The organism is Ulvibacterium sp. (assembly GCF_028285715.1).
GTDB lineage: Bacteria > Bacteroidota > Bacteroidia > Flavobacteriales > Flavobacteriaceae > Ulvibacterium.
Genome location: NZ_JANQOO010000018.1, coordinates 1 through 115,343, shown reverse-complemented (window position 1 = coordinate 115,343; position 115,343 = coordinate 1). Strand labels below are relative to the sequence as shown.

106 protein-coding genes and 1 tRNA gene (1 of these 107 running past the window's edge) are annotated in these 115,343 nt (G+C 42.9%); 43 read left to right on the top strand and 64 right to left on the bottom strand.

The features are described 5' to 3' along the window. Both Q0993_RS11455 and Q0993_RS11450 read left to right on the top strand, forming a co-directional pair. Positions 1-156: the end of a hypothetical protein gene (locus tag Q0993_RS11455; RefSeq protein ID WP_299533089.1), read on the top strand. The gene continues 1,068 nt to the left of window position 1, outside the view; the window shows 156 of its 1,224 coding nt (coding positions 1,069-1,224); the start codon falls outside the window, past its left edge; its stop codon occupies positions 154-156. Beyond that, positions 153-1,682 carry a glycoside hydrolase family 2 TIM barrel-domain containing protein gene (locus tag Q0993_RS11450; RefSeq protein ID WP_299533088.1) on the top strand — a complete coding sequence of 510 codons (1,530 nt, stop codon included), beginning with the start codon at positions 153-155 and terminating at the stop codon, positions 1,680-1,682. The genes Q0993_RS11455 and Q0993_RS11450 overlap by 4 nt, the downstream gene beginning before the upstream one ends. Here Q0993_RS11450 and Q0993_RS11445 read toward each other — a convergent pair. The 5 genes from Q0993_RS11445 to Q0993_RS11425 all read right to left on the bottom strand — a co-directional run bounded on the left by Q0993_RS11445 (position 1,679) and on the right by Q0993_RS11425 (position 6,106). Further along, positions 1,679-1,906 carry a hypothetical protein gene (locus Q0993_RS11445; RefSeq protein WP_299533087.1) on the bottom strand — a complete coding sequence of 76 codons (228 nt, stop codon included), beginning with the start codon at positions 1,904-1,906 and terminating at the stop codon, positions 1,679-1,681. The two genes, Q0993_RS11450 and Q0993_RS11445, sit on opposite strands and share 4 nt — an antisense overlap. After that, complete coding sequence (locus Q0993_RS11440) at positions 1,903-2,730, bottom strand: class I SAM-dependent methyltransferase (RefSeq protein ID WP_299533086.1); 828 nt, start codon at positions 2,728-2,730, stop codon at positions 1,903-1,905. The genes Q0993_RS11445 and Q0993_RS11440 overlap by 4 nt, the downstream gene beginning before the upstream one ends. Before the next feature lie 336 nt (positions 2,731-3,066). Next, positions 3,067-4,296, bottom strand: coding sequence for a glycosyltransferase (locus Q0993_RS11435; protein WP_299533085.1), 1,230 nt, complete (start codon positions 4,294-4,296; stop codon positions 3,067-3,069). Positions 4,297-4,578: 282 nt separating this feature from the next. After that, positions 4,579-5,817, bottom strand: a complete 1,239-nt coding sequence (locus Q0993_RS11430) for an oligosaccharide flippase family protein (protein WP_299533084.1) — start codon at positions 5,815-5,817, stop codon at positions 4,579-4,581. Further along, positions 5,804-6,106: an STAS domain-containing protein gene (locus Q0993_RS11425; RefSeq protein ID WP_299533082.1), complete on the bottom strand. Its 303-nt coding sequence runs from the start codon at positions 6,104-6,106 to the stop codon at positions 5,804-5,806. Before Q0993_RS11425 ends, Q0993_RS11430 begins: the two co-directional genes overlap by 14 nt. A gap of 223 nt (positions 6,107-6,329) precedes the next feature. Between Q0993_RS11425 and Q0993_RS11420 the strand changes: the two genes are divergently transcribed. Then, entirely contained in the window at positions 6,330-8,390 is a 2,061-nt protein-coding gene (locus Q0993_RS11420; RefSeq protein ID WP_299533080.1) for a tetratricopeptide repeat protein, read from the top strand. 122 nt (positions 8,391-8,512) lie between these two features. On the opposite strand, the gene Q0993_RS11415 is transcribed toward Q0993_RS11420, so the two are convergent. From Q0993_RS11415 to Q0993_RS11290, 26 genes are all read right to left on the bottom strand, one after another. Further along, complete coding sequence (locus Q0993_RS11415; protein WP_299533078.1) at positions 8,513-9,349, bottom strand: hypothetical protein; 837 nt, start codon at positions 9,347-9,349, stop codon at positions 8,513-8,515. 152 nt (positions 9,350-9,501) lie between these two features. Then, positions 9,502-10,032 (bottom strand): hypothetical protein, encoded by a 531-nt coding sequence (locus Q0993_RS11410; RefSeq protein WP_299533076.1) that lies wholly within the window; start codon positions 10,030-10,032, stop codon positions 9,502-9,504. A 171-nt stretch (positions 10,033-10,203) separates the two neighbouring features. After that, on the bottom strand, positions 10,204-10,599 hold the full coding sequence (locus tag Q0993_RS11405; protein ID WP_299533073.1) for a hypothetical protein: 396 nt from the start codon (positions 10,597-10,599) through the stop codon (positions 10,204-10,206). Between the two features lie 260 nt (positions 10,600-10,859). Beyond that, entirely contained in the window at positions 10,860-11,195 is a 336-nt protein-coding gene (locus Q0993_RS11400; RefSeq protein ID WP_299533070.1) for a hypothetical protein, read from the bottom strand. Beyond that, positions 11,188-11,613, bottom strand: coding sequence for a hypothetical protein (locus Q0993_RS11395; RefSeq protein WP_299533069.1), 426 nt, complete (start codon positions 11,611-11,613; stop codon positions 11,188-11,190). The genes Q0993_RS11400 and Q0993_RS11395 overlap by 8 nt, the downstream gene beginning before the upstream one ends. Before the next feature lie 405 nt (positions 11,614-12,018). Next, positions 12,019-12,546: a hypothetical protein gene (locus tag Q0993_RS11390; RefSeq protein WP_299533067.1), complete on the bottom strand. Its 528-nt coding sequence runs from the start codon at positions 12,544-12,546 to the stop codon at positions 12,019-12,021. 149 nt (positions 12,547-12,695) lie between these two features. Beyond that, a complete protein-coding gene (locus tag Q0993_RS11385) occupies positions 12,696-12,866 on the bottom strand; it encodes a hypothetical protein (protein ID WP_299533065.1) in 171 nt (56 codons plus the stop codon). A gap of 69 nt (positions 12,867-12,935) precedes the next feature. Beyond that, positions 12,936-13,478, bottom strand: a complete 543-nt coding sequence (locus Q0993_RS11380) for a hypothetical protein (RefSeq protein WP_299533063.1) — start codon at positions 13,476-13,478, stop codon at positions 12,936-12,938. Positions 13,479-13,713: 235 nt separating this feature from the next. Continuing rightward, positions 13,714-14,376 carry a CPBP family intramembrane glutamic endopeptidase gene (locus tag Q0993_RS11375; RefSeq protein WP_299533061.1) on the bottom strand — a complete coding sequence of 221 codons (663 nt, stop codon included), beginning with the start codon at positions 14,374-14,376 and terminating at the stop codon, positions 13,714-13,716. A 250-nt stretch (positions 14,377-14,626) separates the two neighbouring features. Further along, the gene (locus tag Q0993_RS11370; RefSeq protein WP_299533059.1) at positions 14,627-16,117 is read right to left on the bottom strand and encodes a beta-lactamase family protein; all 1,491 of its coding nucleotides are present in this window, start codon (positions 16,115-16,117) and stop codon (positions 14,627-14,629) included. Between the two features lie 147 nt (positions 16,118-16,264). Further along, positions 16,265-16,903, bottom strand: a complete 639-nt coding sequence (locus Q0993_RS11365) for a hypothetical protein (protein ID WP_299533056.1) — start codon at positions 16,901-16,903, stop codon at positions 16,265-16,267. 237 nt (positions 16,904-17,140) lie between these two features. Next, positions 17,141-18,190 carry a glycosylase gene (locus Q0993_RS11360; RefSeq protein ID WP_299533053.1) on the bottom strand — a complete coding sequence of 350 codons (1,050 nt, stop codon included), beginning with the start codon at positions 18,188-18,190 and terminating at the stop codon, positions 17,141-17,143. Positions 18,191-18,350: 160 nt separating this feature from the next. After that, positions 18,351-19,196: an alpha/beta hydrolase gene (locus tag Q0993_RS11355; protein ID WP_299533051.1), complete on the bottom strand. Its 846-nt coding sequence runs from the start codon at positions 19,194-19,196 to the stop codon at positions 18,351-18,353. Positions 19,197-19,222: 26 nt separating this feature from the next. Then, positions 19,223-19,699 carry a nuclear transport factor 2 family protein gene (locus tag Q0993_RS11350; RefSeq protein ID WP_299533049.1) on the bottom strand — a complete coding sequence of 159 codons (477 nt, stop codon included), beginning with the start codon at positions 19,697-19,699 and terminating at the stop codon, positions 19,223-19,225. A 241-nt stretch (positions 19,700-19,940) separates the two neighbouring features. Beyond that, on the bottom strand, positions 19,941-20,465 hold the full coding sequence (locus Q0993_RS11345; protein WP_299533047.1) for an NAD(P)H-dependent oxidoreductase: 525 nt from the start codon (positions 20,463-20,465) through the stop codon (positions 19,941-19,943). A gap of 4 nt (positions 20,466-20,469) precedes the next feature. Continuing rightward, the gene (locus tag Q0993_RS11340; RefSeq protein WP_299533045.1) at positions 20,470-20,874 is read right to left on the bottom strand and encodes a DUF5367 family protein; all 405 of its coding nucleotides are present in this window, start codon (positions 20,872-20,874) and stop codon (positions 20,470-20,472) included. Between the two features lie 108 nt (positions 20,875-20,982). Then, the gene (locus Q0993_RS11335; RefSeq protein WP_299533043.1) at positions 20,983-22,749 is read right to left on the bottom strand and encodes a helix-turn-helix domain-containing protein; all 1,767 of its coding nucleotides are present in this window, start codon (positions 22,747-22,749) and stop codon (positions 20,983-20,985) included. Between the two features lie 24 nt (positions 22,750-22,773). Then, positions 22,774-22,944, bottom strand: a complete 171-nt coding sequence (locus tag Q0993_RS11330) for a hypothetical protein (RefSeq protein ID WP_299533041.1) — start codon at positions 22,942-22,944, stop codon at positions 22,774-22,776. 226 nt (positions 22,945-23,170) lie between these two features. Next, positions 23,171-25,678 (bottom strand): DUF4114 domain-containing protein, encoded by a 2,508-nt coding sequence (locus Q0993_RS11325; RefSeq protein WP_299533039.1) that lies wholly within the window; start codon positions 25,676-25,678, stop codon positions 23,171-23,173. 433 nt (positions 25,679-26,111) lie between these two features. After that, the gene (locus tag Q0993_RS11320; protein ID WP_299533036.1) at positions 26,112-26,819 is read right to left on the bottom strand and encodes a LytTR family DNA-binding domain-containing protein; all 708 of its coding nucleotides are present in this window, start codon (positions 26,817-26,819) and stop codon (positions 26,112-26,114) included. 1 nt (position 26,820) lies between these two features. Further along, positions 26,821-27,141, bottom strand: coding sequence for an Hpt domain-containing protein (locus Q0993_RS11315; protein WP_299533034.1), 321 nt, complete (start codon positions 27,139-27,141; stop codon positions 26,821-26,823). Between the two features lies 1 nt (position 27,142). Next, complete coding sequence (locus Q0993_RS11310; RefSeq protein WP_299533032.1) at positions 27,143-29,530, bottom strand: PAS domain S-box protein; 2,388 nt, start codon at positions 29,528-29,530, stop codon at positions 27,143-27,145. Next, the gene (locus Q0993_RS11305; protein WP_299533030.1) at positions 29,487-30,032 is read right to left on the bottom strand and encodes a heme NO-binding domain-containing protein; all 546 of its coding nucleotides are present in this window, start codon (positions 30,030-30,032) and stop codon (positions 29,487-29,489) included. Before Q0993_RS11305 ends, Q0993_RS11310 begins: the two co-directional genes overlap by 44 nt. A 77-nt stretch (positions 30,033-30,109) precedes the next feature. Continuing rightward, a complete protein-coding gene (locus Q0993_RS11300) occupies positions 30,110-30,511 on the bottom strand; it encodes a response regulator (protein ID WP_299533029.1) in 402 nt (133 codons plus the stop codon). A gap of 214 nt (positions 30,512-30,725) precedes the next feature. Continuing rightward, the gene (locus tag Q0993_RS11295) at positions 30,726-32,207 is read right to left on the bottom strand and encodes a DUF1501 domain-containing protein (protein ID WP_299533028.1); all 1,482 of its coding nucleotides are present in this window, start codon (positions 32,205-32,207) and stop codon (positions 30,726-30,728) included. A 4-nt stretch (positions 32,208-32,211) separates the two neighbouring features. Continuing rightward, the gene (locus Q0993_RS11290; RefSeq protein ID WP_299533027.1) at positions 32,212-35,502 is read right to left on the bottom strand and encodes a DUF1553 domain-containing protein; all 3,291 of its coding nucleotides are present in this window, start codon (positions 35,500-35,502) and stop codon (positions 32,212-32,214) included. A 135-nt stretch (positions 35,503-35,637) separates the two neighbouring features. On the opposite strand from Q0993_RS11290, the gene Q0993_RS11285 reads away from it, so the two are divergent. Beyond that, positions 35,638-35,721, top strand: a tRNA-Leu gene (locus Q0993_RS11285). A 56-nt stretch (positions 35,722-35,777) separates the two neighbouring features. On the opposite strand, the gene Q0993_RS11280 is transcribed toward Q0993_RS11285, so the two are convergent. Continuing rightward, on the bottom strand, positions 35,778-36,500 hold the full coding sequence (locus Q0993_RS11280; RefSeq protein WP_299533026.1) for a DUF1080 domain-containing protein: 723 nt from the start codon (positions 36,498-36,500) through the stop codon (positions 35,778-35,780). Between the two features lie 269 nt (positions 36,501-36,769). Between Q0993_RS11280 and Q0993_RS11275 the strand changes: the two genes are divergently transcribed. Genes Q0993_RS11275 through Q0993_RS11250 form a run of 6 tightly spaced genes read left to right on the top strand, consistent with a single transcriptional unit; the run spans position 36,770 to position 42,568 of the window. Continuing rightward, positions 36,770-37,669, top strand: coding sequence for a MerR family transcriptional regulator (locus tag Q0993_RS11275; protein ID WP_299533024.1), 900 nt, complete (start codon positions 36,770-36,772; stop codon positions 37,667-37,669). A 30-nt stretch (positions 37,670-37,699) separates the two neighbouring features. Further along, positions 37,700-39,157, top strand: a complete 1,458-nt coding sequence (locus Q0993_RS11270) for an NAD(P)/FAD-dependent oxidoreductase (RefSeq protein ID WP_299533022.1) — start codon at positions 37,700-37,702, stop codon at positions 39,155-39,157. 7 nt (positions 39,158-39,164) lie between these two features. Next, positions 39,165-40,004, top strand: coding sequence for a phytoene/squalene synthase family protein (locus Q0993_RS11265; protein WP_299533020.1), 840 nt, complete (start codon positions 39,165-39,167; stop codon positions 40,002-40,004). Position 40,005: 1 nt separating this feature from the next. After that, complete coding sequence (locus Q0993_RS11260) at positions 40,006-40,455, top strand: sterol desaturase family protein (RefSeq protein ID WP_299533018.1); 450 nt, start codon at positions 40,006-40,008, stop codon at positions 40,453-40,455. 3 nt (positions 40,456-40,458) lie between these two features. Further along, complete coding sequence (crtD, locus tag Q0993_RS11255) at positions 40,459-41,937, top strand: 1-hydroxycarotenoid 3,4-desaturase CrtD (protein WP_299533015.1); 1,479 nt, start codon at positions 40,459-40,461, stop codon at positions 41,935-41,937. Then, positions 41,930-42,568, top strand: coding sequence for a carotenoid biosynthesis protein (locus Q0993_RS11250; protein ID WP_299533012.1), 639 nt, complete (start codon positions 41,930-41,932; stop codon positions 42,566-42,568). The genes crtD and Q0993_RS11250 overlap by 8 nt, the downstream gene beginning before the upstream one ends. On the opposite strand, the gene Q0993_RS11245 is transcribed toward Q0993_RS11250, so the two are convergent. From Q0993_RS11245 to Q0993_RS11210, 8 genes are all read right to left on the bottom strand, one after another. Beyond that, positions 42,556-43,284: a DUF3291 domain-containing protein gene (locus Q0993_RS11245; RefSeq protein WP_367279604.1), complete on the bottom strand. Its 729-nt coding sequence runs from the start codon at positions 43,282-43,284 to the stop codon at positions 42,556-42,558. The genes Q0993_RS11250 and Q0993_RS11245 overlap by 13 nt on opposite strands. Continuing rightward, complete coding sequence (locus Q0993_RS11240) at positions 43,281-43,847, bottom strand: TlpA disulfide reductase family protein (protein ID WP_299533009.1); 567 nt, start codon at positions 43,845-43,847, stop codon at positions 43,281-43,283. Before Q0993_RS11240 ends, Q0993_RS11245 begins: the two co-directional genes overlap by 4 nt. Continuing rightward, entirely contained in the window at positions 43,847-44,407 is a 561-nt protein-coding gene (locus Q0993_RS11235; RefSeq protein ID WP_299533006.1) for a TlpA disulfide reductase family protein, read from the bottom strand. Before Q0993_RS11235 ends, Q0993_RS11240 begins: the two co-directional genes overlap by 1 nt. A gap of 60 nt (positions 44,408-44,467) precedes the next feature. Further along, positions 44,468-46,738, bottom strand: a complete 2,271-nt coding sequence (locus tag Q0993_RS11230; RefSeq protein ID WP_299533004.1) for an aconitate hydratase — start codon at positions 46,736-46,738, stop codon at positions 44,468-44,470. Between the two features lie 175 nt (positions 46,739-46,913). Further along, complete coding sequence (locus Q0993_RS11225) at positions 46,914-47,669, bottom strand: class I SAM-dependent methyltransferase (protein ID WP_299533002.1); 756 nt, start codon at positions 47,667-47,669, stop codon at positions 46,914-46,916. A gap of 22 nt (positions 47,670-47,691) precedes the next feature. Next, positions 47,692-48,645 carry a MoxR family ATPase gene (locus tag Q0993_RS11220; RefSeq protein ID WP_299533000.1) on the bottom strand — a complete coding sequence of 318 codons (954 nt, stop codon included), beginning with the start codon at positions 48,643-48,645 and terminating at the stop codon, positions 47,692-47,694. 9 nt (positions 48,646-48,654) lie between these two features. Beyond that, entirely contained in the window at positions 48,655-50,106 is a 1,452-nt protein-coding gene (locus tag Q0993_RS11215; RefSeq protein WP_299532999.1) for a peptidylprolyl isomerase, read from the bottom strand. Further along, the gene (locus Q0993_RS11210; RefSeq protein WP_299532997.1) at positions 50,090-50,977 is read right to left on the bottom strand and encodes a peptidyl-prolyl cis-trans isomerase; all 888 of its coding nucleotides are present in this window, start codon (positions 50,975-50,977) and stop codon (positions 50,090-50,092) included. Before Q0993_RS11210 ends, Q0993_RS11215 begins: the two co-directional genes overlap by 17 nt. Before the next feature lie 123 nt (positions 50,978-51,100). Here Q0993_RS11210 and Q0993_RS11205 point away from each other — a divergent pair, with 123 nt between their 5' ends. The 6 genes from Q0993_RS11205 to Q0993_RS11180 all read left to right on the top strand — a co-directional run bounded on the left by Q0993_RS11205 (position 51,101) and on the right by Q0993_RS11180 (position 56,900). Further along, positions 51,101-51,556 carry an SRPBCC family protein gene (locus tag Q0993_RS11205; RefSeq protein ID WP_299532995.1) on the top strand — a complete coding sequence of 152 codons (456 nt, stop codon included), beginning with the start codon at positions 51,101-51,103 and terminating at the stop codon, positions 51,554-51,556. Positions 51,557-51,573: 17 nt separating this feature from the next. Further along, entirely contained in the window at positions 51,574-51,840 is a 267-nt protein-coding gene (locus Q0993_RS11200) for a hypothetical protein (protein ID WP_299532993.1), read from the top strand. Between the two features lie 61 nt (positions 51,841-51,901). After that, positions 51,902-53,035: a serine hydrolase gene (locus Q0993_RS11195; protein ID WP_299532991.1), complete on the top strand. Its 1,134-nt coding sequence runs from the start codon at positions 51,902-51,904 to the stop codon at positions 53,033-53,035. 5 nt (positions 53,036-53,040) lie between these two features. After that, on the top strand, positions 53,041-53,553 hold the full coding sequence (locus tag Q0993_RS11190; protein WP_299532989.1) for an SRPBCC domain-containing protein: 513 nt from the start codon (positions 53,041-53,043) through the stop codon (positions 53,551-53,553). Between the two features lie 270 nt (positions 53,554-53,823). Then, entirely contained in the window at positions 53,824-55,242 is a 1,419-nt protein-coding gene (locus Q0993_RS11185; protein ID WP_299532987.1) for an ATP-binding protein, read from the top strand. Beyond that, positions 55,239-56,900: an FAD-dependent oxidoreductase gene (locus tag Q0993_RS11180; protein WP_299532985.1), complete on the top strand. Its 1,662-nt coding sequence runs from the start codon at positions 55,239-55,241 to the stop codon at positions 56,898-56,900. The genes Q0993_RS11185 and Q0993_RS11180 overlap by 4 nt, the downstream gene beginning before the upstream one ends. Positions 56,901-56,974: 74 nt before the next feature. On the opposite strand, the gene Q0993_RS11175 is transcribed toward Q0993_RS11180, so the two are convergent. The 6 genes from Q0993_RS11175 to Q0993_RS11150 form a co-directional block, all read right to left on the bottom strand. Then, positions 56,975-58,327, bottom strand: coding sequence for an alginate export family protein (locus tag Q0993_RS11175; protein ID WP_299532983.1), 1,353 nt, complete (start codon positions 58,325-58,327; stop codon positions 56,975-56,977). After that, complete coding sequence (locus tag Q0993_RS11170) at positions 58,328-58,777, bottom strand: DMT family transporter (RefSeq protein WP_299532980.1); 450 nt, start codon at positions 58,775-58,777, stop codon at positions 58,328-58,330. 73 nt (positions 58,778-58,850) lie between these two features. Beyond that, positions 58,851-59,375 (bottom strand): YceI family protein, encoded by a 525-nt coding sequence (locus tag Q0993_RS11165; RefSeq protein ID WP_299532978.1) that lies wholly within the window; start codon positions 59,373-59,375, stop codon positions 58,851-58,853. 51 nt (positions 59,376-59,426) lie between these two features. After that, entirely contained in the window at positions 59,427-61,262 is a 1,836-nt protein-coding gene (locus Q0993_RS11160; protein WP_299532975.1) for an amidohydrolase, read from the bottom strand. A 120-nt stretch (positions 61,263-61,382) separates the two neighbouring features. Further along, positions 61,383-62,132 (bottom strand): hydrolase, encoded by a 750-nt coding sequence (locus tag Q0993_RS11155; RefSeq protein ID WP_299532972.1) that lies wholly within the window; start codon positions 62,130-62,132, stop codon positions 61,383-61,385. 53 nt (positions 62,133-62,185) lie between these two features. After that, the gene (locus tag Q0993_RS11150; protein ID WP_299533116.1) at positions 62,186-62,920 is read right to left on the bottom strand and encodes a pirin family protein; all 735 of its coding nucleotides are present in this window, start codon (positions 62,918-62,920) and stop codon (positions 62,186-62,188) included. A gap of 311 nt (positions 62,921-63,231) precedes the next feature. On the opposite strand from Q0993_RS11150, the gene Q0993_RS11145 reads away from it, so the two are divergent. From Q0993_RS11145 to Q0993_RS11135, 3 genes are all read left to right on the top strand, one after another. Beyond that, complete coding sequence (locus Q0993_RS11145; RefSeq protein WP_299532969.1) at positions 63,232-65,352, top strand: sigma 54-interacting transcriptional regulator; 2,121 nt, start codon at positions 63,232-63,234, stop codon at positions 65,350-65,352. Positions 65,353-65,500: 148 nt separating this feature from the next. Next, positions 65,501-65,971, top strand: a complete 471-nt coding sequence (locus Q0993_RS11140; RefSeq protein WP_299532967.1) for a hypothetical protein — start codon at positions 65,501-65,503, stop codon at positions 65,969-65,971. A 10-nt stretch (positions 65,972-65,981) separates the two neighbouring features. Beyond that, a complete protein-coding gene (locus tag Q0993_RS11135; RefSeq protein ID WP_299532965.1) occupies positions 65,982-66,692 on the top strand; it encodes a GntR family transcriptional regulator in 711 nt (236 codons plus the stop codon). Between the two features lie 5 nt (positions 66,693-66,697). Here Q0993_RS11135 and Q0993_RS11130 read toward each other — a convergent pair whose 3' ends face one another. The 9 genes from Q0993_RS11130 to Q0993_RS11090 form a co-directional block, all read right to left on the bottom strand. Continuing rightward, on the bottom strand, positions 66,698-67,660 hold the full coding sequence (locus tag Q0993_RS11130; RefSeq protein ID WP_299532962.1) for a hypothetical protein: 963 nt from the start codon (positions 67,658-67,660) through the stop codon (positions 66,698-66,700). Between the two features lie 4 nt (positions 67,661-67,664). After that, positions 67,665-69,023 (bottom strand): FAD-dependent oxidoreductase, encoded by a 1,359-nt coding sequence (locus tag Q0993_RS11125; RefSeq protein WP_299532959.1) that lies wholly within the window; start codon positions 69,021-69,023, stop codon positions 67,665-67,667. Positions 69,024-69,027: 4 nt separating this feature from the next. Further along, entirely contained in the window at positions 69,028-69,813 is a 786-nt protein-coding gene (locus Q0993_RS11120) for an SIS domain-containing protein (RefSeq protein WP_299532956.1), read from the bottom strand. A gap of 11 nt (positions 69,814-69,824) precedes the next feature. Beyond that, complete coding sequence (locus Q0993_RS11115) at positions 69,825-70,736, bottom strand: ROK family protein (protein WP_299532953.1); 912 nt, start codon at positions 70,734-70,736, stop codon at positions 69,825-69,827. A gap of 12 nt (positions 70,737-70,748) precedes the next feature. Further along, positions 70,749-71,543 carry an SDR family NAD(P)-dependent oxidoreductase gene (locus Q0993_RS11110; protein ID WP_299532951.1) on the bottom strand — a complete coding sequence of 265 codons (795 nt, stop codon included), beginning with the start codon at positions 71,541-71,543 and terminating at the stop codon, positions 70,749-70,751. Further along, complete coding sequence (locus Q0993_RS11105) at positions 71,540-72,115, bottom strand: gluconate 2-dehydrogenase subunit 3 family protein (protein ID WP_299532949.1); 576 nt, start codon at positions 72,113-72,115, stop codon at positions 71,540-71,542. Before Q0993_RS11105 ends, Q0993_RS11110 begins: the two co-directional genes overlap by 4 nt. A gap of 9 nt (positions 72,116-72,124) precedes the next feature. Beyond that, positions 72,125-73,822, bottom strand: coding sequence for a GMC oxidoreductase (locus tag Q0993_RS11100; RefSeq protein ID WP_299532947.1), 1,698 nt, complete (start codon positions 73,820-73,822; stop codon positions 72,125-72,127). A gap of 44 nt (positions 73,823-73,866) precedes the next feature. Further along, positions 73,867-75,063: a Gfo/Idh/MocA family oxidoreductase gene (locus tag Q0993_RS11095; protein WP_299532946.1), complete on the bottom strand. Its 1,197-nt coding sequence runs from the start codon at positions 75,061-75,063 to the stop codon at positions 73,867-73,869. Positions 75,064-75,197: 134 nt separating this feature from the next. Further along, complete coding sequence (locus Q0993_RS11090; RefSeq protein WP_299532944.1) at positions 75,198-76,118, bottom strand: sugar phosphate isomerase/epimerase; 921 nt, start codon at positions 76,116-76,118, stop codon at positions 75,198-75,200. Positions 76,119-76,267: 149 nt separating this feature from the next. Between Q0993_RS11090 and Q0993_RS11085 the strand changes: the two genes are divergently transcribed. The 4 genes from Q0993_RS11085 to Q0993_RS11070 all read left to right on the top strand — a co-directional run bounded on the left by Q0993_RS11085 (position 76,268) and on the right by Q0993_RS11070 (position 80,512). Next, entirely contained in the window at positions 76,268-76,780 is a 513-nt protein-coding gene (locus Q0993_RS11085) for a YfcE family phosphodiesterase (protein WP_299532941.1), read from the top strand. Between the two features lie 112 nt (positions 76,781-76,892). Next, positions 76,893-77,639 (top strand): 23S rRNA pseudouridine(2604) synthase RluF, encoded by a 747-nt coding sequence (rluF, locus tag Q0993_RS11080; protein ID WP_299532939.1) that lies wholly within the window; start codon positions 76,893-76,895, stop codon positions 77,637-77,639. A gap of 265 nt (positions 77,640-77,904) precedes the next feature. After that, positions 77,905-79,233: a carboxypeptidase-like regulatory domain-containing protein gene (locus tag Q0993_RS11075; protein WP_299532936.1), complete on the top strand. Its 1,329-nt coding sequence runs from the start codon at positions 77,905-77,907 to the stop codon at positions 79,231-79,233. 226 nt (positions 79,234-79,459) lie between these two features. Next, positions 79,460-80,512, top strand: a complete 1,053-nt coding sequence (locus Q0993_RS11070) for an LD-carboxypeptidase (protein WP_299532933.1) — start codon at positions 79,460-79,462, stop codon at positions 80,510-80,512. Positions 80,513-80,529: 17 nt separating this feature from the next. Here the strand turns inward: Q0993_RS11070 and recQ are convergent, their stop codons facing one another. Further along, a complete protein-coding gene (gene recQ / locus Q0993_RS11065; protein WP_299532931.1) occupies positions 80,530-82,743 on the bottom strand; it encodes a DNA helicase RecQ in 2,214 nt (737 codons plus the stop codon). Positions 82,744-82,938: 195 nt separating this feature from the next. Between recQ and Q0993_RS11060 the strand changes: the two genes are divergently transcribed. The 3 genes from Q0993_RS11060 (at position 82,939) to lptB (ending at position 85,608) form a co-directional block, all read left to right on the top strand. Further along, positions 82,939-83,904, top strand: coding sequence for an SIS domain-containing protein (locus Q0993_RS11060; RefSeq protein WP_299532929.1), 966 nt, complete (start codon positions 82,939-82,941; stop codon positions 83,902-83,904). Next, complete coding sequence (gene tatC, locus Q0993_RS11055) at positions 83,904-84,764, top strand: twin-arginine translocase subunit TatC (RefSeq protein WP_299532927.1); 861 nt, start codon at positions 83,904-83,906, stop codon at positions 84,762-84,764. Before Q0993_RS11060 ends, tatC begins: the two co-directional genes overlap by 1 nt. Before the next feature lie 103 nt (positions 84,765-84,867). Beyond that, a complete protein-coding gene (gene lptB / locus Q0993_RS11050; RefSeq protein WP_299532925.1) occupies positions 84,868-85,608 on the top strand; it encodes an LPS export ABC transporter ATP-binding protein in 741 nt (246 codons plus the stop codon). Positions 85,609-85,632: 24 nt separating this feature from the next. Here the strand turns inward: lptB and aac(6') are convergent, their stop codons facing one another. Next, complete coding sequence (aac(6'), locus tag Q0993_RS11045) at positions 85,633-86,091, bottom strand: aminoglycoside 6'-N-acetyltransferase (protein WP_299532923.1); 459 nt, start codon at positions 86,089-86,091, stop codon at positions 85,633-85,635. Positions 86,092-86,094: 3 nt separating this feature from the next. Beyond that, positions 86,095-86,838, bottom strand: coding sequence for a CDP-alcohol phosphatidyltransferase family protein (locus tag Q0993_RS11040; RefSeq protein ID WP_299532920.1), 744 nt, complete (start codon positions 86,836-86,838; stop codon positions 86,095-86,097). A 97-nt stretch (positions 86,839-86,935) separates the two neighbouring features. On the opposite strand from Q0993_RS11040, the gene Q0993_RS11035 reads away from it, so the two are divergent. From Q0993_RS11035 to Q0993_RS10990, 10 genes are all read left to right on the top strand, one after another. Next, positions 86,936-88,117, top strand: coding sequence for a DUF4105 domain-containing protein (locus tag Q0993_RS11035; protein WP_299532918.1), 1,182 nt, complete (start codon positions 86,936-86,938; stop codon positions 88,115-88,117). 3 nt (positions 88,118-88,120) lie between these two features. Continuing rightward, positions 88,121-89,995, top strand: coding sequence for an ABC-F family ATP-binding cassette domain-containing protein (locus tag Q0993_RS11030; protein ID WP_299532915.1), 1,875 nt, complete (start codon positions 88,121-88,123; stop codon positions 89,993-89,995). A 100-nt stretch (positions 89,996-90,095) separates the two neighbouring features. Further along, positions 90,096-90,602, top strand: coding sequence for a hypothetical protein (locus Q0993_RS11025; protein WP_299532912.1), 507 nt, complete (start codon positions 90,096-90,098; stop codon positions 90,600-90,602). A gap of 31 nt (positions 90,603-90,633) precedes the next feature. Then, the gene (locus Q0993_RS11020) at positions 90,634-90,789 is read left to right on the top strand and encodes a hypothetical protein (RefSeq protein ID WP_299532909.1); all 156 of its coding nucleotides are present in this window, start codon (positions 90,634-90,636) and stop codon (positions 90,787-90,789) included. A 217-nt stretch (positions 90,790-91,006) separates the two neighbouring features. Continuing rightward, positions 91,007-91,582, top strand: a complete 576-nt coding sequence (locus tag Q0993_RS11015) for a cob(I)yrinic acid a,c-diamide adenosyltransferase (RefSeq protein ID WP_299532907.1) — start codon at positions 91,007-91,009, stop codon at positions 91,580-91,582. Positions 91,583-91,778: 196 nt separating this feature from the next. Further along, entirely contained in the window at positions 91,779-92,003 is a 225-nt protein-coding gene (locus Q0993_RS11010; protein ID WP_013994285.1) for a DUF2795 domain-containing protein, read from the top strand. Positions 92,004-92,218: 215 nt separating this feature from the next. Then, the gene (gene secA, locus Q0993_RS11005; protein WP_299532905.1) at positions 92,219-95,581 is read left to right on the top strand and encodes a preprotein translocase subunit SecA; all 3,363 of its coding nucleotides are present in this window, start codon (positions 92,219-92,221) and stop codon (positions 95,579-95,581) included. A 160-nt stretch (positions 95,582-95,741) separates the two neighbouring features. Next, positions 95,742-97,136: a Gfo/Idh/MocA family oxidoreductase gene (locus Q0993_RS11000; protein ID WP_299532903.1), complete on the top strand. Its 1,395-nt coding sequence runs from the start codon at positions 95,742-95,744 to the stop codon at positions 97,134-97,136. 80 nt (positions 97,137-97,216) lie between these two features. Then, positions 97,217-98,560 (top strand): sensor histidine kinase, encoded by a 1,344-nt coding sequence (locus tag Q0993_RS10995; RefSeq protein WP_367279603.1) that lies wholly within the window; start codon positions 97,217-97,219, stop codon positions 98,558-98,560. 159 nt (positions 98,561-98,719) lie between these two features. Next, the gene (locus tag Q0993_RS10990; protein ID WP_299532900.1) at positions 98,720-101,236 is read left to right on the top strand and encodes a M14 family zinc carboxypeptidase; all 2,517 of its coding nucleotides are present in this window, start codon (positions 98,720-98,722) and stop codon (positions 101,234-101,236) included. 368 nt (positions 101,237-101,604) lie between these two features. On the opposite strand, the gene Q0993_RS10985 is transcribed toward Q0993_RS10990, so the two are convergent. Beyond that, the gene (locus tag Q0993_RS10985; protein WP_299532898.1) at positions 101,605-101,862 is read right to left on the bottom strand and encodes a hypothetical protein; all 258 of its coding nucleotides are present in this window, start codon (positions 101,860-101,862) and stop codon (positions 101,605-101,607) included. A gap of 529 nt (positions 101,863-102,391) precedes the next feature. Here Q0993_RS10985 and Q0993_RS10980 point away from each other — a divergent pair. After that, on the top strand, positions 102,392-102,829 hold the full coding sequence (locus Q0993_RS10980) for a hypothetical protein (protein WP_299532896.1): 438 nt from the start codon (positions 102,392-102,394) through the stop codon (positions 102,827-102,829). A gap of 160 nt (positions 102,830-102,989) precedes the next feature. Beyond that, positions 102,990-103,247 carry a hypothetical protein gene (locus tag Q0993_RS10975; RefSeq protein ID WP_299532894.1) on the top strand — a complete coding sequence of 86 codons (258 nt, stop codon included), beginning with the start codon at positions 102,990-102,992 and terminating at the stop codon, positions 103,245-103,247. Between the two features lie 25 nt (positions 103,248-103,272). Here the strand turns inward: Q0993_RS10975 and Q0993_RS10970 are convergent, their stop codons facing one another. After that, entirely contained in the window at positions 103,273-104,016 is a 744-nt protein-coding gene (locus tag Q0993_RS10970; protein ID WP_299532892.1) for an NUDIX domain-containing protein, read from the bottom strand. A gap of 40 nt (positions 104,017-104,056) precedes the next feature. On the opposite strand from Q0993_RS10970, the gene Q0993_RS10965 reads away from it, so the two are divergent. From Q0993_RS10965 to Q0993_RS10955, 3 genes are all read left to right on the top strand, one after another. Next, positions 104,057-106,327, top strand: coding sequence for a glycoside hydrolase family 3 protein (locus Q0993_RS10965; protein ID WP_299532889.1), 2,271 nt, complete (start codon positions 104,057-104,059; stop codon positions 106,325-106,327). A gap of 436 nt (positions 106,328-106,763) precedes the next feature. Next, positions 106,764-108,056, top strand: a complete 1,293-nt coding sequence (locus tag Q0993_RS10960; protein WP_299532886.1) for an acetylxylan esterase — start codon at positions 106,764-106,766, stop codon at positions 108,054-108,056. A gap of 15 nt (positions 108,057-108,071) precedes the next feature. Next, positions 108,072-109,100, top strand: a complete 1,029-nt coding sequence (locus tag Q0993_RS10955) for a hypothetical protein (protein WP_299532883.1) — start codon at positions 108,072-108,074, stop codon at positions 109,098-109,100. Positions 109,101-109,110: 10 nt separating this feature from the next. Here Q0993_RS10955 and Q0993_RS10950 read toward each other — a convergent pair whose 3' ends face one another. From Q0993_RS10950 to Q0993_RS10940, 3 genes are all read right to left on the bottom strand, one after another. After that, on the bottom strand, positions 109,111-110,064 hold the full coding sequence (locus tag Q0993_RS10950) for an aldo/keto reductase (RefSeq protein ID WP_299532881.1): 954 nt from the start codon (positions 110,062-110,064) through the stop codon (positions 109,111-109,113). Between the two features lie 67 nt (positions 110,065-110,131). Continuing rightward, the gene (locus tag Q0993_RS10945) at positions 110,132-112,630 is read right to left on the bottom strand and encodes an FtsX-like permease family protein (protein ID WP_299533113.1); all 2,499 of its coding nucleotides are present in this window, start codon (positions 112,628-112,630) and stop codon (positions 110,132-110,134) included. 53 nt (positions 112,631-112,683) lie between these two features. Further along, positions 112,684-113,373, bottom strand: a complete 690-nt coding sequence (locus Q0993_RS10940) for an ABC transporter ATP-binding protein (protein ID WP_299532878.1) — start codon at positions 113,371-113,373, stop codon at positions 112,684-112,686. Positions 113,374-113,447: 74 nt separating this feature from the next. On the opposite strand from Q0993_RS10940, the gene Q0993_RS10935 reads away from it, so the two are divergent. Both Q0993_RS10935 and Q0993_RS10930 read left to right on the top strand, forming a co-directional pair. Next, positions 113,448-114,140, top strand: a complete 693-nt coding sequence (locus Q0993_RS10935; RefSeq protein WP_299532875.1) for an arylesterase — start codon at positions 113,448-113,450, stop codon at positions 114,138-114,140. A 45-nt stretch (positions 114,141-114,185) separates the two neighbouring features. Further along, positions 114,186-115,055, top strand: a complete 870-nt coding sequence (locus Q0993_RS10930; RefSeq protein ID WP_299532873.1) for a DUF1080 domain-containing protein — start codon at positions 114,186-114,188, stop codon at positions 115,053-115,055. Positions 115,056-115,072: 17 nt separating this feature from the next. On the opposite strand, the gene Q0993_RS10925 is transcribed toward Q0993_RS10930, so the two are convergent. After that, complete coding sequence (locus tag Q0993_RS10925; protein WP_299532871.1) at positions 115,073-115,312, bottom strand: hypothetical protein; 240 nt, start codon at positions 115,310-115,312, stop codon at positions 115,073-115,075. Positions 115,313-115,343 lie beyond the last annotated feature (31 nt).

Sequence of the window (115,343 nt, the reverse complement as noted above, 5' to 3'; positions counted from 1 at the left end):
GACGAAAAAGGGACACTCTTGGATTCCAAAAGAACGACCTCTAGACTGGGAAAAGCCCAATTCACCATGTCGAAGGATTTTTATCCCAATGGCTCCTATACCCTAACCCTTGAGTTAGCCGGGATGAACAAAAAAATGAATGTGAACTTAAAATGAAAGTAAACCGTACCCTATATCGCATTCTGCTGATCCTGTCTTTTTTGGCGGTGAACGGCTTAATCCTTTTCGGTATAGGTGCCGTATGGTCCTACTTGAATACGGGGGCCGATCGTTCTGCCATGTTACATGTATCCGAAGAACTCTCCACCGATTACCTTCCCAAGATGATATGGGATACCTCATCCTATGAAGGTCGACCCATGGAAACACAAACTTTAAAGGAGATAGAACACGATTATCTAAAGGCCTGGCTTGTACGGAACCTGGCACTGGAAACGAATAACCCCTACGGTTTAGCGGATTACTACACGGACAGCGCCCGTGTAAAATTATATCAGATACTTGATTTGAACAAGGCCAACAGCACAACCCTAAAGACGACTACTTTACGACACCACCCCAAATTGGAATTTTATAGTGCCGATGGCAAAATGGTCGTGTTGACCGATAAAAATGTAGAACGCTATGAAAAAATCTACCTTGAGGAGAAGGTACTGTCCAATCAAAAAAGCACAGCTTCCTATCAGGTGATGCTGCTATTGGAAGATGGATTTTGGAGAATCCGACATATGGTAGAACAAGCCTCGATCGAAGAAGATGCTGCATCATCCTTAAATAATGTACCATCGGTAAGCTCCATATCAGAAATTAGAGGCATCAATTATTATCCGCAACAGACCCCATGGCGTATGTTCGGGGAGCAGTTCAATGATAGTATTATCGATACCGACTTTTTGCGAATACAAAAGTTGGGCCTAAATACCATCCGTATTTTTGTACCCTATGGCGATTTTAGTGAGGCAACCACACGGAATTATAGATTGGAACGATTACAGCGAACCCTGGACCTAGCCGAAAAGAATAGCTTGAAGGTCATGGTAACGCTCTTTGATTTTTATGGGGACTATACCATCCACAACTGGACGCTTACCCATAGACATGCCGAGCAAATCGTAAACGCCTTAAAATACCATAAAGCACTCCTCGCCTGGGACATCAAAAATGAACCCGATCTGGATTTTAAGACTCGTGGCAAGGAAAGGGTCATGGCCTGGTTGGGTCAAATGATTTCGGAAATCAAAACCTGGGACAGCGAGCATCCGGTTACCATTGGATGGTCCAATCCGGTTGCTGCGGAACATTTGTCCGAAATGGTAGATTTCGTATCCTTTCATTACTATTTGGAACCCGAGGATTTTTCAGAAGCATTTGCCCAGCTTAAAACCTCGGTTCCCGATAAACCCGTTCTATTACAGGAATACGGCTATTCTTCCTATAACGGATTGTGGAACCTCTATTTGGGGTCGGAGAAAGATCAGGCGACCTATTTGACCCAAATGCAGGAAACGCTAAAAGCACAGGACCTTCCCTTTATGTTCTGGACCTTGTACGATTTTGAAACCATCCCTAAGGCCGTTGTCGGAAGCTTGCCCTGGCGTAAGGGAAAACAACGACATTTCGGAATTATCGACAAAGAAGGCCGACCCAAAAAGGCCTATTCCGTCTTTGGCCCTACCGACTAACTTTTTGTTTCCTGCCAACTATTGTGCCTGGCCCCCGCCTTAGAAAAAATGCGATAATTACAATATCCATTTGACGCGTACATTATCCTATATTCGGATAATAGGATAGCGATCAATTCCCGGGTTCTAGTTTCACTGATGCCCAATCTTTCACCCAACTCGATTTCATCCAAGCGACCATTATCCAATTTCAAGGCCTCGTAGTATTTCAATTGGTCCATCATGGTGTGTTCTTTGCAGCAATCATTATATGTGGACTAAAGGGCAAGAGTCCCATATCATTTTCTGTAATTTCTAAAAGTCTCATCAAGTTTTCCCGCTTCTTTTCATGGTTCAAACTTGCAAAATAATCCTTATCCAACCAGACCATTCCCTCAACAGCATGCATATTTAGACACGCCAATCCCTGCTCCAAAAATTCCGCTTTCAATTTATCCGGCTTATGATAAAACCCTTCCGGTAAAAGCCAGGGAAAGGTATCGGGTCGATTATGGATACTGGTGGTCAATTCTAATCGGCACATATCAAAAAAAGCAGGTTTATGGATCAAACCATTGAAAAGGCCGGCCAAAGTGGAGGCCGTATAATTTATGGCAAAACCCAAAACAATACCGTTTTTCCGTATCACGCGTTTTGCTTCCCGAATGGCACGTGCCCGATCTTCCTTTTTCTGAAGATGGTACAGCGGTCCATGTAATATGACAACATCTGCAAAGTTGTCGGAAAAGTTCAAATTTCGGGCCTCTCCCCTATGGACCATAAACGGCTTCCTTAGCCGGTCCGCGCGATTTTGGGCCAGTACGCAATGTTTTTTAACAGGTTCCACCAAATGAACGGTATGTCCTTTTTTGGCAAGCCATTCGGCATATTTCCCGGTACCCCCGCCCACGTCAACAATTTCGGAAGATGGAAATGGCACATACGTGGAAATGAGCGATTTCACTCGCTCGAATTCGAAGACCCCAATGCCCTTGTCCAATCGGGTTTCTTCAGAGGCTCGGTTATAAAATAGTTCTATATCTCTACTAATTAACGATTTACTGTTCATTTTACTGCGATTACGACTTTATCACATATTGGATAAAGCATTTGATTTTACGACCGAAGGCGATCGTTTTTATAAAATAGGATGCTAAAAATGGGATAACCATTCAGGGAAACGAAAAGTTCCCCCGATCGAATACATGCCTAAAAAGGCTTAGGTCTTAGAGAAAGACACGTATGGTATGTTAGTAATCGTAAATCAGGCTATAAAGATAGAGATTAGACAAGTATTCCCATAGTTCCCTGTATACTATTTATCCGAAGCATATTCGTAAAACAAGAACAAAAAAAGGGAGCAGCTAACCAGGCCACTCCCCTTTTACTTAACCTAACCTATATTTTAAACCGATGTTTTTTCTTCGATGCTTGGAATATCCAAAGTAAATCCGTTCGATTTTGAAAGTTGGATTGCCTTAAAATAGTCTACGTACATCTGTGTAATGTCCGACATGGACAACGAGCAGGCCGCCTTATAGTTGGTCATGCCCAAGTGAATCCGATAGGAATCGTCCAACAAAACACATGCTATGGCATCGGCCAGGGATTCGGCACTTTCAGGGTCAAAAAATTCGCCTTGATACCCTTCTTCCCGAACCAGGATACTCAAATCTCCCAAGTCTGGCAAGGCCACGGCCTTACCGTAGCTTCCCGCTTGATGCAGAACACCCGAACTTCCTGTGGTAGAGGTATACGGAAAGACCACTACGGCACTCTCACCAAAAATTTTGGGTACATCTTCCTCGGCCACATAACCGGTAAACCGGATTTGCCCAACATCGCTATATTTTTCTTTTACGGCATTCAAATACCCAGGGGTATTAGGGCTGTCCGTACCTGCAATCACGATTTCGATGTCCTCGCCAGTCCGTTTGCGGATCAGTTCCACCGCCTCAATCATAATCTCTACCTTTTTGTAGGTGCCAAACTTGCCAAAAGCCATGACCTGTTTTGGACCCTCAGGAAGCCTATAGTCCGGTTCCGGTGGCGTTTCAAAGGCCCCATGGGGAACCAAGGCCACATTTCTGGACTTGTACTTCTTTTCCAAAATGGTCTTGTATTTGCTTATGGTTACCGCCAAAATATCGGAAGCCAAGACGAATCGCGTTAAGGTGCTTCCAATAAAATTATAGATTTTCTGAAGCCATTTGTTGGTCGTAATCCCCGCGTTATCCAAATCTACCTGTTCCAGGATATTGTGCAACAAGGAAATGGTAGGGATACCTTTTAGCTTACAGATCAACGGTAACATAAGGCCAAGAGCGGCCGGTACCTTTTTATCACCAAACTTCAAAAATTGCAGGTTAAACAATACGGCATCCGGTCGGGTTTCCGAAATGGCCTTGTTGATTTTGAACAGGTTTAGATAGTCGTTAAAGTTCCAACAATCCTTTACGGTGATCGTACATCCCTCTTCCTCAAAAGAGAGGTCCTTTTCACCTTCCGTTTTGTCCGTAATGAGAATAATTTCAGTGACTTCTTCCTGAAGCCTAAAATGTTTTACCAAATGGTATCCATATTCGGTCAAGGTTACTTTACTCGGCGGATAGGCCGTTACAATTGCTAGTCGCATAAGGTTAAGTTTTAAATTGATATTCGGTTAAGTATTTGATACAAATATCCTTCGAAACCCTGTATTTTAAAGGTGTTTTACGGTGGATGGAAGATTGCTGTAGGTGAATGGGAATAATGAACGGATGAGCTAAATTATCCGAGCGAAAAGTGGTCCTTTAGCTCCGGTCCAAAAATCTTCGCTGGAGGGCTGGGAGTACACCGGTGCCGATAGGCGCAAAACAAAAGCCCAGGGATGGGGGATGTCCTCTGGGCTTTATCAACCAATTTCCGTATGGGTTGGTTATTGCATAATACTCTTATGGGCAAAGTAGATGATTTGGGCCACCAATAAGGCGATCATGGCTATAATCTGAACCTGTACCACCATATACAGACTGCTGTGGAAAATGGTAATCAAGGCAATTTGGGAGATTCCCAGGATTCCTGAAAACATGACCGGAACGTAATGGTCCAAGGACAAAAAATAGTAGGCAAAAATATTGGAGATGGCGAACAGCGAAGTCGCCAAGGCATATTGCCATAACAAAGGTGCCATGGAAAGATAGGCTTCCCCAAACATCATTTGGATGATCCATTCGGGAAAAAGAGCACAGCAACACACAATGGAAAAGGACAATACCGAAATATAACCGACATATTTGAAAAGCACGGGGGCCGTGGCTTCTCCGTCCTTTTGTTTTTGGACTACGGCCGGCAACAACAACATTACGAACATCCAAGCCACAAAATAGACTACCCGACCGATCAAGGCTAAAGAGGCGTACAATCCGGCATCCAAGGCCTCAAAGTAATGCTTTACTAGCAGGATGTCACTATTGTTGATGATGATCTGTGTGAATTCATAGCAGGCGGTCAAGACCATAAATCGGGTGACTTGTTTTTTACGGTCAGTGGAGAGGGATATCTTTTGAAATAGGGAACCTAATCTGAAATTGGACGGAACCAATCCAAAAACAAAGGATAAGGCAATACCCAAGGCCACCAGGAATGCAGGAGACAAAGGTACCAACCAAAGTAGGCCCAAGGTAAGCAACAACCTACTCCACATCTCCGTTTGGTACGTTACCGAAAGATTCCTGTAATCTTGCCGTCCCTGGTATTTCCCACGACTCACGGACATAAAAAAGTACAAGGGTATCCCGGCGGCAAAGGTTTTGAACAGCAAGTCGGACTCCGTCTGGAACAGCTGTTGCAAGTTCCCGGCAAAGGCAAAAAGCCCTATCCCGATTAATAATCCGAAACCCAAAGCATACCGGTACATCATATTCTGAAAGGCCTCCCAGTCCGTATCCGAAAACAAAACGGCAAATTTGGCCGTTGCCAGTTGAAAGGTCATCCCCAAAAAGGACAGTACCAACAACAAGGTCACCAATAGGGCGGCCTCAGCAAAGACCTCGGGTCCCAATAACCTACCCAATAACAAGTTGTACAGGTAGTTGCCCCCGTTTACCAGAAGTACACTCCCCATAAACAATTGTTCCGGGGACACCTTTTTAAGAGCTATCCTAAACGCGGTCATGACTTAAGATATATGCGGTTTTTGTTGCCTTTAACGTAGGAAGGATATTCCCGTTCTCCATACCGATTATGGATAAGATCTGATTGGAGCGCATGGCATGGAGGTACAATTCTTGCAAGATTTCTGCAGCGGTTGTATCGATGTCCAATACGCGTTCCAAGTTTAAGATCAGCGGTTGGTTCGGATGCAGAAATCTGCTCATATGACGTTTGAGAATTGCTGCATTGCTCCGGTTAAGTACACCGTGTACTGAGAACATTCTACGGGTTTCTGTGATTTGTAAAGCCATTTTATAAGGTTTTAAGGTTAAGCTTTTTTGTTGCATTATCAAGGCAAATATCCCACAGATTGCCGTTCCAGAACCCCCGATTTAGGTGGATGGCGGTTTACTGTAGACGAATGGCGGGTATCGTACTTCCGGTACGGAAAGGTCCGCCGTAACTTTACAACAGCTTAATAAACAGGATATAAGGCAAACCAAATCAAGCCTTGTATCCTCAAAAACTTAGCCTATGAAAACCGTAAGATTAATAACCTTAGTATTCCTTTTTAGCCTGATAGGGCGAGCCCAGGAATCCCTGGAAAACGGATTTGCCTATTTGGAGAATGGAAAATTCGAACAGGCCGAAACTTTTTTTAAGGCCTACTTGGATACGAATCCCGAAAATAGGACCGCACAGATTTGTTATGGAAGGGCCGTGGGACTCAACGGGGCACCCCAAAAGGCCAAGGCCCTGTTCGGGGGCTTGCTCAAAACCTACCCCCAGGATTTCGAAATCGCCGTAAATTATAACGAATCCCTGTTGTGGGCCGGGGATTATGAGGCCGCCAAACCCTTGTTTGAAAAATTGGTGGCCGATTACCCGGAACGGTTCGAGGCCGTTTTGGGCTACGCCAATACCTTAAGTAATCTGAAGGAATACAAGGCCGCCCTGTTTTGGATCAATAAGGCCATCGCCTTGGCCCCGGAAAATGGGAGCGCCAAGATTTCCAGGAAATATATCCTATTAGGGTATGCCAATGCATTCGTGAACGCCCAGAATTATACGCAAGGAAAGGCGCTATTGCAGGATATCTTTACCGATTTCCCGGAAGACAAGGACGTGCTCTTGAATCTGGCCAACCTGTATTTGATCACCAAACAGGTAGACAATGCCAAGGCCACCTATACAAGATATGCCACCACCCCCAAGGATTCCATTACCGCTTTAAACGGTATCGCTCTGGCCGAACATATTGGGGAAAATGAAAAAGCGGCCTTACAAGTGGCCGAAACGGCCAAGGCCAAAGTAGCCCGTTTTACCGACTTTGAACTGACCGAACGCACTTATGACCGCTATGTACAGGCCCTGATCTGGAACCGGAAATTTGGAAAGGCCCGGAAACAGATCGATAGTCTGGCCCAGGTATATCCAGATCGCAACTGGATCTATGCCCTAAAAGCGACCTTAGGCCTGTATACCGGTGATGCAAAGACCAGCGAAGAAAATTATAATGCTATTTTAGCGAAGGACAGTACTTCCTTTGATGGCAATTTGGGCAGGGCCAATGCTCTGTTTGCCAGGGATAAGATCCTTCCGGCCTATAAGGCGGCTTTCCAGACCTTGGCCATTTATGAAGACCAAAAGGATGCCCTTGGGTTTATCGAAAAGCTAAATTTGCTATATACCCCCAGTGTTGAGGAGCATGCCGCCTATACCTTTGATAATGGTAACAATGTGGCCTTCTATACAAATACTACAACGGATGTTCCGGTATCCACCAAATTTAGGACCCGGGTTTCCTATTTCTATCGCACTACCGAGAATACGGTAACGGGGAATACGGCCAATTCCCATGTGGTACTGGCGGGGCTGGATTATAAACTGTTCCCCAAAACGCTATTAAAAACCGTAGTGGGATTCAACAATTCCCGTTTTTTGGCCGATACCTATACACAACCTGTCCTGGAGGCCAAATTGCAGTTACAGCCTTTAAAATTGCAAAACCTGACCTTGGGTTACCAAAGGGAAGTACAGAATTTTAATGCGGATTTGATCGAACGGGAGATCGTACAAAACCATTATGGCCTCAATTACAATTTGGGAACTAATTTTAATTTGGGCTGGTATACCCAGTTGATCCATACGGAGCAGAGTGATGCCAATAGCCGGGACTTGTTGTTTACCTCCCTGTACTATACGCTGTTTCAAAAGCCTGCCTTAAAATTGGGGGTCAATTACCAGTATATCACCTTTAGAGAGCAGTTGCCCACGGTCTATTTTAGCCCGGAACAATACCGGGCGGTGGAGGTGTTTGCGGATATCCATGGAAACATTTCGGAAAAGACCCGGTATAGGGCCAGTGCGGCAACGGGCCTACAAAAAGTAGAGGAAGACCCGAATACGACGCTATTTAGGGCCGAAGCCGGACTACAACACCAATTCTCCAAACATTTGAGCGCCGACCTCTATGGAAAGTATAGCAATATTGCCTCGGCTACAGCCGCCGGTTTTGAGTTTACCGAAATTGGGTTGAAACTGAAATGGTTGTTTACGAAAAAACCGGTGTTTTATGCGAAGGTTGGGGATTAACCATTTTATATATGGCTTCGTAGTGGAAAACGTCTAACCTACTTTCCTCCGTAACCCCGAGTTAGAGAATCAGGCTCGAATTTCCGTATGGAAATTCCGACCTCAATGAACTATACACAATGTTAGCTGCTGGTTTTGTTTTTATTTTTAGATTCCAATTCTCTTTCCATTCTCTCAGATATTTTTACGTTCTTTTCAATGTCTTTTTCGACCTGTTTCTGTGTCCTATAGTCTAATGGAAAAGGTATATATGTTGGTAATTGAAACATATTTATTTTCAAGTCCGTTTTCTGAGTCAAATCGAATTCTTTAAACTTAGTAATGTCATTCAGATATTGAATTTTATCTCCAAAATCTATGGTTAAAACGTAACCGTATGGTGGAAATGCAATTTCTGAGCAATTGATTGAAGTCCCTAATGCTAAATTGCCATGCATAACATGGCCCATATATCTTAATTTTTCAGCTCTGGTTATGTAGCTAAAGATTTTATAATTATCAGGTAAACTCTTGGATTCAGGTTTTGATACAAAATCCGCTAGTTCTGGATAAGATTCTAGATACCATTCCCCGTTAATAGCTAAAAACATTGAAATTATATGTTTAAGAATTTTTAATGGTTCTATTTCTTTAATTACGTATTTGTGAGAATAAAACTCCGCGTTCTTTAGGATTTCAAATCCACCCTGTACCCATCTTTTATATGCTGGAACGTAATTGGACCCTAGAAAACTATTACATGATTTGCAAAATGAGTTATACCCAATTCCACCCTGTTTTTTCTTCCCTTTTGGAGTTTCTTTAAGTGGGTTTTTAATCTTTATATATTCTTCAAAATCAATTGAGGTGTATCTGGTATTCTTGTTGAAAGTTGTTCTAGGTGGCACATGTTCGAATGATAAATCGGTTTCCTCACCACATAATCGGCAAATCCCTCTTATCATTTTGTGTCTTCCCAAATTGTAATACGTTTTTTAAACTTGCAGCTAACGGTTAGTGTATGGCTTCGTTACGGAAAACGTCCACTGGACTTTTCCGGCCACAGCCCAAAGCTAGCGAGTCAGGATGGAATTTCCATTTGGAAATTCCGACCACAATGAGCTATACAATGTTACCCAACGTTTTCCTCTTTTTCTGAAAACAGTTTTGCAACCCATTTGTAATTGGTCAAAATGATGATTCCAAACAGAATGTTCAGTCCATTTATAATCCACCAATGATAGTCAAATTGTTGTTGTAGCATTGCTCCATCAATTTCGCCAAGTCCGTGTGCAGAGATTTGTTTTTTGAACGCCAAATAACAAAAGTCCAAAAACTGTGCTATGTTATTTGTAATCATTAAAAGTCCTATGAAAATCAGTGCAATTTTAAAAAGTCCTTCCGTTTTTAGGTTTCGGGTATCTATCGTTTCGGTATCGAACCCTTTTCCAATTCGAAATAATCTTATTAATCTGTCTGTCTGAAAAACCAGTAGGTAAGCAATTAGCCCATTTATCAGCAAATAGAAAATATTGATAGAAAGACTGATTGATGAAAATCCACCTGAAGAAGTAAAATTAGGAATTAAACTGAATAGTGTATTAATGAAACAATAGATTCCAAAGGTTTTGATAACAACTCTGAATAGGTCAGTTTTGGTCATTTTATGAGTTTTTCAAAATGTTGGGTAACGGCTGGGCTAAGCTTATCGTTTTGCTTTTTCTTTTTTTATCCAAAGCTAAATCCATAAGATTTAGGGACTTCATAAATATACATAGACCTTTCGGTTCCGCCCTGAAGCCCGCATTACATTTAGGCTTTGTTGTCATTAGTTTTATTCCGGTTCTGTGTAGTAATCCCAATTTTCCCAGTCCTTTTTCCCGAGATAATTTCCGCAAAAATCGTATCGCTTGATATAAGCTTTTTCAAAATTGGTCTTGTTTGAATGGAATAGCCATATCTCTTTATCCACAATTTTAATTCTCCTAAATCTTCTATCATCGCAAGCGTCCATAGAGCATATATATACAGACTTTTCTTTGAAGATTCTATTTCCGTTTGAATCCAGAACTATGTCGATTACGGTAACTTTTTTTCTAGATAAACTCCAGAATAAGAATTTATGTTCCCTTTCAGTCCTTTCCGTTTTGAGAGTAACTTTTTTGGTTCCACAAGTCCGGTTTTCGGTCCGTTTCCCTGTAGAATATTTAGTATCTGTAATTCCGCCCATCAAATTTACGAACAAAAATAAAAGGACAAATAATGGAGTGAATATTGAACTTATTTCTACTGATTTAAATTAATGACAACGGTTTGGCTATGATGCTTTGCGTTTAGCAGCGCAGCGTAGAGCCAATCCGGTGAGATTGGTTTTTTCTAACCGGTAGCGAAGCGCGTTGCATTGCGCAAATATTCATGCTTTAATTGTTGATTAAATGTAGGAATAAAATTCAAATTTGGCAGGTGAGAAGCAATGCATTATAGGTGTTGTTATGTGCTGGCTTTTTTCTTTTCCAGCGATTTATTTATTATTTCAGTTATTTTTCCAATTCCGATAATTGTTGCTCCTTCTAGAAATTCAAACTCCATTCCGATTTCTAATTTGTTTTCAGAAAATTGAGTCGAATTCATTCCAATTTGAGCCAAAACTGTTTCTCCAGGCATTACAGAATCTGTTCCGATAAAAAATTGATGACCAGAAGTTTGCATTTCTGTAAAATCAAATTTCAGTTGTGGACGATATCCAGATTTCGCAGGTGTTCTGCGTCCACCTTGTTCAGTCGTTCTATATTTCAATTCTGCTATGAAATCTGCATTATCAATCATCAGCTTTTAATTTTCTAATAGTGTTAACGGAATAAATAAGTCCGATTGATGCTTTTCCAGTTTCCATTTGAAAATCAAGTTCGTCTCCGTGAATATCTACAACTCTAAAAATCGACAATTCAGGTTTATTTGGTCGTCCTTTAAAATTCCCGTAAACTACATCATCTAAAAATTCAAAATTTAGACGTTGAATTTTATCTTTATTTCGTTCTATTATTTGGCGAGTGGAAATTAAAGTATGAGCGAGTTCACTTTTAATTTCAAAAACAGGTAATTCATTTTCGGACAACTCGAATTTTTCAATCAATTCTTTATCATTTTCATCCGCTATTCGTGAATGATTCCAAGAATCAATATCCATTGCCTTTCTGTTAATCGAAGCAATTGTAATATTTCTGATTGATTTGTCGGTTTTCATTATTCAGCTTGCACATAACAATTATATAAGATCATTAACTATTTTAGGTGGGTATGATTATTGATCATATATCCGTCATGAAAATAGGTTAATTCGCTATCCAGTGTATCCTTATTGTCTGTGCTACACAAAGTTACAGGTTTGCTTTATATAAAAGAACTTCCTTACAAAAATTGTACGGTTGTTCTTGGGGAAGATGGGTGTCCAGGTTGGCCGTGGGAAAGGGTGTTTAGGTTTTGCGGTTCGACCACTCCTGTTATTACCTTCAACGAACGGCCAATTGGCAGGGAGAAGAAAATAAAAGATAGCAGAAATTATCTGCAAGTACGAAAGATAGTTGAGCACAAGGATTTCCTTTTGTGAAATCCGCCCAGACTATAGATTTTGTTGGCAATAGTTACTCCTTTACTGAGTTGGATTTGTTTTTTTCTGCTTTTTCCCATTCACATATTGGAAAATCAATTCATTTCCATCGTCATCGTAACAAAACTCTCGTCCATGTTTCTTTTTGCCAGAATACTGACAACTATAGGTCAGTTTGTCCTTTTCAAATTGCTCAACTAAAATCTTACTTCCATTCCCATCAAAACTTGTCATTTCAGTCCACTTGCCAGATTTGGGGTAGTAGTACTCTTTTTCTTTCACCCATAATTTATATCTGTTATAGACTGTTTTATAACAAACTTTTTTACCTTCTCCTCTGTAATATTGATAGTCCATCAGTATTACACCGTCTTTGTATATTTCCTCGTAAGTAACCTGTCCGTTTCTACGTTTTATCTGTGCTACTCCAGTAAATCGCTCATTATCTGAGTATTTGTACACCAAATCATTATCAATATAGACTTCCTTCATATCCAAGGTGTCTTGAGCAGTGACTTCAAACCAACTTGAAATAAAAAGCAAAAGGAGTAAGTATTTGATAATATTCATAATTATTGACAACGGTTTTTTATATGAAAAGTAGCTTTAGTAGTTATATTCATCAATTTGAAATTGATTATTACAGTAAATTAAAAAGCGCAAACCTTAAGGAATGCGCTTGTCTCGCTATTTTTTATATATGTTGTTGGCAAATGTTTTTAAATCGGAAGAGATTTAAGATTGCCTAATGATTTTTTTGCCAAATCAACTTTTTCAGGGAACAATTCTTTTCCTTTAATATCTTTGGCAATAATAGAAATTCTCTTCTTTGTCGATTTTGACATAGAGAGAACTTTTTCTGCTTTTAATATTTCTTTTTTTCGTTTCATTCTTTATTGCTCCTGTAATATATACATGAGAAAAACATGTTTTTCTCATGTATATATTACAAAGGTAGCCTATTTTTTCTTAAAAACCAAGATTCCAATATACTCATTTTCAGGTATATATTGAACAAAAACAGGGTTTTCTCCATTCGTTAATCCAAAAAAGATATATTCTTTACTTAATTCAACGAAATTCTTATTGACATAGTATCTATATGTCTTGATTCTCCTATTAAAGTTACGGCACTTCTCATTACAATTCTTCGTACAAGTTGGTTGACAGAGTGCCATAAAATCCTCTGCACTATCACTTCCTTGAACCCAAATGGCCGAGTTCTTATTCTCGCGAAAAAATTTTAGTACTGTATTGAGTACAGTGCTAAAAACTTTCCACATATCCCCATTATTACTATTAACATCGTCAAGAATTGTACCAGTATTTTCATCATAATCTCCGAAACCTAAATTGTAGACAGTCCTACCATCTCTTTTAGCAACAGGGGTATACTCAATAGCTTTGATTATTGATTTATTTCCTTTGCTTTCAAAAAGATACTGGAGTTTCTTAGTACCCGTATCCAGTAATTCAGTTTCATAAGCGGTAATGTTATTCAATATCCGTGATTTTGTTATAAATGTAGGCAAATCAAATATGTGCTACATAAAGTTAAAGGTTTGTCCTATACAAAAGAACCCTCCTACAAAAATGGTACGGTTGTCTTTCGGTTTCAGAGAAACTCCCCTAGTACTTTTCATAGGAGTCTTTGCTGGCAACTGGATTTATATGTTTCCATTAGGTTGCCAAACAATGGCGATACATCAACATGGGTAACTCAATTGATCACTAAGGTTAAGCCAATCCAAAGTAAAAACTGAGTATCCCTAGGGTATTAAAAAAACCATGTATCATAACCATAAACCATAAATCGTATTTACGCAGGTAAAATATGATAAAAAAGAGCGCTCCTATGGTTGTTGCCACAATTTGTCCCGTGATTCCTTGCTGCATATGCATGTATCCAAAGAAGCTACAAAAGATGAGCATGTTAATAAGAAGACTGATTTTACTATCCCCAAAGAATTTGATGAACTGTCGCACAAAATAGCCACGGAAAATAATTTCTTCTCCAAAGGCTGCAGTGGCCCAAATTACCAATAGCCAGGTGATCGTAGTCGGAAGATCACCTTTCAATTGGGCCGTGTTTGTATAGGTAATAGGAACTCCAGTAAGCATCTCGATTCCAGGAACCAAAACAAAGACGTAGAACACAAATAGGCCAAATGCGGTCAATGGGGCAAAAACCAATAGGTTTTTTACATTGAATTTTTCGCGATAAAACCCAATTGCAGCAAAGGGTTTTCCGTTGTATTCAATATAGTTAGCGATAATTATTACTACAGAAATAATAAGGTTTTCAAATATGGTCCTAGTGATAGGCCCAAAGTACATGAAACAAATTATGGCGAGAGTAACCAGTGGAATTGCGATTTGTTTTAAAGTCAGTTTGTTCATCTTTCCAGTTTTTAGATTAGTATGGGTGCAAAATCAAACTAATCCATCGGCTTGGAAAGCGGTTCATGCTGGACTATCGTCAAGGCGGGTTGAATTGTAAAAGGTGAGCTTTAGATATTCCAGCCCTTGTAATTTAAGTTGGGCTGTACCTTACGTTTATCGCCAACGGTCTTATAGCGCAAAATTCGCGGAAGTCGTTGTTCTGCGTTGTTTAGGCATGTTGCGGAACTGAGCATTTAAAAGTAGGATGCTACTTCTTGGTCAATGCATTCAGTTTCTCTCGAGAAAAGTCTTGATCGGGATTCATTTCCAAGGCCTTTTTATACCACTGTATGGCCATTTCCTTGTCATTCAAAGCGCGATAGGCATCGCCAACACTATCCACCCAACCGGAATCATCGGGTTCCAGTTCCAGATTAAATTGAAATACGTCCAGGGCTTTTTCAGGATAGCCCCTATCCAACAACCAATAGCCAAGGTCATCCAAACACCAACCCTCATAGATGTATTTTTCCGGGGAGTTTTCCTTTTCGCTAAAATAGACCTCTTTGCATTTTTCTATTCCGGCATTTAGGATGTAATCCTTTAGTTTAAAGTGAATGGGGCCCTTCCAAGGCTTGGTTTCGTCCAAAAGCACAGTTTCCAAGATGTGAGTGGCTGCATTTGCACTCCAAAAGAGATCTGTATTGGTCATCAATACCACAGCTGATTTCCTTTCCGGGATAAACCCAAAAAATGTGCTGTACCCTTCATCACCACCACTATGTCTAAGCATCCTGAAATCCCCGACACGCCCGGTAAACCAACTGAGGCAGACACTATCTTTTTCCCAAACTGGTATTTGGCCCGATGTCAATACTTTATAGGAATCTTGGACATATATTTTTTTCCCATTGATGGTTCCTTGGTTAAGGTTTACCTTGGCCCATAATAGCATATCTTCCACGTTGGAATGCAATGTTGAACTTGGCGCATGGATTCTGTTGTAGGGATAGGTATTTCCCTTCGTAATTTTTAGTTCCTCTCCCATAACATGCGGTGCCGTAGCCAATTCTTCTGGGACATCGGGTTTGTAAAACGTACTGTGGGTCATACCAATGGGCTCAAATAGGTGTTTTACCATATAGGTTTCAAAGGCCATCCCGGAAACTTTCGCAATAACATCCGCGAGGATATCAAAGGCAGCATTGCTGTAGTTGTATTTTGTTCCCGGGGAAAAATCCAGTTTTTCCGAATTGAAAGTCCTAACGTACCGTTCTGCCGCTCCCTCATCATATTGGGGTTTGTCCCATTCATAGTCCTCCACATCCGGAATGCCCGAGGTATGATTTAGCATTTGACCGATGGTGATTTCCGTATAACGTTGATCGTTCATTTTGAAATAAGGCAGATAATCGGTCAATTTTTTATCCAGCTCAATTTTGTTTTGCTCCACGAGTTGCATAATGGCGGTCGCCACAAACGGTTTGGAAACCGAAGCCATATGAAAAAGTGATTTCGTGGTAAGTGTATCGCCTTTGTCCAATGACTGGACCCCTGACCCATGGGCATATATAATCTCTCCCTCTTTCATGACGCCAACGGCCAAGCCCGGTACATCAAAGGATTGCCTCTGGGTTTGAATGAGCTTGTCAAGTCTAGCTTTTAGCGGACTGACCTTATCGCTTGATTTATTTTCAGGGTTTTTTTCTGTACAGCCGAAAAAAAACAAAGGAATACAAAGGAGAAAAAAGGATTTCATGGTCGGTTGTTTTCAATATTCTATTGAAAGACAACCAAGCCTTGCTTTTGTTACAGTAGTACTAATATATAAAGTTCCCGGCTATGATTTCGTCCCTAGCAAGCGCTCGGTATTGGGATGAATCATAGCCCCTGTTTGCAAATGTTTTTAATTTCGTAACCAAAGCGTATCATTCTTTTTAAATGCGACTAGACCTAAATTTCTTGCAATGTAAATTTGGTCTGGTTGAAGGTCTAGATTTGTTATCTGTAAAATATTTTCAAAAACTCTACCCTCTAGTGATAAAGATTGAAAGGTTTGAAAAGCTAAAGTTTCCGATGCAACGTTTGAAGCCCCAATTCTTGTAATAGAGATAGCGTCATTTATGATTTCTAAATCGAAACCCAAATCATCAATGGCAAATGAATTGAAAACCAATTCACCATTGTTAATATTTCGAATTTCATTGAAGAAGCTGGTATTTCCGTCATTGGATTCGTGAAATGAGAGATATGAACTAAAACATTCCCTATTTGGAAGCCCAATTGGAATTAAAGCCCTTAATCCCGGGTTATCAAACTCAATTGTAAAAGGTTCACTTATTTGGTACTCTGAATTAAGTTCAATGGTTTTTCCCTGTCCTTCAAAGGTATATTCCCGGCCTTCAGGAAGTATAATCCATTCACTCTGCGCAATTTCAAAATCAAACCCACTACATTCCAACGTAATAATTTCCGGTCCATCATCAATACGACAACCTGCCATTACAAGACACATCAAAAGAAAGTATGGACTTGACTTTTTCATATAAATACTTGCCAATAAGCGTATAGAGTCATCACCAATTTCGGGCGGATATGATTATTGAGCACATAACCATAATGGAAACTAGTCCCTTGCCCGTAGGCATAACCCTATTTTGCGTGTTACACAAAGTTACGGGTTTGTCCTCTACAAAAGGACTTCCCGCAAAAAATGGAAGTGGTACTTAGGTTTAAGAGAATCTTCCTTGGTGCTTTTCATAGGACACCAAGCTGTGGCAAGTCATTTGGTCAGTTTTTTTGATGTGGCCAAAGCGATCACCCTACCCCTATTGCCTACGGCATTATAGAAATGATAAACCACACCCTTCCATTGTATCACCCAAGGTTTATGGGCATATTTTTGATCATAATCTTCCGAGGGAGCTATCAGGTCCTCACCCTCCCAATCCGTCCAGTGTATTAAATCGTAGGAACAGGCAAACCGTTCAAAAGCACCGGGTTTCCAGAATGCCCCAAAATAGAACATCACATAGAGATTCCCGATTTTTGCGATCTGTGCATCACCACAAATACCCTTTTTCCTGGTAATAACGGGGTTTTCCCCATAGCGTTTCCATGTAAGCATATCGTCGGATACGGCCATTGCAATACTCTCATAGTCAGCCGTATCGCCCTTGGCGTTATAGTACATCACAAAAGGATACCCGGTATGCTTTTTTCTATCACGAATCACCAAACTTTTATATATCGTTTTATTTTCAAACCAACGCGCATCTTCATCATCCGGAGACAAAAGTGGCGTATTCCCAGTATGCCATTGCTTGGCTTCCGTTAAGCTTGTGGAATTGGCCAACCCGATTTTTAAGGTACCGGATTCATATCCCTCTGTGGCTCCCCCTAAATAGGTCATCCAGTAATTATCCTTATAATGCTCTACCGAATAATCCCCGCCCCATTCCGTTTGTACTAACGATACATAACCCGCTTTTTGATTGGCATCCCAGGTATTTTCCGTAAACGAGAGTATTTTTCCCTTCGATTCCCAGTTCAGCAGATCATCGCTATGTGCCAACCACGTTTCATAGCCTTGACCATCAAAAACAATATAGGTCATGTACCAGGTATCCTTTTCGCGAAATATAGTCGGGGAGTCTATCATCTTTGTGGAATCGGGATGTTTAAAGACCACACCATATTTAAAGGGCGTTTTTACCTCACTGTATATGCGCTCCATTTCTTCCGGAGACACCACCCTTTTCAAGGAGGTATTTGTCCCCTTACACCCGAAAAAAAGTAAGGCCCCTGCTACCAATGCCCATATACCCTTCATTCTAAATGCTTTTATGTGTCTTTTTTGATTTGACATAACTATTGGTATGTGGTCCACAGATTTAGTATTGAACTCGAAACATTGAAAAATTCGTTAAGACCTTTAGATATTCCATAAAAAGATTGATCAGCGAACGAAACGATTTGCTGGACTTTGGGATTTACCGAGCCTTTAAAAAGTCCAGGACACGTTTTCTAAATTCATCTTGAATCTCAGGATATAAATGGGGCAGATGACTCAAATGGGGCACGACCCACAAATGCCCGTTCGGAACGGATTGATAAATGTGCCACGCATGTTCAACAGGAACCAAAGGGTCCTTGTCCGAATTAATAATCAGTGTCCTTGTGGTGATTTTGGCCAAAAGATCTGGTGTCAATTCATGATCTCCATAAAAATCCGCGGCCTGGTTGAATTGTGAAATTAAGGTTGCTGCCTTTTCTGCTCCATGTAACTTGATCAATTCAGGAGTTACCTGATCGTCTGGATGATTCTTAATCCATTGTCTAAAGACCTGGGGCCTAAAGACAATCCCTCCAATGGTAACCATATCGCTAAACAGTTCAGGACGTTTGAGGGCCGCACTGTACAAAATGGCACCACCGACACTACTTCCGATGCTTTTAACATTTTTCAATTTCAAAGAGTCGAGCAAGGTAATCATGTCATCTGCCGCGGGCTCAATAGCGTAAGGTAGGTCTGGGTTTGGTTCAGTGGATTGGCCATGACCTCTAAGGTCTGGAATAACCAACTTAAAGGATTCTGAAAATTCGGCTATAAACGGGGACCAGGAATCGGTTCCTGTAGACTGAAAATGATGCAATAGTAGCAGAGGCTCGCCATCGCCATAGATTTGATAAAAAATGGTAGCACCATTCGTCTTAACATATCCAGAATCCGTGGGTTTTATTTTTTGGGCAAATATGATGTTGGTAAAACATATACTTAGAACTACTATACAATGTTGAAGCTTTTTGGTTGAAATCATGGTTTTTAGTTTCATCATTTACAAGGGTTTGGCTATAATTCATTCTATTCTATTGGATAATGGTCCGCATCCGCATATAGCACTTTCCATTTTCCTTCCCGTCTTTCCCATACAAAAGTATTTGGACCTTTGGATTGCGTAATGGTTCCATCTTTGGCAACGATCGAATCAGTAAAGAAGAATGACGAAATGGCATAGTCATTTCCAAGCGGAATGATTCTTAAACTATCCCATTCCGTGTTAAAACTTTCCAAGGATAACATAAAGTCCCTTGAACTTTCCTTGACCTTTTTATAGGTAATACGATTGCCGTCTGCTAACATCGTAAATTCCGGCCATAACAAATCCAAAACTCCTTCTGAACTCAATGTGGTATCGGCCTTTTGAAAGGCATTGACCTGTCCTTTCACTTCCCTGATCAACTCCGTAGTAGTTCGCTCTTTGACATCCGCTTTTTCACCGCAGCTTAAAAGCAGTATGGGCAAGCAATAAATTAGATGCAAGGAAATTTTGAAATTCATGTTTTGCAAATGGTAAAGAAAATTACATAAAACAATTGAATATCATCATTGATTCTATATCCATCACGGGGATAGGCAATCTATCATCCTGTATACCCCTATTTGCCGTTCTCAATACAGTTAAAGGTTTAAGGACTACCGAAATAAATAGCAGGGTCTTTTTTGGACAAGGTAAGTGTCCGGGACTTGTGCACGAAGGGGTCCCTCCAAACTGCTGTGAAGATTACAGTAGCTATCCGACTCAATTGCTATTTGCGAATGTCTTCAAATAGCGTTCCGTATTTTCTTCCAGTAACTTGGCTTTATAGTTGAACATCGCTCCATAAAACACATGGAGGTGCGTTACCTCACAACCACAATATTCAAAAGTCAAATGCAGGTCATTGAGAAGACCTTTTACCGAAATACCTGTTGGTGCATTATAGGACTCCTCCGGGCCACCGGTTGAAACCGCAAAGCCTATTTTTTTCCCTTTAAGTCGGTCCCCACCGGGACCAAAGGCCCAACCGTACGCAAATACCAGGTCTATATATTTTTTTAAGGCAAAGGGGGTACCATACCAATGAATGGGAAATTGAAAAATGATTTCATCAAATGCCTCCAATACTTCTTGTTCTCGCGCTATATCGAATTTTAGGTTTGGATAGACCTTGTATAAGGCATGCACCACAAATGTATGGGCATTCTTTTCCAACATTGTTTTCCAGGCTTTGTTCACTATGGATGTATCAATATTGGGATGGGTTAGTATTACTAACTTCTTCATAGCTTCATTTTTTGGCCCATGCGGATTTTCTTTTGCTTTTTACGTAAATGATCACGGCAGCTATATAAAGCAATGCGATACCCCAAAAACCGGGATCGGCAAAAAAACTGATGTGGTCGCCCCCCTGGGGAATCACAAAAAATGGTACCGTAATCAGTGCATCCAAGAGCATGGTCGTCAAAAACATACCGATTCCCAATACGATCCCACTTGTTCCCTGGTCTCTTTTCAAATAATAGGTTGCCCCGACAATGGCAGCCGGAATTATGGCAAATGCCAATACCACATTGGCTTGATGTTCCGGGTTAGACATCACAGGAATAAAGAACGAAGTTAAAAATGCCGCCACTCCAATGGCGTAAGCGATACATCCAGACACTAGAACGTTTTTTAATTGTACACCTTTCATGATTTTGTGTTTTAAAATTATACGCAGCAAAACTGCAAAACACATGGGGTATCGGTCGTCCTTTTAATTTGCTAAGAGGTATGAATGCGCATCAGGACTTTTGGGTCATTAAGATTGTTGTTGTTTTAGCCAGTCCTTGGGCGTCCGACCGACCGTTTTTTTGAAAAAATCATTGAACACGGATTTTGAGTTAAATCCACTTTCCAATGCCAGGCCTAGGATGTTTAAGTGCTTATTCTTTGGATCCATAGCCCTAGCTTGAAAATCCTTGAGTCTGTATTCGTTTACAAATTCATAGAAGTTTTTATGGAGTATTTCATTGAGAAGCCAGGACAATTTATTAGGATGTAGACCTACCTTGAACGCCACATCCTTAAGACCCAATTTTGGTTCCAGATATAGCTTAGCCGACTCCATTACGGTCATTAGTTTCTCCCTAAATTCTTCCGTCTCCTGTCTTGTGAGTTGGATACTTTTGGTTGTATTGGGACGTGCGGTTATGATACTGTGTTTAGGGCAGCTGCTTAGCACGATTTCCCGAAATGTTTCATTTCCGTAAAGTGGCTTTAGCCAAGGGTCATATTTTAAATAGAGGACCTGGCCCATTCTATTTTTGACCTTTTTTCGAAGAAGTTCCAGTGCTTCATTGTATTTTTTCTTGTGTACCAATACGTAAAGGTCCCATGCGAGCAGGGGTTTAAACTGGGAGGTGTACGCATTTTGCAGCAAATCATCATCAAAATCCTGATTGTACTGTACCAACCGATATAGGGCCTGAAACAATTCGCCGGAGTCTGAATCGAAGGAGTCCAGTGCCCTCCTAAATGTATCTTCATGACCCAATAAGATGGAACAGGATATGCGCAACTCTTGCGATATTGAAAATGTTGGGTCTATGGCGATACCCTTGTCCAAAATAGCTATGGCTTCCGATAGTTGGTCTTGTAAAAATAAAATTTGCGCCTTGGTGTAGTAATGTGTTGGTGATAAAGGATTGATCTCAATGCTGGCCTCAATATGTTTTTTGGCCAAAAGGAAATTACCGACCAAGGCATTTATTTCACTCATAAACTCATTGTTGGAGGCGTCTTGAGGGAGCATTTCATAAGCCTTTGACAATGCTTTATAGGCTTTGTCAAACTCCCACAATCCCCAAAACAAATGTTTGGCTGTACTGTAGTATCGCGTACTGGACGCGACATTGAGCATATTCCCGGCACCAAAAAAATGATTCACCCGCTTAAAGGCCTCTTCTTTTTTCATGGTTCCCCAAGAACCTAAAAAACTATAGCTTAATCCGGCTCCAAAATACGGTAGGTCAAAGGTCGGGTCTGCGGCTATACTCTTTTCATACTCCTTGGCGGCATTGGCAAAACCTGTCATATCCCATGTATTGTAGAATTGTTTGGCCTTTAGGTAATGCTGATAGGCGGCAACATTCTTGGTGCTAACTTTAAAGAGTTGTTCACCTACATCCAGATGACCGTAGTTCTCCCGGATTTTTTCCGCTATTAAAAGGCTTATTTCATCCTGTAGTTCGAATATCTCGATAATTTGCCTATCAAAGGTTTCAGACCAGATATGAAATCCATCCGAGGTTCTAATGAGTTGTGCCGCAATCCGAATTTTATCCTGGGACCTTCGTATACTACCTTCTAAAATGAGGCTGACATTCAGTTGCTCCCCTATTTTCCGAACATCCTCATTCACATTTTTATACGCAAAAGATGAAGTTCTTGCTATCACTTTTAAACCAGAAACTCCAGTTAGGGAATTGATAATTTCTTCGGTCAATCCGTCCGAAAAACTTTCATTCTCGGGATCGTTGCTCGTATTGGAAAAAGGTAGTACCGCTATGGATTTTGAGTTTATCAAGACTGTAAAGATGGATTATCTGGTTTATTCCAGCATAACTACACGTACACTATCGATTTGGGAAATATACACATTGACTTCAAAGCACTTAGCAAAATACCACAATTTATTGCTACTTCTGCCCTCCTTGACATAAGTAGGCGTTTGCTTCGTATCCAAAAAAAAGTCCTCAAAAGCACATTTTCGTCTTTCCATGGGATAGGTTTTTCGGGCTAGGTGTCCAGTTCGACCTCTCTGCTTTCAGCATCCTGCCCGTTCCGTTCAGGCGGGCTCCTCTTAAAAAGGGGGGAACCTTTTCAATAGCTTTTCAATGAATTGATAATCAACAGAAAAAAACGACCCCGTCCTAAGACGGGGCCGAATCGCACTAAAAAAAACACTCCTGATCCCAAATAAATACGAGGTGCAATTTGTCGCTTGCCTATTCCTTAATCAGTTTTCCGCGGTAGGTTCTTCCATTTTGGATGTCCATGATGGTATATACATACATTCCCGGATGCAACCCTGGCACCTCCAAACGTACCGCACTATTATTGTGTTGGGTAACCAAATTATCTTGGTATACCATCTGTCCGCCAAGATTGGTTAAGCTTACAGCTACCCTATCCGTTTTGGCGGGTAGGGTCACCACGGTATATGCGATAAAGGGGTTGGGATAGTGTTTTAGCTCCACTTCCTCGATTATCGGATCGACCCATACACTTTCCACGGAATCAAAATTCGTTATGATAACCGTTTCATACGTTTCTTCTTCCTCCTGCTCATCTTCTTCAGGGATACCGGAAGTAGTCAAAGCCATGTCCTCAATTTCCAAAGTAAAGGGTGCATAAGTCTGGTAATCCCCCTGTACAGAAAATACAATGGTCTTAACTTGGGTAAAATCCATGGATTTGCCTTCGTGGTTTTTGAAGTCGGCCAAGGCAATACTTTGAGCCGTAATTTCGGTATTTGGTTCCAGAGTAAATCGCAATCGCTCCTCCCACTGATCCGTGGCATCCGTGACCAAGCTTACCTCTATGGGCCTATCGTTTTGGATATGGAACCGTAGAAAGTCATAATCAGTTACATACAGTTGCAAATCCCCGGCCAATAGGTTTCGGAAAATATTTATAGTTTCCTTTACTTCGCCTTTGGCACTTACACTACGCTCTATGGAATGACCGTCCTTGGGTATGGTCTCCGTATGCTCCTTGATTTCAAAGGTGGCAATAGCATCTACATTGGGGTTCATATCGGCACCCCAAGGACCATCCGCCAAATACATGGCATCATGCTGATAGGAATTCTCGGCCAATATGGATATGCCTATATCGAACAGATATCCAGTATCCACAATTACTTCTTCTTCCCAGGCACCGCTTAGGGTAATCATCTTGTTGAGATTGTGTTCGCGCTCCTGTTCGCTTACTTTATAATTTCCATCAATATTCAACCAACTTGCCCCTACTTTATTCACTACATTAAGATGTAGCTTCCCCGCTTTGTAGTAGCCATTTTTGATAAAGACCGTAGGGAGAATATCCGTTCCCTTAAACGTTTTCAATTCTTTTTGTTGGGACAAAGTATTTAGTATGTGGTTCACCAAGGTAGTCACCTGACCCATGCTATTACCCCATACCTGGAAGTTGCGATAGTCCCCTATGGGGTAGGCATCCAAATTCCATAGACTATAGAGGCGCTGCGAGCCGCCTTCATTTTTAACCGAAAAGGTCAAGGCATACTCTACGGATCCATTAGCCCGTTGCAGTTGTGAATACGCAAGTTCATGACCTTGAAGGGTTACCGTACGGACATCCAATAATTGGGAGTCGTTCAAACGATCACAAATGGTCTTTGTATGGTTATATACCTTACCCTTGGTCTCGGTGGCCAAGGCCGCGGAAACACGACTGGATCCCTCATAATAGTCAATGGAAAAGATGTTCTCCGCATTGGTAATGTTCAACAAATCCTCCGGACTTGATACATAGGTGGTTTCCGTACCGAACATCCCTGAGGCAGGGAAATAGGCGTCCAATTCCCCGGATTTCGCCCCTAGGGATTTGTACGTCTTTTTGTCGTATTTGCTTTGTCTTTTCTTGGTATTCTTAAAGCTATTGGTCTTGTTACGGTCAAAATTTCGCTTTGCGATCAAACGGGCCAAATCCCCATTACTTTCCAGACCTCCGTCATTTCCCGAACTTACAGGGGCATGGTCCGTAATCTTGTTGTAATTGGTAGTCTCAATGGCTGTATAGGGATTGGCCGTAATATAGAACAAGGCGTCATTAAAATCCTGATCGCAACTGGCATAATCCCTTCGGATATCCTCAAACCCCAAAATAATACGCTCGTTGTCCGGGTCGTTCAATAACACATTATGATAGCGAAGGTTTTCCTCACGCTCTGGATTGTATTGTGTACCGGAATACAATTGCCACAGACCGGAGGTAACTCTTCCCTTCCAACCGTTGGCCAACAATACCCAACCTATTGAAGTACCTGGAGCGAAACGGCCCAGTTTTACCTTATGGCCCACCTCCAAGCTACCTCCACTGTATTTCGCCGAGACATTGGGGAAAACAATGGTAATCTCCTCAGGACTAGGTGCTTCCGGTGATGGGTTGGACGTGTTATAGGTATAAAATCCGAGTACGTTCTTATACCCGGCACCCTCGCCTACAAATGTTACCCAAACATCGGCGGTTTCCTTGATTACAATATCCGTATCGTAGCCTGATGTAATGTACTGCGGATTATAATCCGGAACGGGAAATCCCTCGGGGAGGGCATCCGCTATTAAATCCAAGGTCTCTTGGGAAACCTCATCCTTTTCGTCAAAATACTTTGGGGTACCATCCGAGGTATATTCCCCCAAAAAATTATAGTCTTGACCGTAACCCGTACCGAGCAAGGTCAACGTTGCCATTAGAAGTAAAAAATTTTTCATCCGAAGTAGGTTTTAGTTTATGGGACAAATATCCGAACGAAAACAAGGGTTTTATGGTGAACTTCGGTGGATGGTCATTTGCTGTAGTTGAACCGTTTGTCTTTGTAGACAAGACATTCGCAAGCGCTCCGCGCAGATTTTCGGGTATAAAAAAAGCGCCAATGAAGGCGCTTTTTTTACAACGAAAGCGATTTATAGTAAGCCTGCCATGGACAAGGCTACTCCTACCACCACAGAGCTTATAACAGTTTTAAGTCCGGTTACCAATGCTTTCAATGCAAATACAAGTATAAAAGTTTTCATAGGTCAAATATTTAGGGTTATACTTCTTTTTCTACCTCAAATATACCCATGAAAACGACCTTGGTATGTCCAAGATAGGCCAGTGGCATTTAACTATGGACGAACCGTAATTTAGGTAAGGGGAACAGATTTACAGAAGGTTCAATCGGCGCATCAACTCGGGCCTATTGGAGCGGCTAATGGGAATGACGTTCTTTTCGATAAGGACGCTATTATCCTCAATATCAATAATTCTGGTAAAGTTGATGATATAGGATCTGTGAATCTGCAAAAAGAGATGATCGGGCAATTTTTCCTTTATCTTTTTCAGTGTAGTATGTACATGGTACTCTTCCTTTTCGGTCTTAATGTCGATATAATCCCCCTTGGCCTCAACCATCAAAATCTCGCCCAACTTTAGTTTGATCAGCCTCCGGTCAATGTTGATATAGAGATCATCCCCGATTTCCGGAGATGGTTCAGAAGCCGACACCTTGGGTTGTTGGGTCAAGGAATTCTTGACCTTGGTGATACACTTTTCAAAACGTTCGCTAGTTATCGGTTTGACCAGATAATCTACAATGGCTTCGTATTCATAAGAAGCAATGGCGAAGTCGGTATCCGAAGTGGTCAAGACTACCTTAGGTGGATTCTTTAAGGTCTGTACAAAATCTATTCCGCTAAATCCGGGCATATGGATATCCAGAAAAACCACATCGATATCCTGTTGATTTAAAAATTTAATGGCGTCAATGGCATTGTCGAACTCTTCAATAACGTCCAATTCCGGAATTTTAGAACAAAGTTGGTTTACAATGGCGCGCGCGGCCGCTTCATCATCAATTATTATACAGTTCATGCTAGATGGTATTTAGAAAGTCCTTAATGGTATATAGTATCCTTTGGAACCTATGATGCGTCTCGGTACGACCTGCCCTAAGCTCTTCCTCATATTCTACCGCTACCTTATAGGCCTCCTCCATACTAAGAATGTTAAACTTGTGTTTGAGTTTATGTACGATCTCAGCCGCTGCCCTAGGCTCATTATTCTGGATATGGCTCATATAGATAGCCATTTCTTCGGGGAATTCATTCTTTAAAATATCAATGAATTTTTGCTCAAAGTCCGAATCATCTCCGGCAAGTTCTTTTATGTAGGTAAGATTGGGTTTCTCCGGCATATCATTTCTTTAGGGTAAAATAAAAGGTGGTGCCACAACCGACTTCACTGTCCAGCCAAATTTTTCCTTCATGAAGGTCTATTATCTTTTTTACAATGGAGAGGCCAATTCCCGTAGAACGTTCCTCGTCCCCAATGGACTGGAAAATCTTGAAAATCTTTTCGTGGTATTCCTCGGGAATGCCCACACCATTATCTTTAATACTAAATTCCCAGTGGGTGTTTCTATCCACGGAGCTTATTTCCACCAGACCTTCCTCCTCTTCAATATTGACCACGGCATTACTGATCAGATTTTGAAAAAGCTGATGGATTTGGGTCTTATCCGCTGTAATCGTTGGCAAGAGATTCATGATGATTATACTCACATTCTCGGGTACAAAAATAATTTCCCGTATTTCCTGTACCACGGTATTAAGATCCACCGCCGTGGTATCCAAGGTATCGCTATTGATACTGGAGTATTTCAAAATACCATCGATCAGATTATCCATACCCTCAATCTTTTCCTGTATTTGCTGAAGATTGAACTTTCCGTTATCATCCAGAATATCATGATAGTCTTCCGTTAACCAACTGGAAAGGGCACTGATACTGCGAAGCGGGGATTTCAGATCGTGGGATACGATATGGGCATACTCCTGCAGTCCCTGGTTACTCTTTTCCAGTTCCCGCAACAGCTTTTCCTTTTGAAGCTCCAATTGCTTTTGATTCGTAATATCCAAGTGAATCCCAATGGAGCCGATAACATTTTTGGCATCGTCATAACGGGGTGCCCCACTTATGAGCCAATGCCGGATTGACCCGTTTTTATGCAATACCTCTATTTCGTAGGAATCCGAAACCCCTTTAAGGCGTTTGTCCGTTCTTTCCTCCACAATTTCCTTATTCCGTACCTTCAACACATCTATGGCCGGCTGTCCTAAAAGTTCCTCTTCCGTAAATCCGCTCATCTGGGAAAAACTCTGATTGGTCAGTTGAATAATTCCGTTATTGTCCACCTCGATCAACCCCAGGTTCATATTGGCGATGATATTGCTGTATTTTTCCTTTTCGGCTTCCAAGTTTTTCTTGAAATTCTTGCGTATGGTAACATCTTGATAGGTCCATAAATGTCCTTTGTACACGCCATTATTGAAGATGGGGATATAATCACGTTCCAAAATTCTTCCGTCCACCATTTCCAATTCATCGGACAATACAAGTTTCCGTTGCTTCAAGATATCCTGGATCCTTGACACAAAACCTTTTGGATCCTTAAAATGTATCTTACTCTGTTCCGCGGCATCGTTACAATCCGCACCTTTCAAGTTTTCAGGGGATACGGATATTTTGAAAAGGGAACAGAACATTTGATTGGTCAAGGCTATTTTTCGATTTTCATCTTCCAATAATACCCCGGTCTGTAGGTTGGCAATTAAGGTAGAAAGCCTATTTTCCGAGGCTCTCAGTTGTTCCTCTGCCTCTACTTCCTTGGAAATATCCTCGATCAAGGCCACTTGGTACTCCATATTCCCGTGGGAATCCTTAACGGCACTTACCGAAGTCTTGGCCAATAAAACCGAACCATCCTTTTTGCGGTATTTTTTAATGATCACAAACTTGTCCAAATTGCCCTGATTCATCTTCTCCATCATTTTCTGGGTGTCATCATCACTATCGGGAACCGAAATATCCCGTATGGACATGCTGTTCAATTCATCGGCATCATAACCCAATAACTCGCTAAAGGTGGTATTGGCCTTAATGATTTTCCCCTTATCCGCAAGTACAATACCCAACGGAGAATTCTCTACAATGATATCGAGTTGTTTTCGCTGTTCCCCGAGCAGTTCATTGATTTCCATTTCCCGGGTAATGTCCCTTATGATACCTTGGGCCGCTATGGGTTTATGCGCCTTGTCATAAATAAGACTGCTATTGATCTGTACCCATTTTTCGGATTGGTCCTTGATCCGTATTTTAGACCGGTAGTTTTTAAGGGTACCCACCTCCAACAAGGACTTAAAGGACTCCGCCGTATACTGAACGTAATCTGGATGTACCAGTTTCGAAAGATCAATGGGTTCCTTTTGCTCGTTGTACCCCAGAAAATCCCGTGCCGATGTATTCATATTGATTACATTGCCCTGTAAATCCATAACCACATAGGGATCAATGATGTTGATAAAAACGCGGTCCATTTCAGAGGCCTTTTCGGAAAGAAGGTTTTCTAGCTTGCTGTTGGCCTGTTTTAAGTGGTGGGTTACATCATAGAGCTCCTTGGATTTCTCTTCCAAAATCCGTTCCGCTTGCTGGCGTGCCTTTTTTTGACGTTCAAGCGCTTTTTTTAGAAGAGCTACCTCCTTACTGTCCATTTTGGACAATGTCGAATTTGACTTCAGTGCCATCTTCCTTTAAGAGTTGATAGGTGATATCCGCTTTGCCGTTAAAGTGTTCAAAAGTTTTTTCGATCAGGCCATGGGCCAACCTATACAGGCCCCTAGAAGAGGAATAGATCATGGAAATTGAATTATCCGTCTTTTCCAAAATTTTGAAGGCGGGCAATTCAGCATCCGGATATAGCTTTTTTACATGTACGTGGATGTGGTCTTCAATGGAATACAAAAGTCCCAAGGGCGACTTGTAGCTCTGTATCACCTCTGGATGGGCCTTGCCAAGACTGCTAAAAAGATAAAGCCCGAAAGCGTAAATAAGATCTCCCGCAGGGATATCCACTTCCTGGCTAAGACCGGTAATTAGGCTTACCATTTCATTAAAATCATAGGTGCCTACCGAAGTATAAATACCTTCCGAAGTCAAATCCGCCTTTTCAATAATGGTATCTACCGTTTCCAGACCGAATTTGGATTCCACCATTTCCAAAAATTCTGTAAAAACAATTCCTTTCATTCTGGTTTAATTTCAAAAATAAAAGTAAGAAAAGTATCACCTATGACAGAAAATTTGTTGTGAAACGAGGTTTTCTGTTAGCCTTTTACCAATTCATTGGCTTCCCAATACGCTAAAACCTTCTGAAGTTTGGATTGATATTCCTCGTATTTTAGGGGCTTTATGACGTAACCGGCAATTCCAATCCTGTAACATTCCAGCAAATCGGCCCGGTTTTCGGAAGTTGTAAGGATGATTGTGGGCAGGTATTTTAAGGTATCGTGTGCCTTAAGAATTTTTAGGAATTCGATGCCACTCATTCTGGGCATATTCAGGTCTAGGAGAATAATATCGGGAAGTGCATCTTCCGAACCTAGTTTTTGTAAAGCTTCTTCACCATTCCTTGCTTCGGTGATTACGTGCTTGAGCTTAAGCTTTGAAACCGTCCGTCTCAACTTCATAAGCTCAATATTGTCATCTTCTATAAATAGGATATTCATGTTTTTGTGCTTTGGAATTCCATGACAAATGTTAAAATTTTAAATCCCCTTATCCTCGCCGTGTAGACGGATGACCCATAACTGTAGACGAATGGTAGATAGGTTTAGGTGAATTAAAAAATGGAAAACAAGTATTAAGGACTTGGATGAAGTTAATCCACTTCACCTCCATCCCTTTAATATCAGAGGTCATTTAAAACCGAAATATCTAGGGTTATGCAAGAATATCCTTTACCACATGTCCGTGTACATCGGTAAGGCGATATCTTCTTCCCTGATGCTTAAAGACCAATCGCTCATGATCAATCCCCAATTGATTGAGAAGGGTAGCTTGAAAATCATGTACATGGACCGGATTTTCTTCAATGTTATAGCCGAAGGGATCGGTCTTTCCATACACCATTCCAGGCTTTATGCCCCCCCCGGCCATCCACATGCTAAAACTCCGTGGATGATGGTCCCTGCCGTAGTTATCCTTCGTTAACTTTCCTTGGGAAAAACTGGTCCTGCCAAACTCACCACCCCAGACTACCAAGGTATCTTCCAAAAGGCCGCGCTGTTTTAAATCCTTTACTAATGCAGCGGATGCCTGATCTGATGATCGGGCCATTTTGACGATTTCTGTAGGGAGATTACCATGCTGATCCCAACCCATATGATACAGTTGGATGAAATTAACATCGCGTTCCGCCAATCTTCTGGCCATGAGGCAATTGTAGGCATAGGTACCGGGAATACGGGCATCCTCGCCATACATATCAAAGATGTAATCCGGTTCTTGGGAAAGATCGGCAATTTCGGGAACACTGGCCTGCATGCGATAGGCCATTTCATATTGGCTGATCTTTGAATCGATCTCAGGGTCGCCCCATACCTTTTTTTGCTCGGCTTCCAGTCGGGAAAGGTAATCCAACTCGCGCCTTCTACTCTTTTTATCTATTCCCAAGGGATTGCTCAAATACAATACCGGATCAGAACCGGACCTGAATTGTACTCCTTGGTGATGCGATGGTAAAAATCCACTATTCCAAGCCTGCATGTTCAGATTTTGGGCACTGTCCTTTCCTCTGGACAGTAGTACAATAAATGAAGGCATATTATCATTGGAACTTCCCAAACCATAGCTCATCCAGGAACCCATACTGGGTCTTCCTACCTGCTGTGAGCCGGTCTGCATAAAAATGACGGCAGGTTCGTGGTTGATCGCTTCGGTGTACATGGAATTGATCATGCAGATATCCTCGGCAATCCCGGAGGTATGCTTCATCAATTCACTAAAATATCCCCCTGTCTTTGAATGTTGGTGAAATTTAAACTTAGAGCCCACCAGCGGAAAGCTGGATTGTGCGGCCAACATACCGGATACACGTTGACCGTTTCTAACGGAGTCCGGAATTTCCTCCCCCCAGCGTGTCATAAGCTCGGGCTTATAGTCAAAAAGCTCAAACTGACTTGGCCCACCACTTTGAAAGAGGTAAATAACCCTTTTGGCTCTTGGTGTATGATGTGGACCTGAAAGGACTACGCCATTGTTTAAACTAGCCGCTTCGATATCCTTGGGGCTCGGGGAGGCCATTAGATCTGGAAAAATTAAGCTACCTAGGGCAAGACTGCCCAATCCTCGACTTGTGGTACGAAGAAATTCCCTTCGGTTCTGCAGGTATTTCGCTTTTTGGATGTCCTTGCTATAATCCATAGTTCTAATTTTTATAATAAGCCTCCGTGGAATTTAAGACCGTATTGGCCACCCGAGCCAATGCCGCGTTTTCTATCATGGGAATTTCGGGAGCAGGTTGCATCGCCCCGATACTTAGAAATTTCTTTGCTTCTATGGGCTTGGAGGCAAAATAATCTTTCTCTTCATGATACTGCTGAGTCAATATGTTTCTTTCGTTTTGTGTGGGCACTCTTCCGATCAATGCCAGAAAAACTCCATCAATTGCGCTAGTGAGATCAGAAGAAGTTTCTTTCCAGATTTTTTCGGAGAGTACCCTACATGCTTCGATAACCTGTGGACTGTTCAACAATACGAGTGCCTGAAGCGGCGTATTACTGCGCTGCCTCTCCACTTGGCATTCACTACGGTTGGAGGCATCAAAAACCAGCATGCCAGGCGCAGGGACATTTCGCTTCCAAAAAGTGTATAGGCTACGTCTATATAATCCATTTTCATAATCCACCTCATAATCCGGGAAAAACGCGTGGGTTATTGTTTCCCGCCATAGGCCTTCGGGTTGGTATGGGAACACCGATTTCCCACCTATCTTTGGCTCAAGAAGGCCACTGGCCGCCAAGACATTATCCCTTACCATTTCCGCAGACCTCCGGTATCTAGGACTTCTTGCCAAAAGTAAGTTGTCCGGATCAATATCCTTTAAATCCTCCCGTACAACCGAGGATTGCTTGTATGTAGCCGATGTCACCATTTGCCGGACCAATCGTTTTACGTTCCATCCGTTTTCCATAAAATCAACGGCCAACCAATCCAAAAGCTCGGGATGACTGGGCAAGGCACCCTGATTGCCAAAATCCTCATTGGTAGAGACCAATCCTTGGCCAAACATTAAATACCATATTTGGTTTACGGCTACACGGGCCGTCAAGGGATTGTCTTCATGTACCAGCCATTTTCCAAGACCGTATCTATTTCGGGGCAAATCTTCCGGCCATGGTAAAATGGTTTCGGGGACATCCCGCCCTACTCTATCGGTCGGGGCGTCATACATCCCGCGATCTAAAATATAGGTGGGTCGTTCCGTATCCAAGTCGCCCATCACCATAATTTCCTGAACGGTGTCCATCGTCTGGACCTCGCGCAATTGCATTTCACGCAAAGCGTCCCGTTCCTGTCTGAGCTTTTCGTCCAGGTGCAAAACATAAAACTCCGTTGCCGCCTCCGAAGTGGAAGTCATAGCTTGTTGGAACGATTGCCGTCCCACTTCTGCATCATATAAATATTGGGCCATTAACTCTCCAGCCTCTATATTCAGGATACGGACATCATCCAAGAAACCTCCATCAAAGTGCTGGTCGTAATGGCTGGCCCCTAAAATAAGGCCTTGATAATGCATATACACCGTAGCACGTTTATCGGTGTAGGGTTTTGTGGATCGGAGTACATTGTTCCGGAGAATTTCCGGATCCATTAATTGCCCATTTTGATAGATTTTCATGCCCTTGGCATCACTGGAGCCGTCATAGGTCCAAACAAAATGCTGCCATTGGTTCAACGGCAACTCTTCCTTTAAGCGAAGATCCAGGGATTGATAGGGATGTGCATGACTTAGCCTAAAAGACAACCTTGTACTATCCAAAACCACGTCCCAGCCCCGATAGCCCTGTATACGGCCGTTGCCGTTATAAAAAACACGGGCCTCGTCAAATTGCTTTGGGGTTTTGATCCAAAAGCTTACGGTAAAGGGTTCCGTTCGCTCAAAACTGATCCTACTTCCATCGGCTATCAATTGCCCTTCCTGATATTCTAGGGCCATACCTTTCTTTCCTGGCACAAACGCATGCCCGTGGTACTTTGCGTCCTTGGAACCTTTAGCACGGTCTTTGCTAATTCCATTTGCCGATTGGTCAAAATCAAGATGCACCATGGTGGCATGATCCACTAGGCTTTCCATGACTTTAGGTGAGGGATTGGAACCTGCCCACTCCAGGGCCAATGGTTTCCTTTTCCCTACTTCCTCCTGAATACGTGACGATTTCGTCTTGATCTCACGCTTTAGGAATTCCCATAGTTTCGCGACACTTTCTTCCCCGGGTACGGGCATTACGGGTCCCGCGTTCATAGAAAGTTCGGGTGGGGCATCATTTCCATTCTCGATGGAGTTATATGCGAATATGGCATCCCCCCGCTCCACCGTACTATTGAAGAAACTAAAAAGCTCAAAATAGTCCTTTTGGGATATGGGGTCGTATTTGTGATCATGGCAACGGGCACAAGCGACTGTTAAGCCCATAAAGGCCGTACCTACCGTGTTGGTGCGGTCGGCAACGTATTCCACTCGGAACTCCTCCGGTATGACCCCGCCTTCGGAATTTTGTTTGTGCAAACGATTAAAAGCCGTGGCCAACTTTTGCTCATGGGTACTTTCAGGAATTTGGTCTCCCCCAACCTGCCAAAGGACAAAATCATCGTAAGGCAAATTTTCATTATAGGCATCGATGACCCAATCGCGATAGGGCCACATCTCATGGTGGAAGTCATCCAAATACCCTTCACTATCCGCAAAACGGGCCACATCCAACCAATGGGCTGCCATACGTTCCCCGTATGTGGGCAATGCCAATAGGCTATCGACCAATCTTTCATAGTAATCCGGAGCACTATCGGCCATGATACGTTTTACTTCTTCTACGGCGGGCGGCAAACCGGTAAGATCAAAATACAACCTGCGTATCAGTACTTCCCGTTGCGCCATTGGGGAAGGTTCAATATCGTTTTCCTCCAGTTTGGCCACGATAAAATGATCTATTTCATTCGTAGCCCAACCCTTACCTACTTTGGGAACTTTCTTTTTTTCAGGTTTGGTAAAGGCCCAATGCGGTTTGTATTCGGCACCTTGTTCTATCCACTTGCTGATATACGCAATCTCCGTTGGGCTAAGGGTAAGGTTTGATTCCGGTGGGGGCATGACCTGATCTGGATCGGTCGACACCATTCGGTGATAAACCTCACTCTTTCCCAAGCTACCAGGTTTGATGGCAACTCCGGCTCCGGAACGCAGGGCTGCATAAGCCGAATCCGCTATATCCAACCTTAAACTGGCTTTCTGATTATTCTTGTCCGGCCCGTGACAGGCAAAACATCGGTCCGAAAGAATAGGTTTAATATGATAATTGAAATCGATGACCTCGGGAAGCTTGGCTTCGGCCATTTCCACTGCATCGGGTTTATCTACCCCACAGCCCGTAACAAGTGAACCAACGAACAAGAGTATTACATATACTTTTCCCCAATATTTCTCCTTTACATTTTCCATTGATCAACGTAATCAAGTATCAATATTTCCAAAATCGGCATAATTCCAACATTCCATAATTGTCAAAAACCAAATCCATTTATCCGGACAATCTATGGAAATACTTTGCTATATTTGCCCTTCATTTTTAACCGAGCGCACGTGGCGGAATTGGTAGACGCGCTAGCTTGAGGGGCTAGTGGCCATTAGGTCGTGGAAGTTCGAGTCTTCTCGTGCGCACCTTAAGTGCCGTGGCAATATTTGCCGCGGCATTTTTTAATTCCCGCCTGCCCTGCCTACAATTTTCTGACCTTTACATTCCTAAACCAAACTCCTGCGCCATGGTCCTGTAAACCTAGGTAACCATCACTGGCCTTTCCATAATCTGGATAATCGTTCCACTTGCCACTATTCCTCTTTTCCTTCCAATCTTCCGAGAACTTATTGAAGGTCACGATTTTTTGACCATTAAGCCAATGCTCTACCTCTCCTTTGTTGAAAATTATCTTTGAGGAATTCCACTCCCCTACAGGTTTTAATTGCTTCTTGTCCTTATCGGCAATATGCATGGCATAGTTCGCCCCGCTTTTTTGCCAATCCTCCACGGGCCCCGAAAACCCCGCATCATCCAACAATTGATATTCGGCTCCGGTTTCGTAAGGTGCCTTATATATAGTATCCTCTACCACATGGTAAAAAATGCCACTATTACCTCCGTCCGTTATCTTCCATTCCAAGCTCAACTCAAAATTATCATAGGTAGCCCTGGTAATGATATCCCCACCAATATCCCCTCCTGTTCCATAGCATTCGATAATATCGTCCTGAAACTTCCAATTGTCCGGAAGGGAATTCTCATTGTAACCCTTCCACAAGCTGGCGTCCATCAAAGAAATCCATTCGTCATTCTCCAAGGTCATTTCCTGGGTGCCCTCCTGCGATTCTTTGTCTTTCTTCTCTTGTTTGCAGGAAACCGTTATTAATATTCCCGAGAAAATCAAACCGAGTATCCTATTCATTTTTAAGAATTTATGTTCTATTTCCTTTTTTAACATCCTTCTGCAAAAAGTGCTCTACACAATACCGGAAATGTACCTTCATACGACAAGATTTACCAAAGTTGTACAGACAAGCTAAATATATCAAATTATTGAAAAAATGGACTACCATATAAACTTCTTTCGGACTATTTTATCAAAATGGGCGCTTTTTAACTGAAATTTTAACAATCCAACAGTACAACTACTTATATTTAATTGTAAATTTGTTTAAACTTTTTACGTAAATCATGAACAATGTTAAGAAGTTCTTTAGTATAAGGGATTTGGAAAACCTTTCCGGAATAAAAGCGCATACCATACGTATTTGGGAAAAACGATACGGATTGTTATCACCGGAAAGGACAAGTACCAACATCAGAACCTACAGTCTTAGTAGCCTTCAAAAATTGTTGAACGTCACTTTGTTGTACAACAATGGGTATAAAATATCCAAAATTGCCAAGCTAGAAGAGCAGGATATTCCCTTGAAGGTTAAGGAAATCGTTGCTAAAAACAGTGTGAAGAACCATGCCATAAATGCCTTTAAACTGGCCATGGTAAATTTTGATCAAACCCTCTTTTTAAATACGTATAATGGTCTATTGGTCGAAAAATCCTTTAGGGAAATTTTTTATGACGTTTTCATACCACTGCTGAACGAGTTGGGGCTACTGTGGCAAACGGATACCATAAGTCCGGCACATGAGCATTTTATCACCAGTCTTATCAAACAGAAGATTCTGATCAACACGGAAAAACTCCAGCATTTGGAGCCGACCAAAACCGATAAAATTTTCGTCCCCTTTTTACCGGAAAATGAAATTCATGAGATAGGCCTATTATACCTCAATTATGAAATTGTTTTACGAGGTTACAAATCTATTTATCTCGGACAGACCGTACCCTTGGAAACCTTGAAGGATGTTTTAAAGTATTTTAATGACCTCTACTTTGTTTCCTACTTTACCGTAGCCCCCTCCAAGGATAAACTTCAAAAATACGTTGAGGATTTTACTGAAGTGGTAGCCGGATATGAAAATCCAAAGTTATGGTTGTTGGGCCATCAAACCCGATACTTGAGGGAGGGTGGTCATCCTGATTTTATTGAAACATTTACCTCCATAGAACAAGTGGTTAACGAATTATAACTGAACTGGAGCCCCCAATCCCCCATTGCAATGAATAAAAAGGTCATCATAATCGGTTCTGGTTTCTCCTCCCTTTCGGCCTCCTGTTATTTGGCTAAACAAGGTTACGATGTTGAAATCTACGAAAAAAACAGCACCGTGGGCGGCAGGGCAAGGCAATTGGTGCGCGATGGTTTCACCTTTGATATTGGACCTAGTTGGTACTGGATGCCGGGTATCTTTAATAAGTTCTTCGCCGACTTTGGAAAAAAAACATCGGACTTCTATCAATTGGAAAAGTTAAGTCCGGCCTACAAAATCTTTTTTTCCGATGATGTAATTACCATTGGCGATACCATGGATAAAATTTGCGCCGAATTTGAGCGTGTGGAAAACGGAAGCTCGGCACCCCTGCGCAAATTTATCCATAAAGCGCAGGAGAACTACGAAATAGCCATAAACAATGTGGTGTTGCGCCCCGGAATCTCACCTTTTGAATTGGTCACCAAGGAAACCGTTCTACGGGTAGATCAATTTTTTAAAACCATAAGTGGGGAAGTAAGAAAGAATTTTAAAAACCCCAAGTTGGTCTCAACCCTGGAATTTCCAGTTTTATTTTTAGGTGCAAAACCTAGTAAAACCCCTTCTTTTTACAATTTTATGAACTTTGCCGATTTTGGACTGGGCACTTGGCACCCTAAAGGTGGAATGTTCGAAATCATAAAGGCAATGCGCAGTTTGGCGGAAGAATTGGGTGTACGGATATTTACAGATAGCCCAGTTGAAAAAATTCGTGTTAAAGACAGGAAATGCCTGGGCATTGTAAGTAAGGGAAAAAAGGTTGATAGTGATTTTGTATTGAGCGGTGCGGATTATCATCATTCCGAATCCCTTCTGGATAAGGCATACAGACAATATTCCGAAAATTACTGGGAACAAAAGACCTTTGCACCATCATCTTTGTTGTTCTACATAGGGTTCAATAGGAAACTGCAAAACGTGGAGCATCACAATTTGTTTTTTGATACCGATTTTGAACGGCATGCCCAAGAAATATATGATGAACCCCAATGGCCTTCGGACCCACTATTTTATGCCAATTTTCCATCCGTTACGGATAACAGTATGGCTCCGGAAGGATGTGAGACCGGTTTCTTTTTGGTTCCGATTGCGCCAGGTCTGGAAGATACCCCAGAGTTGAGGAGCCAATACTTTGATCTTATCATGCAGCGGTTTCAAAAAATCACCCAACAACAGGTTGATAAGAACATTATTTTTAAGGAGTCCTTTTGCGTAAAGGATTTTGTGGAAGCCTATAACTCGTATAAAGGAAACGCCTATGGTATGGCCAATACATTACTGCAAACGGCTTTTCTTAGACCTGGTTTAAAAAGCAAAAAAGTGAGGAATCTTTACTTTACAGGGCAACTTACGGTCCCCGGGCCGGGTGTACCTCCTTCGTTGATATCGGGGAAATTAGTATCCGAATTAATCGCTAAACAGAAATGATAGGAGGATGAAAGCAATTTTTGACAAAGTTTCCTATAGCTGCAGCAAAATTGTAACAGAGTCATACAGTACCTCTTTTGCGCTGGCCACAAAGATGTTGGACTCTTCTATACGCTCGGATATCTACAATATTTATGGTTTTGTTCGTTTTTCGGATGAGATTGTGGATACGTTCCATGATTATGAAAAGCGAACACTTTTTGATAATTTTGAAAGTAGTTTGGACGATGCACTGAAAAGCAAAATAAGCCTTAACCCCATTTTGAACTCCTTTCAGCATACTTATCACAAGTATGGAATTCCCTATCATTTGGTAGCCTCGTTTATGAAGAGTATGCGCATGGACCTAACCAAAAACACCTATCTTTCGGATGAGGAGTACAAAGCCTATATCTATGGGTCGGCAGATGTGGTGGGGCTTATGTGCTTAAGGGTATTCGTAAAGGGTGATGAGCAAATGTACGAGCAGTTGAAGGATTCGGCCATGGCCTTGGGTTCCGCTTTTCAAAAAGTGAATTTTTTAAGAGATCTAAAGGAAGATTTTGAGACCCTAAATCGCACTTATTTTCCAAATACCGACCTCAACGCATTGGATGAAGCATCCAAAAACGAAATAGTGGAGGACATCAAGGAAGATTTTCAAAAAGGATATGAAGGAATCCTTCAGTTACCACAAGAAGCTAAATTTGGTGTATATACGGCCTATAAATACTATTATAAACTTCTAAAAAAGTTACAAAACACGCCATCCCTGGAAATCAAAAACACGCGGATACGGGTTCCCAATTATCAAAAAATAGGCTTGTTGGCCAAATCTTATGTGAACTATAAATTACATTTGGTATAAGATGACAGCTCTAATTTGGATCATTATTTTTATTGGAACTTTTTGCTTCATGGAATTCATGGCCTGGTTTACCCATAAATACATAATGCATGGATTTTTATGGAGCCTGCATAAGGATCATCATAAAAAAGATCACGACTCCTGGTTTGAACGAAATGATGCCTTTTTTATTTTTTATGCCGTGGTAAGCATGTCTTTCATTATGATAGCCACATCCAGTTGGTTTTGGTATGGATGGCCCATAGGTTTTGGCATTATGGCATACGGTGCCACGTATTTTCTGGTTCACGACATCTTTATACACCAGCGTTTTAAACTCTTTAGGAATGCCAATAATTGGTATGCACGCGGCATACGACGTGCCCATAAGATACACCACAAGCATTTGGGCAAAGAGGACGGTGAATGTTTTGGAATGCTCTTCGTTCCCTTTAAGTACTTCAAAAAATAACCCATGGCGCATGCCATTGTTATTGGATCCGGCATTGCCGGTATTGCTACCTCACTTCGGTTACGGAAAAAAGGATATGCGGTTACGGTAATGGAAGCCAATCCTTACCCTGGGGGCAAGCTTCACGCCATGGAAAACAACGGCTATCGTTTTGACCTGGGCCCCTCCCTTTTTACCATGCCACATTTGGTAACCGAACTTTTTGAACTTTTTGATGTTAGGCCAGAACCTTATTTTTCATATTCCCGAAAAGAGACCGTATGCAACTATTTCTGGAACGACGGCACCCAATTTACCGTAAACTCGGATATGGACACTTTTGTAAAGGACGCTTCCAAGGCTTTTGGCACCTCCCAAAAGTCCTTGAAGGAATACCTCAAACAAAATCGTAAAAAATATGAATTGACAGCTCCACTCTTTTTGGAAAAATCGTTGCACAAAGTATCTTCCTATATCTCCAAGGACACGATAAAGGCCGTTTACCAATTAGGAAAGCTGGACATCAATACCTCTTTGGATAAGGTGAACAAAACATTTTTTGAACATCCTAAACTGGTACAGCTTTTCAATAGATATGCTACGTATAATGGCTCATCTCCCTTTAAAACACCGGGTATTATGTCTATGATTCCCCATTTGGAAATGCATTATGGCACCTATTTTCCCAAAGGTGGGATGCATACCATAGCCACAAGCCTCTACCATTTGGCGGTTTCACAGGGTGTTCGCTTCAATTTTAACTCCAAGGTGCTGCGTATCAATGTATCCCGGGGAAAAGCTGGTGGAGTGGAATCCCCTTCGGGTTTCCATAAGGCAGATCTGGTGGTTTCCAATATGGACGTATATCCCACCTATAAAAATCTATTACCGGAACAAAAACAACCCAAACGGGTACTACAGCAGGAACGCTCCAGTTCGGCCCTTATTTTTTACTGGGGAATCTCCAGGAGCTTTCCAGAATTGGACCTTCACAATATCTTTTTCAGCAATTCCTATTTCCAGGAGTTTAAGGCTATTTTTAAAGACAGAACGCTATGCGAAGATCCCACGGTCTATATCAATGTCACTAGTAAGGAGCAACTATCCGATGCACCCAAAGGCCATGAAAATTGGTTCGTGATGATCAACGCACCCGGAGATTATGGTCAGGATTGGGATTCCTTAAAGAAAAAAGCCCGCCGTTGGATTTTGGAAAAACTGAGTGCCCGTTTACAGGTAGATTTGGAATCTTTGATTACCGTTGAGCATGTTCTTGACCCGATAGGTATAGAATCCAATACCAGTTCCTATAGAGGTGCCTTGTATGGAGCCGCCAGTAATTCCAAATTTGCTGCTTTTTTACGGCACCCGAACTTTACATCTTCCATTAAAAACCTCTTTTTTTGTGGGGGCTCGGTACATCCCGGAGGAGGTATTCCACTTTGTCTACTTTCTGCCAAGATCGTAGGGGATATGGCACCAAAACCACTGAGCCATGCTTAAAAGGTTGGAAAAAAATAAGGTAGAACTGGCCATTGGCATTATCTGGCTCTTTCACACCTCGGCCATTATTGGCATTGCATTGGGCTATTTTCAATGGTTTATCGAAAAGACGCCCTTGAACCTTATCATCTTTTTGGTGCTCTTTTTTTGGGTGTACCCCGTACACACGGTAAAAAGGCTACTGGCCTTTCTCATTTTCTTTTCATGCGGAATATTTGCGGAATGGTTGGGCGTAAACCATGGAATACTTTTCGGGAACTATGAATATGGGAACAATCTTGGTCCAAAATTGGATGGGGTGCCCTATCTTATCGGGGCGTTATGGGCACTGCTCACCTTTGTCTGTGCGGGAATAATGGATTACTTCTCCATATCAAAAACGTTAAAAATATTCTTTGCGGCGTTATTGATGGTAGTACTTGATTTTTTTATGGAACAAAGCGCTCACCTTTTGGACTTTTGGACCTTCGAAAATAATTTGGCCTCCTACCCCAATTATGTGACCTGGTTCCTTTTGGCCTTGGCACTTCAGTTGATTCTTAGGGCTCTGGATATTAAGGGAAATAGGCTTTTTTCCATTCACATCTACCTATCCCAGCTGGTATTTTTCCTTTTCTTTTATCTGAGATAAGTCTTCAATTCAGGTAACGGATCCGTGCCGTTCCAAGTCCCGAAAGATTTATAAGGCTGAAACCTACAGAACATTTCTTCGCTGTACCAATCCAGTTGTCGTGTCTTTTCAATCGCCTTGCGGTGTGCCTTGCTATGATAGGCAAAATCCATAAGCGACTGCTTGTCCTGCCAGATACTAAAGGTAGCCATTTGAAAAAAAGGAGCTTCGCCAATACCTTTGGTAAAGATCAGCCCTTTATTGTTCGCCAAAGGCTGCCGTGAGGTAGGAACGTATTTCCAAAACTTGATCAGCCATCGCAGTTTGATCGTAGCACGGGTGATTACCGAAATAAAGGGGTTGTTTTTGTTCTGTGCACTGCTTTTAATGAAGGGGTTGCTTCCGGCCCACTTGCCTTTGGCGCTAATATTGCCCATATACAATGTCCATTGTTCGGTACTATTTTTTCGATAGCGTTCCATTAAATTGGAATGGGCAAAAAAGAAATTCGCCTTTTCCTCATTATCCCAAACCTGCAAAAGACCATATACGGACCAATCCGGTAATGGGTTAAAGCCTACCCTTCCACTACCGAATAATTTATAGAAATGAAGCCCTTTGGTACGGGACAAGGGACTATGGGCAAATTGCATCATCCAGAAGGCCCAAAGTTTTTGCTTTACATTGGAATATTTGAAAAAGGTAAGTGTAGTTATCTGATCGGCACCCATACTCATTCTACCGTAATCAAACGTTCCAATTCTTCCCTGACTTTTTCACTGTACCAATCCATAGCACCTGTTTCGGTAAGGATTACTTTTCCATAACGGTCAACGATGTAGGTAGTAGGGAGTAACTTTGATGCCAAGACATCTGGCCTTTGGGTCTTGGAATAATAAACCGGTAGGTCATAGCCCTTCTTTTTCAAGAATTTGGATACCCGTTCCGGTTCATCCCGGGCAACGAACATAAAGGTAACCTTGTCCTTATAGGCATCGTGCAATTTCTGAAGACTGGGCATTTCCGCAACGCAGGGCGGACACCAAGTTGCCCAAAAATTAACAAATACCACTTTTCCTTTTTGGGTTTCAAAATGAAAGGCGTTGGAATTCATATCCTCCAATTCCCATGTATAGGTATCCAAAGGGGTCGGTATTTTTACTTTTGCCACTGTAGCGCTTTCAGCGACCCATCCATTGAATTTCGTCATGACCTTAGATCCTACAGGGGTAAAAAACAAAAAAACCAAGGTACCTAGGACCAAAAGGCGAAAAAAAACATGCTGTTTGGAGTATCTCACTAAGTCCCTGTTTTTAGTAGTTCATCCAACAATCGGTGAACCGCTGCTGTATCCCAATCCGTAATATCATCTTCCTTTACTACCACGTAACCGTCCCTATCAATGACATAAGAGGCCGGAGGTTCCAAAACCTGAATTGGCGAACGCTCGCCAATAATCAAATAGGTAACGGGAAAGGTAAAGCCTTTTACATCCATAAACTCCTCTACTGGGGGCCGTTCTTCATCGGTTATGATATAAAAGTCCATTTTGTCCCCATAGACATTGTACAACTGCTGAATACCCTTGAGTTCGGCTGCGCAAGGCAATCGCCATGAGGCCCAAAAATTGATAAAGACTACATTACCCTTGGATTTCTCAAAACTGAAGAAGTCCCATTGGTCATCCTTAAGCTTCCAATCGTAATCTTTCAACTTGTCCCGCTTGGAGGTGGGGATGATATCAGGGGCGCCCGAAAACAACTGATTCAGCCATACCTTGCTGTGATAACCTAAGGGTGTTACGAACAATGCCAACACCAGGGAAATGACCAAAAGTGTAAGTATTGTACTTCGTTTCATATTACGTCCCAATAAAAAACTCCCTTGTCATCGGGAGTTTTGTATTCACATTAGTTTAATTCAGGCATTTTCCCGCTTGATCACATTTAAAGCGGAGCCCTCCTTAAACCATCCTATCTGAGCATCATTATAGGAATGATTCGCCATTATGTTCTCTTTGCTTCCATCCGCATGAACTACCTCAATGGTAAGTGGTTTATCCGGCGCAAAATCGGCGATATCCACAAAATTGAAGGTATCATCTTCTTGAATACGATCATAATCGCTCTCATTGGCAAAAGTCAACGCAAGCATGCCCTGCTTCTTAAGGTTCGTTTCATGGATACGAGCAAAGGATTTCACCAATACCGCAGCGACTCCCAAATGTCTGGGCTGCATGGCCGCATGTTCCCGGGAAGAACCCTCACCATAGTTGTGATCTCCCACCACGATAGTTTTGATTCCCTGTGCCTTATAGGCCCTTTGGGTATCCGGAACGCCGCCATACTCGCCTTCCAACTGATTTTTTACAAAGTTGGTCTTCTTGTTATACGCATTTACCGCTCCGATCAAGGTATTATTGGCAATATTATCCAAATGCCCCCTATAGCGTAACCAAGGTCCCGCCATGGAAATGTGATCCGTGGTACATTTTCCAAAGGCCTTGATCAACAACTTCATACCCTGCAATTGCTCAGGCTTTATGGGCTCAAAGGGAGCCAATAATTGTAACCTCTCCGAAGTGGGACTAACTTTTACCTGAACATCAGATCCATCTTCCTTGGGAGCTATATACCCAGCATCCTCTACGGCAAAACCCTCAGGGGGAAGCTCATACCCCCTCGGTTCATCCAACATAACCTCTTCCCCTTCTTCATTGATCAGTGTGTCTGTAACGGGATTAAAATCCAATCTTCCGGCGATGGCGATGGCGGTCACCAATTCCGGGGAGCCTACAAAGGCCAATGTATTTGGATTTCCGTCTGCACGTTTCGCAAAATTCCGGTTAAAGGAATGTACAATGGTATTTCGAGGCCCATTGGCCGCCTTATCCCCATACCGATCCCACATTCCTATACATGGACCACAGGCATTGGCAAAAACCGTGGCGCCAATATTATTAAAGGTATCGATAAATCCATCGCGTTCTATGGTATACCGTACCTGTTCGGAACCTGGTGTAATCGTAAATTCGGATTTCATTTTTAAATCCTTATTGGCTACCTGTTTGGCCAGAGATGCGGCCCTAGAGATATCCTCGTATGACGAGTTGGTACATGAACCGATCAATCCCACCTCAACATTCAGCGGCCAATCGTTTTCCTTGGCAGCCTCGCTCATTTTCGAAATGGGCGTAGCCAAATCCGGAGTAAAGGGACCGTTAAGATGCGGCTCCAATTCCGAAAGGTTTATTTCAATGACCTGGTCAAAAAACTGTTCGGGATTTGCATAAACTTCAGGATCAGCGGTCAAATGCTCCTTTACTTCCAAAGCCGCATCGGCCACATCGGTCCGATCCGTTGCCCTTAGATATCGGTCCATGGAGTCGTCATATCCGAAGGTGGAGGTGGTAGCCCCTACCTCTGCACCCATATTACATATGGTACCCTTTCCGGTACAGGACATGGACGTTGCTCCTTCCCCAAAATATTCCACAATAGCTCCGGTACCCCCTTTTACGGTAAGAATATCCGCCACCTTAAGAATGACGTCTTTGGGTGCTGTCCATCCGGATAGTTTTCCGGTCAACTTGACCCCAATAAGTTTAGGAAACTTCAATTCCCATGCCATGCCGGCCATTACATCAACCGCATCGGCACCTCCAACACCAATGGCCACCATACCCAATCCTCCGGCATTTACCGTATGGGAATCCGTCCCAATCATCATTCCTCCGGGAAAGGCATAGTTTTCCAGAACTACTTGATGTATAATCCCGGCACCCGGCTTCCAAAAACCGATTCCATATTTATTGGATACGGATTCCAAAAAATCGAATACTTCATTACTGGTCTGGTTTGCCCTTTTCAAATCTGCCTCAGCGCCCACCTTGGCTTGAATTAAGTGATCACAATGCACCGTAGTGGGAACCGCTACCTTGGGCTTTCCTGCATGCATAAACTGCAATAACGCCATCTGGGCCGTAGCATCTTGACATGCTACCCTATCCGGAGCAAAATCCACATAATCCTTACCCCTGACAAAAGCTTTGGTCGCTTTGCCATCCCATAAGTGGGAATACAATATTTTTTCCGAAAGCGTAAGCGGTTTATCAACGATTTTTCGTGCAGCTTCTACCTTTTCAGCGATGTTGGCATACACCGTTTTTATCATGTCAATATCAAATGCCATTCTATTCTTGGTTTTAATTGTTGTAATTCAGTAAAATTAAGAAAATCCAAGGGGCAAAAGAAATTTTTTGAACGCCTAAGGCAACTATTTTAAGGGAATTATCAAAAATTTACAAGTTTGCTTATTATTTGGTTCGTCTACCCAAAAAAGCATAAGAAAAACAAGGGAATGGCAGTTATTTTTCAACTCGTAAGGCCCTGATAAAAATCGGAAAGTTTACATTCCTTTGCTCGGTCTCATCCCAAACCGATCTTACGCTGTCCATGAAAGCATTCACTGGATTTTTGCCATCATTGCGATCCCTATAATTTTGAACACTGGACCAGGTATTGAGATATCCTTCCAAATGTTCAAAATCCCATGTAACGGTTATAGCAAAGTCAGTAGCAATAGTAATGGGTTTAAAGTCCAAATCAATGGTCTTATATGACGCATCGATATGCTTTCTTTCCTTATCCCAATAGGGACCTATGACTTCCTTATAGAAATAATCCATGAGTCTATCAACGGCGGGGGAAATGCGCAGTAGTCCATAACCCCATACGGCAAGGACACAACCGTTTTTGGCCACTCTCCTTACTTCTTTATGGAATGCTGCCATATCAAACCAATGAATAGCCTGGGCAACGGTTATCAGATCAAATTGATTATCTGCAAAGCTTGTATTTTCGGACCTTTCGACCTTAAAAATAACATTATCCCTGTTTCCGGCATTTTGCAATTGTTTTTGGCTGATGTCCGTAGCAAAAACCGTTCGGAAATACGGGGAAAGTTCCGAGGCAACCTGTCCACTACCGGTGCCGCAATCCCAGCATGTGTCTCGGTTTTGTACCCATTTCAATATTTCGCTGTATAGGGCGTGGGGATATGTCGGGCGGAATTTTTTGTATGCTTCGGATTGTTTTGAAAATTTGTCCTTTGGCCTTTTCATCCTGAAAGGTTGGAAAATATCCTTAAAGAAGCTTTGTTATTATATCCTCTTCGGAAATGCCTTCGGCCTCTGCCTTGTAATTCTTTATAATCCGATGCCTGAGAATTCCCATGGCCACGGCGCGGACATCCTCTATATCCGGAGAAAACTTACCCTTCACCGCAGCATTGGCCTTGGCAGCCAAAATTAGGTTTTGTGAGGCCCTTGGACCGGCCCCCCAATCAATGTATTGCTGTACAAAATCCGAGGCCGAGGACAGCACCGGCCGAGTACTGTTGACCAAATTAACCGCATACCCCACAACATTATCCGGCACCGGAATCCTGCGAATCAGATGCTGTGTCTCCAATATCTCCTGGGCATTAAAGAGTGCCCTTACCTTTGGAAATTCGTCATTGGTGGTAGTCTTTACCACGCGCACCTCTTCTTCAATGGATGGGTATTTAAGTTCTATGGCGAACATAAAACGATCCAATTGCGCTTCGGGCAAAGGATAGGTACCTTCCTGTTCTATTGGGTTTTGTGTGGCCAGAACAAAGTAGGGCAATTCCAGTTTATACTGTTGCCCAGCTATGGTAACGGCACGCTCTTGCATGGCTTCCAAAAGGGCAGCCTGTGTCTTGGGTGGTGTACGGTTTATCTCGTCCGCCAAAATGATATTGGCGAACACCGGCCCCTTAATAAACTTAAAATTTCGGTTTTGATCCAAAATCTCACTTCCCAGAATATCACTGGGCATAAGATCTGGTGTGAATTGGATACGCTTAAAATCCAGCCCCAAAGTTTGGGCTATGGTATTTACCATTAAGGTCTTGGCCAATCCGGGAACACCTATTAACAATGAATGGCCTCCGGTATAAATGGACAATAAAATCTGGTCTATGACCTTTTCTTGACCAACAATGATCTTGGCGATTTCCTTTTTTAGGGCACTATGTTTTTCTACAAGTTGATTGATTGCCGTAACGTCTGACATTCGTTTAGTTTAGTTCTTTACCCAGTTGTTGGCAAAATTGCAATCCCTATTGTTGTCGTTTACGCTAATGTAAGTGTCCTGAATGTGTTTGTCCATCCATTTTTTTATGGCCTTATACTGCTTCTCGGTAAGTGCCAACTGTTGGATCTTTGTATAATCCCTGGCAAAATCCGCTACATGTTCATCATATCGGTTGGTAACCTTTAAAATCTTATACTTAGGACCGCCTCCACGTGGGTCTTCTTCAAAAAGCGGGAAGGAAATTTCATTGTCCTTTAAATTTCGAACCTGATTGTACAGGGTAGGATCCATTTTGGTCAATTCAAATTTTGAATCAAAATTGGTAGGATTCCGCAGCAGCCCACCGTCAAATTTGGTTTCTTTTTCATCGGAAAAATTCAATGCGGCTTCGGCGAAAGTAAATTTTCCATCAAGAACGTTCTGCCTTATACTATCCAGCTCGGCCTTGGCCTCATCCAAAGCATCTTGTGAAATTTCCGGTTGGATAAGAATGTGGCGAAGGTCCAATTCCTGGCCCCTAATTTTCTCGATATAAATGATATGGAAACCGAACATGGTTTCAAAGGGATCAGAAACTTCGCCCTGGCGCAGACTAAAAGCAACATCCTTGAATGTCTTGTCAAATCCGGATTTCTTGGTAATACCTGTGTACAGTCCACCTTTTGCCTTGGAACCGGGATCTTGGGAATAGAGAATGGCCTTTACACTAAAGCTGGCATCATTATCCTCAACATCTGCCTTTATGGTGTTGAGTTTGTCTACAACCTTCTGCTTCTCCACATCAGTGGGCTTTGGCTGCTTTACAATCTGCGAAATCTCAAGTTCGGCTCCAAATACAGGACGTTCATCCTTAGGAATCTTATTAAAAAACTGCCGAACTTCTTCCGGGGTAATCTCAATTTCGGAAATAATATCGCGCTGCATTTTTTCGGATAGCATACGGAGCTTGTTGATTTTGCTAATTTCCTCCCGCAAACTGGCCTCATTGTCCTTTCTGTAAAATCTTAGCAGCTTGGCCATGGAACCGGTTCTTGAGACCAATTCCTGAATTTGTGCCTCGGTAGTGGCGGCAACCTCATCGTCGGATACCAGAAGACTATCCTGCACGGCTTGATGCGCATAAAGGCGGTCTTCCATAAGTTTGCCCAAAAGGCCACAGCGGGTGATATCCTCCGTGGATGCACCTTGACTTTTTAAGTCTATCAGCGTTTTGTCGATATCCGAATCCAAGATTACGTAGTCCCCTACCACGGCTGCAATACCGTCCAATTTTATTCTTTTAGAATTCTCTGAAGAGTCTTTTTTGATTTCGGCCTCAGCCTGCATAGCCGATGCCGTAGACTCTTTTTGGGAATCGGATGTACCGGTGTTTTGGGCCGATATCATTTCCAGCGCAAATATAAATGCCCCAAGAACCAGGAACTTAGTTATCTTGTGCATAAACCTCGAATTCATTTTCTTTAATGGCTTCATCTAATATTTCTGTTTCTAATTTCCGTATATAATCCAGTTTCCGCCTACTAAGGAGTACTTGCTTGATGGTTGGCTCTATAAAGGATAAAGGTGCTATTTCATTGACCTGACGAACATCATTTATCCTAGCCAAATATACCCCTACTGAATCCTCCAATTCAAAAAATTGTGATTTTTTTAAGTATCTATCCTGATTTTCAGGGGTCAAGGGGGGAATTTCCTCGATGACCCTGGCGGCTCTTATCCAAATGGAATCGTTGAAGTTTAACTTTCGAAATTGCACCCCGATGGAATCCAAATAGGCCATATCCTCTTCATTAAAGCTCTTTAATCGTTTTATGACTTCCCCTTTGTTTAGAAATTCGGTAGGCAGTTCAATAAAACGAAGTTGTACAAGCTTCTCCTTCAACTTAAAGTTTTCCTTTTCGCGTTCATAAAAACTTTTCAGTTGGGATGAGCTGACCAAGGAATCGCTTCCTTGACCTATCAACGCTTCCTTATAGGCCCTGGTATATAAGTCTGTGCGATAATCGGCAACCAAAGCATCGAACTCCGCCAATTTTTCTTCCTGCAAATTAATTTTTGCCTTGTCCAACAATAGTTGCTTGGAAGCCCAATTATTGATATAATTGGTTACAAAGGAAGCACTGTCCTCAACGGAGATTCCCTTTCTCAACAAGGGCAGGATATCCTCCTTGTACAAGTAACGTTCTCCTACTCTTGCCAGTGGTTCTTTCTCCTCGTTTTCCTTTAGATAAGAACCGCAGGACAATGCCAGGAGCACTACAAAGAAGCAAAGGAACACTTTTGTCCTTGCATTGCTTAAAAGAATACACATCCAGCAAAAATAAAAATTAAAGTGTGCTTAACAAGTTACAAACCTTGGATTAACACATTTTTAGTCGAGACCCCTTCATTATTTTAGTACATTAGCGAGGCAAAAGAAACAACCATACTGACCATGAAATACACTACTGAAATCACCATTGATATCCCCTTGGATGAATTTGTTCGGAAATTGGACAATCCTGATAATATGAAGCATTGGCAACGGGGCCTTGTGAGCTATGCACATCTCTCAGAGACACCGGGTGAGGAAGGAGCCCAAACGGAACTACGCTATAAAATGGGGAAGCGGGACATGGTGCTCATCGAAACGATTATTAGAAGCAACTTTCCGAACGAATTTCATGCCACATATGATACCAAGGGAGTTCATAATATTCAGAAAAATTATTTTAAGGATTTGGAAGGGCATGGCACCCAATGGATATCCGAATCGGAATTCCAGTTTTCCAGTTTCATGATGAAACTGATGGGTTTCCTTATGCCCGGTGCCTTTAAAAAACAATCCCAAAAATATGCCGAAGATTTTAAGGCTTTTGCGGAAAAAGGTATCTCCGTAGCGGAGTCATAGTTCTTTAGAATGGAAAAATGAGCAGAAGAATTAAACTTATTTGGGACTTTAGGGGGCCAGTGGCCGATAAGACGGCGGAACATCATGAAAAACATTTGGAGCAATATAGTGTCCTGGAAGGGTTGGGAGAAACCTTTACCGGCTTTCAACATCTTAATGAAGTCAATAGTATAGCCTATATAGTGGTCCCGGAATCGAAAATGATCAAGGTAAGGGACGCCTTAAAACCCCATCGCGGGGAGATTTATGAAGAGGATTCCCAAAAAACCTCAAAAGAGGGATAGTTACCCAAGTAGGAAAAACTGCTTTTTTATAATCAAGATAGCCAACAAACCAAAAATCAGCATGAGAATACTCATTTTTTTACTTGCCATGTGCGGTGTTTTGACCGCTTGTTCCAATGCCCAAGTTTTGGAAAATCCATTGAAAAAAGTGCTTTCCTCCAAAAATCCCAACATAAAAAGGGTTATGGATAGCGTGGATCAATATGAAGTACAGATACGCTATACCCAAATAGACAGGGGTAAGGATAGCGTCCTTTTTACGGATTATGATTTTCAGGTGGATAGGGAAGATTATTTCTATCCGGCAAGCACGGTAAAATTTCCTATAGCCGTCTTGGCCCTGGAAAAACTGAATGAAATAGATACACTGAACCGGAACACCCGTTTTTATGTGGAAGGCGATTCCGTTGAGACCACTTTTGCGAAAGCCGTTTCTGAAATTTTTGCGGTAAGTGACAATCATGCCAATAATCGTTTGGTGGAGTTTTTAGGTCAGGATGCGATTAATGGTCGGTTGAGAAATAAGGGTATTGATCCCGTACGGATTTCCCACCGCTTGGGCTACCACTCCGACGATGTCACGACCAAGCCCTTGGTAATCTATCTCAACGATAGTACTACCGCTACTTTGGAGGGAAGCGTAAATACGGCCCCAAGGCCCTTACAATTGAATAAAATAAGGAAAGGAACCGGCTTCTATGAAGAAGATTCCTTAATGGAGGGACCTTTTGACTTTAGCCTTAAGAACTACTATCCCATAGATGCCCAGCATGGGGTTTTGAAAAGGGTCATTTTTCCGGAGAAGTTTTCCGAAAAAGAAAAATTCCAACTCACCGAGTCGCAACGGGAATATCTACTAGGTACAATGCATACCCTGCCTAAGGCGGTAGGTTACGACCCTATAACGTATTATGATGGCTATTGTAAATTCTTTTTGTACGGTGATACCAAGGAGGACATTCCCGATCATATCAAAATCTATAATAAGGTAGGTTTTGCTTATGGCACGCTTACGGACTGCGCCTATATTGTGGACACCAAAAATGATGTAGAGTTTATGCTTTCGGCTACAATCCTGGTCAATAAGGATGATATCTTTAACGATAACCAATACGAATATGATGCTATTGGTATTCCCTTTTTGGCGGAATTAGGGAGGCTACTCTATGATTATGAGCTGAAACGCGATAAATAAACACAATGGAAAAGCTAAGTTTTGATTCCTTCACTAAGAAAATCTACATAAAAACTACGCCACAAAAACTCTATTGGTGCTGGGCGACTTCGGAAGGCATCTGTTCCTGGTTCCTTAGGGAAGCCGAATATATCTCACCGGAAGGTCAACCGCGTAAGGCCGAAGCTTCTATGCAAACCGGTGATGATTATATTTGGGGATGGCACAATTGGGACGCACTGGAAAAGGGAAAGGTAATGCAGGCCAATGGCTCGGATTTCCTAGAGATTTCCTTTACGGACAGCAAGGTATCCGTACACATAGAAAATCAAGGCAAGGTTTGTCTACTTACCTTAAGGCAATATGATATTCCAACGGATGAGCAGAGCAGGTTGAATATCCATTATGGTTGTAGCAATGGCTGGACCTTTTGGCTGGCCAACTTAAAGGCCTATCTGGAACATGGCATTCTACTTAATGAAACGGAAAGGGATCTTCGCGACATTCCTTTGGCCGGGTTTGAGTTTGTAAACCTATAGAGGCTACTAAAAATCTATGGACAAAACCATATTTTAAAGAATATGGCACTACTTGCAGTAGGATTGGGTTAGTCCAAAATTCAGAATTGCATCTTAACGATTTTGACTCACAAAGTTTTGTATATCAGTATTTTACAATCAATAATGGATAGTGTAAAAATCAATTTGGCGACCAAGGACCGGCAAAGTGTAAATTGCCTGTAACAAAACCCCAATTTTCTAATAAGTTCGCTATCTTTCCTGTATGGAAAAGAAAGGATTTTTTTGGTTATGAAAAACAACAAAATAATTGAGGGACTCCAAAAATTCCCCCTTTTACAAAGTATCCCGGAAAAACAACTCCAATGGCTCGGTGAACATTTGGAAATCGCTGAAGTTCCAAAAGGAGGGTACCTCTTTGAAAGGGGAAGCCCAATTGATCATCTGTTGCTTATTTTCGAAGGTGATTTTGAGCTTTACCTACTGCAGAACAACAATCGCAAGGCATTTGGTAGGCTCCAAAAGTACGATATCTCAGGACTTTTGCCCTTTTCACGCGCCAAGGAGGCCTCAGGTTTTGCCGTTGCAATAAAGCCCGGGAAGGTAGGCAGGCTGCATCGAAATCACCTTAAGGAACTGATACAGGGACACTACGAATTGACCGAGGTTTTGGTACATGAAATGAACAACCGAATCCGGAACATCACTCAAATTGAAGTTCAAAATGAAAAGTTGATCGCCTTGGGAAAACTGTCTGCAGGTCTGGCCCACGAATTAAATAACCCGGCCTCCGCCATGGTCCGTAGCGCGGCTCTTTTGCAACAACATTTGATGGGGTTACCTGCCGATTTCAAGCAGGTCATCAAGATAAAAACGGAAGATGAAGCCATTGATGAGGTCAATCGCTTCATGTACCAGAAATTGGAGGAGAAACCTACTGAACTTACTTTATTGGAAAAAAACACCCTGGAGGATGACTTATACGATTGGTTCTCCGATTGTAGCTTGGACGATAAGTATGATTTGGTGCCCTTACTTGTTGAATATCAATTCAATACTGAGGATCTGCAATTTGTGAAGTCCCTGCTTCGGGAGGAAGATTTTAATCCGGTCCTGAAGTGGATCGTACAGAACATGACCACACACAAGACCGTAACCGATATTAAGGAGGCCTCCTCAAGGATCGAGACATTGGTGCAGTCCGTGAAGACCTACTCCTATATGGATCAAAGTCTTGATTTTCAATTATTGGACCTTCATCAAGGGCTTCAAAGTACCTTGAACGTACTTAACCATAAGATTGGCAAGGTAGGTCATGAGGTGATTACAAAGTTTGACCAAAACCTTCCAAAAATAAAAGGACTGCCTGGGGAATTAAACCAGGTCTGGACCAATTTGATCGATAATGCCATTGATGCGCTACCCGACAAGGACGGGAAATTGACCATTTGGACCAAAGGCCGGGGAAATTTTGCCAATGTTTATATTCAGGACAATGGACATGGTATCCCAGAAGAATATGCCAACCGCATCTTTGAGCCTTTTTTTACCACCAAGGAAGTGGGAAAAGGTACGGGATTGGGATTGGATGTAACGCAAAAAATTATAAAACAACACAATGGACAGGTGAAGGTTACTTCAAAACCGGGGGAGACTATTTTTGAGGTCTGTTTGCCCATTGGCCAGAATTCAGAAGAGGAGAATACATGAAAAAACCGATTATACTTGCTGTTGATGACGATGCACAGGTGTTGTCCGCCATCCGTAGCGACCTGCGATCGCGTTATCGAAACGATTACCGAATAATGGCCACTACCTCTGCCAAAGAGGCATTGGAAGCAATTACATCCTTAAAGAACAAGGGCGAGGAAGTGGCACTTTTACTATCGGATCAAAGGATGCCGGAAATGTTGGGGGTAGATTTTTTGGAGCAAGCCCTGGCTTCCTTTCCCCAGGCCAAACGGGTTTTGCTTACGGCCTATTCGGATACGGATGCAGCCATCAAGGCTATCAACGACGTACAGTTGGATTATTATCTGTTGAAACCCTGGAACCCGCCTGAAGAGAAATTGTTCCCCGTTATAGATGATGTGCTCCAAGATTGGTTGGCACATTATTCCCCACCATTTTCAGGATTGCGCATCGTAGGCTATCAGTTTTCGCCCAATACCCACTACATCAAGGATTTTTTGGCAGGAAACATGTTCCCGTATCAATTTCTCAACATAGAAAACGAAGATGTGGCCCAAGAATTGGCACAAAGCAACCATTTAGAGGACAAGGACTTTCCTACGGTATTCTTTGAGGACGGGAGCCTTTTAAAAAATCCGGCACTTACCGCTATCGCAGAAAAATTGGGGCTTAATGTCAAAGCCCGGGAAGATTTGTACGATGTGGTGATTATTGGAGCGGGACCGGCAGGTTTGGCGGCTGCGGTATATGGTGGAAGCGAAGGGTTAAAAACCCTACTTATCGATAGAAAGGCCCCAGGGGGCCAAGCGGGCACTAGCTCACGTATTGAGAACTATTTAGGTTTTCCTAAAGGGTTGAGCGGTTCCGATTTGGCAAGACGGGCCATTACACAGGCCACACGTTTCGGTATCGAGTTTTTATCTCCCGTAGAAGTCAAGGCCATCAACATACAAGATTCCTATAAGACTTTGACACTTTCCAATGATAGTGAGGTGAAAAGTAAGACAGTGGTCATCGCTACAGGAGTGGATTACCGTAAACTTGCCAACAAAGGAATGGAGCAATTGACCGGGGCAGGAGTGTATTATGGTGCGGCGACCACTGAGGCACATACCTGTAAAAATGGCAACGTATATGTCGTGGGAGGCGGAAATAGTGCCGGACAAGGGGCCATGTACCTTTCAAAATATGCCAAGAAGGTCCATATTGTTATCCGTAGGGATTCCTTGGTGTCTACCATGAGTTCCTATTTGATCGATCAAATTAACAATACGGCGAATATTGAGGTTGTCACCCATTCAGAAATTGTGGAGGCCCAAGGAAACTCCCATTTGGAAGCAGTGGTAGTTCGAAACAACCAAACCAATACGGAACAAGAGCTAGAGGCACGTGCCATTTTTATCTTTATTGGGGCCAAACCGTATACGGAGTGGACTGGAAACCTATTCCTAAAGGACAAAAAAGGTTTTTTGGTCACCGGAAGGGAAGTTTTGGATCACCAAAATGGGACCTTGACTTGGAGGAAAAACCAGGAACCCTATCTTTTGGAGACCAGTGTGCCCGGTGTTTTTGCCGCTGGTGATGTTCGCAGTGGTGCCATGAATCGCGTAGCGTCGGCCGTGGGAGAAGGGTCCATGTCCATCAGCTTGGTGCACAAGTATTTGAATGAAAATTAGCGTTCATTTCTTTCTTTACCCAAAGTGTTTATGGGAAAGAATCGACTTTTAACGGCAAGCATTGTAGGGCCATATTAAAATTTGAATTCAGCCGTCAATACCGTATGGAACAACAGATCGTCCAAATTGCTTGCCTTAAGGAAAGCTCCAGGAAAAATTAGATTGGTCTCCAATTCCAGAGCGAAGTTTGCAGTAAACCTAAAACCCGTAATGGTTCCTATTTGATGACCGATAAATCGCTCCTCGTTGACCGAGGGATACTGTAAATTGAGAGCTGGACCATAAACGCCATCTTGTCTTGAAAATCGCCAAAAAGCCACATAATCCAGTTCCATCGAGAATTTTCCGAAATTTCCACTGAGGTACGGATGAATGTCGATAAGATTGGAAGGTCCAAAACGAGCTACCCTACCAAAGTAAGCCCCTCTAGGATATAAGGCATCAAAGGTGTTCAAAGTATCATCATTCGGGTCGTTATCTCCACTGATAACCTCGGTCTTAAGACCGAGATCAAGGTCTAGGTCGAACCATTGAATGGACTTTTCAATATTAAAAGAGGCCGTCCAAGCCCGGATATCCTGATTGCCAAAACCACCCAATTGGTAGACGAACTCATTGTTAAACCGCCAATTTTTCCATTTACCGGCCTGCCTGAACCCAAGGGAAGTCCTGCGGTCGTCTGCAATCCCTAGATTCCAGGTCTTGGCATCTTCCCTTTTATAAAGGACGTAGACATCAAAATTGAAGTCGGCACCCCAGGTCCTTGTAACGTAGAGCCCACCAAACTGTTCCGTAAAAGCTAAAAAATCATTGTCGAATACACCCGGTCGCTGTTGTACGGGTAAACCAAAGAAAGTTTTTACGGCCGTCTTTCCATTATCAAAATCCAAGGAAGCCATATCAAAGGAAAGGCGCACATTGGGGCCTTCCCGTATATCTACCAAACGGCCACTGCCCAGACGTAAATTCTGCCTTCCTACCCTAAGGCTCCATGAGTCGTTCCACTCGTACGTGGCAAAAAATTGATTCATGGATAGCTCATCCCTATCCACAGGCGAAAGGTTCCGCTTACTGGCAATGGTACTAGAGTTCAGTTCGGCGAAGAGCTCCACATGATTCCCAAGTCTTAGATGGGAATGAAGCATAAACCGATTCAGGAACCAGACATCGGTTTGGTCTTCCTCCCTACTGAACTGTTCATTCACAAAGGCCTCTATCTGGAATCGATAGCTTCCACCAAAACTTAAACTCCTATTTTCTCCCAGATCAACCCATTTCATTCCCTCATACAGGTTCTTGTCCTGTTTTTCCTGCCATGTAGACACATCGTCGTTCTGCCGAAGTAAACTAAAATCAAGATTTTCCCGTTGCCCACGGGCGGCAAATTCAACTACTAAAAAAAGTACTATGAAATGCCATTTTTTCATTTAAAACTTCCGTATCAACAACACTCCGGTAATCAAGAACGCAACCCCCAGAAGCCGTTGCCAGTTGATATGTCTTACCGGTAGGCCCAATAACCCATAATGGTCCAATAGCAGTGAAATGGCCATCTGACCGGTGACCACTAGCGAAAAGGTAAGGGCCGTACCTAGCTTTGGTGCAAGAATAATGACCGCTGCAACATAAAAAGCTCCCAAAATCCCGGCGACCCAGACCATTGGGGATACGGTCCTAGCCTGGGATACCGTTCCAAAGTCAAATTTCAAAAGGAACAGGTACACCAATAGTCCCAATGAACCGATCAAAAAGGACGCGAATGCCGCAAAGATGGGTTGGTGCACGGATTTCCCCAATTGTACGTTCAACCCGGCCTGTATGGGTAGCATGGCCCCGGCAGCAACGGCTAAACCAATAAAGAGTATTTGTGTTTTCATATGTTTGGATTTTTAGGGACCAAGTAGTGAAAAAGGCTGTCCGAGTATGCCTTAGACGGCCTTTTTATTTAGATTACTGCCTTATAAATTGTAAGGCCACCACCAATTTCACGGCATCGGCAACCACAACGCTTCCCGCTTCCGTAACGGCACTCCAAGTAAGGCCAAAATCTTTGCGATTAAGCGTAGCATTCATTTCAAATCCTGCTTTGGTCTGCCCATATGGGTCAACCGCTATACCGTTAAAATCGACGTCCAGTTCAATACTTCTGGTAATATTACGAATGGTTAAATCCCCGGTCATTTTTTTACCATCAAATGAAGTGGACTTAAAAGTCATTTCGGGATGTACTTTTGCATTGAAAAAGTCGTCTGACTTTAAATGGTTGTCACGGTCTGCATTTTTTGTATTAATGCTCGCAACGGAAGCCACGAAATCAAAATCCGCATTTGTGAAGTCATCTGATTCGGCGGTAACTGTGGCATTGAAATCCTCAAAGTGACCCGTTACCGTAGAAATCATCATGTGCTTTACCTTAAACCCAATTTCCGAATGGGCGGTATCTAAATTCCATTTTGTTTTTACTGCTGTTTCCATATCTATTTTTGTTTTTAGTTTTTATCAGTTACTATTTTTAGGGCATAGGTCTTAACTCAAATACAATTTTCTAAAGTCACCCGTACGATAGAGCGGCGACCAATCAGGTGCAACTTCAGGTAGCGGTGCCGGTGCATATCGTTCAAAGGAATCGTACGCGTGCACTATGTTCCCACCAACGGCGGTCAGTTTTGCATGTGTGCGTGGGATCAAGGCATCAGGTACTTCCATAACGTCCTGGTTAAGGATGGTAAAATCGGCCAATTGCCCTTCTTTAATGGCTCCTTTTTGCCCTTCATCACCGGTAAACCAAGCAGAACCTGTGGTCCATAATTTTATGGCTTCTTCCCTAGTTAAAATATTGTCTTCACCATACATCTGTCTTCCACCCCTAGATTGACCTGTGGCCAGCCAGTGAATTGAGTACCATGGGTTGTATGAACTAACACGGGTGGCATCAGTTCCACCACCGACCGGTATACCCATTTTCAACATTTTCTTGATTGGTGGCGTTTGGGCCAATTTGGCCGCCCCATATCTTTTGACGAAATCTTCGGCTTGGTAGGCAATTCTATTTTGAATCGCCACGCCCATATTAAGTTTAGCAATGCGCTCCAGAGTCTTTTCCGAAAAGGTCTCACCGTGATCTATAAATGTGCCTTTTGGAAGTTTACCATCTCCGGCAGCGGCTACCTCTTCATAAATATCCAAAAGAATCTCCGCTGATTCGTTGTAGGTGATATGCTGTCTCCAAGGCCAGTTGTTTTCGGCCAAGAGCTTATAAATAGGCAGGGCCACTTCCTTTACGTTGGATTCCAGGTTAGGGCGTTCTTGGGCAAAAATTTCATAATCATAAGCTGCCCAGGCTATGTTCTCGCCACCGCCGATGAATCGGTACATATCATCACCATCTCCCGGTTTTATCATCCCTATCCATTTTTTGTAGTCATCATATTCACGCCCTCCAACTTGTGGAAAAGTGTGAATACCAACCCTAACCGTTGATAAACCTTGCCTGTGAACATCACCTATCACATCATACGCATCAGGATATTGCATGCCACCACCACCGGCATCCGAAATAGAAGTAAGCCCTAATACATTCATTTCATTCATAAAATGACGGGTGCCCAGTATTTGTTGTTCTTTGGATTTCGCCGGTAACTTGGTCAGTGTTTTATACATAATCAAGCCAGAAGGGGCAGCTGTAATGATACCCGTAGCCCTACCATATCTGTCCTTTTCTATCCTTCCTTTGTAGTATAGGTCAATAGGTTCCTTATCATAGTTCAATACCTCTACAGCCTTTCTGTTCAGCATGCCGTAGGCATAGAGGTAAAAGATGTAAACCGGATGGTTAGGGGCTACCTTGTTGATTTCTTCCAAAGTAGGCATTCGTTTTTCCTTGAACTGTTCCCAGGAAAAGCCCCCAACAACCCTTATCCATTGTCCTTTTGGGGTATGCTTTACTTCTTCTGCCAGCATTGCCAAGGCTTCCTCTATAGAAGTCACCCAATCCCATCTCAATTCCAGGCCGTAATGAAGACCTTCGCGAACACCATGGGTATGGGAATCATTTAATCCGGGAATGACCCTATGATTTTTTGCATCAATAACTTTTGTGTTTTTCCCTATCAATTCAGATACCGTGTTGTTGGAACCTACCCGGTAATATCGTCCATCTTTAATGGCAAAAGCCTCCGCAGAAGGTATTTTGGGATCAACTGTTGTTACTTTGGCGTTTCGAACCACTACATCTGCCGACCCTTTGATTTGAGAAAATCCATTCCCAAATAAAGAAGGCATGACCAGTGTAGAGGCTCCAGCAGTGAGGGATCTTTTCAGAAAGTTCCTGCGATCGATATTGTTCTTGTCAAATTTTTCCATGGTGTTTTTTAATAATTGTTATGATCAACGCAATTGTTCGTAAGCAGAGTTCTTGTAGAAAAATTGTAATCTGCCAAATTCCCCGCTACCGATATAGGTATTGCGATAGCGGGATGTGATTTAGTTTTTCTTTTCCGCTTCCTTGGCCCACTTTTGCATGGTCTTGATGTAGTCAATACCAAGACCATAGGCCCCACCATATCTTTTTGCAAGCTCGTTTACTTCAATGTATTGGTCAGAACGTGCCCAATCCCTATAGACTTCCAACATGTATTGCATTGAAGTCATCGGAATTACCCCGGCCTGAATCATTCTTGTCATGGCCATATCATGAGCCTCTTGTGATACGGCCCCAGAGGCGTCGGAGATGACATATACTTCATAACCATCTTCAAGAGCGGACAATGCCGCAAGATTTATACATACTTCTGTCCAAAGGCCCGCCATTACCAGTTTTTTCTTGCCAATAGCTTCTACGGCCTTCACAAAATTCTTGTCTTCCCAAGAGTTCATGGTCGTTCTATCGATGTAGGTCGACTCATCCGGGTAATACTCCCTGATTTCAGGAAATATTGGACCCGAGAATTGTCTTTCGGCTACTGTTGTAATAATTGTGGGTATTTCGAAAAGTTTTGAGGCACCGGCGATCAAACCAGCATTGTTGCGTAATTCTTCAATAGGTTGTGACTCTACGGCGAAAGCCATCTGCCCCTCATGATCAATAAGCAGCAGGGCATGGTTGCCAGGATGTAATACTTGCTCCGCGGCGTTGGCAGGATCGTTAATAGGATTTGGAGCGTACTGCGTCCATTGTCCAAAGGTTAAGGCACTTGCGAATAGTGTCAGCATAGATAAATTAAAAGTTCTCATTTTAGATGTATTAAGTGTCATTTTAGACGGTTATTACTTGATTAAATATTCAATTATTCGATATTCATGGGCACTTCCATCAACAATAGCTCGGCATTGGAATCGGCTGTAATCTCAAGGTTTTCTACATCCCAAAGTCCAAACCCGTCCCTTCGCTCCAATGGTTGACCATTGATGGTTACGTTACCTTCGATGACGAAGGCATAGACCCCATTATTTGAGGCATCGTTCAATGGGTAATTCAATGTTTTTTCTTTTTCCAAAGAAGTCATATTGAACCATGCATTTTGGTGAATCCAAACCCCGGTGTCGTCCGCATTTGGAGAAAGCACCTGTTGTAGCTTGTTCTTCCTATCCTCTAGATTTAAGCTAATCTGATCATAACGGGGTTCAACACCTTTTTCATTGGGCACGACCCATATTTGCAAAAATTTTACTTTCCTATCCGCATTGGCATTATACTCGCTATGCAAAATTCCTGTACCAGCGCTCATGACTTGAATATCACCTTGCTTGATTACAGCGGAAGTACCCATACTGTCTTTGTGCTCCAAGTCACCTTCCAAGGGAATGGAAATGATTTCCATATTGTTGTGCGGGTGGGTACCAAAACCCATTCCTGCCGCGACCACATCGTCATTCAATACCCGTAACACCCCGAAATTCATTCGTTCGGGATTATAATAATTTGCGAAGCTGAAAGAATGATGTGAGTTTAACCAACCGTGATTGGCCTTACCTCTTGTTTCCGCTTTATGCAATACGGTAGTTCTAGTTTTTGTTTCCATGGTTTTTATGTGATTAAATCCTACTTGTTTTGAAATTTCCAGGGAGTGTTGTTTTTCCTTTGGTTCTGCCGATACCACAATTCCTGTGGTAGAGGCCAACCCTCCCAATACTGTGTTTTTTATGAATTCTTTTCGTTTCATTGATTTGATTTATAATCGTTCTTTTAAAAACCATTTCCGTACCAAAACATTAACAGCTTCATTTACAGAGGTTTTCAGGCATCGTGCCAAAAAATGCGTTGCTATTTTTTTAGATTTTTCTGATATATGAGAATTTTTAACCTATTTTTAAGGTGCAAAAACTTTAAAAAATGTCCGATTCCGTGGCTTATGAAATCATCAACCAATGGTTGGTGGAAGAGCTTCCGTACGAAGTGATTTGGTTCAATAAAAAGGGGCAAATAGTATATGCCAATGCCTTGTTTTTTAAACGGTTAGGTTATAGCAGGTCACAAATGGGCAAGCTCAGCATCTTTGATTTAAACCCTACCGTGACCCAAAAAGAATGGGAAAAACATTGGAGAGGTGTCAGAAAAATGAAGGTGGTCAACTTTAAGGATACCCATAAAAGAAAGGATGGAAAACTATACGAAGTTGAAGTTTTTGCACAGTTTTTCTCAAATAATGGAAAAAATCTGATCAGTGCGTTGGTCAATGACATTTCCGATTCCAGTTTTTACAAAAATCTTTTAGGGCATGTGGAGCGAATGACCCAAGTGGGTGGATGGAAGCTGAATCTTCAGGATGGGTCGCTCATTGTAACCACGGAAGCGCTACAACTATTTGGTACCACCGAGAAGGAAAATCTTCTTCCAGGAACTATCATCCATCAATTCAAGGAACCGGAACGGTTAAAAACACTGCTCAAGGAAACCATGCGCCGAGCGAAACCCTACGATGAGATTCTAGAAACCAGGGAGAACCCATCGCGCTTTATCCGATGTCAGGGCCAAGCTATTTTGAAAGGGGAAAAGATTTTTAAGGTTATTGGGGCCTATGAAGATGTGACCGAGCAAAAAGAGCGTGAAAACGCCCTTAAACTATACAAGGAAATCTTGGACAATGCCGAGGATCTGGTATACGTGTACAACAGGGAGGGCAAGCTGTTACATTTCAGTAATTCCGTTGCCAAGCATCTGGGTTTTAGTCCAAAGGAACTGGAACGTTTTTTCATTTTTGATTTGGATTCATCCATCACCAAGGAGTGGTGGGGAGAGCATATGGATGATATTGCCAAGAACAAAGTACTACGTTTTGAATGGTTGGTCACCCGAAAGGATGGCACAAAGTTCCAGGCCGATATCACGGCCAACCACATTTGTTATCAGGGGGAGGATTTGAATTGTGCCATCGTCAGGGACATCACGGAACGAAAGAAGAAGGAGGAACAGCTTTTCCAGGCCTTTGGGGAGATTAAGTCGCTACAACAGCAATTGGAACAAGAAAACGAGTACTTACAGACCGAGATAAAACGAAACATCAATTTTGATGATATCATATGTACCAGTGAGAGCTATGCAAAAGTATTGAAGGAAGTGGAGAAAGTGGCCCCAACAGATACCTCGGTATTGATTACTGGAGAGTCCGGTACAGGAAAGGAGTTATTGGCCAATGGAATCCATCAAAACAGCAAACGCAACGAACGCCCCCTAATTAAGGTGAATGTGGCCACCTTGCCTAACGAGCTTATCGAAAGTGAGCTCTTCGGCCATAAAAAAGGGGCATTTACCGGGGCCACTTCGGACAAGGTTGGAAAATTTAGGTTGGCTGATGGTGGTACCATGTTTTTGGATGAAATCGGTGAAATGCCCTTAGAACTGCAACCTAAGTTGTTAAGGGTACTTCAAGAAGGGGAGTTCGACCCTTTGGGAAGTACAAAAACGGAAAAAGCCGACGTTCGTGTTATCGCCGCTACGAATAGGGACTTGGAAGAGATGGTCAAAAATGGAAAATTTAGGGAAGATTTATACTACAGGCTCAATGTCTTTCCCATCTACAATATCCCACTACGAGATCGCAAAGAGGATATTCCCCTGCTGGCCCAGTATTTCTTGGAAAAATATGCAACCAAAGCGGGAAAGGCATTTCGTAAAATATCCAAAAAAACCTTGGAGGCGCTCATGCGATATTCCTTTCCCGGCAATATTCGCGAGTTGGAAAACTTAATAGAAAGGGCCGTAATCCTGGGAGAAGGAACCACTCTTTTTCCCGGAAATTGGCTTCCAAATGGAAAGCCAAAAATTCAGGAAGACCCTGCTTTGAAAACCTTTGAGGAAGTTCAGCGTGACCATATTATAAAAGTGCTACAACATACCAAGGGCCGTGTGAGTGGTCCTCAGGGGGCGGCCGTAATTTTAGATATGAAGGACAAAACACTTTTCGCCAAGATGAAACGTCTTGGGATTAAAAAAGAGACCGTTTACACGTCCTAGGTAATCGGATTTTAGGGATATTTACATACCCAACAAATGACCTTTATACATATTTTTCTAGCATGAATTCCTTATATCCTATAGGCCAACCTTTAGAAGGTTTCCTCGAAATAAACCGTAAGCTCAAAAAGGACCGAATCTTTTGAAAATGGACACATCTATAAACCTTGCTGCGATAATTGGACCAATAGTAATGGCAATCGCCATATCCGAATATTTAAATTTCAAAATTTGGAGAAATGTCCACCCCACCGTAGTATATCTTAATGGGCTGGTACTATTGATAGGCGGACTGATCGTCATTCGAATGCACAATTATTGGACTTTGGACTGGACACTTGCAATTACAATTTTCGGTTGGTTGTTTATACTGCTCGGACTCGCCAGAATGTTTTTCCCTACCCAAAAACAACTTGAAAAATCCTTGTTCTCCAACCTGGTCTTGCTACTGCTGTTTTTGGCAGGGACGTTCCTATCATTCAAGGCGTATCTTTCCTGGAAAATGCCAATAGGAATTGTAAGCAACCTTCGACCAAAACAATTCAAACAAGATACGATTACAGATTTACAGGATTGGCCGAAGTTTGTAATATGCCGTATATTGCCCTGCAAAGCGTGAAACGTTACGGTTGAAGAAAACGAAAAAATACCAACGGATTCAGGAATATATAAAGAAGCGGATACAAACGGGCAAACACCCCGTTGGAAGTTATCTGCCTTCCGAACACAGTTTTTGTCACCAGTTCAATACGACCCGGACCACGGTACGGAAGGCACTTGATGAACTGATGAAGGAAGGTTTTATTGAAAAGGAACACGGGAAGGGCAGTAAAGTCCTGGAACGGCGAAAATCCTTGGGATTATTAACGGTAAAAGGGTTTTCCGGCGCTATCGATTATGAGGTGAAAACAATACTCACCAAGGAGCCCAAAGTAACGGATTGGGACCCATCCATAGCATTTTCCTTAACAAAGGAGGAACAAAAATCCAAGTGCGTCTATTTCCAGCGGGTACGTCACATTAACGATAAACCTGTAGTCTTGGAGAATAATTGGTATTCCCTCAACGCCTTGGGAATCATTACGCCCAACAAATTTGTGGAAGGTTCCTTTTTTAAGACACTGAGTCAAGAATATCTCATCGAAATAATGGGTGCGGAACAGGAATTGCGATCAATACCCGCCACAAAGGATATCGCACATAATCTAGGAATCTCCAAAGGGAATTCCATTTTGCATATTTCAGTTCGATTTAGAACTAGCAGGGCAGGCCTTAACCTTTATGGAGATTTGTATTGTAACACTAAGGAATATCCTATTCGAAACAGTTACTTCCTATAATTGCCCTAGGAGGGAATAAAAAATGCGTACAACATCTTTGGGTTTTCAAAAAATATTTTTTGAAAGTATTCCTCCAATCCCCTGGACCTGAGAAAATCAGGAATGGTTTCTATAAGGTAGTTTAACCCAGGTTGGCCACCATAACTTTTCCAATAGGCGTTTTTGGCCATATCCATGCCCATGGTAATCTGCTCAGGATAATCTGGCAGCAATTTTTCCAAAAGATTGTGGGTATAATTGGGTTGTCCTTTTTTCCATCGAAAAGCACTGTCGTATTCAACTCGAACACCCACGTCCAGGACGGCCCTGTTATAGTCAACATTAATGGCGCGGTCTACATGAGATAATACAACGTGTTGTAACTTTGCTCCTAGCTTTTCAAAAAGTAGGGCTTGCTCCAATGCCTGCTTACCAAAATTGGTGTGTGTCAATATCGGGGCACCGGTCTCCAGATGTGCATTGACCACGGCCCTAAAAATCAGCTCCTGGTGTTTTGAAAAGGGATCATCCCCGGTGGCCAGTTTAATGAGTCCCGCTTTATGAGGTGTTCTTTTGACCAAGGGACCGGAATAGTCGAACTGATCAATGCCCTCCTCAATATCCGCAATAAAGAGCCGGGTCAACTCGTCTTCAGTACTGTTATAGCGCCAATGATTCCCTGGATAATAAATTTCCAAGTGAAGGCCTGTGGGCACAATGATATTTACTCCACTATTTTTGCTCACCTGTACCGATTTTAAGACATTTCGGCCGCTATTGGCTGGCATGGTATCCACCACGGTTCTGCCCCCGGAATTGTAAAAACCAGCAAGTTCGTTGGAAATTCTAGGAACATCGTTCAGCAAAAACTCCGGATGTTTAGCGGTAACATAGCAATCCTCAATCACAATATGCTCGTGGGCGTAGGTAAGCCCCATTTCCGAAACGGGCCTATCACCTAACACGGTTCTAAAAAAATCCTGCTTCATAATTCTAATTTTTGGCCCATCCATTGCGGGAAATATCCGCAATCTTACTGGGTGTTTCCAAAACTGCTCCCAGTTCAATTAGGGAATCCTGTAGTATCGGGATTTCTACATGTTTCGGTTCTTGATCGAAGCTCAAAGAAAGTACCGCCGCAACCCCGGCAGCCTGTCCCATGCTCATAGTCTGCGCCATGGAACGACAGGAGGCATGGGCATCGTGGGTAGCGGAAAAGCATCGACCCACTACCCAGGTATTTGTACTTTCCTTTGGGACAATGGTACCATACGGAACACCGTAGGTTCCTCCATCGGGAACATATTGCCAAAAGGTCTCCGACGTGCCATCATCGGACTTACGATGGTCCTCTATAGGCGCACCACAAAGAAAAATCTGGTCGTCAAACATTTTTGCGGACATACAATCCGCCTTGGTTAATCGATACTCCCCATAGACTCGCCGGGTTTCCCGAACACCAATTTGATGGGAAAGTCCTATTATTTTGGCATTTTCATACCCTGGAACCTCGGCCCTAAAGAAATCCTCAAAAATAAAGGCTTGTTTGCGCCCCTCGATTTCGGCCTTGGTAATACCCTCCACATCCAAGGGATTAAGGTCAACTACCTTTACGGCTACTGTAGATATACATTTCGGTTGGCACATTTCATGGGCGGAACCTTCCTTTCGGGGAAGAGGATATACACCTTTTTCATAAGCAGCCGCCATTTTTTCCTTAAGCATTTTTTTACCCCCGGCCGCTTCATAAACCTCATGTTCCACATTTGACATGCGAAAGGTAGTCGTCATGCTTTGTGCAGGCTCCTTTTCTCCGGCAAGCTCATAAGGAATATCGGCCCAATGGCAGTAATCTGCATCACCGGATGCATCTATAACGCGCTTTGCACTTATGGAAAAAAAGCCCATTCCCTTATGAAAAAAGACACAGGTAGACGTTTCCCCAACACTTTCCACGCCTACCAAGGTGGTATGATAAAAGACATCCACACCATTTTTTACCAACATATTGTCCCAAACCTGTTTCAGTTTTTCGGGATTGTAATTAACCCCTGTCCCAGCTCCATACGTATTAGGTCTTAGAAATATATTTCCGGAGGCATTTAAGATATCGACAATTTTGTCCGGTATACCTCCTACAATTTTTTTTGGATTATCCGAGGGGGTAAAAAAACCGTAGAACGTATCGAGCATTTGCGTGGAGGTACCCCCGGGAAACCCGTAGCGTTCCACAAGGGTTACTTTGTACCTTCCTTGGGAAGCGGCGATTGCCGCCGTCGATCCAGCGCTTCCACTACCGATTATAAGAATATCCGTTGTATAGTTTTTAGCGATTTTTGAGGTAAAGTGCATAGGATTAGTTTTGAGGCCCTATATTTTCATACAATTTTGCCATTAAATGGGAATGCTCGTCATAGGCCGCTTCGAAGAGTTCCTTTGCCCGTTTCTCCCCAATGACTTTTCCGCTACTCAAGACCTTGGGTGTTTTTCCATTTTTATGGAGAATATTGGCTATTTCCGCCTTAATCGAGTTTATGATCAAAACCCCTCCCAAAGTGGAACCTGGTGCTACGGGGGAGTCGAGCCCGTCCAGATAAATCATGGCATCACCTAGAGGAGCACCCGTATCGAGAACATAATCGGCAAAATCGGTCAACTTTTTTCCATCCGCTTTTTTAGAGGTACTACCCTCCAAGTGAAGGGTACTCACCAAAGCTACCACCTTGATATTTCGTTTTTGGAATTCCTCTGCCATTTCTATGGGAACCACGTTACAACCGCTAGAGGAGATAATGAGTGCCGTGTCCATTGGACTTGTATCGAAGTTTCGAAGGATTCGCGCCGCAAGTCCCGGAACATTTTCAAGGAACATGGCCTGTCGTTGTCCATTGGCACCGACCACCAGATTATGAAAGGAGAGGGATAATTCTACTATTGGATTAAAACCAGGGAAAGACCCATAACGTGGCCACATCTCCTCGACCATTATACGACTATGGCCTGATCCGAACAAGTGTACCATTCTGCCATCTAAAATGGACTTGGCGAACAACTGTGCCACTTCTTTAATTATAGACTCTTGTTTTTCTATCATGGAAATAATGTCCCTTCCTTTTTCCAAATACTGTTTTGTAACGCTCATTTATCTCTTAATTAGCTGTTGTTGTTCCTGGCAAAAAAGGCCGCACCAATGGCACCGGCAAAACTACCGTGCCGCGCTGCCTCCAATTTTATTGTATGTCCTTTGGGCCGCCATTCGAAGCGGGCCATGAAATCCCTTAGGGGTTCCATTAGCGCATCCTTGGCACCTGCGGTAATACCGCCTCCCAAAACGATAAGTTCCGGGGAAAGTATGTTGGTCAAGGAAGCCAATGCCACCGCCAATTTTTGAACGGATTCCAACCACCATCTTATGGCATTTTCTTCCCCGGTTCTATAGGCATCCACCAATTCACGAACACTTTTGTATTGTCCCTGGGTCCGCTCGGAAACCGAAAAGTTGCCGATGGCATGTTCCAAACTACCCGGCATATTCGTCATAGTAGGAACACCATCGTAGTCCACGGTCATATGACCTACATGGCCCGCACGTTGTAGGTTTCCCTGATACAATTTCCCATTGATGACAATGCCTCCACCAACTCCTGTACCCAAGGTCAGCATCAGCATGTGTTGCACTTCCTGCTCCTTGTAAAAGGACTCATATTCGGCCAGGCAGGCCGCATGTCCATCATTGATGATTTTGATATCTTGCTGTAATTCTTCGGACCAATTGAAATTCTCTATGCCCTGTAGGCGTTCGGGCATGTGGAGAATCATCTGATTTTTTTTGTCGACCAAACCGGGAGCAGAGATGGCGCAGTGTAGTACTCTTTCACCCCTTCCGCCATATTTGCGGGTCTTTTCAGTAATTTGGGCAAATATTTTTTTCTTCCAAAGTTCCACGTCCGTTGAACCATCCTCGGTCAAAACCTCATTTTGCTCCAAAATTTTACCCTGCTCATTAAGTACAACAGTCTTAATTTTTGTCCCTCCGATATCGATACCCAAATAGTGCCTTGTCATTTTTTCAAAGACTTAAGTATACTGTCCCTCACTAAGTGTCCAACCGCCATCGACGGACAAGACTTGTCCAGTAATGAATTTGGAATCCGGGTGTAAAAACATGAGTACGGCAGTACCGATATCCTCGGATACCCCTGCACGTCCTCCATCCAATGGTTGTTTCGTTTTTAGAAATTGTAATATCTCCTTGTCCTCCGCGGCCCGTTTTGCCATGGGCGTAATAAATAGGCTCGGAGCAATGACGTTAATGCGAATGTTATGCCGGGCATAGTAGGCTGCAATAGATTTTGAAAAACCGATAGTAGCCGATTTAGCCGCGGCATAGGCATGGGTAACAAAGTACTTTGGAGACGGGGAAAAACCCAATACAGATCCCATGTTCAAGATAACACCTTCCTTTTTCTGATCAAGAAAATACTGGATCATTGCCCGGTTGGAAAGCATCAAGGAAGTTAGATTTAGTTCCAAGGTCTTGTTCCAACCATCCAAGGTCATTTCGTCCAAAGGGCCATCGCCCCATTTGCGGCCACTCCCCCCTGCTACGTGAAATAAACCGGTAATGCTTCCAAAAGCCCTGTGGGCCATTTGAATGGCTTTTTTTATGGTTTTGGGGTCCGAAGCATCTCCACTCAAGGAAAGACTGCCTTGCCCCAGGGCTTTTTCCGCCTTTTTACAATTATCGGGATTTCTCCCGACAACGAGAACGACAGCCCCACTGTCTTTTAACGCTTTGGCCGCCGCAAGACCCATTCCTGTGGTGCCTCCCATTATGATATACGAGGTGCTCTTAAAGTTCATAACGCTCATGTTGCCCAAGGTTTATCATCCTGATCATATGGCATACAGGCTTCAAATTTTCCCGGAATTGGGAGATAATTTCTAGCCTGGGTCATTCCAATTTCCGAGGAAAAGTATCCCGAAATCGTCAAACCCTTTAAAAGGTCAAAATAATGGGGCAATGCCTTTTCCTCCTTTTCCATTTTAAGACGATACGCTGTTGCCTCGGTCTGCACAACTTCCAATAATTGAAGTTTTTGGGAGGAATCGGCCTGAATAAAAGAGCTTGAAAAAGTCTTTGCTGCCCTCGAATCCAATTCATTGATTCCGTTTAGAAAGATATTTTGCTCCTCCTTCGGCATGCAATCCGAATACATAAGCAGTATATATTCTCCAATCTTTGCCGCTTTGGCGCCAGGAGAAGAAGTGGTATCCGGAATAATGGTATTCCCCAATTCATCCAGAAGTGGAATATCGGTATCGGATAGGACTGTTCTTCGGGTCGGTTGATATTCACATCCCTGTAGTAAGCTTGTAGCCGGAAGCAAAAGGGTACTTCCGCTTCCTAGGGCCAACCGATTGATAAACGTTTTTCGTAGCATTGGTATAGCTTAGATATTCATTTTCTTTAATTCACCAACGGCAAAATCCGTAGCTCGGGCCGTTAGCGCCATATAGGTCAACGATGGATTTTGGCAGGCGCTCGAGGTCATACAGGCACCATCCGTCACAAAAACGTTTTTGGCACCCCAAACCTGATTATTACCATTAAGTACGGAGGTCTTCGGGTCACGCCCCATTCGGGCAGTTCCCATTTCGTGAATGTTCAGACCTATATTTCGAACCTGCTTCTTATCCTCTATATTCTTAAAGTTCATGGCATCCAACATTTCCATAGCCGTATTGACCATGTCCTTGGTCATAGCACCCTCGTTCTCCTTGTATTCTGCATCAATGTTCAATAAAGGCATACCCCATTCATCGGTCTTGTCCTTACTTAAGGTTACTTTGTTTTCGTGATAAGGAAGACATTCGCCCATACCACTAAAACCAAACTTCCAAGGTCCCAAATGTGTCAAATCGGTCTTTAAGGGTTCCCCAATGACCGTTTTGCTCAGCTCGGTCTGGGCTGACCTTGAACCTCCGGCAGCATAGGCATAGCCACGTTTGAAATCTTTCTGTTTGTCCCTACCAAAATTTCTAAACCGGGCCAGATAGGTTCCGGTCGGCCGTCTTCCGGAGTAGTACTTATCCTTGAAACCATTATACTCTCCTTGGACTTTACAGTTGTAATTGTGGTCCATTAAGTTGTGGCCCAATTCACCACAATCATTGCCCATACCGTTTGGAAAACGGGAAGAAGTGGAATTCATGAGCAAAAGAGTAGAATTTAGGGTAGAACCGTTTACAAAGAGGATTTTGGCAAAATATTCTATGCTTTCCTTGGTATTGCCATCTACGATGCGTACACCACTAGCCTTCCCGGAAGCTTCGTCGTAAATTATGGATTGTGCTACGGAAAAAGGTCGGATGGTAAGGTTTCCTGTTTTCTCCGCGGCTGGAAGCGTGGAGGAATTGCTACTAAAATACCCCCCAAAAGGGCAACCACGATTACATAAGCTGCGGTATTGGCAAGGGCCGCGACCCTCATGCCTTGTAGTAAGGTTGGCAGTTCTGGAAATCACTAGGTGGCGATCATCGTAATGTTTTGCCAATTGCTCCTTTACATGTTTTTCAAGACAGTTCATTTCCATGGGTGGTAGAAATTCACCATCTGGAATGACCGAAAGCCCATCCCTGTTCCCACTAATGCCCACAAACCTTTCTACATAGCTGTACCAGGGAGCGATGTCCTTGTACCGTATGGGCCAATCGACCGCAATACCTTCCTTGGCATTGGCCTCAAAATCAAGATCACTCCAGCGTTGTGTCCATCGTGCCCAAAGTAAGGACTTACCGCCCACCTGATAGCCGCGTATCCAATCAAAGGGTTTGGACTGTTCGTAGGGATGTTCGGTGTCCTTTACGAAAAAATGCTCTGTACCTTCATTGAAAGCATAGCAACGACTCACCACCGGGTTTTCCTCCTTGATTTTTTGTGGAAGGGTCCCGCGATGTTTGAACTCCCATGGATGCTTGCTGGCCGTAACATAATCCTCTATATGCCTTACCATTCGGCCACGTTCCAGAACCAGCGTTTTCAATCCCTTTTCGCATAATTCCTTAGCGGCCCAACCTCCGCTTATACCGGAACCTATGACAATGGCGTCGTAGGTATTGTTGGCAGTTGCCTTTCCGTTGATGTACATGTTAAGATGTTAGATTTGAGACGTTAGTCACAAGATTGTATATATTAGGATAGAGTAACTTTTCTAGAAACCTTTCCTGTTTTTTTGTGTTTTAATATTATGGTGACATCCCCATTAGGCAAAATTTCCTGCTTGATCAGATAATGGTCATCGTCATAGGATTCCCAGTCTTCTTGATGGTCTTCAGGTTCATCTCCCCGCCAGTCCTCTAGAATTACGGGTTCCCAGGTCTTGCTTTCCGCCGATTTAAAGGCCGCATCCAAGATAGCGTTGACCACGTAGCCATCGTAAAAGGTTTCCAAGGGGTCCCGATTTTCCTCAATGGCCGTGAACATATCCGTAAACATGTGCGGATATCCCAATTCATGGGCCTCGTCACCGACCGGAAACAACCAGCCCGTGTTCGATTCCGCTTTTTCCGCCACGTAACCATCCCCACCTTTTCCGGTAGTGAACATTTCAAAACCTGTTCGCAAAAAACTATTGACCCATATAGTACCTTCGGTACCCATGACCTCATCCCTTAGGTCCATTCCGCCCCTGAACGTCCAACTCACCTCGAACTGTCCAATGGCTCCGTTGGCATACTTCACCAGACCAATGGCGTGGTCCTCGGCATCTATAGGGTGTACCTGCGTATCCGCCCAGCACATAACCTCAATGGGTTTTATATTCTTCCCTATAAAGTTCCGGCTTATTTCCACACAGTGGCAACCGAGATCGATAATGGCCCCACCTCCCGATTTTTCCTTGTCCCAGAACCAATCGCTGTGGGGACCGGGATGGGCTTCCCGGGATTTTGTCCAAAGTACGCGACCAATATCCCCACGGTTAATACTCTCCATCGATTTCAAGAATTTTGGGGTATAACAAAGATCTTCGAGATAACCCCCGAAAATTCCTGCCTCTTCCACTGCATCAAGCATTCGTTTGGCCTCTTGGGCATTGCGTCCGAGCGGCTTCGTACAAATAACATGTTTTTTAGCCTTGGCACAGGCCAGTACGGCGGTTTCATGCAAGTGATTGGGCAAGGAAATCAAGACTACATCCACTTCCGGGTGCAAAATAGCCTCTTCCATGGAGGTGCTATAAAAGGGTAGCCCATAGTCCTTGGCAAAACGTTCGGCATTGGCCTCGTTTCTTGAATAGACCATGACTACATGATCTTTGCGTCTTTGTGCATGTAGCGATTCCGCATAAAAACGGGCGATAAAGCCCGAACCCAGCATGGCGATTTTCATGATTGTAGTATTGTTTAGGTTTACTAATTCATTGGAAGGGACCTTAAAGATAATTATTACGATATTACTCTATCTTGGCGCGATTACCCAATTTCAAAAATTAGTACGCTTGAAAATAGAACTTTGTTATTACTTTACCAATCAAAAGTATTTTCCACAAATTCCCGGCTCATTTTCCAATCCTCCCTTAACTCGTTTTTTGGCACAAAATCATTGGGAAATGCCAATTCTATTGCGGCTTTTCCCATAAAACTCTGGGCTTTAAGGGCGGCCGCTATGGGTACAAAATCCGTATCACCTTGACCCACATATTCCGACCAAGTGCCATCTTTGTACTGATCCCGAATATGGAGGTATACAATTTGCGACCCGTAGGTATTGATAAAATCTACCGGATCTACACCTCCTCTTATCAGCCAATTGAGATCCGGACCCAGCACAAAATCGGGAATCCTGTCCAAGGTTCCCTTTAAATCGTGAAGGTCGTTTTCCACCTCATACGTATGATTGTGCAAATTGGCCTCTATACCATTGTCTTCACATACGGACCTAACTTTTTTTAAAAGTGCTGCTTGCGCATCGAGTTCGGCCTCTGTTTTAAGACCATCTTTCTTGGCCCCCACGGATATACCAAATGTTTTGCCGCCGACCTGGGCCAATCGTGGAACCACAGTCTCAATGTCTTTCATGATAGCTTTATGACGTGTAATATCCCACATCCGAATACCCACCCCATAGGAAGATCCTGAAACAGGTAGCTTATATTTTTCTATGAGTGCGCTTAAGCGTTGCACGGAATCGTCATGACGCAACTGACCCTCCATAATTTCCACACCTGCCATACCCGCATAGCTCAAATCAGAAAAAACGGTATCCAAAACAGGGGTGCAATCCCAATTCGGAGGAAATTTACTGGCATAAATCCAGAGATGGGCGCTAATGGGAATTTTGTTTTGGACCGTATATTGTTTGAATGAACCTAGTAGACTACTTGGCGATAATAACAGGCCCGCGGAGCCCAAACTTGATTTTTGAACAAAACTTCTTCTATTCATTTTTTCCATGTTGAGAAAAGGTAGATTGACGCGAATTAATTTGGGACTGGCTAAAGATAGCCAAAGCAACTTGTACGTACAAGTTTTTATGGTTTAATATTGTTAAATTCGCAAAGGGTTTTAATCCCAAAAGCTTAATCTTCCTTACCATGAAAATTGCCATCCTTTCAGACATTCATGATCATACAGACAATCTTCAGAAGGCCCTTGCCGAACCTGAGTTGCAAACTACGGAAACCCTGTTATGCTGTGGAGATCTCTGTTCACCTTTTATTATTAAACTGCTTGGACGGGCCTATTCACAACCCATCCATATTGTACTGGGCAACAATGATGGCGATGTCGCCTCCTTGATCGGTGTATCAAAGGAGTACCCAAATATTACCATACACGGGGAATACTTTCGGGGAGAATTGGGCGGGAAATCCTTCGCCATGAACCACTATCCGGAAAAAGCTAGAATATTGGCCGAGCATGGGGCGTTCGACGTGGTGTGCTACGGACATAACCACAACTTGGTAGCCCACGAAACCCTCAACGACACGCTTTTTATCAATCCAGGGACGCTTATGGGATTCCATGGCGGTAATTTAAAGACCATTCCGGCCACCTTTCTTATACTTGATTCAAAAACATTGGAAACAAAGGTGTATCGTATTTAGAGGAAAGCGTCCCCAAGGTCATCTTGCATTGAAATTGACAATGACCGTATGCACATATTTATAAGGGGGCCCGATCAAAAAGGCTATCTTTGCAAATTCCAAATAATTAGAAGTGTCCGACCCAAAATCCATTCGAATCAACAAGTTCCTAAGCGAAGTCGGTTATTGCTCACGTCGTGAGGCAGATAAGCTTATTGGGCAGGGCCGTGTTACTGTAAACGGGCAAATCCCCGAAATGGGTTCCAAGGTTTCGGAAAACGATACCGTTCATGTGGATGGGGAACTTATTTCAGAACCCAAGGAAAAACCGGTCTATTTGGCCTTCAATAAACCTATTGGTGTCGTTTGTACCACGGATACCCGGGTAGAGAAGGACAATATTATAGATTATATTGGTTACCCTAAACGTATTTTTCCTATAGGCCGCTTGGACAAAATGAGCGAGGGCCTCATCTTTCTGACCAACGATGGGGATATTGTCAACAAAATCCTAAGGGCAAGAAACCGGCATGAGAAGGAATATCTCGTTACCATCAACAAGCCTATAGACTACGATTTCGTGTACAAAATGTCTAATGGCATACCTATATTGAACACGGTGACGCGCAAATGTAAAGTGGAGCAAACTGGTCAACGGGAATTCAGGATCGTGTTGACGCAAGGCTTAAATCGGCAGATACGCCGTATGTGCGAATACCTGGGATACCGGGTAAGAAGTTTGAAACGTGTCCGTATTATGAATATCAAATTGGACGTCCCGACGGGGCAATGGCGGTATCTAAGCCAAACCGAGCTCAACGAAATCCATCGACTGGTCAAGGCCTCTTCCAAGACCCATGATGCCGGCCACAGGAGATAAAAAGATGATTGAAAACCCCAACTATTATAGTACCGACGACTATTTCCCAGGTTTCATTTTTTAAGGATGCAGAGGTTTGCATAGTGCAAATGCGGTTGTCCCGTGGTTCAATTTCAATACAAAAAGTAAAATGGAAGAATACCATGCACAATCCTGAAAAGATACGAACAAATAGGGTTTATTACCATCTTTTTAACAAAGTATTTCGTTAAAAATGCGTACCTTAGAGTTAACTTAATTCGTTGAGTGCCAAATATTAATCGCAATGCAGAATTTTATACAATTACCCAACAAATCCCTAGTGGCGGCATTATTGATAGTGTTTCTCATTGGGGTAATCGGAACACATAGGGCATCCGCTTTTTTCCAAAACGATCAACAACAGGAGATTTCCTTTAATCAATATAAGGGAGAAGTAATGGATGCATCCAACAAAAAACCGTTGGTATTCGCCACCCTGACCATTGAGGGAACCAATATAAGTACCATTACCAATACGGAGGGCGAGTTTGCCCTTAAAGTACCTAAGGACATAACAGAGGGTAACGTTACGGTCTCTTTCTTGGGGTACAAGGACAAGATAGTACCTTTAGCCCAATTTGAAAGCAATAACAATAAGATACTCATGGAGGTTTCCGTAACGGAACTCTCCGAGGTGAATATCGAAATCCCAAAGAGCGCCGGTGAATTGGTCAGGCAGACCTTAAAAAGAAAAGGGGACAATTATTTTGATGATCCTACTTTAATGACAGCCTTTTATAGGGAGACCATAAAAAAAAGAAGAAAAAATGTTTCCTTGTCCGAAGCAGTGGTCAATATCTATAAAACCCCCTATACATCACCACGTAGGGACGCTGTACAATTGTATAAGTCCAGAAAAAGTACGGACTATAGCAAGTTGGATACGGTAGCCCTAAAACTTCAGGGCGGTCCCTTCAACACCCTTTTTGTGGATGTAATGAAATATCCTGAGTATATCTTTACGGAGCAGTCCATAGATAAGTACGTATTCGAGTTTGATCGTTCGACCCGGGTCAACGACAAGCTAATTTATGTGGTTAACTTTGAACAGCACAGTAGTATTCCGGAACCACTATATAAGGGAAAACTTTATATAGACGTCCAGAACAGGATTCTTACCAGTGCCATATTCTCACTAAACATAACGGATAAGAATTTGGCTTCCAGAATGTTCGTCAGAAAGAAGCCTTCAAATGCCAGGGTATGGCCCAATGAAGTGGCATACAGGGTAGACTATCGGGAAAAAAATGGCAAATGGTACTACGGTTATAGCAATGTGCTTCTGGAGTTCAAAGTCAATTGGGATAAAAGGCTGTTCAATTCAGTTTATAGTATGACCTGTGAAATGGCCGTTACGGATTGGGAGAAAAACTTGTCCAGTGAATTCCCAAAATCAAAGGAAAGAATCAGGTCTTCCATTATTTTGGCGGAGGCTGCCAGTGGTTTTTCGGATCCCGATTTCTGGGGGGAGTACAATATAATAGAACCGGAAAAATCCATTGAATCCGCTATTAAAAAGATACAACGGCAACTGAAAAGAGCCAAGTCCAGAGGTGGGGCATCCGCTCCTTAATACTATCGGATAATAGTAATACATATGCAAAGCCGTTGAGGAATACATTTTTCAACGGCTTTTCTATTTTTCAAAGTTGACTTATAATCAAAGTGTTATTTTTTCGCAAATGTAGGGGGCTATATTGCATTTATCCATGCCCGCCTTTAGGGATTTTAAAAGTATATTTTTTGCATATTTGGTCTTGTTTAAATTTATTATTTTCAGGTTGTTTTTATACAGACCCATGCAAAAAAGAAGACAATTTATCGGCTCGGTTCTTGGTATTTCGGCTACAATGATGCTCCCAAATGACGCTTTCGGTAACGGTAATTCCATTTTTGAGAACGAACGTATTTTCCCCCCACAATTACGTAAAGGCAATGTTGTGGGCTTAATCGCCCCTGGATATGCCATAAATGAAGAAGTTCTGGAAGAGGCAAAAACTGCGCTAAGGGCAATGGGTCTTGTTCCCTATCATACGGAACGTATCTTGTCAAAGCATGGCTATTTTAGTAATACCGATGCCCAAAGGGTCAAAGATGTAAATCATATGTTCGCCAATCCTGACGTAGACGGTATTCTATGCGCCAGAGGAGGGTATGGTTGCACCCGAATCATGCATCTGGTGGACTATGAAAGCATTAAAAAAAACCCTAAGGTTTTTATCGGTTTTAGCGATATTACGGCACTTCTGAACGGTATCTTTACGGAAACCGGACTTATTACCTTTCATGGTCCTGTGGGGAGTACACTCAACGACCCTTATAGTATTGAGCAATTACAAAAAGTGGTAATGCATCCCCAAGATCAACTGCTCATCCAAAATGCCAAAATCAAAAATCAACGAATAAGGGAGAATCCTGAATATGAACGTTATGTCATCACTCCTGGTATAGGAGAGGGTAGACTTTTAGGTGGTAGTTTAACCCTTATCAATGCACTCATCGGAACGCCGCATGAAATTGATTTTACAGATTCCCTTGTCTGTATAGAAGATGTTGAAGAAGCACCCTATCGTATCGACCGCATGTTGACACAGTTACTGGCAGGCCAGTCATTTTCCAAGGCCGCAGGTATACTTTTTGGTGTAAGTGCGGGCTGCAATTCATCTACCAATCCGGATTCCTTTAGTTTAAAAGAGGTGATTATGGATAGAATAGGGCCTTTGAAAATACCCTCGGTATACGGCATGAGCTTTGGCCATGTAGCCCAAAACTTTACCTTTCCCATTGGGGTTAAGGCCCGATTGAACACGGAGGATATGACGTTACAGCTCTTGGAAAGACCTTTGGGATAACACTTTCCCCAAAAAGGTTAGTTGGCCACTTCACTTATAAACTTTAAGCGATAGAGGCGCAATTCGTCATCCTCATAATCCCCGTCAAACTCTTCCATGGCATCATCTATGTTATCAGTCTCCGCCTCTAGGAAATAGTCGTGTATTTCCTCTTGCTGGTCCTCATCCAAAATTTCGTCGATCCAGTAACCCAAGCTCAATTTAGTGCCACTAAATACAATCTGTTCCATTTCCTTGATCAGGTCCGGAATTTCAAGACCCTTGGCCGATGCAATATCGTTCAAAGGTAATTTGCGGTCTATATTTTGAATGATGTAAAGTTTTAGGCCGGAATTGGCCCCAGTGCTTTTTACGACCAAATCTTCTGGACGAACGATATCATTTTCCGCTACATAGGCGGCTATCATTTCCACAAAAGGCTTCCCATACTTTTTGGCCTTCCCTTCCCCTACACCATGGATATTCAGCAACTCTTCCATGGAAATGGGATATTTTAAGGCCATATCCTGTAGGGAGGGATCCTGAAAGACGACAAAAGGGGGAACTCCCAGCTTTCCTGCCTGGGACTTCCTTAGGCCTTTTAATTGTTTTAGTAGTTTTTCATCGGCTATACCGCCCTTGTTCGCCGCACTTACGATTGCATTGTCAGTGGCCTTATTGTACACATGGTCCTTGGTCATCATAAAGGATACGGGCGACTCCAGAAAATTCTTACCTTTTTGGGTTACATGTAAAATCCCGTATTGCTCAATTTCCTTTTTTAGGAGTCCGGCAACCAAGACCTGGCGTATTAATGCCATCCAGTGATTTTTATCCTTGTCCGAACCAATGCCGAAAACTGGTTTCTCATCCGTCTTATGGGAGGATATCAAGGCATTTACCTTACCGCGCAGGGTATTGACGATTTCCTTCGATTTGAATTTTTCATTCGTTCCCTGGACCACCTTTAAAAGTTTTATTACATCTTCCTTGGCCTCTTGTTTCTCCTTGGGGTTTCTGGTATTATCATCCATCTCCGCCCCGTCCCCATTTATTTCATCAAACTCTTCTCCAAAATAATGTAGCATAAATTTTCTTCGGGACATGGAGGTCTCCGCATAAGCCACCACCTCCTGTAAAAGCGCGTTTCCTATCTCCTGTTCGGCAACCGGCTTTCCGGACATGAACTTTTCAAGTTTTTCAATGTCCTTGTACGAATAAAAGGCAAGGCAATGGCCTTCTCCTCCATCCCTACCGGCACGGCCGGTTTCCTGATAATAACTTTCAATGCTCTTAGGAATGTCATGATGGATAACAAAACGCACATCTGGTTTGTCAATGCCCATTCCAAAGGCTATGGTAGCTACCACCACATCTACCTCCTCCATTAAAAACATGTCCTGGTACTTGGAACGGGTTTTTGCATCAAATCCAGCATGATACGGCACTGCGCTAATGCCATTTACCTGCAACACCTGCGCCAGTTCTTCCACACGTTTCCTGCTCAGACAATAAATGATTCCAGATTTCCCGGTATTCTGTTTTACAAATCGGATAATGTCCGCATCCACATTTTCGGTCTTGGGCCGTACTTCATAAAAGAGATTGGGTCTATTGAAGGAAGCCTTAAAGACCTTGGCATCCATAATCCCCAAATTCTTTATAATATCCTCCTGTACCTTTGGAGTAGCCGTTGCGGTAAGCCCTATCATAGGTATGTCATTGCCCAAGCGGTTTACAATAGTTTTAAGGTTTCGATATTCCGGCCTAAAATCGTGTCCCCATTCCGAGATGCAGTGCGCCTCGTCCACGGCAACAAAAGAAATCTTTACCGATTGTAAAAAATCCACATATTCATCCTTAGTCAAGGATTCGGGAGCCACGTACAATAATTTTGTCACACCTTGGGTAATATCCAACTTTACCTGTTTTACCTCATTTTTCGTCAAGGAGGAATTGAGCACATGGGCCACCCCATTATTGGAAGAAACGCCCCGTAGGGCGTCCACTTGATTTTTCATCAGCGCAATGAGTGGTGACACCACTATGGCCGTTCCTTCTTGCATCAATGCAGGGAGTTGGTAGCATAATGATTTGCCGCCACCGGTGGGCATGATTACAAAAGTATTATTTCCTTGGATTATATTTTTTATGACCCCTTCCTGAAGTCCTTTGAAGTGCGAAAAACCGAAGTATTTTTTTAAAGAGGCATGAAGGTCCAGTCCATTCGAAACCCTACCGTTTTTTTGCATTTTATATCTGTTGAATTAGAGCGCAGTCAAAATTTTAATTACTTAAGATACGTATTTTTAAAATTTAAAACGCTTTTTGTTCAATTTAACTTTATTAAAACATAAAGTATCCCATAAAATTAAGTTTACGTAGTTTTGTAAACTTAAATATAGCACTCTTTTAGGAATACTATCCACAATTTAGACATTTATAGGTTGAGCAAAAACGAAGCCATACTTGCCTTGGCAAAAAAAACTTTTGAAACGGAAAGTAAGTCCATTGGACATCTTGCCTCTTTATTGAACGACGATTTCCCAAGTGCGGTTGAATGTGTTATAAAATCCAAAGGAAGGGTAATTGTCTCCGGCATCGGTAAGAGTGCTATTATCGCCTCTAAAATTTCGGCAACTTTAAATTCCACCGGTACCCCGGCCGTATTTATGCATGCCGGTGATGCCATTCACGGGGATTTGGGCACCATACAGGAAAACGATGTGGTCATCTGCATTTCAAAAAGTGGCAGCACTCCCGAAATTAAAATGCTGGTTCCCCTCATAAAGCGGGGTAAAAACAAATTGATCGGAATGACCGGTAATCCAGATTCATTTTTGGCCAAACAGTCCGACTTTGTCCTAAATACTTTTGTTACCAAGGAGGCCTGCCCAAACAACCTGGCCCCGACCACAAGTACAACGGCCCAATTGGTCATGGGAGACGCCCTGGCCATATGCCTACTGGAACTCAAAGGTTTTAGCAGTACTGATTTTGCCAAGTACCACCCCGGGGGATCTTTAGGAAAGCGCCTCTATTTACGGGTAGCGGATATTGCCCAAAACAATCAACGTCCACAGGTGGAAATGGATACGGATGTGAAAAGGGTTATTGTGGAGATTTCCGAAAAAATGCTCGGTGCCAGCGCGGTCATAAAGGATGAAGAGATCGTGGGAATCGTTACGGATGGCGATGTTCGAAGAATGTTGAATAAATACGATAACATCAACGGACTTACTGCAAAGGACATCATGACATCGAATCCAAAGACCATAGAATCCGATGTGTTGGCCATTAAAGCATTGGAATTAATGCAAGATAAGGGAATATCCCAAGTGTTGGCGGTGGAAGGGAAAAAGTATGTGGGTGTAGTACATTTGCATAATCTAATCAATGAAGGAATACTCTAATGGCAAAAAAGGTAAGTAAAGACCCTAATGAAATGTCCTTTTTGGATCATTTGGAAGAGTTGCGATGGCATTTGATACGCTCTACCCTAGCGATAGTTATCATTGGATGCGTGGCATTTGTTTTTAGTGGCTTTGTATTTGACTCCATTATCTTTGCCCCATCGCAAATGGATTTTCCGACCTATAGATTCTTCTGTAGGGCGGCCACCTTTATTGGGATTGAATCGGATTTTTGTGCGGACAAGCTTCCCTTTACCATTCAAAGCCGTACCATGGGTGGGCAGTTTTCCGCTGATATCTGGACAGCCATCTGGGTAGGTTTTATTGTGGGCTTCCCTTATGTGCTGTACGAAATGTGGAAATTTATAAGCCCGGGGCTTCATCCCAACGAGCGTAAGCACTCCCGCGGATTTATTCTTATTGCCTCCGCCCTTTTCTTTATGGGCGTACTATTCGGATATTATGTAGTGGCTCCCTTGTCCATAAACTTCTTGGGTACCTATCAGGTGAGCGAACTGGTCCTTAACGAATTTGACATTAGTTCCTTTATAGGTAGCGTAAGAACATCTGTTATTGCCTGCGGTGTTCTTTTTGAATTGCCTATAGTCATCTACTTTTTGACCAAAGTAGGCCTGGTGACCCCTGAAATCATGAAGAAGTACCGAAAAATTGCTTTGGTAATCGTCCTGATTCTTTCTGCGGTAATCACGCCCCCGGACGTAACCAGCCAAATCATAGTGGCGGTGCCGGTATTGATTTTGTACCAGGTGAGCATCTATATTTCCAAGGTGGTCCTAAAACGGGAGGCAAAAAAGGAAGCGAAACAAAAAGCCGAGGCCTCAGGGTTAAAAAAGACCTAAATGCTAAAGTGTTTCAAAAGTTTCTTGTTTCTTTTGTCTTGGTTATATTAAAATGTAAAAGCATAAAATTGTGAACGGAAACGGGAAAGGTGATATATAGGAAATGAAGCTAAGAGCCGAAAACATCATGAAGGCCTACAGGGGCCGAAAAGTGGTAAAGGGGATTTCACTGGAAGTAAACCAAGGTGAAATCGTTGGTCTGTTGGGGCCGAATGGGGCAGGAAAGACCACATGCTTTTATATGATCGTGGGCCTTATTAAACCCAATGACGGGCGCATATTCCTTAACGATATGGAAATCACCAAATTTCCCATGTACAAGAGAGCCCAGAACGGTATTGGCTATTTGGCACAGGAAGCTTCCGTATTTCGCAAACTAAGCATAGAAAAGAACATTCTAAGTGTATTGCAGCTCACTAAATTGAGCAAAAAGGAGCAACTCATGAAGATGGAATCCTTAATCGAGGAATTCGGTCTTGGACATATTCGAAAAAACCGTGGGGACCTACTTTCTGGCGGGGAGCGCAGACGTACGGAAATAGCAAGGGCACTAGCTACGGATCCCAAATTTATTCTTTTGGACGAACCCTTTGCCGGTGTCGATCCCGTTGCCGTTGAGGACATACAGCGCATCGTGGCCCAATTGAAGAACAAAAATATAGGTATACTTATTACGGACCACAATGTACAAGAGACCCTTGCCATTACGGAACGATCGTACCTTATGTTTGAAGGAGGTATCCTAAAATCGGGGATTCCTGAAGATTTGGCCGCTGATGAAATGGTTCGCAAAGTCTATCTGGGTCAAAATTTCGAACTTCGAAAGAAAAAACTGGATTTTTAAAAGCGGCTAGCATGGAAAAGAATACTACGGGCCCTTTTTCAAATCCTTTATATAATGGACCAAGGTATCTTCTTCCCTAAAACCGAGACCTAAATGAAATTTACGTGATTGCTCATTGGAAGCCCATGTATCCGAACCCATTTGCGTACATCCCTTTTGCAAGATCCATTGCTCGCCTAAATCTACCAATTTTCGGGCAACACCATGTTTTCTGTAGTCGGGTTTTATAAAAATGGCCTCAATATAACCTACGGGTGTGGAATTGGAACCTTCCACATAGTCATGGCGTATGGATACATTGATAAAACCGATTATGCCTTCCTTACTTTTGGCAAAGAAAGTCTCCTGGTTATCCGATTCCATAACCTGGTGCAAATCCCTTTCCAAATGATCCATTGCGTACCCTGGAAACAACTCCAAAGACATTTTGCGCCATTCGTCAAAATGCGCCTTATTGAACCTTATATATGCAATGTTATCCAATTTCTACTTGTTTTTGGCGGTTATATTCCCGGTCCAAGATTCCAAGATATAAAAGACAATAATAATCGGTATGCCCAAAAACCGCATGGTGATCAATAAGACCAAACTTATAATGATAAAAATGTAGCGCAAGGCATTATCCTTGAAACTCCAATTTTCAAATTTAAGGGCGAAAAGTTCAATCCTTGAATTTAGCAAAAATCCACTTAAAAGAGTTACACTTATTAAAAACCATTGATTTAGAATAACTTGGTTCAGCACATCATTATTCTGATATAAAAGAATCAGCGGAAGTGAAATAATCAACAAGGCATTGGCAGGTGTCGGTAAGCCGATAAACGAGGTCGCTTGATTTTCATCAATATTGAACTTGGCCAAACGGTAGGCAGAGGCCAAAGTAATCAGAAACCCAAAAAAAGGTAAAAAAGAAATGTTGGTAATACTATCCCAAGAAATCGTGGAAGCTGTGTTCGAACCGCCCAGGGCCGACATATTCAACAGCTGGAACATAATAATACCTGGCACCAAACCACTTGTAATCATGTCTGCCAAAGAATCCAATTGAACACCTAATTCACTTTTTACGCGTAGAAGTCGAGCGGCCAATCCATCCAAAAAGTCAAAGAAAATCCCCAAACAGACAAAAAGGGCGGCCATTTCCAACACATTGGCCACAGCAAACACGGTCGCTATGCAGCCGCAAAGAACGTTCAATAGGGTAATCACATTCGGAATATGCCGTTTCATTATTGTCGGTTTTCGTAAAAATAAGACAATTTTTGGGCAATCGGATTAGTCCATATTTTATTCGGATATTTGCTCAAGTACCATTACTCGGTAAATTATGCGATCAAGAGCACTGTTGTTAGCGCTATCTTTTGGTTTGTCCTTTTGGGGCGTTTCCCAAGAGGTACAACTTTCACAACTATCCAGGATAAGCATTCTTACCTGTGGCCCTGGGAGTGATTTATATACGACCTTTGGCCATAGCGCCTTTAGGGTAAATGATCCATCAATTGGAATTGATGTAGTATATAACTATGGAACCTTTGATTTTAACCCTCCAAAATTCTATTTTGAGTTTGCACAAGGCAAATTGTTGTATTCGTTAAGTAGACAGGACATGGGTCGTTTTCTAAATGTCTACAAGTACGAAAACCGCTGGGTAAAGGAACAAATCCTAAATCTCACCCTACCGCAGCGCCAGGAACTGTTCCGATTTTTGGAAGTGAACAATCGGCCAAAAAACAGAACATATAAATATGATTTTTTCTATGATAATTGCGCTTCAAAAATTTGGGATATACTTAAAGAGGTCTATGGCGAACAATTGCAATTAAAGGAAAACTATTTAAAAAATCTATACACATTTCGGGAATTGATCCATCAACATTTAGAGACGAATTCTTGGTCGGCTTTCGGAATTGATTTGGCCTTGGGATCGGTTATTGATAAAACGGCTTCTCCCAAAGAGCATATGTTTTTGCCTATTTATGTAATGCGGCAATTGGAGGGTTCCCAGTTGGGAAAAAAACCCCTTGCCTATGCCACCAAAACGCTCTTGCAGACGCTCCCTATCAAAAAGGGTAACAATTTTTTCCTGACACCCTTATTTTGGCTTTTGATCGTACTGGCCATAGTTTGGATCATCACCTATGTCGACTTTAAAAAGAATAAAAGAAATCGTTGGCTTGATTTTACACTTTTTAGTATTACCGGATTGGCGGGGTGCCTTATTTTTTACCTATGGTTTTTAACGGATCATACCGCTACGGTCGGCAACTTTAATATATTGTGGGCGTTCCCTATAAATTTAGTCCTATCTGTTTACCTGATTCGAAAAACAAAAGCCCCAAAATGGCTGACCGGATATTTAAAAGTGCTTATGGGGCTTTTGGTCTTGATGATTATTTTGGGGCTTTTTAAGATCCAAATATTCTCACCTTTGCTCCTGCCCATTCTATTGGCCTTGGGGACCCGTTATTTTTATTTACTGCTGCAAATTCGAAATTCCAGGGCATTTTAAAGGATGAATCTGACCACAGTAGAAAATATAGTGAAGTCGTATGGGGAACTCGTACTTTTCCAAAATATATCCTTTGGCATCAACAAAGATCAAAAGATAGCCCTGATCGCTAAAAATGGGACTGGAAAGACTTCGATCCTTAACATTCTTTCCGGACAGGACACTCCTGACTCCGGACAGGTAAATTACCGGAAAGGACTTCGTATCTCGTATTTGGAACAGGAACCTGACTTAAATCCACAACTCACCATAGAGCAGACTATCCTTGCATCGGATAACGAAGTAATCCAAATAATTGCGGATTATGAAAGGGCATTACAATATTCCGATAATCAAGACGCCTATCAAAAGGCATTTGAAGCTATGGAACGCTATGGGGCCTGGGATTTTGAAACCCAATACAAACAGATTCTTTTTAAACTGAAACTGGAAAATTTGGATACAAAGATCGGGCTCCTCTCCGGAGGGCAGAAAAAGCGTTTGGCATTGGCCAATGCCCTAATCAATAGACCTGACCTGCTCATTTTGGATGAACCCACCAACCATTTGGACCTGGAAATGATAGAGTGGTTGGAACAGTATTTCATTAAAGAAAATATAACGCTATTTATGGTTACCCATGACCGTTATTTCCTAGAACGGGTTTGCAATGAAATTTTGGAGCTGGATAACGGAAAGCTATATGGGTACAAAGGCAACTATTCCTATTATTTGCAAAAAAAGGAAGCTCGTTTGGAGCAGGAATCGGTGGAACGACACAAGTCCCAACGGCTGTACAAAAAGGAGCTGGATTGGATGCGAAGGCAGCCCAAGGCCCGCACCACGAAATCCAAATCCCGTACCGATGATTTCCACACCATAAAGGAAAAGGCCCACCAACGTAGGAAAGAACATGAAATACAATTGGAACTGAATATGGAGCGGATGGGCAGCAAAATCCTGGAACTTCATAAGGTTTCCAAAAGCTACCCTGAAAAGCCTATTTTGGAAAGGTTCGATTATACCTTCACCAAAGGTGAACGTGTTGGAATCATTGGAAAAAATGGTACGGGAAAATCTACATTCCTCAATATTATTACCGGGACGGATAGACCCGACAGCGGGAAAATAGTAGTCGGGGACACCATTAAATTCGGCTACTACACACAAGCCGGAATCACCATTAAAGAGGGACAGAAGGTTATTGATGTCATTCGGGAGTTTGGCGACTATATCCCCTTGAAAAAAGGTAGGCAAATCTCGGCTCAACAGCTATTGGAACGCTTCCTTTTTGATCGTAAAAAGCAGTATGATTTTGTCGAAAAACTGAGTGGAGGGGAGCGGAAACGACTTTATCTATGTACTGTGCTTATCCAAAACCCCAATTTTTTGATTTTGGACGAACCGACCAACGATCTGGATATTATAACGCTCAATGTATTGGAGAATTTTTTACTCGATTTTCCAGGATGTTTGATCGTAGTATCCCATGACCGCTATTTTATGGATAAAATCGTAGATCACCTTTTTGTTTTCAAGGGCAGTGCCATTATAGAAGACTTTCCGGGGAATTATTCCGACTATAGGGCCTATGAGGACAGTAAAACTAGTGAGGCAAGGCAAGAAAAGGGAGCCCCTTCCGAATCTGGGCCAAAAAAATCGTGGAAGACGGAAGACAATAGGACCAAAATCTCCTACCTGGAACAAAAGGAGTACAAAAAGTTGGAAAAGGACATTCAAAAATTAGAGCGTGAAAAAGTTGAGATAGAACAAAAGTTTATGGATACCTCCCTTAGTGGTGAAGAAATAGACGAACTATCCATTGCGTTACAGAAAATAACGGATAGCATAGACCAAAAAACCGAACGTTGGTTCGAACTATCGGCGATGTTGGAGTAGCCCCTATGAAGCAGGTTAAACTTAAGTTTGTCCAAGTAGGCCCACCATATTTAGAAACTGGTCCCGTCTTTAAGGGTAGTGGTCCAATTGAATACTAACCGTGTCAGTAAGCTTTTTCAAATACCTAAAATTCCTGTTTACTTCCTGCAATCAGCACGGGGTGCATTCCCCGTTTGTCTATAATTTTATTACCCGATCTCTGTATACCAAACCCAGGTACAAAGGCAACAAGGTCTTTGATATACTGCTAAAGAGTATTGGCTATTTTAACGCCCGGATAGTCCATTTTCCTACAGAAAATAGTGTTTTAAAGGATGTAATACAGGAGAGTTTCCCAAAAACGGTATTCAAGGGAAAGCCTTATGACATTATCTACTTGGAGCATCCTGAAGAAGACCCCTTTCAAGACTACGGTTCACTTGGAAATGCAATTCAGAATGATAGTATGGTATTGATCAATTCCATCCATAAGAACAGAAAAGCGGAGACGCATTGGGAAAACATAAAAAAATGGGAACACGTTACCGTAACCATAGATTTCTTCCACTGCGGAGCTGTATTCTTTAGAAAGGAACAGGCAGAGGAGCATTTTAAAATTCGGATATGATCGCGTAATTTTAAATATCAAGAAAAACATTATGGATTATTCAATTTATACCGTACTTGGGATACTTTTTGTGGTCTATCTTTTCATTACGATTTACAATAAGAAACAATCCAGACGCCGAAGGGATAAAAAATTTATGGATGGCTATGGGCGGCATAGAAAAAAGGAAGAAGACGAAAAAAACTAGGCACCAAAAGTACAATATGGGCCTTACCAAGGGCTTGAAACCGGATTTATGAACTGAAACGAACATGAATTTTTTAATCAGGAATTGTATATAGTGGAGTGCTTAAAATAAATTCATGAAAGAACGAGTACAACGCGTGCTTGCCTGCCTCAGGCAGGGTTGCTTGGGTTCCTAAATTTTATATGGCTTTTTTTAAGCATTTAGAAATTTCAAACACATGAAAATATATACCAAGACAGGCGATGATGGTACCACGGCATTATACGGGGGGACACGGGTCGCAAAGCACCATATTAGAATTGACAGTTATGGAACGGTGGATGAACTCAATTCCTGGCTAGGACTGATTCGGGACCAAAAGATAGATGAAAATACCAAACAGGTATTGGCAAAGATTCAGGATAAATTGTTTACCGTCGGCGCTATTTTGGCCACAGATCCTAAAAAGGCCCAATTGAAGAGTGGGCGGGAACGATTAAATATTCAAAAGATAGGAAGTAAGGATATTGAACTCTTGGAAAAAGAGATGGATAAAATGGATGAAACACTTCCACCAATGACTCATTTTATACTTCCGGGGGGTCATACAACAGTGTCATACTGCCATATTGCCAGAACCATCTGCAGGCGAGCGGAGCGCTTGGCGGTTCAATTATATGAAAAAGAACCGTTTGATGACCAAGTTTTGTCGTATATAAATAGACTTTCCGATTATCTCTTCGTATTGGCACGAAAGTTGTCAAAGGATTTACTGGCAGAAGAGGTTAAGTGGATTCCTGAAAAGGGAGAATGAAAGACGATCAGGGTTGGCCTAAAAGTTGCACTTTCATCGGTTAAATTTGTCTTTCTCTAATAATTTCATTATTTCTTCGTTATCAAACTATCAATACAAAAATAAATGGTGAAAACGGCTGAAATACTTGTGAAATAACTTGACAATGTCGTTTTAAAATTTATTTTTGCAAAAAATTTAAAATCAAACTATTACCATGTATTGGACATTAGAATTAGCATCCTATTTGAGTGATGCGCCATGGCCAGCTACCAAGGATGAATTAATAGATTACTCCATCCGTACCGGTGCTCCTTTGGAGGTTGTGGAAAACCTTCAATCTATGGAAGAGGAAGGTGGGGAAATATATGAATCCATTGAAGAGATATGGCCAGATTATCCTACCGAGGAAGATTACCTCTGGAACGAGGACGAATATTGATAACATTAACGCAATTGCAACAAAAAAGTCTCTAACGAGGCTTTTTTTTTATGTAATTTTGGCAGCAAATCGCCTGCATTTTAGGCGATTTTAAAAACTGGAATGCCTTTTGTTGACACAGTAGGTGTGCCAAGAGAAAGACACGTTTAATACAAATCATGGCTGCTTGTACTTTTTTGATTTTGCCGTGATTTTTGATAGTAATACCATCTAGTATGAGTTTGTTAAATTCAGTTCTAAAAGCCTTTGTGGGCGATAAATCCAAAAAGGACGTCAAGGAGCTACAGCCTTTGGTCGTTAAGATAAAATCCTTCGAATCGCAGTTGGAGGGGCTGAGCCACGATGAGTTACGGAACAAGACTGTGGAATTCAAAAAAAGAATTCAAGACGATAGTAAGGATGCCACTGATAAAATAGCGCAATTGGAGGAAGAGGTACAGGCCTCCAATGATATTGATAAGAACGAGGAAATTTATTCGGAAATAGATAAACTTAGGGAAGAGGTTTACAAACTATCGGAGAATACCTTGAATGATATCTTGCCCGAAGCCTTTGCTGTGGTAAAAGAAACTGCCAAGCGATTTGTTAAAAACGAGACCATCACCGTAAAAGCCACGGAATTTGACCGCGAGCTTTCCGGAAGGAAGGATTATGTATCCCTGGACGGTGATGATGCCGTATGGAAAAATTCTTGGGATGCCGCGGGGAAGGAAGTCACTTGGGACATGGTGCACTATGATGTGCAGCTCATTGGGGGCATAGCCCTACATCAAGGAAAAATTGCGGAAATGCAGACTGGGGAGGGAAAAACCCTGGTGGCCACATTGCCCTTATATCTTAATGCCCTGGCCGGAAAAGGGGCACATTTGGTAACCGTAAACGACTATCTGGCCAAACGGGATAGTGCATGGATGGGGCCCCTCTTTGAATTCCATGGGCTTTCCGTAGATTGTATCGACCACCACCGTCCCAACTCGGACGGAAGGAGGGCTGCCTACAATGCGGATATCACCTACGGTACCAATAATGAATTTGGTTTTGACTACCTAAGGGATAATATGGCCCACACCCCGAAGGATCTGGTACAACGTCCTCACCACTATGCCATTGTGGATGAAGTAGATTCCGTTTTGATCGATGATGCCCGTACCCCCTTGATCATTTCGGGACCTGTTCCCGAAGGCGACCGCCACGAATTCAATGAGCTAAAGCCAAAGATTTCGGAAATCGTCCAAAAACAACGTCAACATCTGACCGGGGTTTTGGCAGAGGCCAAAAAATTGATTGCCGAGGGCGATACCAAGGAAGGTGGCTTTTTATTGCTTCGTGTACACCGCGGCTTGCCCAAGAATAAGGCCTTAATCAAATTTCTGAGTGAGGAAGGCATAAAACAGTTGCTGCAAAAGACAGAGAATTTCTATATGCAGGACAACAACAGGGAAATGCCAAAAGTAGATGAGGACCTACTCTTTGTCATTGAAGAAAAGAACAACCAAATAGAACTCACGGATAAGGGAATCGATTACCTGTCCGGGGAGCAGAATAGGGATTTTTTCGTGATGCCGGATATCGGCAGTGAAATCGCCAAGATCGAAAGCCAAAATTTGGAAATCGAAAAAGAGGCCGAGCTAAAGGAAGATCTATTTAAAGATTTTACCGTAAAAAGTGAGCGCATCCATACCTTGACCCAGTTGTTAAAGGCCTATACGCTCTTTGAAAAGGACGTGGAATATGTGGTTATTGACAACAAGGTGCTCATTGTAGACGAGCAGACGGGCCGAATTATGGATGGACGCCGCTACTCGGATGGATTGCATCAGGCTATCGAGGCCAAGGAAAATGTAAAGATAGAGGCCCTTACCCAAACCTTTGCCACGGTTACCTTACAAAACTACTTTAGGATGTACCGCAAATTGGCCGGTATGACGGGAACTGCCGTTACGGAGGCCGGAGAGTTCTGGGAAATCTATAAATTGGATGTTGTCGAAATCCCCACGAACCGACCTATAGCACGTGACGATAGAAACGACCTTATTTACAAGACCAAAAGAGAAAAGTACAATGCCATCATCGATGAGGTCACCAAACTCTCACAGCAGGGTAGACCGGTTTTGATCGGTACCACCTCGGTCGAGATTTCGGAACTACTTTCCCGAATGTTGACCATTAGAAAGGTAGAGCATAATGTACTCAATGCCAAACTACATAAAAAAGAGGCCGACGTTGTGGCCGAAGCAGGTAAGCCTGGTGTAGTGACCATTGCCACCAACATGGCGGGCCGGGGAACGGACATTAAACTAACAGATGCCGTTAAGCAGGCGGGTGGATTGGCCATCGTGGGCACGGAACGTCATGATTCCCGACGGGTGGATAGACAGCTAAGAGGGCGTTCCGGTCGTCAGGGAGATCCGGGAAGTTCACAGTTCTATGTCTCTTTGGAAGATAATCTAATGCGCCTTTTTGGTTCGGAACGTGTAGCCAAAATGATGGATAGGATGGGATTGGAAGAAGGTGAGGTCATCCAGCATTCCATGATGACCAAATCTATAGAAAGAGCCCAGAAAAAAGTAGAGGAAAACAATTTTGGTGTTCGAAAACGTTTGTTGGAGTATGACGATGTCATGAACGCCCAGCGAGAGGTAGTCTATAAAAGGAGACGGCACGCCCTGCAGGGTGAGCGCCTAAAGGTAGACATCGCCAATATGGTCTATGATACCTGTGAGGTTATAGCGGACACCAATAAGGCGGCCAATGACTACAAAAATTTTGAATTCGAACTCATCAAATATTTTTCCATTACTTCTCCAATATCCGAGGAGGAGTTTACGAAAATGGGGGTGCAGGAAATCGCGAACAAGGTGTATTCCGCCGCCTATGAGTACTATCAAAATAAAATGGAGCGTAATGCCGCAGCTGCATTTCCGGTAATCAAACAGGTATATGAGGACAATGCCAATAAATTTGAGCGTATCGTTGTGCCGTTTACGGATGGTGTAAAAAGCTTAAATGTGGTCACCAATCTTAAGGATGCCTATGAAAGTGATGGTAAGCAATTGGTGACCGACTTTGAAAAGAACATCACCCTGGCCATAATAGATGATTCCTGGAAGACCCACCTCCGCAAGATGGACGAATTGAAACAGTCCGTACAACTGGCGGTCCATGAACAGAAAGACCCCTTGCTGATCTATAAGTTCGAAGCTTTTGAACTTTTCAAAAGTATTATCGATAAGGTAAACCGAGAGGTGGTCTCGTTCCTGTTCAAAGGAGAACTGCCAACAGCAAACCCCAATGAGATACAGGAGGCGCGAAACGTTCGTAGACCTAAGGAAAATCTTCAGACCAGCAAGGAAGAAATTCCCAATAGTGATGAGTTGGCCGCCAGAAACAGAGCAGCCGGACAGACCCAAGGTCAAAGACCCCAGGTTACGGAGACCATTGTTCGCGAACGACCTAAGATTGGTAGAAACGAAAGGGTTACCATAAAGAACATCATGTCCGGGGAAAGCAAAACGGTGAAGTATAAGCAGGCCGAACCTCTTATCAACAAAGGGGAATGGGTCCTTACTGAAGATTAAAAAGTTTCGTCTTTATAATAGGACTTACGGCGGCCAATTGGCCGCCGTTTTCTATGCTAAAAACTCAAAAACCAGTCTATTTTATTCAATTCCAATAGGCTGTAATCCAGATAATCCAAAAAATCAATATCTTTAAAACAAACCTTAGCTCCTTAAAAAAATGACAACATCCAGACGCAAATTCCTTTCCTCCATCAGCATGTTAGCGGCAAGTTCCGCACTGCCCCTACACGCTTTTGATTTTGGCACTGCCAAAAAGCTTAAAGTAGCCTTGGTGGGCACAGGCATTCGGGGCATCACCTTTTGGGGCAAACGCTTGGTAGACGAGTACTCCGATATTTTGGAGTTTGTGGGACTCTGTGATATCAATCCGAGTAGGTTGGAATACGGAAAAGGGTACATTGGTACCTCTTGCCCCACCTTTACGGACTTTGGGAAAATGGTGTCAACTACAAAACCGGATTTGGTCATTGTCACCACCAAGGATTCCACACACCATGAGTTTATTATCAAGGGATTGGAAATGGGCTGTGATGTACTTACGGAAAAGCCATTGACCACGGACGAAACGAAATGTCAGGCGATTTTGGATGCTGAAAAGAAGTCCGACAAAAACCTTATCGTCGGTTTCAATTATAGATGGAGCCCCTACGCCACCAAGGTGAAGGAACTTTTGGCCAACAATGCTATTGGAAAATTGGTTTCCGTAGATTTTCACTGGTACCTCAACACCTATCATGGGGCCTCATACTTTAGAAGATGGCACGGACAGATGGAAAGCGGAGGTTCCCTTTGGGTACACAAGGCAACCCATCATTTTGATCTTCTCAACTGGTGGATAGACTCTGAGCCCGAGGAAGTATTTGCCTATGGGGATTTGGAATTTTATGGAAAGAATGGTCCTTTTAGAGGCGATAAGTGCCGCAGCTGTGAGCATCAATCCAAATGTGATTTTTACTGGGACATCACTAAGGACGAATTCAGCAAAAAGCTTTATGTGGACCATGAACACGAAGATGGATATATCCGTGACAACTGTCTATTCCGAAAAGAAATCGACATCTATGATAAAATGTCGGCCCAGGTAAAGTATGCGGACAATACCATTCTAAACTATTCCTTAACCACCTATTCACCGTATGAGGGTTGGCGTGTTGGTATTAATGGTACCGAAGGTAGGATCGAGGCTTGGCAGGATATTCCATATTTTAAGAATGAAACTACGGATGAGGCCGAAAAACATGCCAAGGAAATGGAACAGACCAGTAAAGATGAAATCTACTACGAGCCAGTAATCCTACATAAGCTTTGGAAGACCCATGAAACGGTACAAGTCCCCATGGAGAAAAGTGGTCACGGTGGTGGCGACAAAAGACTGCACGATAAAATCTTCAAGACCCCGGAAACCGAGGACGAATTTGGACGCACGGCAGGTGTTAGGGATGGGGCCATGTCCATTCTTATCGGAGTAGGTGCCCGGCGCAGCATTGAAGGAGGCAAGCCCATTAAAATTGCAGACCTTACCGATTTGAAGCCCAAAATTAAAAGAAGTTAAGGGACAAGCTTATAAAACCCGAACAGGCCTCCAATAATATAGCGAGCGTAGGTTTGGACAAAAGGCAAAAAAACTTCCTTGTGCCCAAAATAGTAGCGGCACCATTTGGAAGATATACCAAAACATGGTTAGTTTTACAGCGTAACCCTAACCTGACCTACCCTTTCTATGGCATCCGCCAACAGCATCGGTATCTAATACGCTTGGATATGCAGTACACTAAGGGAATGGAAGAAAGATTACGGGACAAGGCCAGACTGGTACTCAAAGTAAACTACTTCACTTCCATTTGTTCCCTGATTTTCTGTTTGCTCTGCTTCTTTGTGCTCAATATCACCAAGGTTATTCCCTATGTTTTTTTGGTATTTGGTGTACTCAACTTGATAAACACTTTTCTTTATAGGTATCACAAAAACCTGGCCCTTGCCTATAATATCGTTTCTATCATGGCATTGGGTGGGGCAACTCTTATCACTTTGTACAGTGGCGGCATCAATAGTCCGTTTATATTTGTGTTGGCATTGGTTGTTGTAGCTGGCTATGTGAGTACAAAGACGTATGGTGCCCTATATCTATACCTTATTTTATCGATTATTCTACTGATTTATGCACAAAGTATTGCCGATTTTAGATTTGCGGCCAATGTAGTTCCGGAAGGTTCCAAGGATCTATTTGCCTTATTGAGCATATTGTTTTCTGTCTACCTCTTGGGTGGGGTGTTCGGAAAAAACCTATTGCGTGTCCATCATAAACTCTACAAGACCAAAAATGAGGTGGAGGAAAAAATTAAGGAAAAAGAAACCTTGTTGAAAGAGGTACATCACCGGGTAAAGAACAACTTGCAAACGGTATCCAGCTTATTAAGCCTTCAATCACGGAACATTGACGACAAGCAGACCAAAGATCTTTTAAAAAACAGTCAGAACCGGGTCATCTCCATGGCTATGGTACACGAGATGCTATACATGCGCGAAGATCTTTCCAAAATAGAATATAAATCCTATGTGGAGGAATTGGCCGAATATCTGGTACGCTCCATTAAGGGAACCAGTAGCAATATTACCTTGGATATTGATATTCCGGATATAAAACTAAATATCGATACTGCGATACCCTTAGGATTGTTGATCAATGAAGCGGTAACAAATGCCCTTAAATATGGTATTGTGGATGATTCCAAAGGGGAAATCTTTATTAAGTTACGAAGGGGGGATGATGGTGAATACCAACTTAACATTGGCGATAACGGCATTGGATTTCCGGAAACCATGAATCACAAGACGACCAAATCCCTAGGACTAAAACTTATCCATAATCTGGCCCGTCAACTACGGGGTTCCATAATACGGGATGTCACCAAAAAGGGCACCTATTACATCGTGAAGTTTCGGGAAATCCATCAAAAGGTGCCGTCCTTGGCATAATTGCCAAAACCTCGGATTTTCTGCATAAAATCACCACCAATACAACAAAAATTCCTGTATTTTAGGACATCTACAATAATCCAGCTATCTCCACATCTTGTAAGGGCATTCTGCACCATTATCCCTATATTTAAGCGACTAATTCAAAAATATTGCTTCATGCTCAAAAAGACTCTTTTTTTGCTGCTGTTGTGCAGTGGTGCCCTTCAGGCACAGGATTACTTCTATAAAAAGTTCCATCCGTTTGCTGCCGATATTCCCTCACCCCAGGAATTTCTAGGCTACGGTATTGGGGAGCATCATACCCGCCATGATCTCATCGTTGCTTATTTGCAAAAATTGGCCGAGGTATCCGATCGCGCCTCTTTACAGGAATACGGAAAAACCCATGAGGGACGCAAGTTGGTCATCTTAACGGTTACCGACCCGGAGAATCTCTCTAACCTAAGTGCTTTGAAACAGCAACATTTGGCCTTTACCGACCCGTCCAAAAATGTTTCCAATTATGCCGAGGTTCCCATCTTTATCAATTTAGGTTATAGCGTACATGGCAATGAGCCTTCAACCTCGGAGTCGGCTTTGTTGACGGCCTATACCCTAGTGGCCTCGAACCATCCCGAAATCCAAAGCTATCGTAAAAATGCCGTCCTATTTATAGACCCTACCCTCAACCCGGACGGTCGTGACCGGCATACGCAATGGGCCAATATGTACCAAGGCAACCCCGAAGTGGCCGATCCCCAGGATGCCGAACATAATGAATACTGGCCTGGAGGACGAACCAATCACTATTGGTTTGATCTAAACCGTGACTGGCTCTTGGGCATTAATCCGGAAAGTCGCGGAAAACTCCTTTGGTACCACCAATGGTATCCTAATGTGGTGACGGACTATCATGAAATGGGAACGCAGAGCAGTTACTTTTTTGAGCCTATGAAGTCCAATGGGTCGTTAGACCCAATTATGCCAAAGGAAAATTATGAGGACCTCAACGAAATGTTCGGGAACTATTTTGCCCAAGCGCTGGACAGTATCGGTTCCTTTTATTTTACCAAAGAGGCCTTTGATGGTACGTACCCAGGCTATGGTTCCTCCTACCCGGATCTACAAGGCGGTCTGGGACTACTTTTTGAGCAGGCCAGTAGCCGTGGCCATCGACAAAAAACCGCTTTTGGTGAAATTACCTTCCCATTTACCATTCGCAACCAATATGTAACGAGCATGGCCACCATAAAGGCGGCCGTAGAAAACAAGGCTTATCTGCGCAAGTACCAGCAGGATTTCTTTAAAAGTGCCCTGACCAATGCGGGCAAAGGCAAAATTAGGGGGTATTCCTTTGGAGATGCCTATGATGCCAACCGTACCAAAGCTTTTATCGATAAGCTTTTACTGCATAAAATAGAGGTATTTAAATCAGGGGAAAACTATGTGGTACCTACGGCACAACCCCAATATAGAATGGTACAGACCATGTTCGAGACCTATGAAAAGTATCGGGACAGTGTATACTACGATGCTTCCGCCTGGTCCGTGGCCAATTTTTATAACATGCGGTATCGGCCAGTAAATTCCCTGAATTTAGGCGAAAAAGTGGAATCGACAGATAATTTGACCGCTCTGGCTCCCGTACAAAAATCAGACTACGCTTATGTTATCGATTGGGATGATTACAACGCCCCGGCCCTACTCAATCAGATACAGCAAAACGGCCTAATAGTTTCCTCGGCCTTTAAACCTTTTACTGCAAAACTAGGCCCCAAGGGAAAGCAATTCAACTATGGCGCCCTGGTAGTTCCTGTATCCCTACAGAAGAAATCGGTGGATGAAGTATATCGGATTATCCAGCAGGCCCAGCGAAAATTTCAGGTTCCCACCTATGGGATCTCCACGGGTTATAACCTAAAAGGTATCGACTTGGGAAGTCGTAATATAAAGGCCTTAAAAACTCCCAGGGCCGCCATGCTTATAGGTCAGGGAGTACGGTCCTACGAGGCTGGAGAGGTCTGGCATTTATTGGATACGCGTGTGGGCATGCCCATTACCAAAATCCCGATGCGTAATTTTAATAGGGCAAACATCGATAACTACAATATCTTGGTCATGGTCTCGGGGAGCTATGACCTGACCCAGAAACAACTGGATAAAATCAAGGACTGGGTAAGCAAGGGAAATACCTTGATTACGATTGGCACCGCTGCCCAGTGGGCCATTGAGAAGAAACTAGTGCTCGAAAAATTGACCAAATCCAAAAAGGACTCTACGGCCGTGGTAGAACGAAAACCCTATGTGAACGCGCCCGAAAACATCGGCAAGGAACAAATAGGTGGCATTATTCTTAAAGTAGACCTGGATACTACCCATCCCTTAGGTTTTGGCTACCAAAATCAACAGATTCCGATTTACAAGAATAACGAAGTATGGCTCTCGCCCAGCAAGAATGCCTATGCTACCGTAGCCCAATATACTGATGCACCCCATATAGATGGGTTCATTACCAAAAAGAATATGGAGGAGTTTGCAAAAGCTTCAGCCTCGTTGTTGGTCAGTAAACTGGGCAATGGACGTGTGGTCCTATTTGCGGACAATCCCAACTTTAGAGGTTCCTGGTATGGTACCAATCGATTGTTTTTGAACGCCCTGTTTTTGGGGGATAAAATCAACGTGCCAGGCGATTAGTCGACTGAATTGAATATAGACAAAATCGCTAATCGCAAAGGCGTCATTTTATAACAAAAATCCCCTTCCTTAAAAGGAAGGGGAAAAAATCATGCGGTTAACATGAGAAAGTGATGGCTGGAAACATTATTTGATATACATTCCTGTTTCTTTAAATTCTTCCAACGCCATTCCGGTGTCCCGGGAATAGGGGTAGAATTTGTTTAGTGTACTTCCATTCTTCATTTACGTACCGGTACCTTTAAAGGTCGCAAAGCACCTTTGGACTTGGGAAATACAGCAACATAAGTGACTACCAAAAGAATTGAAACGGTAATAAATGCAAAGATCATAGCTAATAGATTTAGGGTTAAGGTATTGGGGAACCTTTAGGCCAATTTGGCTTTATTTTTTTTGGTGCGGAAAGACAGGGCTTTCTTTACTCTTGAATTTCGGAATTTGTATAAACGCGCGACTTGATCTTGGCCGGGTTGCGTACCTTGGAAAGTAGCGACAGGAACAGCAAGGCTACCATCCAGAACAACACCCATTTCAATAGACTCCACTTTAACATCGGTTTGTGTGTTTTGTGCCAAAGCCATAGCTCCGAAGAGAAGGACGATAAGCAAGGTTAAAATAGACTTCATGTCAGTGCGATTGGGTTACATAAAGATAACCCCGATAGCAAGCTGAGATGCTCTGTAAACCGCTGAACGACACGGATTTTCGGTTAGTGGACCTTTTATGGATGAAGTGTGAAAAAGGTCCGTTGAACGGAATCCAACCCCAACTCAACTTACCGAAAAAAATGCGGTTTTTATCGATAGTTTTGCAGTGGCTCCATGCTGTTACAGACATCGGCGGTTAAAATATACCCGTACTTTTATCTTGTTTTCTGCTTATGTTTTGGAATACTCCTTGTACCCTTATTTAATGAAAGTCTCCTACACGGATATTTGGTACTGGGTATTTATACTAAAACTCTTAAAACGATGTTCTAACTGCATGTCATTTTTCAAACCTAAATCATGGATTTTTCTTTTATGGCTTGTTCATACGGTTTTCCATGCCCAAAACGCGACAGTAGAAAAAGGAAAGTTTGAACTGGAATTAATTCATGCCAGGAAGCTTAGTAAAATACAAGCCAATACATCGATTATTCTCAAATCGGATAAATTGAAAACAATCTTTGTAAAATTGAGAATGACGGCAAAAAATGGAAAGAGACAACTTTTCGATATCAATAAATTCTCTCTTATCGACGAAACCCATAGAATCCGAAGCAGGCCAATGGACATTTCCTGTCAAACCTTTACCGCTTTTGAGAATTTCGTCAAGCTGCTAAAACATCCTCCGAAAAAGAAAAACAGTGTTTTACCCTACAATCCCGAGATAAAGGATAGTTTTTCGGAATATACCTTTGAAGATTACGACAACTTGGAAATACCCTTGGACTATGATGGCTGGGGCAAACGGGAAAATCAAGTTATTTATTTTAAACCGCGAAAGTTCAAAACAAAAAAATTGAATTTCTTTTTTCCATTTCCCAAGAGTAGTACCTCGGGAATTCTATATTATGGTGATGAAATAGTAGGTAAAGTAAAATTTAAGTAATTAATAGGCCCATCTATTTTGTAAGGAACCGAGCCCAATTTATTTTAGTTATACGACTTGATTGGATAAAGTAAGGCCTACCCCCTTCTTTTATGTAAATTGTATAATACGTACTTAAAGGCTTTTGTCTTTAATAAAAGTGTTCCACACTATTTCTATTATGAACCAAGATCCAAACACTCAAGGGCCGGACAAAGATGAAGAGTTTAGAATATTGACCCCGGCAGAGCACGAACGAAATGCCACTGAATGGTTTGGGGCCATAATCCGATATTTATGGCATTTGGGGCAAAGGAAATTTGATACCTTTTACAATGTCAAGCAATTGAAGAAGAATTCCAGAATTGGGTGGTTATTCCAGATTGTGGTCATAGTGATTATATTTTATTTAAGTTACAAGTACCTAATTTCTCCCTAGATTCAATACTGCCTTTCATAAGTACCTATTCCTCTTTTTTAAACCGATATAAAAAAGGCTTACGTCGAGGGGCGTCTGCCTTAGGTTCCGATAACCGTTCAAATATATCCAGGGACAACATTTTCTTTTGAAATCGGCTTCGCTCCAGTTTCCTCTCAAGAATACGTTCGTGCAGTTTGTGCAATTGGGGCATGGTGAACTCCTCGGGCAAGAGATTAAAGGAAATCTGCTCCATCCCGATATCCCTTTTTAACTGTGTGCGGGATTCAAGTGCAATCTTGGCGTGGTCCATCAACATTGGGGGCAGATCATCCAGATTGTGCCAGGCACAGGGTTGGGAAAAAATGCCGCCCGTAGGCCGGGCATCCTCAATATGGATCAATGCATAGTAGGCCAACGATATAAAGCGCTTATTGATCCATAAATCCTTTTTCCAGTTATACCCTGCCGCCTTTAACAATCGCTCAAATTCCGACGCAAAATTTCGATCCCTATCCCCGAATACCTGAAAAAGGCGCAAATAGGGCTGTTGCAACCCGGTCCTTTCCTCCAATACCCTTACGGCCGCATCGGATACGGATTCGTCCTTTCCCACATAGCCTCCGGGCAGGGCCCAACTTCCTTCGAATTCCAACAATAAAACCTTTAACTCCCCATCCTTAAAACCGAGAATAACCACATCCACGGAAACATTGGGCAGATACAGTTCTTCCCCCTGATCTAAAAATTTTTGCACGTCCATAAATACAAAAGTAAAAATTTGTGGCAAAACGCCACATTTTATATATTTGTGGCAAAATGACACAAATATGGCCCGATCTAAATTTAAAAGAATCGCTTTAAAACTGCTCAAATGGTTCGGTATCACAATTGCCCTAATTTTGGTTGTGCTTAGCATTGTCGTAATCGTTAACCTCAACTACGATAGACCTTCTCTTTATGTCTCCAAAGAGTATCTTCAAAAGGAATATGCCGGTACCGATACCCAAGTAATTGCCCAAAACTTGGTTGCACAGATGAGTTTGGATGAAAAAATAGCGCAAATGTATGGAGAACCCTATGGTAGTGGAATGGCAAAGTTGGCGACCAATTTTTTGGTCAAGAAGCGATTTGCCCACATTTATGTTGGTGAAAACGAGAGACTGGGAATACCGCCTTGGGTACTGTCCGATGGACCCCGTGGAGCCCGGGTGTTGGGCGAGGACGTTGAAGGAGTTACCACCTTTCCCGTAGGTATGGCCCGTGGGGCAAGTTGGAACACGGATCTGGAATATCGCATTAACCAGGTCATTGCCTCTGAAATGCGAGCCAACAAAGTGAACTATGCGGCGACACCCTGTATTAATCTGCTGCGACATCCCGGATGGGGAAGGGCACAGGAAACCTATGGGGAAGATCCCTGGTTGTTGGGTGAGTTCGGGGTTGCAGCGGTCAAAGGTTTGGAAAAACACAACGTAATGGCATGTCCCAAACATTTTGCGTTGAATAGTATCGAGAATTCCAGATGGGTCGTCGATGTGGAAGTAGATGAAAGAACCCTGCGCGAAGTATACCTTCCACATTTTAAAAAAACGGTCCAGGAAGGTAAACCCGCATCCATAATGAGTGCCTACAATTCAGTCAACGGGGAGTTCTGCGGAAGCAATAAGGAACTGCTGACCCATATTTTACGGGATGATTGGGGGTTTGAGGGCTTTGTGACCACGGATTGGTTGATGGGTGTATATGATGGTGTTAAAGGAGTACAAGCCGGACTGGACGTTGAAATGCCATTTCAGCAGGTTTATACTCCGGAGGTCATACAAGAAGGTTTGGATAATGGCGAGATATCGAAGGCGGATATTGATAAAATCGTGACCCGATCCCTGACCACGAGATTAAAGTACGCATTGGTGAATGACCAGGTCAACTATCCAACAAGTGATATCGGCAAACCTTCCAGCATAGCACTTGCCCGGGAAGCGGCAGAGGAAAGCATGGTATTGCTAAAAAACGAGGGGGTACTCCCCTTTAAAAAACAAGGAGGGAAAACCATTGCGGTAATTGGGAGATTGGCGGACCTGGAAAACACAGGGGATCGCGGAAGTAGCGACTCCACACCTCTGTATGTAGAAACCCCTTTCGAAGGTATAAAAAAGCAGCAAGAAGCCCAAGGAAACAAAGTGGTCCTGGACGATGGAAGTAACCTTGAAAGAGCAAAAGAACTGGCTCAAAATGCTGACGAAGTCATTCTGGTGGTCGGTTTTACCCATGAGGATGAGGGCGAATACATTATCTTCAGCCGGGAACAGATGGAAGAGGCGGCAGAGGCAGGTAAATCCCTGGGGAAAGTTACCATAGGTGGTGACAGGAAGGATTTAAGCTTGTTGGAGCAAGACGAAAGGCTGATCAAGGCCCTACATCCCATGAACGACGACTTAGTAGTGGTGTATGTAGGCGGTAGTGCCATTGACATGTCTGCCTGGGAAGATGATGTACCGGCCATATTATTTTCTTGGTATGCCGGTATGGAAGGGGGCACGGCTTTGGCAAATATTCTCTATGGGGATGCAAATCCAAGTGGAAAACTGCCTTTTTCAATTGCCAAGGAGCAAAAGGATTACCCTCCTTTTACACCCTACACCAAAAAATTCGAGTACGGGTATTATCATGGGTATACCCTTTTCGACAAAAAAGGGACAACCCCGGCATATCCCTTTGGCTATGGTTTAAGCTATACCGACTTTGCCTATGATTCACTTGTCGTCAAAACCCATGAGCTTTCAACAACCGAACCCTTGGAAGTTGAAGTAAACGTTTCCAATACAGGTGCGGTAGACGGCAAGGAGGTAGTTCAACTGTATGTGGGTTTCTCCAATTCGGCAGTTGATCGTCCGGTAAAACTGTTGCGAGGGTTCAAAAAAGTGCATCTAAAAGCCGGTGAGACCAAAAAGGTAATGCTTGATGTGCCCACAAAGGACCTGGCCTGGTATAATCCGGACACGAAAAACTGGGAGGTCGAAAATATGGCCTATGAAGTTTATGTGGGTAGTTCATCCGCGGAAGGCGATCTGTTGCAATCCACTTTTGTCGTGAAATAGATGTATTTTCGATTTAAGTAGTCATTAGCTTCTTTTGGTGCTTGGTGTGTGCCAAATGTTGCCAAACCAAATGGCTTTTAGTCCCCATCGCTGCAAGGAAAGAAGGAAACAAAATTGCGAGAAAGCGCCTTCCTAATCGATCTACAGCATTACCTTTGCCAAAAGTTTATGGAAGTAATGTACAATACCATTGGTTGCGATTATGACCCTACGCGAAAGGCAGAAATGACTTAGGGGATTATGTATTTATCATCGGCAAAAGACCGTCTAGAATTAAAAAATAACCCTCCTGCAACCAAAGGGCCGGTCTTCGGACAATGGAAAGCAAACAAATTTCCAAGTCTATGTAAACCTTCCACCTATAACTTCCCAAGTATCCGTTCATTTTAGTATATTTCCAAAGGACTTGATCAAATCATCATTTAAAGTATACCGCATGAATACTAGACTATATCTCTCCCTTATTTGTATTGCACTCCTTTCCCTTTATGTACATGCCCAGCCCCAAAGGAAATTGGTAAAGGTGATCGTTTCCCCAGACCAAACCGACTGGACTTATGCTATTGGAGATCGACCCGAATTCTCCATTTCCGTATTGCGGAACAATATGCCCATGGAAGGCATTCAAATCAGCTACACCATACAACCTGATCCTGGGTATCGGACGTTAAAAATTTGGGACAAGGGTACCGTATCCCTAAAAAATGGGAGCGCAAAAGTAAAGGCCGGGAAAATGGATGAGCCCGGTTTTCTACGCTGTACGGCCACCGTAACCGTGGATGGCAAAGAATATTCCTCGTATACCACGGTGGGTTTTGCCCCTCATAAAATAGAACCGACCACTACCCTACCCAAGGATTTTGAGGAATTCTGGAACCAAGGCAAGAAAGCCTTGGCAGAGATTCCCATAAACCCAATCATGACCTTACTACCGGAAAGATGTACGGATAAAGTAGATGTCTATCATGTAGAATTAAACAACATTAAAGGTAAAATCTACGGAATACTATGTAGACCAAAAAAGGAAGGAAAACATCCGGCTATCCTTCGGGTACCCGGTGCCGGAATCCGACCTTACTATGGTGAGGTTTCCGATGCCGAGGCCGGATTCCTATCCTTTACCATTGGTATCCATGGGATACCTGTAAATATGGAGAAGAAAGTGTATGACAATCTTATGCAAGGGGCTTTGAACAGCTATTGGACCACCAATCTGGACGATAAGGACAATGCCTATTACAAACGGGTTTATTTAGGTTGTGTCCGGGCCGTGGATTTTATTGAAAGTCTTGAAAGCTTTAATGGTGAGGATATTGGAGTCACTGGAGGAAGTCAGGGAGGAGCACTTTCCATTATCACCGCAGGCTTGGATGATCGCATCGATTATTTGGCGGCATTTTATCCCGCCCTTTCCGATTTGACCGGGTTTTTGCACGGCCGTGCCGGAGGTTGGCCCCAAATCTTTGTGGATGAGTATACCAATAAACCGGAGAAAATAGAAACCTCCAAATACTTTGATGTGGTGAACTTCGCCCGTTTTGTAAAGGTCCCCGGATGGTACAGCTGGGGGTACAATGATAATGTTTGCCCGCCGGCTTCTATGTATGCCGCCTATAACCTGATCGATGCCAAAAAGGAACTGCATGTTTTTCAGGAAACCCAACATTGGACTTTTCCCGAACAAAGGGAATTGCGTAACGCCTGGCTGTATAGACAACTGAACGACTAGAACTATGAGATAGTCATGAGACCGATAGTATTTCTTTTTGCTGTAGTATTAATGATAAGCCTCAGTCATTTGTGGTCTCAAGAGGAACCTAAAGATGCCTTTATCATGACGGTCACCGGGAAGGTTGGTTTGGAAAATCTGGGGAATGTTTTACCTCATGAACATGTTACCACGGATTTTTTGGGCGCGGAAATCGCACCCCAACCACGTTATCCCAGGCATATGGCCATAACTTCCATCTTGCCCTATCTTAAAAAACTAAAGGAAAGAGGCTATGGTCTGTTCTTTGAATGTACCCCAAACTATATTGGCCGGGATGTGGAATTGCTCAAAGCGCTTTCTGAACTTTCAGGTCTTAAAATCGTTACCAATACGGGATACTACGCCGCAGTTAACAAGAAATTCCTGCCCAAACACGCTTATACCGAAAGTAGCGAGGCCTTGGCGAAACGCTGGGAACAAGAATGGCGAAAAGGTATCGGGGATACCGGTATCCGGCCTGGATTTATAAAACTGGGCGTTGGAAAGGGGCCCTTGGATACCATTGAGGAGAAGTTGTTACAGGCTGCAATCATCCTCCATAAAAAAAGTGGTCTACAAATGGCCATGCATACCGGTGATGGTGAGGCGGCCCTTTCGCAATACCAAATTATTGCGGCGGCAGGCGTAGATGGAAAAAATATGATATGGGTCCATGCCCAAAATGGAAAGGACGACGAAAGACTGGCCCTTGCCCAGAAAGGGGTATGGATCAGTTTGGATGGCGTAAGTTCCGAAAAACTGGACAGTTACGTAAATATGATACGCGTGTTAAGGGAAAACCAGCTACTTTCCCAACTTATGATTTCCCATGACAATGGTTGGGGCGTGGAAGATGAAAAGGGTGTTATCAAGCTCGTTCCATTCGATAAGGGAAAAAATGTGCCTTACCAAACCATATATAATTTATTACTTCCAAGGCTTCAACAGTTGGGGTTTACCCAAGCCGAAATAGAACTAATAACTATCAAAAATCCTTTGAAAGCCTACTCCTTGACCCCTTAAATCTTTGTTGCTAAAAAGCAACATCTCCCAATTCCTTTCGAATATAGCGGTCAATTTCCAGAACTTCGTCTTTGGTTAACCGGATGTTGGATGCGGCCGCATTGGAAATTACTTGACCTTCATTCTTGGCACCGACCAGTACTGAAACAATGCCCGGTTTTTGTAGGGCCCAGGCGATGGCAATATAGGAAACGGGGCATTCGTGTTTTTCCGCCAAAACATCCAGAAGTGACAAAAGCCCCTGGATCTGAGGCCAAATTTCGGGCCGATAATAATTGTAAAAGCGACTGCGATTATCATTTTCCTCAAAATTAGGGAGTTCCCGATACTTCCCGGTCAACAAGCCGCCTGAAAGGGTACCGTAGGTGACAAGTCCAACTTCGTTTTTAACGCAATAGGGAACCAAAGTTTCTTCTATCTTTCGTTGGAGCATGGAATAATTGGGCTGCAAACTTACAATGTTGACCAAGTCCTTGGCCTGTTCCATCAGCTCCACAGTAAAATTGGAAACCCCCAAATAACGGAATTTGCCTTGCTCTTGAAGTTTTAAAAGGGTCTCCAGGGAATCCTCCAAAGGAGTATTGACATCTGGCCAATGTATCTGATATAGATCGATATAATCCGTTCCCAAACGTGAGAGCGATTCATCGATTTCCCTAAGAATGGTCTCGGGTCTAAGGTCTCGCAAAAAACTGTCCGAAGTACGGGTAACCCCGGTTTTTGTTCCGAGGATTATCTTATCGCGATTTCCCTTTATAGCTTGGCCTACCACACTTTCCGCGTGTCCGGCACCATAAGCCGGTGCCGTATCGATAAAATTGATGCCCGAGTCCAGCGCCGCCTGTATGGTCTTTATGGAAGCATTGTCATCTACATCACCCCAGAAATCATTGCCCATGGCCCAAGTACCCAGACAAATTTCGGACACCTTTAAATCAGTTTTGGGGATATTTCTGTAATTCATAATAGGTCTTAGTTGGAATTTAATTGAATCATTTTCGGTTTTTTGCCGCTCCAAAATATAGGGTTGTTTAACCTCCCTCCTTCCGTAGCACTTCCAGAGGTGGACTTTGGATAACACTACGGCTATTGCCCAATCCGATCAACAAAACAAGGGCCGTAATTCCGGGCAATAAAATCAGGAAAGGCGCCCATGAGGGTACAAAGGGCACCTCAAATACAAAACGTGCCAGTAATTGTGCCCCGAACAGGGAGAGCAAGATACCCATGGTACTTCCCAAAACGCCCAAATACAGGTATTCCAAAGCGGTAATTCTTAAGATTTGGGGACTCTTGGCTCCCAAGGTTCGCAACAAAACATTTTCCCGAATACGTTGATACTTACTGGTTCGTACCGAACCAATGAGCACAATGATACCTGTAAGGATACTAAAAAAGGCCATAAAGTTGATAACCCACGAAATCTTGTCCAGAATACTCTCCAATATCCCGAGGAGCTGACGCAGGTCCAAAATGGAAACATTGGGAAACTTGCGGACCAGTTCCCGCTGCAATTGCGCAGAAACCGCCTCATCCGGCGCCCTGGTGGTCAAAACATGAAATTGGGGCGCGTTTTCCAAGATGCCCTGGGGAAAGAGTATGGAAAAGTTGGGTTGCATACGGCCCCAGTCCACCGCCCGTACGCTCCCCACAAAAGTCTTCATCAATACGCCCTGAACATTGAATAATATAGTATCCCCGACCACCACCTTGGCATCCCTGGCAATATTATCGGCCAAAGAGATAGGGATAGGAGTGTCCGTATCGGCTTGGGAAATCCATTCACCATCAGTAAGCATCTCCGAATCGATCAATGAGTCGCGATAGGTAACCCTAAACTCATGGTTAAGGATCCATTTGTTCATATTCAAGACGGTATCTTGGCGAAGTTCATTTACGCCTCTGCCCTTTATACTATGGATACGCATCGTAACAATAGGAATATTGTCAATGACCGGAAGCCCTTTGGGCAATATACTCTCGGCCACGGAATCCTTTTGCTCGGTTTGTACATCCAAGAGAATGATATTCGGACTCTGTGAACTATCCTCCACCCTAGCCTTGGCCAATAGGATATCTTTGCTAAAATAAAGCGTACTGATCAGGAAAGCCCCTACCCCAATGGCCAAGATCAAGACCAAGGTCTGGTTATTCGGGCGAAAGAGATTCAGTAGACTTTGACGGGCGGTGAAGCCCCAAGAGGTAGGAAAATATTTTTTTACCCCGCGCATTAGCAAGTTGGCCAGTCCCCCCAAAATTGAAAATACGGCCAAGACGCTCAGCACAAAATAGAGGGAATATCTCCAATTATCCAACAACCATTGGGCAAACCCCAGAACAAACAAAAGAATGCCCCCCATGACCAATACTACGGCTCTTCGAGAACGAACCGGAGTACCTTCCTGAATACGGAGAACCTGTAAGGGCGAGACGAACCATGTACCCAACAATGGTAACAGCGCAAAGAGGACGGACATCAAAATACCGAGCAACAATCCCATAATAACGGGCCTTGGCGAAAGCGAAAGCACTACTTCAAAAGGCAGAAAATCCTGCAGCAACAACGGAAAGGATTGCTGAAGGATCAAGCCCGCTACGGTCCCGATAATTCCACCCAAAAGTCCCAATCCCGCAATTTGTAGGAGATAGATCAAAAACGTCTGTTTTCGGGTAGCCCCGATGCATTTCAGTACCGCGATAGAACGTAATTTTTCCTTGATATAAATATGTACCGAACTGGCGATGCCCACACAGCCTAACAACAAGGCGATAAACGCCACCAAATTCAAAAACTTACCTACATTCCCGAATCTACGTCCCATGCGTCGACTCGTTACCGTATGCACATCCAGGTCGGCCTTTTCGGCATCGAGCATGGGATCTAGCGCATCATTTAATTTCTCTAAATCGGTATCCGGATCGGCCTCAAAAAAATAATTGTACTCTATACGACTTCCGGTCTGTAGCAGCCCTGTAGCCTCAATGGATCCATAAGGTACCCAGACCGGTGGGGCTATCGAACTAAAAACACCCGTAGTTCCGGGACCGGAATCCAAACGTCCCGTAATGGGAAAGGTAACATCCCCAATTTTTATATCATCCCCTACTTCAAGGTTAAACTGCAGCATCACAGTGGCGTCTACCAGGGCCCCCTTCTGTTCTTGATAGGTATCCCCGGCATTCTCGGGATAGGTTTCTAGATCACCATATAACGGATACCCCCCTTCTATTCCGCGAACTTCCACCAATTTGGTGGACCCGCTCTTGGGGAAGGCGGCCATGGAAACAAATTTCACTTCCATCGCCTCGGCGCCTAGGGAATCAATAAGAGCCTGGACTTTTTCAGTAGGCAATTGCTTGGTTTCTATGGTAAAATCGGCACCCATAAGGGCCTTGGATTGTAGGGCGATATTCTCTTTAAGACTTTCGCTAAAGGATTGGATGGAAACTACCGCTGCAATACCTAGAATAATGGAGGCCATAAAAAGTAGCAACCGTTTCCCACTGGCCTTACTGTCCCGCCAAGCCATCTTCAACAACCAACGGGTACCGGCGGTAGTCTTCAAATTTCGGTCGTTATTGCTCACAATGCCGGTGCTTTTTCCTCTGCCAATATTTTTCCGCCCTTTAGTCTAAGGATATGCTGTGTTTTCCGGGCAAGGTCCAAATCGTGGGTTACGATTACCAGAGTGGTACCGGCCTCCTTGTTGAGTTCAAAAAGTAGTTGTACCACTTTCTCGCCAGTCTCCTCATCCAGATTTCCCGTAGGTTCATCGGCAAACAGAATCGAGGGGCTATTGGAAAAGGCACGGGCCAAGGCCACACGCTGTTGCTCCCCCCCGGAAAGTTGTGAGGGGTAATGGTTTACACGACCGGCCAATCCGACTTTCTCCAAAAGCTCCCGCGCCACAATGCCTGCATTTTTAGCCCCTTGCAATTCAAGGGGCACGCTTACGTTCTCCAGGGCGGTCAAGGTAGGTAACAGTTGAAAATCCTGAAAAATGAACCCTACTTTTTGATTACGCAACAATGCCCTTTCATCCTCATTGAGGGATTGAAGTTCGGTGCCACATAGTTCAATGCTACCAGTACCCGGCTTGTCCAGCCCCGCGCAAAGCCCTAACAAGGTAGTCTTTCCGCTTCCTGAAGGTCCTACGATAGCAAAGGTATCCCCTTCGTCTATTGTAAAGGATATATCGTCCAATACCGTTAATTCTTTGGAACCACTGGTATAGGTCTTCCCAAGGTGACTAACGTTTAATATCTTTGTCATAGTTCTTTACTGAAATGCCCATGGGCCAAAAGAACAAAATAAGGAAATGATTTTGATATTTAGACCTCGGCAGCATGCATACACTCTTAAAACTTTGTTATTTTTTCTCCCTTCTCCTTTTGTTATCCTGTGGAGGCAAATCCACCCAAAAATCGGAAGATGCCGCTACTGAATCGGCAGATACGTCAACGGAGGAGATCAACAAGAAGGACAATAAGGCCATTATTTTCTTTGGTGATAGCCTTACCGCGGGACTGGGCCTGGATCCCCAAGAGGCCTTCCCTGCCCTTATTCAAGGTACCCTGGATTCCTTGGGTATGGATTATACGGTCATCAATTCAGGACTTAGTGGGGAGACCACGGCCAGTGGAAGAAACCGCCTGGATTGGGTATTGAACCAAAAGGCCGATATTTTTATTCTGGAATTGGGTGCCAATGATGGGTTACGGGGGATTCCCTTGGAGGAGACCCGAACCAATTTACAGGCCATTATTGATGCCGTACTGGAAAAAAATCCCAATACACAAATTGTGCTTGCCGGTATGCAAATACCACCGAATATGGGACAGGACTACACCTCGGAATTCCGCAAAATTTTTCCTGAGCTGGCGGAAAAGAATACATTACCCTTGATACCCTTTTTGTTGGAGGGCGTAGCGGGCAATCCCGAATTGAACCAAGAGGACGGCATACATCCAACCGTTGAAGGCCAAAAAATCGTAGCCGACAACGTATGGGCCGTTTTGGAGGGTGTGTTACAGCAATGAATTAATTTATAGTATCTTAAGGCGGCAACCTAAAAGATCCATACCATGAAAAGGTTTTTTGTCCTATTCCTAATCATTGCACTCTACTCCTGTACATCCGAAAAAAAGAAAACGGAGACCGCAGAACAATGGACCGCTCTCTGGAATGGCAAGGATTTAAGCGGCTGGCATAGTTATTTGGGAACCCCATACCAAGTACAAACCGATAGCCTGGGCAACACCCTTACCCCTTTTGGCCGGGATAACGACCCCTTAGGGGTAATTACCCTAGTAGACACCGGGGATGGAAATGCCATCCGGATTTCCGGTGTGGCCTGGGGTATGATCTATACAGCACAGGATTATCGGAATTACCACCTAAAGCTAAAGACAAAATGGGGAGAGGGTATGCATTCCCCTAGGGAAAATGGACCCAGGGACAGTGGCTTACTATATCATGGCTTTGGGGTGCCCGGTTCTGTACATAATTGGATGGATTCGCAGGAACTGCAGGTACAACAGGGCGACATGGGTGATTACTGGCCTGTGGGCGATGTGGAAATCGATATCCCGAGCGTTCTAAAGGACAGCATATATCATATCTATAAGGACAATGCGCCTTTGCGCTCCTATTATTTTGCCGAAACACTTAAGACAGCCACCCATGATAGTTTGGCAAAGCGACGTGTATTCAAGGCCTTTGATGCGGAAAGACCCCACGGTGAATGGAATGATGTGGAACTGATAGCCCTTGGGGATTCCAGTATCCATATTGTAAATGGGAAGGTGGTTATGCGACTTTTCAATTCCAGAAAAAGGTCCACCCAGGAAAAACTCGATTCAGGAAAAATTATATTGCAATCCGAGGGCGCCGAGGTTTTTTATAAGGACTTATATATAAAACAGATTTCGGAAGTTCCTGGGAAATATCGGTAGTACCTTAAAAGAAAGGATTAAGCCAATTTAGCGCGGTTTCTTTTGGTAGTAAAAGACAAGGCTTTCTTTACCTTGCTATTGGAACGCTTGTACAAACGGGCAACCTCAGTGGTGTTTTCGAAAGAAATCCCTTCTTCAACAGTCTCGGTAACGATTCCCATTTCAATAGTCTCAACCTTTACTTCGGAGGTAGTATCCTGGGCTTGGGCGGCGATTCCGATGAAGAGAACAAAAATTAAAGTTACTAGCGTTTTCATGACTTGCGTTTTTATATAATAAAAACGCGGT

Coding starts and splice junctions, on each gene's coding strand:
- Q0993_RS11450 (WP_299533088.1), top strand. CDS start 153: ATGAAAGTAAACCGTACCCTATATCGCATTCTGCTGATCCTGTCTTTT.
- Q0993_RS11445 (WP_299533087.1), bottom strand. CDS start 1,906: ATGATGGACCAATTGAAATACTACGAGGCCTTGAAATTGGATAATGGT.
- Q0993_RS11440 (WP_299533086.1), bottom strand. CDS start 2,730: ATGAACAGTAAATCGTTAATTAGTAGAGATATAGAACTATTTTATAAC.
- Q0993_RS11435 (WP_299533085.1), bottom strand. CDS start 4,296: ATGCGACTAGCAATTGTAACGGCCTATCCGCCGAGTAAAGTAACCTTG.
- Q0993_RS11430 (WP_299533084.1), bottom strand. CDS start 5,817: ATGACCGCGTTTAGGATAGCTCTTAAAAAGGTGTCCCCGGAACAATTG.
- Q0993_RS11425 (WP_299533082.1), bottom strand. CDS start 6,106: ATGGCTTTACAAATCACAGAAACCCGTAGAATGTTCTCAGTACACGGT.
- Q0993_RS11420 (WP_299533080.1), top strand. CDS start 6,330: ATGAAAACCGTAAGATTAATAACCTTAGTATTCCTTTTTAGCCTGATA.
- Q0993_RS11410 (WP_299533076.1), bottom strand. CDS start 10,032: ATGACCAAAACTGACCTATTCAGAGTTGTTATCAAAACCTTTGGAATC.
- Q0993_RS11405 (WP_299533073.1), bottom strand. CDS start 10,599: ATGGGCGGAATTACAGATACTAAATATTCTACAGGGAAACGGACCGAA.
- Q0993_RS11400 (WP_299533070.1), bottom strand. CDS start 11,195: ATGATTGATAATGCAGATTTCATAGCAGAATTGAAATATAGAACGACT.
- Q0993_RS11395 (WP_299533069.1), bottom strand. CDS start 11,613: ATGAAAACCGACAAATCAATCAGAAATATTACAATTGCTTCGATTAAC.
- Q0993_RS11390 (WP_299533067.1), bottom strand. CDS start 12,546: ATGAATATTATCAAATACTTACTCCTTTTGCTTTTTATTTCAAGTTGG.
- Q0993_RS11385 (WP_299533065.1), bottom strand. CDS start 12,866: ATGAAACGAAAAAAAGAAATATTAAAAGCAGAAAAAGTTCTCTCTATG.
- Q0993_RS11375 (WP_299533061.1), bottom strand. CDS start 14,376: ATGAACAAACTGACTTTAAAACAAATCGCAATTCCACTGGTTACTCTC.
- Q0993_RS11370 (WP_299533059.1), bottom strand. CDS start 16,117: ATGAAATCCTTTTTTCTCCTTTGTATTCCTTTGTTTTTTTTCGGCTGT.
- Q0993_RS11365 (WP_299533056.1), bottom strand. CDS start 16,903: ATGAAAAAGTCAAGTCCATACTTTCTTTTGATGTGTCTTGTAATGGCA.
- Q0993_RS11360 (WP_299533053.1), bottom strand. CDS start 18,190: ATGAAGGGTATATGGGCATTGGTAGCAGGGGCCTTACTTTTTTTCGGG.
- Q0993_RS11355 (WP_299533051.1), bottom strand. CDS start 19,196: ATGATGAAACTAAAAACCATGATTTCAACCAAAAAGCTTCAACATTGT.
- Q0993_RS11350 (WP_299533049.1), bottom strand. CDS start 19,699: ATGAATTTCAAAATTTCCTTGCATCTAATTTATTGCTTGCCCATACTG.
- Q0993_RS11345 (WP_299533047.1), bottom strand. CDS start 20,465: ATGAAGAAGTTAGTAATACTAACCCATCCCAATATTGATACATCCATA.
- Q0993_RS11340 (WP_299533045.1), bottom strand. CDS start 20,874: ATGAAAGGTGTACAATTAAAAAACGTTCTAGTGTCTGGATGTATCGCT.
- Q0993_RS11330 (WP_299533041.1), bottom strand. CDS start 22,944: ATGGAAAGACGAAAATGTGCTTTTGAGGACTTTTTTTTGGATACGAAG.
- Q0993_RS11325 (WP_299533039.1), bottom strand. CDS start 25,678: ATGAAAAATTTTTTACTTCTAATGGCAACGTTGACCTTGCTCGGTACG.
- Q0993_RS11320 (WP_299533036.1), bottom strand. CDS start 26,819: ATGAACTGTATAATAATTGATGATGAAGCGGCCGCGCGCGCCATTGTA.
- Q0993_RS11315 (WP_299533034.1), bottom strand. CDS start 27,141: ATGCCGGAGAAACCCAATCTTACCTACATAAAAGAACTTGCCGGAGAT.
- Q0993_RS11310 (WP_299533032.1), bottom strand. CDS start 29,530: ATGGCACTGAAGTCAAATTCGACATTGTCCAAAATGGACAGTAAGGAG.
- Q0993_RS11305 (WP_299533030.1), bottom strand. CDS start 30,032: ATGAAAGGAATTGTTTTTACAGAATTTTTGGAAATGGTGGAATCCAAA.
- Q0993_RS11300 (WP_299533029.1), bottom strand. CDS start 30,511: ATGAATATCCTATTTATAGAAGATGACAATATTGAGCTTATGAAGTTG.
- Q0993_RS11295 (WP_299533028.1), bottom strand. CDS start 32,207: ATGGATTATAGCAAGGACATCCAAAAAGCGAAATACCTGCAGAACCGA.
- Q0993_RS11290 (WP_299533027.1), bottom strand. CDS start 35,502: ATGGAAAATGTAAAGGAGAAATATTGGGGAAAAGTATATGTAATACTC.
- Q0993_RS11280 (WP_299533026.1), bottom strand. CDS start 36,500: ATGAATAGGATACTCGGTTTGATTTTCTCGGGAATATTAATAACGGTT.
- Q0993_RS11275 (WP_299533024.1), top strand. CDS start 36,770: ATGAACAATGTTAAGAAGTTCTTTAGTATAAGGGATTTGGAAAACCTT.
- Q0993_RS11270 (WP_299533022.1), top strand. CDS start 37,700: ATGAATAAAAAGGTCATCATAATCGGTTCTGGTTTCTCCTCCCTTTCG.
- Q0993_RS11265 (WP_299533020.1), top strand. CDS start 39,165: ATGAAAGCAATTTTTGACAAAGTTTCCTATAGCTGCAGCAAAATTGTA.
- Q0993_RS11260 (WP_299533018.1), top strand. CDS start 40,006: ATGACAGCTCTAATTTGGATCATTATTTTTATTGGAACTTTTTGCTTC.
- crtD (WP_299533015.1), top strand. CDS start 40,459: ATGGCGCATGCCATTGTTATTGGATCCGGCATTGCCGGTATTGCTACC.
- Q0993_RS11250 (WP_299533012.1), top strand. CDS start 41,930: ATGCTTAAAAGGTTGGAAAAAAATAAGGTAGAACTGGCCATTGGCATT.
- Q0993_RS11245 (WP_367279604.1), bottom strand. CDS start 43,284: ATGAGTATGGGTGCCGATCAGATAACTACACTTACCTTTTTCAAATAT.
- Q0993_RS11235 (WP_299533006.1), bottom strand. CDS start 44,407: ATGAAACGAAGTACAATACTTACACTTTTGGTCATTTCCCTGGTGTTG.
- Q0993_RS11230 (WP_299533004.1), bottom strand. CDS start 46,738: ATGGCATTTGATATTGACATGATAAAAACGGTGTATGCCAACATCGCT.
- Q0993_RS11225 (WP_299533002.1), bottom strand. CDS start 47,669: ATGAAAAGGCCAAAGGACAAATTTTCAAAACAATCCGAAGCATACAAA.
- Q0993_RS11220 (WP_299533000.1), bottom strand. CDS start 48,645: ATGTCAGACGTTACGGCAATCAATCAACTTGTAGAAAAACATAGTGCC.
- Q0993_RS11215 (WP_299532999.1), bottom strand. CDS start 50,106: ATGCACAAGATAACTAAGTTCCTGGTTCTTGGGGCATTTATATTTGCG.
- Q0993_RS11210 (WP_299532997.1), bottom strand. CDS start 50,977: ATGTGTATTCTTTTAAGCAATGCAAGGACAAAAGTGTTCCTTTGCTTC.
- Q0993_RS11205 (WP_299532995.1), top strand. CDS start 51,101: ATGAAATACACTACTGAAATCACCATTGATATCCCCTTGGATGAATTT.
- Q0993_RS11200 (WP_299532993.1), top strand. CDS start 51,574: ATGAGCAGAAGAATTAAACTTATTTGGGACTTTAGGGGGCCAGTGGCC.
- Q0993_RS11195 (WP_299532991.1), top strand. CDS start 51,902: ATGAGAATACTCATTTTTTTACTTGCCATGTGCGGTGTTTTGACCGCT.
- Q0993_RS11190 (WP_299532989.1), top strand. CDS start 53,041: ATGGAAAAGCTAAGTTTTGATTCCTTCACTAAGAAAATCTACATAAAA.
- Q0993_RS11185 (WP_299532987.1), top strand. CDS start 53,824: ATGAAAAACAACAAAATAATTGAGGGACTCCAAAAATTCCCCCTTTTA.
- Q0993_RS11180 (WP_299532985.1), top strand. CDS start 55,239: ATGAAAAAACCGATTATACTTGCTGTTGATGACGATGCACAGGTGTTG.
- Q0993_RS11175 (WP_299532983.1), bottom strand. CDS start 58,327: ATGAAAAAATGGCATTTCATAGTACTTTTTTTAGTAGTTGAATTTGCC.
- Q0993_RS11170 (WP_299532980.1), bottom strand. CDS start 58,777: ATGAAAACACAAATACTCTTTATTGGTTTAGCCGTTGCTGCCGGGGCC.
- Q0993_RS11165 (WP_299532978.1), bottom strand. CDS start 59,375: ATGGAAACAGCAGTAAAAACAAAATGGAATTTAGATACCGCCCATTCG.
- Q0993_RS11160 (WP_299532975.1), bottom strand. CDS start 61,262: ATGGAAAAATTTGACAAGAACAATATCGATCGCAGGAACTTTCTGAAA.
- Q0993_RS11155 (WP_299532972.1), bottom strand. CDS start 62,132: ATGAGAACTTTTAATTTATCTATGCTGACACTATTCGCAAGTGCCTTA.
- Q0993_RS11150 (WP_299533116.1), bottom strand. CDS start 62,920: ATGGAAACAAAAACTAGAACTACCGTATTGCATAAAGCGGAAACAAGA.
- Q0993_RS11145 (WP_299532969.1), top strand. CDS start 63,232: ATGTCCGATTCCGTGGCTTATGAAATCATCAACCAATGGTTGGTGGAA.
- Q0993_RS11140 (WP_299532967.1), top strand. CDS start 65,501: ATGGACACATCTATAAACCTTGCTGCGATAATTGGACCAATAGTAATG.
- Q0993_RS11130 (WP_299532962.1), bottom strand. CDS start 67,660: ATGAAGCAGGATTTTTTTAGAACCGTGTTAGGTGATAGGCCCGTTTCG.
- Q0993_RS11125 (WP_299532959.1), bottom strand. CDS start 69,023: ATGCACTTTACCTCAAAAATCGCTAAAAACTATACAACGGATATTCTT.
- Q0993_RS11120 (WP_299532956.1), bottom strand. CDS start 69,813: ATGAGCGTTACAAAACAGTATTTGGAAAAAGGAAGGGACATTATTTCC.
- Q0993_RS11115 (WP_299532953.1), bottom strand. CDS start 70,736: ATGACAAGGCACTATTTGGGTATCGATATCGGAGGGACAAAAATTAAG.
- Q0993_RS11110 (WP_299532951.1), bottom strand. CDS start 71,543: ATGAGCGTTATGAACTTTAAGAGCACCTCGTATATCATAATGGGAGGC.
- Q0993_RS11105 (WP_299532949.1), bottom strand. CDS start 72,115: ATGCTACGAAAAACGTTTATCAATCGGTTGGCCCTAGGAAGCGGAAGT.
- Q0993_RS11100 (WP_299532947.1), bottom strand. CDS start 73,822: ATGTACATCAACGGAAAGGCAACTGCCAACAATACCTACGACGCCATT.
- Q0993_RS11095 (WP_299532946.1), bottom strand. CDS start 75,063: ATGAAAATCGCCATGCTGGGTTCGGGCTTTATCGCCCGTTTTTATGCG.
- Q0993_RS11090 (WP_299532944.1), bottom strand. CDS start 76,118: ATGAATAGAAGAAGTTTTGTTCAAAAATCAAGTTTGGGCTCCGCGGGC.
- Q0993_RS11085 (WP_299532941.1), top strand. CDS start 76,268: ATGAAAATTGCCATCCTTTCAGACATTCATGATCATACAGACAATCTT.
- Q0993_RS11075 (WP_299532936.1), top strand. CDS start 77,905: ATGCAGAATTTTATACAATTACCCAACAAATCCCTAGTGGCGGCATTA.
- Q0993_RS11070 (WP_299532933.1), top strand. CDS start 79,460: ATGCAAAAAAGAAGACAATTTATCGGCTCGGTTCTTGGTATTTCGGCT.
- recQ (WP_299532931.1), bottom strand. CDS start 82,743: ATGCAAAAAAACGGTAGGGTTTCGAATGGACTGGACCTTCATGCCTCT.
- tatC (WP_299532927.1), top strand. CDS start 83,904: ATGGCAAAAAAGGTAAGTAAAGACCCTAATGAAATGTCCTTTTTGGAT.
- lptB (WP_299532925.1), top strand. CDS start 84,868: ATGAAGCTAAGAGCCGAAAACATCATGAAGGCCTACAGGGGCCGAAAA.
- Q0993_RS11040 (WP_299532920.1), bottom strand. CDS start 86,838: ATGAAACGGCATATTCCGAATGTGATTACCCTATTGAACGTTCTTTGC.
- Q0993_RS11035 (WP_299532918.1), top strand. CDS start 86,936: ATGCGATCAAGAGCACTGTTGTTAGCGCTATCTTTTGGTTTGTCCTTT.
- Q0993_RS11030 (WP_299532915.1), top strand. CDS start 88,121: ATGAATCTGACCACAGTAGAAAATATAGTGAAGTCGTATGGGGAACTC.
- Q0993_RS11020 (WP_299532909.1), top strand. CDS start 90,634: ATGGATTATTCAATTTATACCGTACTTGGGATACTTTTTGTGGTCTAT.
- Q0993_RS11015 (WP_299532907.1), top strand. CDS start 91,007: ATGAAAATATATACCAAGACAGGCGATGATGGTACCACGGCATTATAC.
- Q0993_RS11010 (WP_013994285.1), top strand. CDS start 91,779: ATGTATTGGACATTAGAATTAGCATCCTATTTGAGTGATGCGCCATGG.
- secA (WP_299532905.1), top strand. CDS start 92,219: ATGAGTTTGTTAAATTCAGTTCTAAAAGCCTTTGTGGGCGATAAATCC.
- Q0993_RS11000 (WP_299532903.1), top strand. CDS start 95,742: ATGACAACATCCAGACGCAAATTCCTTTCCTCCATCAGCATGTTAGCG.
- Q0993_RS10990 (WP_299532900.1), top strand. CDS start 98,720: ATGCTCAAAAAGACTCTTTTTTTGCTGCTGTTGTGCAGTGGTGCCCTT.
- Q0993_RS10985 (WP_299532898.1), bottom strand. CDS start 101,862: ATGAAGTCTATTTTAACCTTGCTTATCGTCCTTCTCTTCGGAGCTATG.
- Q0993_RS10975 (WP_299532894.1), top strand. CDS start 102,990: ATGAACCAAGATCCAAACACTCAAGGGCCGGACAAAGATGAAGAGTTT.
- Q0993_RS10965 (WP_299532889.1), top strand. CDS start 104,057: ATGGCCCGATCTAAATTTAAAAGAATCGCTTTAAAACTGCTCAAATGG.
- Q0993_RS10960 (WP_299532886.1), top strand. CDS start 106,764: ATGAATACTAGACTATATCTCTCCCTTATTTGTATTGCACTCCTTTCC.
- Q0993_RS10955 (WP_299532883.1), top strand. CDS start 108,072: ATGAGACCGATAGTATTTCTTTTTGCTGTAGTATTAATGATAAGCCTC.
- Q0993_RS10950 (WP_299532881.1), bottom strand. CDS start 110,064: ATGAATTACAGAAATATCCCCAAAACTGATTTAAAGGTGTCCGAAATT.
- Q0993_RS10945 (WP_299533113.1), bottom strand. CDS start 112,630: ATGGCTTGGCGGGACAGTAAGGCCAGTGGGAAACGGTTGCTACTTTTT.
- Q0993_RS10940 (WP_299532878.1), bottom strand. CDS start 113,373: ATGACAAAGATATTAAACGTTAGTCACCTTGGGAAGACCTATACCAGT.
- Q0993_RS10935 (WP_299532875.1), top strand. CDS start 113,448: ATGCATACACTCTTAAAACTTTGTTATTTTTTCTCCCTTCTCCTTTTG.
- Q0993_RS10930 (WP_299532873.1), top strand. CDS start 114,186: ATGAAAAGGTTTTTTGTCCTATTCCTAATCATTGCACTCTACTCCTGT.
- Q0993_RS10925 (WP_299532871.1), bottom strand. CDS start 115,312: ATGAAAACGCTAGTAACTTTAATTTTTGTTCTCTTCATCGGAATCGCC.